General features: G+C 53.5%; 104 protein-coding genes, 1 tRNA gene and 4 pseudogenes (2 of these 109 running past the window's edge). 42 read left to right on the top strand and 67 right to left on the bottom strand.

Going from position 1 to position 115,343, the window contains the following annotated elements:
* Window positions 1–591: the 5' portion of a fused PTS fructose transporter subunit IIA/HPr protein gene (gene fruB / locus J1G48_RS07585; protein ID WP_000487282.1), read on the bottom strand. Its footprint begins 540 nt before the window's first position; only the first 591 of its 1,131 coding nucleotides appear in the window; its start codon is at window positions 589–591; its stop codon lies beyond the left edge, outside the window.
* Between the two features lie 368 nt (window positions 592–959).
* Between fruB and setB the strand changes: the two genes are divergently transcribed.
* Window positions 960–2,141, top strand: coding sequence for a sugar efflux transporter SetB (setB, locus tag J1G48_RS07580; protein ID WP_000551934.1), 1,182 nt, complete (start codon window positions 960–962; stop codon window positions 2,139–2,141).
* A 63-nt stretch (window positions 2,142–2,204) separates the two neighbouring features.
* Here the strand turns inward: setB and J1G48_RS07575 are convergent, their stop codons facing one another.
* The 3 genes from J1G48_RS07575 to J1G48_RS07565 all read right to left on the bottom strand — a co-directional run bounded on the left by J1G48_RS07575 (window position 2,205) and on the right by J1G48_RS07565 (window position 3,636).
* Complete coding sequence (locus tag J1G48_RS07575; protein WP_001213897.1) at window positions 2,205–2,870, bottom strand: GNVR domain-containing protein; 666 nt, start codon at window positions 2,868–2,870, stop codon at window positions 2,205–2,207.
* 1 nt (window position 2,871) lies between these two features.
* Entirely contained in the window at window positions 2,872–2,994 is a 123-nt protein-coding gene (locus J1G48_RS07570) for a membrane protein (RefSeq protein WP_001519564.1), read from the bottom strand.
* Between the two features lie 387 nt (window positions 2,995–3,381).
* Complete coding sequence (locus tag J1G48_RS07565; RefSeq protein ID WP_001523448.1) at window positions 3,382–3,636, bottom strand: YkgJ family cysteine cluster protein; 255 nt, start codon at window positions 3,634–3,636, stop codon at window positions 3,382–3,384.
* A gap of 324 nt (window positions 3,637–3,960) precedes the next feature.
* On the opposite strand from J1G48_RS07565, the gene yeiP reads away from it, so the two are divergent.
* From yeiP to yejF, 9 genes are all read left to right on the top strand, one after another.
* Window positions 3,961–4,533 carry an elongation factor P-like protein YeiP gene (yeiP, locus tag J1G48_RS07560; protein WP_001136822.1) on the top strand — a complete coding sequence of 191 codons (573 nt, stop codon included), beginning with the start codon at window positions 3,961–3,963 and terminating at the stop codon, window positions 4,531–4,533.
* A gap of 212 nt (window positions 4,534–4,745) precedes the next feature.
* Window positions 4,746–5,732, top strand: a complete 987-nt coding sequence (locus tag J1G48_RS07555) for a GTP-binding protein (RefSeq protein WP_000169342.1) — start codon at window positions 4,746–4,748, stop codon at window positions 5,730–5,732.
* A 29-nt stretch (window positions 5,733–5,761) separates the two neighbouring features.
* On the top strand, window positions 5,762–6,481 hold the full coding sequence (locus J1G48_RS07550) for a phosphatase PAP2 family protein (protein ID WP_000178091.1): 720 nt from the start codon (window positions 5,762–5,764) through the stop codon (window positions 6,479–6,481).
* A 413-nt stretch (window positions 6,482–6,894) separates the two neighbouring features.
* Window positions 6,895–7,467: a bifunctional murein DD-endopeptidase/murein LD-carboxypeptidase gene (gene mepS / locus J1G48_RS07545; RefSeq protein ID WP_000241015.1), complete on the top strand. Its 573-nt coding sequence runs from the start codon at window positions 6,895–6,897 to the stop codon at window positions 7,465–7,467.
* Window positions 7,468–7,792: 325 nt separating this feature from the next.
* On the top strand, window positions 7,793–9,349 hold the full coding sequence (locus J1G48_RS07540) for a cyclic di-GMP phosphodiesterase (protein ID WP_000957752.1): 1,557 nt from the start codon (window positions 7,793–7,795) through the stop codon (window positions 9,347–9,349).
* 106 nt (window positions 9,350–9,455) lie between these two features.
* Window positions 9,456–11,261 (top strand): extracellular solute-binding protein, encoded by a 1,806-nt coding sequence (locus tag J1G48_RS07535; protein ID WP_000561739.1) that lies wholly within the window; start codon window positions 9,456–9,458, stop codon window positions 11,259–11,261.
* A 9-nt stretch (window positions 11,262–11,270) separates the two neighbouring features.
* Window positions 11,271–12,365 carry a microcin C ABC transporter permease YejB gene (locus J1G48_RS07530; RefSeq protein ID WP_000501623.1) on the top strand — a complete coding sequence of 365 codons (1,095 nt, stop codon included), beginning with the start codon at window positions 11,271–11,273 and terminating at the stop codon, window positions 12,363–12,365.
* Window positions 12,365–13,390, top strand: coding sequence for an ABC transporter permease (locus J1G48_RS07525; RefSeq protein WP_001137761.1), 1,026 nt, complete (start codon window positions 12,365–12,367; stop codon window positions 13,388–13,390). The genes J1G48_RS07530 and J1G48_RS07525 overlap by 1 nt, the downstream gene beginning before the upstream one ends.
* Before the next feature lies 1 nt (window position 13,391).
* Window positions 13,392–14,981: a microcin C ABC transporter ATP-binding protein YejF gene (gene yejF / locus J1G48_RS07520; protein WP_000203611.1), complete on the top strand. Its 1,590-nt coding sequence runs from the start codon at window positions 13,392–13,394 to the stop codon at window positions 14,979–14,981.
* A gap of 3 nt (window positions 14,982–14,984) precedes the next feature.
* On the opposite strand, the gene J1G48_RS07515 is transcribed toward yejF, so the two are convergent.
* The 3 genes from J1G48_RS07515 to rsuA form a co-directional block, all read right to left on the bottom strand.
* Window positions 14,985–15,329, bottom strand: coding sequence for a YejG family protein (locus J1G48_RS07515; RefSeq protein ID WP_001094639.1), 345 nt, complete (start codon window positions 15,327–15,329; stop codon window positions 14,985–14,987).
* A 390-nt stretch (window positions 15,330–15,719) separates the two neighbouring features.
* Complete coding sequence (locus J1G48_RS07510) at window positions 15,720–16,910, bottom strand: Bcr/CflA family multidrug efflux MFS transporter (RefSeq protein ID WP_000213396.1); 1,191 nt, start codon at window positions 16,908–16,910, stop codon at window positions 15,720–15,722.
* 27 nt (window positions 16,911–16,937) lie between these two features.
* A complete protein-coding gene (gene rsuA / locus J1G48_RS07505; protein ID WP_001234841.1) occupies window positions 16,938–17,633 on the bottom strand; it encodes a 16S rRNA pseudouridine(516) synthase RsuA in 696 nt (231 codons plus the stop codon).
* A 151-nt stretch (window positions 17,634–17,784) separates the two neighbouring features.
* On the opposite strand from rsuA, the gene J1G48_RS07500 reads away from it, so the two are divergent.
* On the top strand, window positions 17,785–19,545 hold the full coding sequence (locus tag J1G48_RS07500) for a DEAD/DEAH box helicase (RefSeq protein ID WP_000578115.1): 1,761 nt from the start codon (window positions 17,785–17,787) through the stop codon (window positions 19,543–19,545).
* A 124-nt stretch (window positions 19,546–19,669) separates the two neighbouring features.
* A complete protein-coding gene (gene rplY / locus J1G48_RS07495; protein ID WP_000494192.1) occupies window positions 19,670–19,954 on the top strand; it encodes a 50S ribosomal protein L25 in 285 nt (94 codons plus the stop codon).
* A 107-nt stretch (window positions 19,955–20,061) separates the two neighbouring features.
* Here the strand turns inward: rplY and J1G48_RS07490 are convergent, their stop codons facing one another.
* Entirely contained in the window at window positions 20,062–20,682 is a 621-nt protein-coding gene (locus tag J1G48_RS07490) for a hypothetical protein (protein ID WP_000033431.1), read from the bottom strand.
* A gap of 27 nt (window positions 20,683–20,709) precedes the next feature.
* Window positions 20,710–21,717 carry a nucleoid-associated protein YejK gene (gene yejK, locus J1G48_RS07485; protein WP_000050807.1) on the bottom strand — a complete coding sequence of 336 codons (1,008 nt, stop codon included), beginning with the start codon at window positions 21,715–21,717 and terminating at the stop codon, window positions 20,710–20,712.
* Between the two features lie 179 nt (window positions 21,718–21,896).
* Here yejK and J1G48_RS07480 point away from each other — a divergent pair, with 179 nt between their 5' ends.
* The 4 genes and pseudogenes from J1G48_RS07480 to J1G48_RS23250 all read left to right on the top strand — a co-directional run.
* Window positions 21,897–22,124 carry a YejL family protein gene (locus J1G48_RS07480; RefSeq protein WP_001135904.1) on the top strand — a complete coding sequence of 76 codons (228 nt, stop codon included), beginning with the start codon at window positions 21,897–21,899 and terminating at the stop codon, window positions 22,122–22,124.
* 31 nt (window positions 22,125–22,155) lie between these two features.
* Window positions 22,156–23,916, top strand: coding sequence for an LPS biosynthesis-modulating metalloenzyme YejM (yejM, locus tag J1G48_RS07475; RefSeq protein WP_000256145.1), 1,761 nt, complete (start codon window positions 22,156–22,158; stop codon window positions 23,914–23,916).
* 73 nt (window positions 23,917–23,989) lie between these two features.
* A tRNA-Pro gene (locus tag J1G48_RS07470) sits at window positions 23,990–24,066 on the top strand.
* A pseudogene (locus J1G48_RS23250) lies at window positions 24,022–24,120 on the top strand (hypothetical protein); the annotation flags it as partial. The gene J1G48_RS07470 and the pseudogene J1G48_RS23250, both read left to right, overlap by 45 nt.
* 256 nt (window positions 24,121–24,376) lie before the next feature.
* Here the strand turns inward: J1G48_RS23250 and J1G48_RS07465 are convergent.
* The 5 genes and pseudogenes from J1G48_RS07465 to J1G48_RS23240 all read right to left on the bottom strand — a co-directional run.
* Window positions 24,377–24,674: pseudogene (locus J1G48_RS07465) on the bottom strand (DUF4113 domain-containing protein); the annotation flags it as partial.
* Between the two features lie 12 nt (window positions 24,675–24,686).
* On the bottom strand, window positions 24,687–27,053 hold the full coding sequence (sspH2, locus tag J1G48_RS07460; protein ID WP_001676053.1) for an SPI-2 type III secretion system effector E3 ubiquitin transferase SspH2: 2,367 nt from the start codon (window positions 27,051–27,053) through the stop codon (window positions 24,687–24,689).
* Between the two features lie 168 nt (window positions 27,054–27,221).
* Window positions 27,222–27,425: a tail protein gene (locus tag J1G48_RS07455; protein WP_001113462.1), complete on the bottom strand. Its 204-nt coding sequence runs from the start codon at window positions 27,423–27,425 to the stop codon at window positions 27,222–27,224.
* A 296-nt stretch (window positions 27,426–27,721) separates the two neighbouring features.
* Window positions 27,722–28,006, bottom strand: a complete 285-nt coding sequence (locus J1G48_RS23245; RefSeq protein WP_001252691.1) for a hypothetical protein — start codon at window positions 28,004–28,006, stop codon at window positions 27,722–27,724.
* Window positions 27,989–28,783: pseudogene (locus J1G48_RS23240) on the bottom strand (tail fiber protein); the annotation flags it as partial. The pseudogene J1G48_RS23240 and the gene J1G48_RS23245, both read right to left, overlap by 18 nt.
* A 33-nt stretch (window positions 28,784–28,816) precedes the next feature.
* On the opposite strand from J1G48_RS23240, the gene J1G48_RS07440 reads away from it, so the two are divergent.
* Complete coding sequence (locus J1G48_RS07440) at window positions 28,817–29,020, top strand: DinI-like family protein (protein ID WP_001576231.1); 204 nt, start codon at window positions 28,817–28,819, stop codon at window positions 29,018–29,020.
* A 191-nt stretch (window positions 29,021–29,211) separates the two neighbouring features.
* Here J1G48_RS07440 and pagL read toward each other — a convergent pair whose 3' ends face one another.
* Window positions 29,212–29,775, bottom strand: coding sequence for a lipid A 3-O-deacylase PagL (pagL, locus tag J1G48_RS07435; protein WP_000281877.1), 564 nt, complete (start codon window positions 29,773–29,775; stop codon window positions 29,212–29,214).
* A 729-nt stretch (window positions 29,776–30,504) separates the two neighbouring features.
* Here pagL and narP point away from each other — a divergent pair.
* Complete coding sequence (gene narP / locus J1G48_RS07430; RefSeq protein WP_001115497.1) at window positions 30,505–31,152, top strand: nitrate/nitrite response regulator protein NarP; 648 nt, start codon at window positions 30,505–30,507, stop codon at window positions 31,150–31,152.
* A gap of 43 nt (window positions 31,153–31,195) precedes the next feature.
* Here narP and J1G48_RS07425 read toward each other — a convergent pair whose 3' ends face one another.
* The 15 genes from J1G48_RS07425 to napF form a co-directional block, all read right to left on the bottom strand.
* Entirely contained in the window at window positions 31,196–32,239 is a 1,044-nt protein-coding gene (locus tag J1G48_RS07425) for a cytochrome c-type biogenesis protein CcmH (protein ID WP_001238343.1), read from the bottom strand.
* Window positions 32,236–32,793, bottom strand: a complete 558-nt coding sequence (gene dsbE, locus J1G48_RS07420; RefSeq protein WP_000828305.1) for a thiol:disulfide interchange protein DsbE — start codon at window positions 32,791–32,793, stop codon at window positions 32,236–32,238. Before dsbE ends, J1G48_RS07425 begins: the two co-directional genes overlap by 4 nt.
* Window positions 32,790–34,721 carry a heme lyase CcmF/NrfE family subunit gene (locus J1G48_RS07415; RefSeq protein WP_000982507.1) on the bottom strand — a complete coding sequence of 644 codons (1,932 nt, stop codon included), beginning with the start codon at window positions 34,719–34,721 and terminating at the stop codon, window positions 32,790–32,792. Before J1G48_RS07415 ends, dsbE begins: the two co-directional genes overlap by 4 nt.
* On the bottom strand, window positions 34,718–35,197 hold the full coding sequence (ccmE, locus tag J1G48_RS07410; protein ID WP_001053610.1) for a cytochrome c maturation protein CcmE: 480 nt from the start codon (window positions 35,195–35,197) through the stop codon (window positions 34,718–34,720). Before ccmE ends, J1G48_RS07415 begins: the two co-directional genes overlap by 4 nt.
* Window positions 35,194–35,406: a heme exporter protein CcmD gene (gene ccmD / locus J1G48_RS07405; RefSeq protein WP_000074113.1), complete on the bottom strand. Its 213-nt coding sequence runs from the start codon at window positions 35,404–35,406 to the stop codon at window positions 35,194–35,196. The genes ccmE and ccmD overlap by 4 nt, the downstream gene beginning before the upstream one ends.
* The gene (locus J1G48_RS07400) at window positions 35,403–36,140 is read right to left on the bottom strand and encodes a heme ABC transporter permease (RefSeq protein ID WP_000266002.1); all 738 of its coding nucleotides are present in this window, start codon (window positions 36,138–36,140) and stop codon (window positions 35,403–35,405) included. Before J1G48_RS07400 ends, ccmD begins: the two co-directional genes overlap by 4 nt.
* Window positions 36,141–36,191: 51 nt before the next feature.
* On the bottom strand, window positions 36,192–36,851 hold the full coding sequence (gene ccmB, locus J1G48_RS07395; RefSeq protein WP_000990039.1) for a heme exporter protein CcmB: 660 nt from the start codon (window positions 36,849–36,851) through the stop codon (window positions 36,192–36,194).
* Entirely contained in the window at window positions 36,848–37,465 is a 618-nt protein-coding gene (gene ccmA, locus J1G48_RS07390; protein WP_000888522.1) for a cytochrome c biogenesis heme-transporting ATPase CcmA, read from the bottom strand. Before ccmA ends, ccmB begins: the two co-directional genes overlap by 4 nt.
* A gap of 20 nt (window positions 37,466–37,485) precedes the next feature.
* Window positions 37,486–38,088, bottom strand: a complete 603-nt coding sequence (gene napC, locus J1G48_RS07385) for a cytochrome c-type protein NapC (RefSeq protein WP_000431778.1) — start codon at window positions 38,086–38,088, stop codon at window positions 37,486–37,488.
* Between the two features lie 9 nt (window positions 38,089–38,097).
* On the bottom strand, window positions 38,098–38,547 hold the full coding sequence (gene napB / locus J1G48_RS07380; protein WP_000835182.1) for a nitrate reductase cytochrome c-type subunit: 450 nt from the start codon (window positions 38,545–38,547) through the stop codon (window positions 38,098–38,100).
* A gap of 115 nt (window positions 38,548–38,662) precedes the next feature.
* Window positions 38,663–39,532, bottom strand: a complete 870-nt coding sequence (gene napH, locus J1G48_RS07375; protein ID WP_000013532.1) for a quinol dehydrogenase ferredoxin subunit NapH — start codon at window positions 39,530–39,532, stop codon at window positions 38,663–38,665.
* On the bottom strand, window positions 39,519–40,214 hold the full coding sequence (gene napG, locus J1G48_RS07370) for a ferredoxin-type protein NapG (protein ID WP_000091673.1): 696 nt from the start codon (window positions 40,212–40,214) through the stop codon (window positions 39,519–39,521). The genes napH and napG overlap by 14 nt, the downstream gene beginning before the upstream one ends.
* Before the next feature lie 6 nt (window positions 40,215–40,220).
* Window positions 40,221–42,707: a nitrate reductase catalytic subunit NapA gene (gene napA, locus J1G48_RS07365; RefSeq protein ID WP_000778097.1), complete on the bottom strand. Its 2,487-nt coding sequence runs from the start codon at window positions 42,705–42,707 to the stop codon at window positions 40,221–40,223.
* The gene (gene napD, locus J1G48_RS07360; RefSeq protein WP_001260058.1) at window positions 42,704–42,967 is read right to left on the bottom strand and encodes a chaperone NapD; all 264 of its coding nucleotides are present in this window, start codon (window positions 42,965–42,967) and stop codon (window positions 42,704–42,706) included. The genes napA and napD overlap by 4 nt, the downstream gene beginning before the upstream one ends.
* Entirely contained in the window at window positions 42,957–43,448 is a 492-nt protein-coding gene (napF, locus tag J1G48_RS07355) for a ferredoxin-type protein NapF (RefSeq protein WP_000228069.1), read from the bottom strand. The genes napD and napF overlap by 11 nt, the downstream gene beginning before the upstream one ends.
* A 413-nt stretch (window positions 43,449–43,861) precedes the next feature.
* Between napF and eco the strand changes: the two genes are divergently transcribed.
* The gene (gene eco / locus J1G48_RS07350) at window positions 43,862–44,356 is read left to right on the top strand and encodes a serine protease inhibitor ecotin (protein WP_000781589.1); all 495 of its coding nucleotides are present in this window, start codon (window positions 43,862–43,864) and stop codon (window positions 44,354–44,356) included.
* A 182-nt stretch (window positions 44,357–44,538) separates the two neighbouring features.
* Here eco and J1G48_RS07345 read toward each other — a convergent pair whose 3' ends face one another.
* From J1G48_RS07345 to J1G48_RS07325, 5 genes are all read right to left on the bottom strand, one after another.
* Window positions 44,539–46,182 (bottom strand): multidrug ABC transporter permease/ATP-binding protein, encoded by a 1,644-nt coding sequence (locus tag J1G48_RS07345; protein ID WP_000421577.1) that lies wholly within the window; start codon window positions 46,180–46,182, stop codon window positions 44,539–44,541.
* Between the two features lie 73 nt (window positions 46,183–46,255).
* Complete coding sequence (gene alkB, locus J1G48_RS07340) at window positions 46,256–46,906, bottom strand: DNA oxidative demethylase AlkB (protein ID WP_000884995.1); 651 nt, start codon at window positions 46,904–46,906, stop codon at window positions 46,256–46,258.
* 2 nt (window positions 46,907–46,908) lie between these two features.
* Window positions 46,909–47,970, bottom strand: a complete 1,062-nt coding sequence (gene ada, locus J1G48_RS07335; protein WP_000975962.1) for a bifunctional DNA-binding transcriptional regulator/O6-methylguanine-DNA methyltransferase Ada — start codon at window positions 47,968–47,970, stop codon at window positions 46,909–46,911.
* Between the two features lie 80 nt (window positions 47,971–48,050).
* Window positions 48,051–49,103 (bottom strand): FAD:protein FMN transferase ApbE, encoded by a 1,053-nt coding sequence (apbE, locus tag J1G48_RS07330; RefSeq protein ID WP_000784307.1) that lies wholly within the window; start codon window positions 49,101–49,103, stop codon window positions 48,051–48,053.
* A 114-nt stretch (window positions 49,104–49,217) separates the two neighbouring features.
* Window positions 49,218–50,354: a porin OmpC gene (locus J1G48_RS07325; protein WP_000865521.1), complete on the bottom strand. Its 1,137-nt coding sequence runs from the start codon at window positions 50,352–50,354 to the stop codon at window positions 49,218–49,220.
* 726 nt (window positions 50,355–51,080) lie between these two features.
* Here J1G48_RS07325 and rcsD point away from each other — a divergent pair.
* On the top strand, window positions 51,081–53,750 hold the full coding sequence (gene rcsD / locus J1G48_RS07320) for a phosphotransferase RcsD (protein ID WP_000083201.1): 2,670 nt from the start codon (window positions 51,081–51,083) through the stop codon (window positions 53,748–53,750).
* 16 nt (window positions 53,751–53,766) lie between these two features.
* Window positions 53,767–54,417 (top strand): response regulator transcription factor RcsB, encoded by a 651-nt coding sequence (gene rcsB / locus J1G48_RS07315; protein ID WP_001061919.1) that lies wholly within the window; start codon window positions 53,767–53,769, stop codon window positions 54,415–54,417.
* Between the two features lie 102 nt (window positions 54,418–54,519).
* Here the strand turns inward: rcsB and rcsC are convergent, their stop codons facing one another.
* The 4 genes from rcsC to J1G48_RS07295 all read right to left on the bottom strand — a co-directional run bounded on the left by rcsC (window position 54,520) and on the right by J1G48_RS07295 (window position 63,072).
* Entirely contained in the window at window positions 54,520–57,366 is a 2,847-nt protein-coding gene (rcsC, locus tag J1G48_RS07310) for a two-component system sensor histidine kinase RcsC (RefSeq protein WP_000876084.1), read from the bottom strand.
* Between the two features lie 117 nt (window positions 57,367–57,483).
* Window positions 57,484–60,120 (bottom strand): DNA topoisomerase (ATP-hydrolyzing) subunit A, encoded by a 2,637-nt coding sequence (gyrA, locus tag J1G48_RS07305; protein WP_001680274.1) that lies wholly within the window; start codon window positions 60,118–60,120, stop codon window positions 57,484–57,486.
* A 409-nt stretch (window positions 60,121–60,529) separates the two neighbouring features.
* Window positions 60,530–61,732 (bottom strand): mandelate racemase/muconate lactonizing enzyme family protein, encoded by a 1,203-nt coding sequence (locus J1G48_RS07300; protein WP_000705590.1) that lies wholly within the window; start codon window positions 61,730–61,732, stop codon window positions 60,530–60,532.
* A gap of 14 nt (window positions 61,733–61,746) precedes the next feature.
* Window positions 61,747–63,072, bottom strand: a complete 1,326-nt coding sequence (locus J1G48_RS07295) for an MFS transporter (protein ID WP_000098086.1) — start codon at window positions 63,070–63,072, stop codon at window positions 61,747–61,749.
* A 49-nt stretch (window positions 63,073–63,121) separates the two neighbouring features.
* On the opposite strand from J1G48_RS07295, the gene J1G48_RS07290 reads away from it, so the two are divergent.
* From J1G48_RS07290 to yfaE, 5 genes are all read left to right on the top strand, one after another.
* Window positions 63,122–64,006, top strand: a complete 885-nt coding sequence (locus tag J1G48_RS07290) for a GntR family transcriptional regulator (RefSeq protein WP_000944715.1) — start codon at window positions 63,122–63,124, stop codon at window positions 64,004–64,006.
* A gap of 82 nt (window positions 64,007–64,088) precedes the next feature.
* On the top strand, window positions 64,089–64,817 hold the full coding sequence (ubiG, locus tag J1G48_RS07285; protein WP_001091008.1) for a bifunctional 2-polyprenyl-6-hydroxyphenol methylase/3-demethylubiquinol 3-O-methyltransferase UbiG: 729 nt from the start codon (window positions 64,089–64,091) through the stop codon (window positions 64,815–64,817).
* A gap of 355 nt (window positions 64,818–65,172) precedes the next feature.
* The gene (nrdA, locus tag J1G48_RS07280) at window positions 65,173–67,458 is read left to right on the top strand and encodes a class 1a ribonucleoside-diphosphate reductase subunit alpha (RefSeq protein ID WP_001076489.1); all 2,286 of its coding nucleotides are present in this window, start codon (window positions 65,173–65,175) and stop codon (window positions 67,456–67,458) included.
* A gap of 112 nt (window positions 67,459–67,570) precedes the next feature.
* Window positions 67,571–68,701, top strand: a complete 1,131-nt coding sequence (gene nrdB / locus J1G48_RS07275; RefSeq protein WP_000332026.1) for a class Ia ribonucleoside-diphosphate reductase subunit beta — start codon at window positions 67,571–67,573, stop codon at window positions 68,699–68,701.
* Window positions 68,701–68,955 (top strand): ferredoxin-like diferric-tyrosyl radical cofactor maintenance protein YfaE, encoded by a 255-nt coding sequence (gene yfaE, locus J1G48_RS07270; RefSeq protein ID WP_000533921.1) that lies wholly within the window; start codon window positions 68,701–68,703, stop codon window positions 68,953–68,955. The genes nrdB and yfaE overlap by 1 nt, the downstream gene beginning before the upstream one ends.
* Window position 68,956: 1 nt before the next feature.
* Here the strand turns inward: yfaE and J1G48_RS07265 are convergent, their stop codons facing one another.
* Window positions 68,957–70,147, bottom strand: a complete 1,191-nt coding sequence (locus tag J1G48_RS07265; RefSeq protein WP_000660247.1) for an MFS transporter — start codon at window positions 70,145–70,147, stop codon at window positions 68,957–68,959.
* Window positions 70,148–70,308: 161 nt separating this feature from the next.
* Here J1G48_RS07265 and J1G48_RS07260 point away from each other — a divergent pair, with 161 nt between their 5' ends.
* Complete coding sequence (locus J1G48_RS07260; protein ID WP_000176719.1) at window positions 70,309–71,187, top strand: LysR substrate-binding domain-containing protein; 879 nt, start codon at window positions 70,309–70,311, stop codon at window positions 71,185–71,187.
* A gap of 115 nt (window positions 71,188–71,302) precedes the next feature.
* On the opposite strand, the gene glpQ is transcribed toward J1G48_RS07260, so the two are convergent.
* Both glpQ and glpT read right to left on the bottom strand, forming a co-directional pair.
* Entirely contained in the window at window positions 71,303–72,373 is a 1,071-nt protein-coding gene (glpQ, locus tag J1G48_RS07255; RefSeq protein ID WP_000858952.1) for a glycerophosphodiester phosphodiesterase, read from the bottom strand.
* 4 nt (window positions 72,374–72,377) lie between these two features.
* Window positions 72,378–73,736, bottom strand: a complete 1,359-nt coding sequence (gene glpT, locus J1G48_RS07250) for a glycerol-3-phosphate transporter (RefSeq protein WP_000948739.1) — start codon at window positions 73,734–73,736, stop codon at window positions 72,378–72,380.
* A 272-nt stretch (window positions 73,737–74,008) separates the two neighbouring features.
* Here glpT and glpA point away from each other — a divergent pair, with 272 nt between their 5' ends.
* The 4 genes from glpA (at window position 74,009) to sseL (ending at window position 79,521) form a co-directional block, all read left to right on the top strand.
* The gene (glpA, locus tag J1G48_RS07245; protein WP_000857205.1) at window positions 74,009–75,637 is read left to right on the top strand and encodes an anaerobic glycerol-3-phosphate dehydrogenase subunit A; all 1,629 of its coding nucleotides are present in this window, start codon (window positions 74,009–74,011) and stop codon (window positions 75,635–75,637) included.
* Window positions 75,627–76,886, top strand: a complete 1,260-nt coding sequence (glpB, locus tag J1G48_RS07240; protein ID WP_000667146.1) for a glycerol-3-phosphate dehydrogenase subunit GlpB — start codon at window positions 75,627–75,629, stop codon at window positions 76,884–76,886. The genes glpA and glpB overlap by 11 nt, the downstream gene beginning before the upstream one ends.
* Window positions 76,883–78,073, top strand: a complete 1,191-nt coding sequence (gene glpC, locus J1G48_RS07235; RefSeq protein ID WP_001285726.1) for an anaerobic glycerol-3-phosphate dehydrogenase subunit GlpC — start codon at window positions 76,883–76,885, stop codon at window positions 78,071–78,073. Before glpB ends, glpC begins: the two co-directional genes overlap by 4 nt.
* A 425-nt stretch (window positions 78,074–78,498) precedes the next feature.
* On the top strand, window positions 78,499–79,521 hold the full coding sequence (gene sseL, locus J1G48_RS07230) for an SPI-2 type III secretion system effector deubiquitinase SseL (RefSeq protein WP_001017735.1): 1,023 nt from the start codon (window positions 78,499–78,501) through the stop codon (window positions 79,519–79,521).
* An 86-nt stretch (window positions 79,522–79,607) separates the two neighbouring features.
* Here the strand turns inward: sseL and J1G48_RS07225 are convergent, their stop codons facing one another.
* The 7 genes and pseudogenes from J1G48_RS07225 to J1G48_RS07195 all read right to left on the bottom strand — a co-directional run bounded on the left by J1G48_RS07225 (window position 79,608) and on the right by J1G48_RS07195 (window position 86,068).
* Entirely contained in the window at window positions 79,608–79,784 is a 177-nt protein-coding gene (locus tag J1G48_RS07225; RefSeq protein ID WP_001112763.1) for a hypothetical protein, read from the bottom strand.
* A gap of 5 nt (window positions 79,785–79,789) precedes the next feature.
* Window positions 79,790–80,593, bottom strand: a complete 804-nt coding sequence (gene yfaU, locus J1G48_RS07220; RefSeq protein ID WP_000992943.1) for a 2-keto-3-deoxy-L-rhamnonate aldolase — start codon at window positions 80,591–80,593, stop codon at window positions 79,790–79,792.
* 25 nt (window positions 80,594–80,618) lie between these two features.
* Window positions 80,619–81,908 (bottom strand): annotated as a pseudogene (locus J1G48_RS07215) (MFS transporter).
* Between the two features lie 55 nt (window positions 81,909–81,963).
* A complete protein-coding gene (rhmD, locus tag J1G48_RS07210; RefSeq protein ID WP_001530644.1) occupies window positions 81,964–83,169 on the bottom strand; it encodes an L-rhamnonate dehydratase in 1,206 nt (401 codons plus the stop codon).
* Between the two features lie 13 nt (window positions 83,170–83,182).
* Window positions 83,183–83,965, bottom strand: coding sequence for an IclR family transcriptional regulator (locus J1G48_RS07205; RefSeq protein WP_000894170.1), 783 nt, complete (start codon window positions 83,963–83,965; stop codon window positions 83,183–83,185).
* A gap of 249 nt (window positions 83,966–84,214) precedes the next feature.
* Window positions 84,215–85,411, bottom strand: coding sequence for a nicotinamide mononucleotide deamidase-related protein YfaY (locus tag J1G48_RS07200; protein ID WP_000935685.1), 1,197 nt, complete (start codon window positions 85,409–85,411; stop codon window positions 84,215–84,217).
* 114 nt (window positions 85,412–85,525) lie between these two features.
* Window positions 85,526–86,068, bottom strand: coding sequence for a YfaZ family protein (locus J1G48_RS07195; RefSeq protein WP_001670658.1), 543 nt, complete (start codon window positions 86,066–86,068; stop codon window positions 85,526–85,528).
* 278 nt (window positions 86,069–86,346) lie between these two features.
* Between J1G48_RS07195 and nudI the strand changes: the two genes are divergently transcribed.
* Window positions 86,347–86,772, top strand: a complete 426-nt coding sequence (gene nudI / locus J1G48_RS07190; RefSeq protein ID WP_001249902.1) for a nucleoside triphosphatase NudI — start codon at window positions 86,347–86,349, stop codon at window positions 86,770–86,772.
* A 44-nt stretch (window positions 86,773–86,816) separates the two neighbouring features.
* On the opposite strand, the gene pmrG is transcribed toward nudI, so the two are convergent.
* A complete protein-coding gene (gene pmrG, locus J1G48_RS07185; RefSeq protein ID WP_000879248.1) occupies window positions 86,817–87,422 on the bottom strand; it encodes a lipopolysaccharide core heptose(II)-phosphate phosphatase PmrG in 606 nt (201 codons plus the stop codon).
* A 298-nt stretch (window positions 87,423–87,720) separates the two neighbouring features.
* On the opposite strand from pmrG, the gene arnB reads away from it, so the two are divergent.
* The 7 genes from arnB to arnF are packed head-to-tail and all read left to right on the top strand — an operon-like array spanning window position 87,721 to window position 95,073.
* Window positions 87,721–88,860: a UDP-4-amino-4-deoxy-L-arabinose aminotransferase gene (gene arnB, locus J1G48_RS07180; RefSeq protein WP_001279291.1), complete on the top strand. Its 1,140-nt coding sequence runs from the start codon at window positions 87,721–87,723 to the stop codon at window positions 88,858–88,860.
* 2 nt (window positions 88,861–88,862) lie between these two features.
* Window positions 88,863–89,846: an undecaprenyl-phosphate 4-deoxy-4-formamido-L-arabinose transferase gene (arnC, locus tag J1G48_RS07175; protein WP_000458887.1), complete on the top strand. Its 984-nt coding sequence runs from the start codon at window positions 88,863–88,865 to the stop codon at window positions 89,844–89,846.
* Window positions 89,843–91,825 (top strand): bifunctional UDP-4-amino-4-deoxy-L-arabinose formyltransferase/UDP-glucuronic acid oxidase ArnA, encoded by a 1,983-nt coding sequence (gene arnA, locus J1G48_RS07170; RefSeq protein WP_000648764.1) that lies wholly within the window; start codon window positions 89,843–89,845, stop codon window positions 91,823–91,825. The genes arnC and arnA overlap by 4 nt, the downstream gene beginning before the upstream one ends.
* On the top strand, window positions 91,822–92,721 hold the full coding sequence (arnD, locus tag J1G48_RS07165; RefSeq protein WP_000169766.1) for a 4-deoxy-4-formamido-L-arabinose-phosphoundecaprenol deformylase: 900 nt from the start codon (window positions 91,822–91,824) through the stop codon (window positions 92,719–92,721). The genes arnA and arnD overlap by 4 nt, the downstream gene beginning before the upstream one ends.
* A complete protein-coding gene (gene arnT / locus J1G48_RS07160) occupies window positions 92,718–94,364 on the top strand; it encodes a lipid IV(A) 4-amino-4-deoxy-L-arabinosyltransferase (RefSeq protein ID WP_000978052.1) in 1,647 nt (548 codons plus the stop codon). The genes arnD and arnT overlap by 4 nt, the downstream gene beginning before the upstream one ends.
* A complete protein-coding gene (gene arnE / locus J1G48_RS07155) occupies window positions 94,361–94,696 on the top strand; it encodes a 4-amino-4-deoxy-L-arabinose-phosphoundecaprenol flippase subunit ArnE (protein WP_000580579.1) in 336 nt (111 codons plus the stop codon). Before arnT ends, arnE begins: the two co-directional genes overlap by 4 nt.
* Window positions 94,696–95,073, top strand: a complete 378-nt coding sequence (gene arnF, locus J1G48_RS07150) for a 4-amino-4-deoxy-L-arabinose-phosphoundecaprenol flippase subunit ArnF (RefSeq protein ID WP_000538696.1) — start codon at window positions 94,696–94,698, stop codon at window positions 95,071–95,073. The genes arnE and arnF overlap by 1 nt, the downstream gene beginning before the upstream one ends.
* Here arnF and pmrD read toward each other — a convergent pair.
* The 9 genes from pmrD to J1G48_RS07105 all read right to left on the bottom strand — a co-directional run bounded on the left by pmrD (window position 95,068) and on the right by J1G48_RS07105 (window position 103,349).
* Window positions 95,068–95,325, bottom strand: coding sequence for a signal transduction protein PmrD (gene pmrD / locus J1G48_RS07145; protein WP_000455132.1), 258 nt, complete (start codon window positions 95,323–95,325; stop codon window positions 95,068–95,070). The two genes, arnF and pmrD, sit on opposite strands and share 6 nt — an antisense overlap.
* A gap of 97 nt (window positions 95,326–95,422) precedes the next feature.
* Entirely contained in the window at window positions 95,423–96,790 is a 1,368-nt protein-coding gene (gene menE / locus J1G48_RS07140) for an o-succinylbenzoate--CoA ligase (protein ID WP_000144665.1), read from the bottom strand.
* Window positions 96,787–97,749, bottom strand: a complete 963-nt coding sequence (gene menC, locus J1G48_RS07135; protein WP_001255563.1) for an o-succinylbenzoate synthase — start codon at window positions 97,747–97,749, stop codon at window positions 96,787–96,789. Before menC ends, menE begins: the two co-directional genes overlap by 4 nt.
* On the bottom strand, window positions 97,749–98,606 hold the full coding sequence (menB, locus tag J1G48_RS07130) for a 1,4-dihydroxy-2-naphthoyl-CoA synthase (RefSeq protein ID WP_000640013.1): 858 nt from the start codon (window positions 98,604–98,606) through the stop codon (window positions 97,749–97,751). Before menB ends, menC begins: the two co-directional genes overlap by 1 nt.
* Before the next feature lie 14 nt (window positions 98,607–98,620).
* On the bottom strand, window positions 98,621–99,379 hold the full coding sequence (gene menH / locus J1G48_RS07125; protein ID WP_000979132.1) for a 2-succinyl-6-hydroxy-2,4-cyclohexadiene-1-carboxylate synthase: 759 nt from the start codon (window positions 99,377–99,379) through the stop codon (window positions 98,621–98,623).
* Entirely contained in the window at window positions 99,376–101,046 is a 1,671-nt protein-coding gene (gene menD / locus J1G48_RS07120) for a 2-succinyl-5-enolpyruvyl-6-hydroxy-3-cyclohexene-1-carboxylic-acid synthase (protein WP_000116392.1), read from the bottom strand. Before menD ends, menH begins: the two co-directional genes overlap by 4 nt.
* 85 nt (window positions 101,047–101,131) lie before the next feature.
* Window positions 101,132–102,427, bottom strand: coding sequence for an isochorismate synthase MenF (menF, locus tag J1G48_RS07115; RefSeq protein ID WP_000555674.1), 1,296 nt, complete (start codon window positions 102,425–102,427; stop codon window positions 101,132–101,134).
* Window positions 102,428–102,527: 100 nt separating this feature from the next.
* Complete coding sequence (gene elaB / locus J1G48_RS07110; RefSeq protein ID WP_001522308.1) at window positions 102,528–102,833, bottom strand: stress response protein ElaB; 306 nt, start codon at window positions 102,831–102,833, stop codon at window positions 102,528–102,530.
* A gap of 54 nt (window positions 102,834–102,887) precedes the next feature.
* Window positions 102,888–103,349 carry a GNAT family N-acetyltransferase gene (locus J1G48_RS07105; protein WP_000568155.1) on the bottom strand — a complete coding sequence of 154 codons (462 nt, stop codon included), beginning with the start codon at window positions 103,347–103,349 and terminating at the stop codon, window positions 102,888–102,890.
* 60 nt (window positions 103,350–103,409) lie between these two features.
* Between J1G48_RS07105 and rbn the strand changes: the two genes are divergently transcribed.
* Together rbn and J1G48_RS07095 are read left to right on the top strand one after the other, a co-directional pair.
* Window positions 103,410–104,327 carry a ribonuclease BN gene (rbn, locus tag J1G48_RS07100; protein WP_000419096.1) on the top strand — a complete coding sequence of 306 codons (918 nt, stop codon included), beginning with the start codon at window positions 103,410–103,412 and terminating at the stop codon, window positions 104,325–104,327.
* A gap of 65 nt (window positions 104,328–104,392) precedes the next feature.
* Window positions 104,393–105,394: a chemotaxis protein gene (locus tag J1G48_RS07095; RefSeq protein WP_000368558.1), complete on the top strand. Its 1,002-nt coding sequence runs from the start codon at window positions 104,393–104,395 to the stop codon at window positions 105,392–105,394.
* 40 nt (window positions 105,395–105,434) lie between these two features.
* On the opposite strand, the gene J1G48_RS07090 is transcribed toward J1G48_RS07095, so the two are convergent.
* A complete protein-coding gene (locus tag J1G48_RS07090) occupies window positions 105,435–107,225 on the bottom strand; it encodes a VWA domain-containing protein (protein WP_000931756.1) in 1,791 nt (596 codons plus the stop codon).
* A 519-nt stretch (window positions 107,226–107,744) separates the two neighbouring features.
* Here J1G48_RS07090 and J1G48_RS07085 point away from each other — a divergent pair.
* Window positions 107,745–107,852 carry a hypothetical protein gene (locus J1G48_RS07085; RefSeq protein ID WP_001674899.1) on the top strand — a complete coding sequence of 36 codons (108 nt, stop codon included), beginning with the start codon at window positions 107,745–107,747 and terminating at the stop codon, window positions 107,850–107,852.
* 261 nt (window positions 107,853–108,113) lie between these two features.
* On the opposite strand, the gene nuoN is transcribed toward J1G48_RS07085, so the two are convergent.
* From nuoN to nuoH, 7 genes are all read right to left on the bottom strand, one after another.
* Entirely contained in the window at window positions 108,114–109,571 is a 1,458-nt protein-coding gene (nuoN, locus tag J1G48_RS07080; protein ID WP_187787668.1) for an NADH-quinone oxidoreductase subunit NuoN, read from the bottom strand.
* 6 nt (window positions 109,572–109,577) lie between these two features.
* Window positions 109,578–111,107 carry an NADH-quinone oxidoreductase subunit M gene (gene nuoM, locus J1G48_RS07075; protein WP_000926428.1) on the bottom strand — a complete coding sequence of 510 codons (1,530 nt, stop codon included), beginning with the start codon at window positions 111,105–111,107 and terminating at the stop codon, window positions 109,578–109,580.
* 313 nt (window positions 111,108–111,420) lie between these two features.
* The gene (gene nuoL, locus J1G48_RS07070; protein WP_001056568.1) at window positions 111,421–113,262 is read right to left on the bottom strand and encodes an NADH-quinone oxidoreductase subunit L; all 1,842 of its coding nucleotides are present in this window, start codon (window positions 113,260–113,262) and stop codon (window positions 111,421–111,423) included.
* Window positions 113,259–113,561, bottom strand: a complete 303-nt coding sequence (gene nuoK / locus J1G48_RS07065) for an NADH-quinone oxidoreductase subunit NuoK (protein WP_000612687.1) — start codon at window positions 113,559–113,561, stop codon at window positions 113,259–113,261. The genes nuoL and nuoK overlap by 4 nt, the downstream gene beginning before the upstream one ends.
* Window positions 113,558–114,112 (bottom strand): NADH-quinone oxidoreductase subunit J, encoded by a 555-nt coding sequence (gene nuoJ, locus J1G48_RS07060; protein WP_000393522.1) that lies wholly within the window; start codon window positions 114,110–114,112, stop codon window positions 113,558–113,560. The genes nuoK and nuoJ overlap by 4 nt, the downstream gene beginning before the upstream one ends.
* 10 nt (window positions 114,113–114,122) lie before the next feature.
* Window positions 114,123–114,665 (bottom strand): NADH-quinone oxidoreductase subunit NuoI, encoded by a 543-nt coding sequence (gene nuoI, locus J1G48_RS07055; protein WP_000172747.1) that lies wholly within the window; start codon window positions 114,663–114,665, stop codon window positions 114,123–114,125.
* A gap of 14 nt (window positions 114,666–114,679) precedes the next feature.
* Window positions 114,680–115,343: the 3' portion of an NADH-quinone oxidoreductase subunit NuoH gene (nuoH, locus tag J1G48_RS07050; RefSeq protein ID WP_000118515.1), read on the bottom strand. It continues 314 nt past the right edge of the window; only the last 664 of its 978 coding nucleotides appear in the window; the start codon falls outside the window, past its right edge — the gene reads right to left on this strand; it ends in the stop codon at window positions 114,680–114,682.

Genomic DNA, 115,343 nt, shown 5'->3' with positions numbered 1-115,343 from the left:
CAGATTCATCGGACTATCGTTAATCGTTTTTGCGACAAACGCCGCATCAACCGCTCCCGCCTCTTTCAGACGCGCCGCATTTAGCGCCTGCAATGTGACCAGCGAGCTGGCGATGACATCCAGCGTCATCGTCTCGTTATCAAGTTTTAATTGTTCACTTTGCTTCTCGCCCATCAGCAATGCGCGCAGCTCTTCCGCCGTTATCGCGGATTTCAGCTGTTCAGCCACGGAGTCATCGCTCAGCACATGCGTCAGCTGACGCAGCAGGCCGAGGTGTTCGTCCGAACTGGCGGCAATACCAATCGCCACGTAGGCGACCTGGCCTTCTCCCCAGGTAACGCCCTGCGGAAATTGAAAGACCTGAACGCCGGTTTTCAGCACCTGATCGCGCGTGTCTGTTGTGCCATGGGGAATCGCAATACCATTGCCAAGAAAGGTCGAGGTTTGCTGTTCGCGCGCCAGCATACCGTCAACATAGCCGCCCGCCACATTCCCCGCCTGCGCTAACGCGGCGGCGATTTGCCGAATGGCCTCTTCTTTATTTCCGGCCTGCTCGCCCGGATGAATGTCCTGAACCGATAACTGGAACATGTGTCTCCTCTCCCGCTGAATTGAAACGATTCAGCCACTATGAGAAAAAAAGCGCCAATCTGAGTTATCAAAAAAACCAGATCGCGCTGAAACGTTTCAAGAAGTCTGGATCTTTCTGCTTCAGCACGCAAGAAAAGTTACCGGTTTTGTAGCAATTTTTTGAGGTGAAGCACATTTTTTCTCCAACAGACCCTCAATAGCTGACGCATAAAAGGCTTCAGCTTTTTTCTTTCAGCTTGCGTCAGCACGCCCTGGTAACAAACTGGAATGCTATTTTGATTTTTCGTGTCGATTTTGATTCAGACGCCTGTTTATTTTCTGACGGGCAGCGTAAACTCCGCCTCTCTTCACACCACTGATATAGAAACATGCACAACAGTCCCGCCGCCGCTGCGCCTAAATCGTTTGACCTGACGTCTACCGCCTTTTTGATCGTCGCTTTTCTCACCGGTATTGCCGGTGCGCTACAGACGCCGACGCTCAGTATTTTTCTGACGGATGAGGTTCACGCCCGCCCCGGCATGGTGGGATTCTTTTTTACCGGCAGCGCGGTTATCGGCATTATCGTGAGCCAGTTTCTGGCCGGTCGCTCAGATAAAAAAGGCGATCGCAAAAAACTGATCGTTTTCTGTTGCGTGCTGGGCATGTTGGCCTGCGTGCTGTTTGCCTGGAACCGCAACTACTTTATTTTGCTGTTTATCGGCGTCTTTCTCAGTAGCTTCGGCTCTACCGCCAACCCGCAGATGTTTGCGCTCGCCCGTGAACATGCCGATCGTACAGGTCGTGAAGCGGTGATGTTCAGCTCAATCCTCCGCGCCCAGGTCTCATTGGCCTGGGTCATTGGGCCGCCGCTGGCCTATGCGCTGGCGATGGGTTTTAGCTTTACGGTGATGTATTTGAGCGCGGCGGTAGCTTTTATCGTCTGCGGCGTCATGGTGTGGTTCTTTTTACCGTCAATGCGCAAAGATGCGCCGCTGGCAACCGGCACGCTGGAAGCACCGCGTCGTAATCGCCGCGATACGCTGTTGCTGTTTGTCATCTGTACGTTAATGTGGGGAACTAACAGCCTGTATATCATTAATATGCCGCTGTTTATCATCAATGAGCTGCATCTTCCGGAAAAACTTGCAGGCGTGATGATGGGCACCGCCGCCGGGCTGGAGATTCCCACAATGCTGATTGCAGGTTACTTCGCCAAACGGTTGGGAAAACGCCTGTTAATGTGCATCGCCGTTGTCGCCGGACTGTGCTTTTATGCGGGGATGTTGCTGGCGCACGCGCCGGCAACGTTACTCGGCTTGCAGTTGCTGAACGCGATTTACATCGGCATTCTTGGCGGGATTGGCATGCTCTATTTTCAGGATCTCATGCCAGGCCAGGCGGGTTCAGCCACCACGCTGTATACCAATACCATTCGCGTCGGCTGGATCATTGCCGGTTCGCTGGCGGGAATCGCCGCAGAAATCTGGAATTATCATGCGGTCTTCTGGTTTGCGTTAGTCATGATTGTCGCCACCATGTTCTGCCTGGCGCGTATTAAAGATGTTTAACTTGCAAGCCTGATACTTTTACTCTTCGACACATTCAGCGCAGAGTTTATCTCTGCGCAATGTTCATGCGCGGTCATTCATTGTCTTTTTCTCAAAACGATATTCTGTAAGCGCCCTCCTACATAAAAGACCGGTTATTGAGAAAATTACGCCCATCAGTCCGCAAAGAACCAACACCAGCCGCATCTTATATTTTGGTGTGACAGCAACATCTATCACTTCAATGTTAGCATTATTTTTAACCGCCTCCGACAACAAGGATAGCTTTGCATATGTTTCCGTTTGTAACATATTTTTATGCACGCTATAACGTTTAATGTCACCATCATCGATATACCATGCCGCCATTTTATCGACACTATTTTTCAGGGTGGAAATAATATTATTGACGCTTTCTTCCCTCCCCTGCGCCTTAAAAAGAACAAGCTGATTTTTCGCGTCAAAACTTATTTTATTTTTATATTCCGCAGGCAAGAAACGGCTAAACTGGTTAAGGATAACCGTTGTTTTACATTGAATATCATTAGTATAGCCACATAACGCATAGGTAGCAGGCGTATCCAGATTAGGTTTGATTGTAATACTCACAACCTTTGTATCATGCTGCACGCTCACAAAAACATAGCCAATGGCGACAAAAATAAAGGTAACGATCACGATACTTAGCCATTTTCTTATAAGGAATAAGGAAACGTCGACTAAATCAATTTCACTATTTTCTCCCCGCATTTCACATCCCTTTTAAAACGCTAATAGTCAACCCGAATACTGAAATAACAAAAAGCAACACCAGCGTAAAAATAAACGCCCTGGCTGCGAACGTATATTTCTTCATAAGATAAAACCCACACATAAGAATTCGAGTATTTTAAAGGAAAATAACAACACATTCACACTGGTTATATCGATCGGTAAATACATCAATGATAGATATAAACTATCAAATTCATGATATCGATCGTTATAAATAATTAAAATCGATCAAGATTCCTCTTTTTAATAGATAAAAACTATCATATAAATAAAATTGATCGTTTTTGTTTTATGTGACGGTTTGTTCGGTACACGTTCAGGCACCAACGGGGTTGAGCGGCGGCATCTACCGCTTCAGAAGCCACGAAATAAGGGAAGCATGTATTACGCTATTTAATGGTAAAAGGAGGTAATTTGATGCGCAGCTTTTGCAGACTATTTCGGGATATAACGTAAGCCCCTGCACATTTATCAAAAGCGGCTTAGATCATGGTAAGGTTTTCTGTTCGAGTTCCAGCAAATAAATAATGGCCTCTTCCCGGGTCGTTAAACACATGTCCCCTGTCGGTTGCAAACCAGAGCACACTTTTGGGCGTAAAGGCGAGCCAAAGATAAGGCACAAGTTATCTTCCGAAAGCTGCACGCATCTGGTATTCATCGGCTTGCCATTCGGCATTCCGGGTATCGGCGACGAAATTGAAGGCGCAATACAGCAAGCACCACAACCGCTACGACAGTCCATGCTCAGCCCCTCTATTTATAACCAAATGAAAGATAACAGAATTTGTCCAAAGAAAAATCCAGATTTAAAATGTGGACGTCATCATGATCAGACCTGCCCTCAGACATTCCGAAGACAAGGCTGGAAACAGAAGGGACAACACAGCACACTTCCCCCCTCCGGGCGACATGCCATCGCCTATTCTCGTTGAACGCGGAGCGGAAAGCGGGCGAACAGTATCACCTTTTTTGCACCAGCAAAAGTGACAATTCCACTTGCCTGGATGGCCCGGCGCGAGTAGTTTTACGCGATATTTTAGATAATCTCTACAACAGGATCTCCTCGATGCCAAGAGCGAACGAAATCAAAAAAGGTATGGTACTGAACTACAACGGCAAATTGCTGATTGTGAAAGATATCGACATTCAGTCGCCTACCGCCCGTGGCGCCGCCACACTGTATAAAATGCGTTTTTCCGATGTCCGCACCGGTCTGAAAGTGGAAGAACGTTTCAAAGGCGACGATATCGTTGATACCGTCACCCTGAGCCGTCGCGGCGTTGACTTTTCTTATGTCGATGGCAACGAATATGTGTTCATGGATAAAGAAGACTATACGCCGTATACCTTCACCAAAGATCAGATTGAAGAAGAGTTGCTGTTTATGCCTGAAGGCGGAATGCCGGATATGCAGGTTCTGACCTGGGACGGCCAACTGCTGGCGCTAGAGCTTCCGCAGACCGTGGATCTGGAAATCGTCGAAACCGCGCCGGGTATTAAAGGAGCGTCCGCCAGCGCACGTAACAAACCCGCGACATTAAGCACCGGTCTGGTGATTCAGGTTCCCGAATACCTGAGCGCAGGAGAGAAAATCCGCATTCATATCGAAGAGCGCCGTTATATGGGGCGCGCGGATTAAGTTTCACATTTTTCGGCTGCGCCCCAGGGCGCAGTCTGCCCCTTTTATTTATTGACTGTTCTGCACCAGGCAAGAGAAACGTTAAAAATTTAACATTTTCTGCTCTTAAGATGGCAGAAGCACGACTTCGTCAACTCAGCACTTCTCTTTTTCACGTTTATTCGCCAAGATTATTAAAAGTTGTTATGTTGTATCAATATTCTGGAGCTGACGTGACCAAAACCAATCTTATTACTGGATTTCTCGGTAGCGGAAAAACCACCTCTATCCTTCATTTATTAGCTCATAAAGATCCGGCTGAAAAGTGGGCCGTCCTGGTTAATGAATTTGGTGAAGTGGGTATTGACGGCGCGCTGCTTGCCGACAGCGGCGCACTGCTAAAAGAGATCCCCGGCGGCTGCATGTGCTGCGTCAATGGATTGCCTATGCAGGTGGGGCTCAACACGCTGCTGCGCCAGGGCAAACCTGACCGGTTGCTGATTGAACCAACCGGACTGGGGCACCCAAAACAGATTCTGGATTTATTAACTGCGCCGGTTTATGAGCCGTGGATTGATTTACGCGCTACGCTCTGCATCCTTGACCCTCGCCTGCTACTGGACCAACAGAACGTCGCCAATGAAAATTTCCGCGATCAGCTCGCCTCAGCCGATATTATCATCGCCAATAAGACCGATCGCGCCACGGCGCAGAGCGATGCCGCCCTGCAACAGTGGTGGCGACAGTACGGCGGCGATCGTCAACTGATTCATGCCGAACATGGACAGATAGACGGTAAGCTTCTGGATTTACCGCGACAAAATCTGGCGGAACTGCCGGCCAGCGCCGCGCATTCTCACACTCATGCCAGTAAAAAAGGACTCGCCGCGCTAAATCTGCCCGCCCAGCAGCGCTGGCGACGCAGCCTTAATAGCGGACAGGGTCATCAGGCCTGCGGCTGGATTTTCGATGCCGATACCGTGTTTGACACCATTGGCCTCCTCGAATGGGCTCGTCTGGCGCCGGTGGGCCGGGTGAAAGGCGTTATGCGCATACAAGAGGGGCTGGTACGCATCAATCGCCAGGGCGATGACCTGCACATCGAAACACAGAGTGTCGCGCCGCCGGATAGCCGGGTTGAACTTATCTCAAACACAGAAACCGACTGGAATACGTTACAGACGGCCTTGTTGAAGCTTCGTTTAGCGACGCACGCGTAAGGTTGCCACCGTTTAAAAACTATGGCGAAATGACGATGAAAACCCGCTATTCCTTGATAATTCTGCTTAATGCCGCCGGTCTGGCGCTGTTTTTGTCATGGTATCTTCCCGTCAATCACGGTTTCTGGTTCACCATTGATTCCGGCATATTCCACTTCTTTAACCAGAAACTGGTGGAAAGCCACGCGTTCCTCTGGTGGGTCGCTATTACCAATAATCGGGCGTTTGACGGCTGTTCGCTGCTGGCGATGGGCGGACTGATGCTCAGTTTCTGGCTAAAAGAAGACGCGTCGGGCCGGCGGCGCATTGTGATAATCGGATTGGTCATGCTGCTAACAGCGGTGGTGCTTAACCAACTCGGTCAGGCGCTGATCCCCGTCAAGCGCGCCAGCCCAACGCTCTCTTTTGAGCATATTTATCGCGTCAGCGAGTTGCTGCACATCCCGACAAAAGACGCGTCAAAAGACAGTTTCCCAGGCGATCACGGTATGATGCTGCTGATATTTTCCGCCTTTATGCTGCGTTATTTCGGCAAAACGGCGGGGATTATCGCCCTTATTATATTTGTGGTTTTCGCGTTTCCGCGCGTTATGATTGGCGCTCACTGGTTCACCGATATTGTGGTCGGGTCGCTCACGGTTATTTTGATTGGCCTCCCCTGGTGGCTGATGACCCCGCTCAGCGACCGGGCGATAGCGCTTTTTGAGAATTATCTCCCGGGCGGAAATAAACAAATTTTAAACAAATAACCCATGTAATTAACATTACCTTCAGCGATAGTTTTACATCGTTGAAGATAATTTATGATGATATTCCCCCAGCCCATCATTTTTCGGTCATATTATTCCTCTGCAAAATGAACAGGTTGCACGATTTTTAAACGATTTGCGCTTAATTTGACCCGTGCTGATAGCTCACTTTTCGTATCATAAATTCTTATAAAAAATCACGCGAAATCGCTCGCAATGACAGCAACAATCGGGTAATCTCAAACTCGTTTTGCCTCGCCAGATAATTATTCTCATTGCGAATAAATTTGTGCGTTCCGCCACAGATTTGTGCACAAAGAATTGTCTCAAGCTGTGCAGGTAATTAGTCTCATCACGTTTGGCATTTTTATAACGATATTTATCGTTAAGGACTTCAAGGGAAAACAAACAACATGGTCAAATCTCAACCGATTTTGAGATATATTTTGCGCGGGATTCCTGCGATTGCAGTTGCGGTTCTGCTTTCTGCTTGTAGCACAACCACCAATACCGCAAAGAATATGCATTCTGAGACGCATGCTGTGGGCAATAGCGATAGCTCTTCACTGCAAGCCTCTCAGGATGAATTTGAAAATATGGTGCGTAACCTCGACGTTAAGTCGCGGATTATGGATCAGTATGCTGACTGGAAAGGCGTGCGTTACCGCCTGGGCGGCAGTACCAAGAAAGGCGTCGACTGTTCCAGCTTTGTACAGCGCACCTTCCGTGAACAGTTTGGTTTAGAGCTTCCGCGTTCAACCTATGAACAGCAGGAAATGGGCAAAGCAGTTTCACGCAATAACCTGCGTACGGGCGATCTGGTTCTGTTCCGCGCCGGTTCCACTGGTCGTCATGTCGGTATTTATATCGGCAATAACCAGTTTGTCCATGCGTCTACCAGTAGCGGCGTCATTATCTCCAGTATGAACGAACCGTACTGGAAAAAACGCTACAATGAAGCGCGTCGAGTTCTGAGCCGCAGTTAATCTTCATCAGGCAGCACCTCCCTTGGCTTACCTGATGAGACGACATAAAAAGCACTGCTTCGGCAGTGCTTTTGCTTATTATCCCTTCTGAACCCGTTTTACCGAATAGCGACGTGTCGCCTCTTATCCAGCCTACAACACACGAACATAGGCCTGATAAACATAGCGCCATCAGACATTCAGGTCGTTTCCGCCAACGACTACTGCGACAATACGCTTTCCTGCGCATCACAGAAAAGCATGACTATCCGGGGTAATCCAGGCTATAGTCTTATAAATCAACCAGTTTAACCGGCATCCGCCTTTTAAGGTCACACCAGGAATTATGCTTACACGCGACTCCTCTTCCGGTCGGAAAATCCTGCTTACCTGTATCATTACGGGGATAGCGGCAGCATTACTTATTGGTAGCCTGCAATTTTTCCTGTCGTGGCATAAACGGGATGTTAAATACAATACGCTCCTTTCTGATGTACAACATTACCTGGCCAGCTATTTCGCCGACCTGAAAGCCACCACCGATATTCTTCAGCCGTTGACGATCAACACCTGTCAGCAGGTTGGCGCAGAACTCACCTCAAGAGCCGCTTTTAGCCTTAATGTCCGCGCCTTCTTATTGATTAAAGATAAAAAAGTGTTCTGCTCTTCCGCCACTGGCGCCATGAATATGCCGCTTCAGCAACTGGTACCGGATATAGATATCCGCAAAGACGTTGCTATGGCGATTCTGCCCGGCACGCCAATGATGCCCAACAAACCGACAATGGTGATTTGGTATCGAAACCCATTATTAAATGACAGCGGCGTATTCACATCGCTGAATATTAACCTGACGCCCTACTTACTCTATACCACGCGCCAGGATGATTTTAACGGCATCGCGCTGATTGTCGGCAATACCGCGCTGTCGACCTTTTCTTCGCGTCTGCTGACCGTCGCGGAGCTGCCGGGCACGCCTTCACGACAGGCAACTATCAACGGCCTGCCGCTTAAAATACAGCTTTATGCCGATAGCTGGACCTACAATGACTTGTGGTATGCGTTGATGCTGGGCTGCATTAGCGGCATCGTAGCGGGGTTTATCTGTTACTTTATCTATGCCCTCCGGACGCGACCGGGCAAAGAGATTTTAACGGCGATCAAACACGAGCAGTTTTATGTGGTTTATCAGCCCGTCGTCGATACTCGTACGCTGAGCGTCACCGGGCTTGAAGTCTTACTGCGCTGGCGTCACCCTACGGCAGGAGAGATTCCGCCGGATGCCTTTATCCACTATGCCGAAGCGCAGCAACTTATCGTACCGTTAACGCAGCATCTGTTCGAGCTGATCGCCCGCGACGCGCCCACGTTACAGAAGGTGATGCCCGTCGGTGCCAAATTTGGCATTAACATCGCGCCGGAACATCTGCACAGCGACAGTTTTAAAGAGGATATGCACCGGCTCAGGGACGCCCTGCCCGCGCACCATTTTCATATCGTGCTGGAAATCACTGAACGCGATATGCTCCAGCAGTATGAAGCGGCCAAACTGTTCGAATGGCTGCATTCCGCCGGGTTTGAAATCGCTATAGATGATTTCGGTACAGGCCATAGCGCCCTGATTTATCTGGAGCGATTTACTTTAGATTATCTGAAAATCGATCGCGGTTTTATCCAGGCGATCGGCACGGAAACCGTCACGTCTCCGGTTCTGGATACCGTGCTGACGCTCTCCAGACGCCTGAATATGCTGACGGTGGCCGAGGGCGTTGAAACGCCGGAGCAGGCCCGTTGGCTACGCGATCACGGTGTTAATTACTTGCAGGGGTACTGGATTAGTCGTCCTTTACCCCTACAAGATTTCGTGCTGTGGATGTCGGCGCCTTCTGTGCCTGAATGGTAGCCCCCTTACGGTTTTAACGGATTCACATCAGACGCAACGTCACTTATTATTCAGCGAAACGCCTGCCGGTTTGCAGCGGGCAATACGATAAGGAAACCGCCTTCAGATGATTGCGCGCGTAATGCTTCTGCTTGTCGCACTGGTTAGCGCTGGCGCCCAGGCCCAGGAAATCAAAGAAAGCTACGCTTTCGCCGTACTCGGCGAACCTAAGTATGCTTTTAACTTTGATCACTTTGATTATGTGAATCCTGCTGCGCCGAAAGGCGGTCAGATGACGCTTTCCGCCATTGGTACGTTCGATAATTTCAATCGCTATTCGCTGCGCGGCAATCCCGGCGTACGTACCGAAGCCCTTTACGATACGCTTTTTACCACCTCGGATGATGAACCCGGAAGCTATTACCCGCTGATTGCCGACCATGCCCGCTATGCCGCCGACTATTCCTGGGTGGAAATCTCGATTAATCCCCGCGCTCGTTTTCACGATGGCACGCCCATTACCGCCCGCGATGTGGCCTTTACCTTTCATAAGTTTATGACCGAAGGCGTACCGCAGTTCCGTCTGGTCTATAAAGGTACTACCGTGAAGGCGATTGCGCCTTTAACCGTGCGAATTGAGCTGGCGAAGCCTGGTAAAGAAGACATGCTTAGTCTGTTTTCATTACCGATCATGCCCGAAAAATTCTGGAAAAATCACAAGCTCAGCGATCCGCTTTCAACGCCGCCCTTAGCCAGCGGCCCATACCGGATTACTCAGTGGAAAATGGGCCAGTACATTGTCTATTCACGCGTCAAAAACTACTGGGCGGCTAATCTGCCGGTCAATCGTGGACGTTTTAACCTCGACACTATCCGCTACGATTACTACCTTGATGACAATGTCGCTTTCGAGGCGTTTAAAGCGGGCGCATTTGATCTACGGCTGGAAAACGACGCTAAAAACTGGGCAACGCGCTACATCGGTAAAAATTTCGATAATCATTACATCATTAAAGAAGAGCAGAAAAACGAGTCGGCGCAGGACACACGCTGGCTGGCCTTTAACATTCAGCGCCCGGTATTTAAAGACCGGCGGGTACGTGAAGCTGTCACCCTGGCCTTCGATTTTGAGTGGATGAATAAAGCGCTGTTCTATAATGCCTGCAGCCGAACCAACAGTTACTTCCAGAATACCGAGTACGCCGCCAGAAATTATCCTGACGCCGATGAGCTGGTATTACTCGCGCCGATGAAAAAAGATCTTCCTCCTGAAGTCTTCACTCAGATCTATCAGCCGCCGGTCTCTAACGGCGACGGCTACGATCGCGAAAATCTTCTTAAAGCTGACGCCTTGTTGACGCAGGCCGGATGGGTGATCAACGGACAGCAACGGGTCAATAGCGTCACCGGTAAGCCTCTGACGTTTGAACTTCTCCTTCCTGCCAGCAGTAATAGCCAGTGGGTTCTGCCCTTCCAGCATAATCTTCAGCGTCTGGGCATTACGATGACTATCCGTCAGGTTGATAATTCTCAGCTCACCAACCGGATGCGCAGCCGCGACTATGACATGATGCCGAGGCTATGGCGGGCGATGCCCTGGCCCAGCTCCGATCTACAAATCTCATGGGCGTCGGAATACATTGACTCCAGTTATAACGCTCCCGGCGTACAAAGCCCGGTGGTGGATAAACTGATCGCGCAAATTATCGCAGCGCAGGGTGATAAAGCGAAACTGGTGCCGCTGGGACGGGCGCTGGATCGCGTGCTGACCTGGAACTATTACATGCTGCCGATGTGGTATATGGCGCAAGACAGGCTCGCCTGGTGGGATAAATTCTCCCATCCGGCGATTCGCCCGGTATATACCATCGGGTTAGATACCTGGTGGTATGATGTCAACAAAGCCGCCAAACTACCGGCAGCCAGGAGGTAGTAAGAATCAATGGGCGCCTATCTTATCCGCCGTCTGTTACTGGTGATCCCCACGCTATGGGCCATTATTACCATTAACTTTTTTATCGTGCAGATCGCTCCCGGCGGCCCTGTCGATCAGGCGATTGCCGCGATTGAATTTGGCCAGGGCGGCGCGTTGCCCGGCGCCAGCGGCGAAGGCGTTCGCGCCAGTCATGCGCAAACCGGCGTCGGCAATATCAGCGACAGCCATTATCGCGGCGGCCGGGGACTCGATCCGGAGGTGATCGCGGAGATCACCCATCGCTACGGCTTCGACAAACCGCTGCATGAGCGTTATTTCAAGATGCTACGGGACTATCTCTCTTTTGACTTCGGCGACAGTCTGTTTCGCAGCGCATCCGTACTGACGCTAATCAAAGACAGCCTTCCCGTCTCCATTACCCTGGGATTATGGAGCACGCTGATTATTTATCTGGTGTCTATCCCGCTGGGGATTCGCAAAGCCGTCCATAACGGCAGTCGCTTTGATGTGTGGAGCAGCGCGTTTATCATTATTGGTTATGCGATCCCCGCCTTTCTGTTTGCTATTTTATTAATCGTCTTTTTTGCCGGCGGCAGCTACTACGATATTTTTCCGCTACGTGGCCTGGTCTCCGCCAACTTTGACACATTACCGTGGTACCAGAAAATCACCGATTATTTGTGGCATATTACGCTGCCGGTGTTGGCGACCGTCATCGGCGGTTTTGCCGCCCTGACGATGCTGACGAAAAATTCGTTTCTCGACGAGGTGCGTAAACAGTATGTCGTTACCGCTCGCGCGAAAGGCGTGAGTGAAAAAAACATTCTCTGGAAACATGTTTTTCGTAACGCCATGCTGCTGGTGATCGCCGGGTTTCCCGCCACTTTTATCAGTATGTTTTTCACCGGCTCGTTGCTAATTGAAGTCATGTTCTCGCTCAACGGCCTGGGGCTGCTGGGTTATGAAGCAACCGTTTCGCGCGACTATCCGGTGATGTTCGGTACGCTTTATATCTTTACCCTGATTGGCTTATTACTGAATATCCTGAGCGATATCAGCTATACGCTGGTCGATCCACGCATTGATTTTGAGGGACGATAATGCCGCGATTAAGCCCGGTCAATCAGGCCCGCTGGGCGCGTTTCCGCCATAATCGCCGGGGCTACTGGTCACTATGGATTTTCCTGGTCGTGTTCAGCCTGAGCTTATGCGCGGAACTGATTGCTAACGATAAGCCATTGCTGGTGCGCTATGAAGGCCAGTGGTATTTTCCGCTGGTAAAAAATTACAGCGAGCGCGATTTCGGCGGCCCGCTGGCGACAACGGCAGATTATCAGGACCCCTGGCTACAACGGCAACTTGAGAATCGGGGCTGGGTGTTGTGGGCCCCCGTACGCTTTGGCGCCAATACCATTAATTTTGCCACCACGCAGCCTTTCCCCTCCCCGCCTTCGGCGAAAAACTGGCTGGGCACCGATGCGAATGGCGGCGACGTTTTCGCCCGCATCCTGTACGGCACCCGCATTTCTATTTTATTCGGCCTGATGTTAACGATTTGCTCCAGCGTCATGGGCGTACTGGCGGGCGCGCTACAGGGCTATTATGGCGGCAAAGTCGATTTATGGGGGCAACGTCTCATCGAAGTCTGGTCGGGGATGCCGACCCTGTTTCTGATTATTTTACTTTCCAGCGTAGTGCAGCCTAACTTCTGGTGGCTGCTGGCCATAACCGTGTTGTTTGGCTGGATGAGTCTGGTGGGCGTAGTGCGCGCCGAGTTTTTACGGACCCGCAATTTTGACTATATCCGCGCCGCGCAGGCGCTTGGCGTCAGCGATCGTGACATTATCCTGCGCCATATGTTGCCTAATGCGATGGTCGCTACCCTGACATTTTTACCGTTCATTTTATGTAGCTCCATCACCACCCTGACGTCGCTGGATTTTCTGGGATTCGGTCTGCCGCTTGGCTCCCCTTCTCTCGGCGAACTTCTTTTACAGGGGAAAAACAACTTACAGGCTCCCTGGCTGGGGATCGCCGCCTTTCTGTCTGTCGCCATTCTGCTATCGCTGCTGATTTTTATCGGCGAAGCGGTACGCGACGCCTTTGATCCTGCTAAGGCGGTATAAGATGACATCTCCATTGCTTGCGATTGAAAATTTATCGGTAGGTTTCCGTCAGCAACAGCACGTGCGTCCTGTCGTTAACGCCATTTCGTTACAGGTGAACGCCGGGGAAACGCTGGCGCTGGTCGGCGAGTCCGGGTCAGGGAAAAGCGTGACGGCGCTTTCCATTCTGCGTCTTTTGCCTACCCCTCCCGCCGTCTACCTCTCCGGCGATATTCGCTTTCACGGCGAATCATTGCTTCATGCCAGCGAGCAGACGCTACGCGGCGTGCGCGGCAATAAAATCGCCATGATTTTTCAGGAACCGATGGTTTCACTTAACCCGCTGCATACGCTGGAAAAACAGCTCTATGAAGTGCTGTCGCTCCATCGGGGAATGCGTCGGGAGGCGGCAAGGGCGGAGATGATCGGTTGTCTGGATCGGGTCGGTATCCGCCAGGCGAGCCAGCGTCTGCGCGATTATCCGCATCAGCTTTCCGGCGGCGAACGCCAGCGCGTCATGATAGCCATGGCGCTGTTAACACGGCCGGAATTACTGATCGCCGATGAGCCGACCACCGCCCTCGACGTCTCCGTACAGGCGCAGATCTTATCTCTACTGCGGGAACTCCAGCGCGAGCTTAATATGGGATTGCTGTTTATCACCCATAACCTCAGCATTGTAAAAAAACTGGCGGATTCAGTGGCGGTAATGCAACACGGCAAGTGCGTAGAGAACCAACGCGCCGACACGCTGCTCTCCGCGCCGACCCATCCGTACACGCAAAAACTACTCAACAGCGAACCCACAGGCGATCCGGTTCCGCTCCCCGCCGGGCAGGCGCCGTTGCTGGAAGTGGACAAGCTGCGCGTCGCCTTCCCAATCCGCAAAGGCATTCTGAAGCGCGTCGTGGATCATAATGTGGTGGTTAACAATATCAGTTTCACCCTGCATCCAGGCGAAACGCTGGGTCTGGTCGGCGAGTCAGGATCGGGAAAAAGCACCACCGGTCTGGCGCTGTTACGGCTTATCCGCTCCGAAGGCCGCATCGTGTTTGACGGTCAATCGCTGGATACGTTAAACCGCCGCCAGCTTTTACCTGTTCGCCACCGTATCCAGGTCGTATTCCAGGACCCAAACTCATCGCTAAACCCGCGTTTAAACGTGTTGCAAATTATCGAAGAAGGCCTGCGCGTCCACCAGCCTACGCTTTCAGGCGCGCAGCGAGAACAGCAGGTGAAAGCGGTCATGATGGAAGTCGGCCTGGACCCGGAAACGCGGCATCGTTACCCCGCTGAGTTTTCCGGCGGCCAGCGTCAACGTATCGCCGTCGCCAGGGCGCTGATTTTAAAACCGTCGCTTATTATTCTGGATGAACCGACCTCATCGCTGGATAAAACCGTTCAGGCGCAGATTCTTGCCCTCCTGAAATCGCTCCAGCAAAAGCACCGTCTGGCCTATATCTTCATTAGCCACGATCTGCATGTAGTACACGCGCTGTGCCATCAGGTTATCGTGCTGCGGCAGGGGGAGGTGGTTGAACAGGGGCAATGCGAGCGCGTGTTTACCGCACCGCAACAGGCCTATACGCGTCAGCTACTCGCGTTAAGCTGACGCCTAAAAAGGATTATTGTTAGAAAAAGGTTCCGCTATCGCCACGCCGAAATTTTTCAGCCGACAGGTGGCGGCAAACTCATCCTGACGATTAACGAACAGGCACGGTTCCCCTTCGCACTCCAGCACGGAGCAAGGAACTTCAATATCGCTTAGCGCCTGGCTGAGCTTATGCATCACTGACCACGCGCTATCGCCTGCCGGACTCAACAGTTTAAGCGCCACCAGACTATTCTCGGTGCTCTGCCCGTTTTGCGGAATCGGTTCAACCTTTGACCCCGCAAAACCCGCCGACCAGCGATAGTTTTGCGGCAGACGGTGAACAATTGAGAGCTGTAATGTATTCACTTTCTTTCCCCGGAAGCACAATTACTTCACAATTTGCTTACATTTATATTAACACATCATTGACAACCCGTCCTTAAACAGATTGCTAACGCCCTTCTCTCCGTCAGTGGCTCTACAGCAAGCGGGAGTTAAAATAGTTTTACCGACGCGGAGATAGCGGCGGGCTATATGTACCCGTTTCTGCGATCTAACTCAACCTTTTTAACTACAATGATGTGACTTTTTACATAAATGGATTTTACATAAAATAAACATAAAGGAGGAAAATGATGAATTGGTAATTGATATACATCAACTATGAAAGCCGTTTGGCTTTGCCATCGTGTAGCGGATAGCATCCCCCAACGCCGCCTGCGCATTCTTCGGCGCCATTGAGGGACAGCGCGCCCGTCACCGTTTTTTGGGACGGCTGGCGTAGAGATAAAACAGAATGGAACAGGCGGCGCAAAGCGCAATCGACCAGATCATCGGCCACGCACTGGTAAAGGTAGCCAGCGACAGCAACGCGCCGACGATAGCGCCAATACCAAAGCGGAAAGTGCCCGCCAACGAAGACGCCGTTCCGGCCATATGCGGAAACTCATCCAAAATGACCGCCATCGCATTGGACGAAACCATCGACACACAGCCGACAAACGCCGCAACGCCGACCACCAGCGCCCAGAATCCAATGCCCATCAGCGCGCTGAAAACCATCCACACCGCCATCGCAAACTGAATCCATAGCCCGGCCCGAAACATGTTTAGCGCCCCTACCCGTCTGACAAAACGGCTGTTGATAATCGTCATCACAAACAGAAATACGATGTTCAACGCGAAGTAGTAGCCGAAATCCTGCGGCGGAACATGATTAATTTCGATATAAACAAACGGCCCCGCGCTCAAAAAAGAGAACATACCGGCAAAACTAAACCCGCTCGCCAGCATATAGCTCAGTACGCGTTTGTGGCGAAACAACGCGGCAAAGTTACCTATTGTGGTACGAATATGAAAAGGCTGACGCCGCTCAACGGGCAGCGTCTCTTTAATCAGAGCAAAGATCATGACTGACGCCAGAATCGCCGCAATGGCCAGTATCCAGAAGATATAGTGCCAGCTTAACCATACCAACACCCAGCCGCCGACAATGGGCGCCATTAACGGCGCTATCGTAGTGACCAGCATGACAAATGACATCATGCGCGAAAACTCTTCCTTTGGATAAATATCCCGCATCAGCGCATTGATGACGACGCTTGCCGCCGCGGCCGCCAAACCGTGAAAGAAACGCATCACGATCAGTTGATCGATAGTCTGCGCCAACGCACAGGCGACCGCCGCAGCAGCAAATACCAGCGTCCCGCCCAGGATGACCGGCTTACGCCCGAGGCTATCCGCCATCGGTCCATAGATAAGCTGACCCAGCGCAAACCCCAGAATATAGGTACTGAGCGTCATCTGCGTGCTACCGGCAGGCACGCCGAATTGCGCAGAAATCACCGGCAGCGCAGGAAGATACATATCAATCGACAGCGGCATTAACATGGCCAACAGGCCAAGGATAAAGACAATGGCAAAGGAAGAGTGCTGCCGGGTGGTCACATCGAACTCCTGAATTTAACGAGATAGTTAGCCGACGCTGGCGATTTCTTCTTCAGTCAACGGGCGGTACTCGCCGGGAGCCAGATTCTCATCCAGCGTAATGGCGCCAATCCGTTCGCGGTGCAGTTCCACAACGCGATTGCCTACTGCGGCAAACATCCGCTTCACCTGATGATAACGGCCTTCGCTGATGGTCAGACGGACCTGCACAGGCGTTATCACCTCCAGCGTAGCGGGTTTAGTGAGATCTTTTTCATTATGCAACTGCACGCCTTTCGCAAATTGCGCTACCGTATCGTCGGCCACCGGCGACTCCAGGGTCACCAGATAGGTTTTTTCACAGTGATGGCGCGGCGACGTAATGCGGTGCGACCACTGACCGTCATCTGTCATTAACACCAGACCGGTAGTATCGATATCCAGACGTCCTGCGGCATGCAGCTTATACGCCACCGGCTCATCCAGGAAATACAGTACCGTTGGATGATCGGGATCATCGGTTGAACAAACGTATCCCTGCGGCTTGTTAAGCATAAAATAGCGTGGCCCGTGTTGCTGCGCTAAGGGATTGCCGTCATACGCAACCGCATGTTCCGGGAGCAGTTTGAAGGCCGCATTTTTAATGATGTCGCCATCGACGGTAACGCGGTTACCACGAATTTCACGCCCGGCAATAGCGCGGCTGACGCCAAGCTGCTGAGCGATAAATTTATCAAGTCGCATGTGTGTGATTTAGCCTGTAATAATACGGAAATCGGGCATTCTACCCGAAAAAAGGGAATTGCTATCCGCTCAGTATAGCGGGCTAACTATATCCCTCAAGGGAAATGATTCATGGCATACTATTCCCGGAACCGTTTAACGTAGTGAGACCATGATTTTTACACTCCGCCCCTACCAGCAAGAAGCCGTAGACGCCACGCTCAGCCACTTTCGCCGCCACCGTACGCCCGCCGTGATTGTTCTGCCGACCGGCGCAGGTAAAAGCCTGGTGATCGCCGAACTGGCGCGCGTCGCCCGCGGACGGGTACTGGTGCTGGCGCATGTGAAAGAGCTGGTCGCGCAGAACCACGCCAAATATTGCGCGCTGGGGCTGGAAGCAGATATTTTCGCCGCCGGACTCAAACGTAAAGAGAGTCAGGGCAAAGTCGTGTTCGGCAGCGTACAGTCGGTGGCGCGTAATCTTGACGCCTTCCAGGAGGAGTTTTCGCTGTTGATTGTCGATGAATGCCACCGCATCGGTGACGATGAAGACAGTCAGTATCAGCAAATCCTCACTCACCTGAGTAAAGTTAATCCTCACTTACGTCTGCTTGGGCTAACCGCCACGCCCTTCCGCCTCGGAAAAGGCTGGATTTATCAATTTCATTACCACGGTATGGTGCGCGGCAACGACAACGCGCTGTTTCGCGACTGTATTTATGAACTGCCGCTGCGCTATATGATTAAACACGGCTATCTGACGCCGCCTGAGCGGCTTGATATGCCAGTGGTCCAATACGATTTCAGCCGCCTGCAGGCCCAAAGCAATGGGCTGTTCAGCGAAGCCGACCTGAACCGTGAGCTGAAAAAGCAGCAGCGGATTACGCCGCACATCATCAGCCAGATTATGGAATTTGCGCAAACGCGCAAAGGCGTGATGATTTTCGCCGCCACGGTCGAACATGCGAAAGAGATTGTCGGTCTGCTTCCGGCGGACGACGCGGCGCTGATTACCGGCGATACGCCAGGGCCCGAGCGCGACGCGCTGATTGATAATTTCAAGGCGCAGCGTTTTCGCTATCTGGTTAACGTCTCGGTGCTGACCACCGGCTTTGACGCCCCACACGTTGATCTCATCGCGATTCTACGTCCCACCGAGTCAGTTAGTCTTTACCAACAAATTGTCGGGCGTGGTCTGCGCCTTGCGCCGGGAAAGACCGATTGCCTGATTCTTGATTACGCAGGCAACCCGCACGACCTGTATGCCCCGGAGGTCGGTAGCCCGAAGGGAAAAAGCGATAACGTCCCTGTCCAGGTATTTTGCCCGGCCTGCGGCTTTGCCAACACCTTCTGGGGGAAAACCACTGCCGACGGCACGCTGATTGAACACTTTGGCCGTCGCTGCCAGGGCTGGTTTGACGATGACGACGGCCATCGCGAGCAGTGCGATTTTCGCTTTCGCTTCAAAAACTGCCCGCAGTGTAATGCCGAAAACGATATTGCCGCCCGACGCTGCCGGGAATGTGACGCTATTCTGGTCGACCCGGACGATATGTTAAAAGCGGCGCTCAGACTCAAGGATGCGTTAGTCCTGCGCTGTAGCGGAATGACGATGCAGCATGGGCAGGATGAGAAAGGCGAATGGCTGAAAATCACTTACTATGACGAGGACGGCGCGGATGTCAGTGAGCGCTTCCGCTTGCACACGCCCGCCCAGCGTACCGCTTTCGAACAGCTATTTATTCGCCCGCATACCCGCACGCCCGGCGTTCCTTTACGCTGGATCACGGCGGCGGATATTGTCGCGCAGCAGGCGCTGTTGCGGCATCCCGATTTTGTGGTCGCGCGGATGAAAGGCCAGTACTGGCAGGTGCGTGAAAAAGTGTTCGACTATGAAGGCCGCTTCCGCCGGGCGCACGAATTACGTGGTTAATCGTACTTTTCATTGATGTAACGGCGATTTGAGTATAGAATCTCGCCCGCCTTTGCATACGCAAAGCAGATCACTTACCTGTTGCTGGGTCGCCTGTAGCAGGAATTATTAAAGAGAGATTTAAATGTTTACTATCAACGCAGAAGTACGTAAAGAGCAGGGTAAGGGTGCGAGCCGCCGCCTGCGCGCCGCTAACAAGTTCCCGGCAATCATCTACGGCGGTTCTGAAGCCCCGATTGCTATCGAACTGGACCACGACCAGGTGATGAACATGCAAGCTAAAGCTGAATTCTACAGCGAAGTTCTGACCCTCGTTGTTGACGGTAAAGAAGTAAAAGTTAAAGCTCAGGCTGTACAGCGTCACGCTTACAAACCGAAGCTGACTCACATCGACTTCGTTCGCGCGTAATCGCCTGGAAGTTGAAGAAAAACCCCGCCCCGGCGGGGTTTTTTATGCGTTTAATTGAATTTGACGACATGCAGAGCAACGAGAAACCACTTTGCTTTTCTGCTTTCTTACACCTCGCCACATTCAATTAGCGCCTCCCCTAATCGAGAATCTGTAGTTTCCGCCGCGGTATTCATACCTTTAAGCCGATTGAATAATGCCCGTTGACGAACGCTGGCACTTTCCGGTTTCCATGGCAAAATTCGTATTGGTATAGTTTGCCCGTCATTCAACGCATCAAATACCTTTTCATTGGTCAGTAAGTCGCCGCAGCTCCATGTCTTGCTATCAAACTGAAAATCAAATAAGACATGGAGCTCCAGTTCATCTACACGCACTTGACGCTTTGCATTATCGATGCGTATTTCCACCTTCTCTTTATGCGTCAAAGTTGCATCAAGATTGAGTCCATACCGTTTCAACTGCCCCTTGTCGTAATAGTAACGTATGCTGGACCAAGTTGATTTAAAAGCAAATCCAGTAATGAATAAACCACTTAACAAGAACAGCGGGCATATGAACAAGCTCAGTAACCAGTTGGCACCATAAGTATAAAACAGTACCAACGAGAGAACGGTGAACACCATGCCGAGCACCAACATCATCAAAAATGCGACAATGTGCGCATACAAAACCTGCCGAAATAAACTGAAATTAACAGGCGGCTTCTGTCGTATTCCTTTACTCACTACGGCGTCCTTTTATGTCGTATGCCTTTATTTCTCGCCCGACGTGCGTCGCTGCAACTGCTCGCGCAGATTCGGCGGCGTCCCTTTGATAGTCAGGGTATCGGTCGCCGGGTCCCAGAAAATCCGCTCGCCCAGTAGCATCGCATCAAAGTTAATCGTTAACCCGCCGCCGCTGCCGGCATATTTGGTTAACTGGCGTAGCGTACTGCGATCTGCCGGGAAGCTCTCTTCCAGCTCATAGCCTTTTTCGGCAGTAAATTCGCTGAAGCTGACTTCACTGACGCCGGAAAGCTCTTTAGACAGCGATTCCAGCTCAATCTCTTCCCCGGCTTGTAACTGCTCGTTGCAGTAGCTGTACACCTGCTGACGCACGTTCTGACGTTCTGCTTTATCCAACTGCGCTTCTGCGGTGAAATCATCCACTGCCTGCAACAGGCCGCGATTCTGCGCTTTGGCGTTCAACCCTTCGCTGGCGCCGAGGAAATCCATAAAGAAGTCAGCGACCTTGCGCCCTACCCGACCTTTGAGAAACGTCAGGTAGCGGGTCGATTGCGGATTAGTTTCCCACTCGGTAAGATCGATACGCGCCACGATATCCGCATGATTGATATCAAGATAATGCGTCGGGTTAATGTCCAGATTTTCATTGACCCGCATACTGCTCAGGTTGTTCAGTACCGTAACCAGCAGATACTCCACCGCCAGGTAACGATAATGGCAGAACAATACAATGCCGCCGTCCGCAAAGGGATATTTCGCCAGTTCGTCACGCAGGCGTCCGGTCGCCGCCCGGCTAAAGGCAAGAAAATCTTCTTCCCCCTGACGTTGCAACCGCAGCGCTTGCGCCAGTTCACTCTCTTCATTAAACAGGCCATACGCCTTATTCTTGGCGCTATAGACCCGATGCAGTTCAGCCACCATCTCGACAACGGTGGTTGTCGGCTCCAGCAATGAATCGCGCAAGACCAGCTCAAGATTTTGCTCATCGCGCTTGATAAGCTGGTGCAGGGCAATCTGGTTGATATCCAGACTCATGATAAACTCTCCTTTAAGACCGGGCGGTATTCAACCACCGCCTGCCGGAAGACGCAAGCAATCGCCCTGTCATTTCAGGCGTTATCCGTAACGCGAATGATTTAGGGGATAAAAATGCAGAAAAAAAACTGTTGCTACGGTAATATGTTGCCCTTTCATGAACAAACAGATTTTGATTTATGCCACAACTCTCCCGCTATAGTGATGAACATGTTGAACAATTGCTGAGCGAACTGCTCAGTGTACTGGAAAAACATAAGGCGCCGACCGATCTTTCCCTGATGGTGCTGGGAAATATGGTCACCAACCTTATCAACACCAGCGTTGCGCCAGCTCAACGCCAGGCGATTGCGAACTCTTTTGCCCGCGCCTTGCAGTCTTCGATTAGCGAAGACAACGCGCACTAAAAAGCCGACTCCGGAGAAACAAGCGACAGGTATGGTAACTCATCGTCAGCGCTACCGTGAAAAAGTCTCCCAGATGGTTAGCTGGGGGCACTGGTTCGCTCTGTTCAATATACTGTTGGCTACGTTGCTCGGCAGCCGTTACCTGTTTGTCGCCGACTGGCCGACAACGCTTGCGGGTCGCATATACTCCTACCTGAGCATTGTCGGGCACTTTAGCTTTCTGGTGTTCGCCACCTATTTGCTTATTCTTTTTCCGCTCACGTTTATCGTGATGTCCCAGCGGCTGATGCGGTTTATATCAGCCATTCTGGCGACCGCGGGTATGACGTTGTTGCTTATCGACAGCGAAGTCTTTACCCGTTTTCACCTGCATCTTAATCCCATTGTCTGGGAGCTGGTCATCAACCCTGACCAGAACGAAATGGCGCGCGACTGGCAGCTTATGTTTATTAGCGTGCCGGTTATCTTATTGATTGAGATGCTATTTGCGACATGGAGTTGGCAAAAGCTGCGCAGTCTCACGCGCCGTCGCCATTTCGCAAGGCCGCTTGCGGCATTCTTTTTCGTCTCCTTTATCGCATCGCATCTTATCTACATCTGGGCAGATGCTAATTTTTACCGGCCGATTACCATGCAGCGGGCAAACCTGCCGCTCTCTTATCCGATGACGGCGCGACGTTTTCTTGAAAAACACGGTCTGCTGGATGCGCAGGAATATCAGCGCCGTCTGGTAGAGCAAGGCAATCCGGAAGCGGTCTCCGTTCAGTACCCGCTCAGCAATTTGCACTATCGCGATATGGGCACCGGTCAGAATGTGCTGCTCATTACCGTAGACGGCCTGAACTATTCTCGCTTTGAGAAGCAGATGCCGGAGCTGGCTACATTTGCCGAGCAAAACATCGACTTCACCCGTCATATGAGTTCAGGGAATACCACTGATAACGGTATTTTCGGCCTGTTCTATGGCATATCGCCAGGCTATATGGATGGCGTGTTATCCACCAGAACGCCTGCGGCGCTCATTACCGCGTTGAATCAGCAAGGCTACCAACTGGGACTGTTTTCTTCGGATGGCTTCGCCAGCCCGCTTTATCGTCAGGCATTACTGTCCGATTTCTCGATGCCGGCAGCGCAAACGCAGTCTGATGCGCAAACGGCCAGCCAGTGGATAGACTGGCTTGGGCGCTACGCACAGGAAGATAACCGCTGGTTCTCATGGATATCGTTTAACGGTACTAATATTGATGACAGTAACCAGAAAAATTTTGTTAAGCGTTACGCCAGTGCCGCCAGCGACGTGGATGCGCAAATCAATCGGGTTCTGAACGCGCTGCGAGAGGCCGGTAAATTCGAGAATACTGTCGTGATCATTACCGCAGGACGCGGCATACCGTTGACGCCGGAAGAAAATCGCTTCGACTGGTCGCAAGGTCATCTGCAAGTACCGCTGGTGATCCACTGGCCGGGGACGCCTGCGCAGCGTATTAATGTGCTTACCGATCATACCGATGTGATGACCACGTTGATGCAACGCCTGTTACATGTCAGCACGCCAGCGAACGAATATTCACAGGGCCAGGACATCTTTACCGTTCCACGTCGTCATAACTGGGTAACGGCGGCAGACGGCAGTACGCTGGCAATCACGACGCCGCAAATGACCCTGGTGCTCAATAATAACGGTCATTATCAGACCTATGACTTACACGGCGAGAAGATCAAAGATCAGAAGCCGCAGCTCAGTCTGCTGCTGCAAGTGCTAACAGAAGAGAAACGTTTTATCGCTAACTGATTAATTATAAATCAGTTAGCACCGTTTCCCCTTGCATTCGCGTTGGAAAGAGGTAGTATTAGCACCCACAAGTCGGCACGTAGCGCAGCCTGGTAGCGCACCGTCATGGGGTGTCGGGGGTCGGAGGTTCAAATCCTCTCGTGCCGACCAAAATTCCCCTTAAAAGCCAGCCTGCCAGGGCTGGTTTTTTTATATATCCAATTTGCAAATGGTGAAATGATGGTGAAATAGCTATCGAAGGTCACTGCAAATTGACTTCAAGCTCCCTCCAACGCGAAAAGTTGAACAGATGACTTAAATACATTGATTAGTCATCCTTAACCAGTAGAATCCGCCACGACTGGTAACTATTCAATACACGCACTATCGAACGATCGCCAGTTTGCCGCAGCCCGTTCTTGCATACAATGTGGCTGCGGCACACCATCACATCAGAAATTTGAAAATCAGGGTAAACCTGTCACTTAACCTGAAGCAGGTCTTCATAGCGGGTGGTATATCGGGATGACAGTATGTTTCTCTTCATAGCCCACTGTTGCTGGATACCCTCCCCGGCAAAGTACAGCTTTCCCCAGCCCTTCTTTGCATTCAGGTGATCCAGTACTTCCATCGGCTTCTCGCTACCGGCGCGCGGCGCGTTATCATCGAAAAAGTTTCGCCGCGCCCTGACTGAAGAAGTCTCCCCTATTTCACCTGTACATCATCCGTACTGTCTGATGTTGTTCGTCCGGGAATATCTTTGTCGCACCGCACCTCATTCACCTGGTGCATCAGTTACGACGCCACTGAACGTTCAGATAGCTCCCCAGCATCTCCTCTACAAGAGGTCGCAGGCCATCCAAAAATGTCTTTTTCGCGCTCTCCATCGCTCTTGCTCCGATAGTGCGCTCTGCATCGGTATTACCGACCAGCCCAGACGGTCTCAGCTCTGTGTCAGACAGCATCCGGTACGTTTCCTCATAATCCGATATTTGCTTTTCACGAAGCGCGTTAACGCGTTCCGGCGCTTTGCGCTCCAGCACTCTGTGTAACGGCCCCCACTGCAGTATCCACTCCCTGAACTCGCTTTTTTCAGCGGCTTTCACCTGAAGCTCCGCGTCCTGAAGGTCTGTAACCGTCACGCCGGATACGTCAAAGAAACGCATTTCTGCCGTCACGCTGGTCAGCCCGAGTGATTTCTTCAGCTTATTCTGATACGCCAGCCAGACCTCAATTTCATCAACGAGAGCCAGCGTTCTGACCTTTTCCCGGGCAATCTGTTCCAGTTTTCCCAGACGGAACATCTCACGCCCCGTGGCAACCAGCGCCGCGAGATCGTTATCGTATTGCCCTTTTTCTGCATTATGTACCAGCTGTACGTTCTTCATCTGGTGCAAAAAAAATGTGACCCGGTCCTCGCAGCTTGAGGTTGCCTCTGTTGCCATAGCAAAGGTGTTTGCTCTCAACGCCTCATCTTCAGCCAGTTGTGCCAGCCAGGACGATATCTGTGCCTTAAACCCCGCGTCCTTTATGAAGTTTTCCGTCTCACTCAGTCTGTCCAGGAAGAGGCTGAAGGCGTCGGCGTTATCTTCCTGTCCGAACATATGCCATCTGTCTGCAGGAGCCGGTTCCCCCTCCCGGGCAGGCACCAGCCAGTCAGCGGCCGCCAGGTGCAGTGCCCGAGTTTCCCGGGGGGCGGAGGCTCCCGCCATATCGAATTGTATTATGGGGCCTGAATAGCCAGGCGCGCTGGTGATCTCCCGCAGCGCCTGCAAAGTACGTTCAGACAGTGGGTTCCCTTCCAGATTTACGGTTGTCTCTGAAGACAGATGAATGAGACTTTCCGGCAGGCGGGTCAGCTGGTTACGATAGACCGACAGCGACAGTAGTCCTGACGGCAGCATCGGCAGGCTGGTCAGCCGGTTACCAGATACCATCAGCTCCTTCAGTTCTGACGGCAGCACCGGCAGACTGGTCAGCCGGTTACCAGATACAATCAGCTCCTTCAGTCCTGACGGCAACGCCGGCAGGCTGGTCAGCCGATTATTATAGGCCCACAGCTTATATAATTCTGACGGCAGCGTCGGCAGGCTGGCCAGTTGGTTATCAGATACCGACAGCTCCTGTAGCCCTGACGGCAACGTCGGCAGGCTGGTCAGCTGGTTATTATAGGCCCACAGCTTACATAATTCTGACGGCAGCGCCGGCAGGCTGGCCAGTTGGTTATCAGATACCGACAGCTCCTGTAGCCCTGGCGGCAACACCGGCAGGCTGGTCAGTTGATTACCAAAGATCCACAGCTTACATAGTCCTGACGGCAGCGCCGGCAGGTGGGTCAGCGGGTTACTAAAGATCGACAGTTCCAGTAGTCCTGGCGGCAGCACCGGCAGGCTAGTCAGCTGGTTACCAGAGACCTCCAGCGTCCGCAGTTCTGGCGGCAGCGCCGGCAGGCTGGTCAGATTATTATCAGGAATAACCAGTGTGGTAATATGCGCGGGTAAACAGTCTGGCAAGGTGGTAAGACCTGATTCTCCCACGTTAAGCACTGCATTGCCATTATTCAGGCAGGCACGCATTTTCTGTACCACTGCTGCACGGCCGCGTGACTCTTCTGCGGGTGCAGCCCTTCTCCACGCTGACCAGACAGCATCATACTCTGCTGGCGTCTGTGGAGCCGTTGTGGCAGGGAGGAAGGATGTCCTGAATGTCCCGGATGCCCCTTCCGCGTGTCCTGTGCCCTCCTCACCCTGTGCTGTGTCCAGGGTGAGGCGATGTGTTTCACTGTACCCCTGGCAATTTACGGTATAGTTCCCGGCATCATCAAGGGTGACTGACAATATCTCCTGACTGTCTTCATCCAGAATACAGAAGTAATTTTCCCCGTGCTGGCCGGAATGAATGCTTTCCTCCCATCCGGCATACGCGAGCGTCCTGAGCAGTTCAAATCTGCTGACCACATCCTCCCGCGTCGTTCCGGCCGGCGGGTGACAAATCGTCCAGATGCACTCCAGCGCTTCAGTCTGGTGCGTTGAGCAAAAAAATTCCTTCATTTTTTCCCAGGAACTCATTTCAGGGGGGGTATCAGACCAGGCAATACGATAAATGCGGCGATTACTGATGGTGGCGGGAAGACATCCGCTTCCAATATGAAAGGGCATAACAAAAAACCTTTATAAATTTACATATAGTATCTGTCCGGCAGACATCATCTCTTCCTGGTCTTAATTTCACAATAAGGTTATCGGCGGATTCATGGCCGTCCTGACATGGCGGGCTTCAGAAGGTGCAGAAGAAAAATCCGTTATGATGACCGGATGGCGGGACTGTCATTTTACAGCTAAAGTGTCGATTTTTTCAGGGTCGCTTTCCACGATGACCAGATCATCCGGTATCAACGCCCGGGCGTTCAATTTTCGATTCTGCCTGCCTGCACAGCTCTTCCGGCGAATAAACCCTTTGAACGACTTTACCGTCTTTAAACTGCCAGCAGCATGAATATCAGCGCGACGGTTTTCATCCGTATCAGGCAACTCTGCAACGCTCTGGCCAGCAGGCCACAGCCCGGAAACATCACGCGTAATACACGTAATAACATCGTTATCGTCGTAGGTAATTTTCAGCGTGTCTGCTGAAAATAATTGCTGGCACCCATACCAGTCCTGACCATCCTCTGATTTAAGATACGCCGCATCGGCGAATAATGTGTCATCTGGTTCCGGTGCATACGGAATGAAATTTTTAATATTTAAAAACTGTTTGTTCTTTTTATTTTTTTTCCGCTGTCATAATTATTCCTTCTTATACACTTGGGGCTGTCACCCACGTATCACCAACCAGATACTGAATGGGACGTTGTCACCCGAATAGTCATCGCGCCACGCACTCCCATTACCTCAATCACTGCGCCAGCGAGACAGATAGTACCGCAGCCAGTATCCGTGATGATTTTGTTATAAGCGTAAGACCAGGAGCCACGACACATCCAGTAAGGGTGATTGAATGCGCCCTGAGACTCCAGCCAGACGATAAACTCCGCCGTCGTCCACGGATTATCATCACAGCCGATAGTAACTGCGCCATCAAACGCTCGCGCGGCACCGATACGACGCACAAACAAATCCTTGTCCGGAATATCGCCGCCATTCTGTGATTTTTATAATGCATCGGCGGCACGACTTATGGTTTCTCGCAAACCAACGTATTCGATAAGACCGTCAACGCTTTTTCCTGACAGCGCCGTCAGGGTTTCGTCCAGCGGCTGCTTGCCCGCCAGTTTATTCAGTACCGTGGTGGCAAAGTTCGGATCATTTCCCAACGCGTCAGCCAGTTCCTGCAGGGTGTCCAGTGGCTCCAGTACGGAACCAACCAGCGCGGCAATCAGTTTGCGGACAAACTCCGCGTTTGTTGTCTGAAGCCCTTTAGCATCGCCTGGCGGCGTCGGTGTGGTCGGCGTTCCAGTGAATGCCGGGCTGTCCAGCGGCGCTTTGGTCCGTACCTCACCCATAACGGTTTTTACCGCCTTTGGTGTGGCCGCCAGCGCTTCGCTGTCACTGTCCGTGGCACTGCTTAATTTAACGATACCTTTTTTCGTCAGGCTTGCATCTTCCAGGGAAATCACGTCTGCGATATCCTCGGCCCGTTTCGCGGCCTCTTCGGCTCTGGTTGCCAATTCTCCGGCTGCAGCTCTGCTTTGCGCTGCCAGTGATGCGCTGGTATCAGATGCGGCGGCGTGGGTGGATGCCTCCGATGCTGATGACGAGGCGGCTGCCGCCGTTCTGGCTGTGTCAGCCGACGCCGCGCTGGCTGATGCCTCCCCGGCTTTTGTGGTCGCCGTACCTGCGCTGCTCTCCGCAGATGCTGCGGATGAAGCTGCCGACCAAAATTCCCCTTGAAAACCAGCCTGTCAGGGCTGGTTTTTTTTATGCCTACAATTAAAAAGTTAGCTGATGCCAGAGACGTTATTTTGCATGAACTGATTTTGCATGAACTGATTGGACATCTTTCCTGTGCAGTGGTCAACGTAAAGTCAATGCAGGCAAATAACGTAAACCATGTTTGTACTAAAACAGAAAAAGCGCATCTACACCCTATGCTGGAAGAAATGTTTGTAGTGGCAGGTAAATGAGTAAGCAATCTGTCGCAGCAATAATAAAACGTTCTGGTAAGGTAAACGGCCTACCACTTCTTTGTCACTAACAATTAGCCTCCCTGTCGCCATAGGGTAGATAACGATCGGCTATTCACAACACGTTTTGTAGACAACGTACGGTGATTAATTACTCCTTCAGCCAGCAACTCGCTAATTGTTATTCAACTTCAGAAATTATAACTAATTGAAGCACCTACAAAATTATGCCCTGAATTTTTATCCGTAAGTGATCCATTCGAGAAATGCCGGATATAAGCTTCTGTAGAAAAAGCCCCAAAGTTCCAGCCAAGAAACGCTTTTTCTCCAAAGGTAAATGCAGAATTGACACGCATATCATCTCGCGACTTAGATTTTATATAAGCCCCCAGACCAATACCGGTATAGATACCAGCGAAATGAACCAGCGCCACATCCTTCGAGATACCCAATACGCCCTGGTTATATTTATTGCAGGGAACGCTGCCAGAATGTTTACTGCAATCATCGCTACCCTTAGCCTTAAATCCTCCTAACTCCAGATTATTTCTTGCCTGTAAAAAGAAAAAATCGCTGGGTTCACTGTATGTCAGAAAAGCCGTATATAAGTGCTCAACCCCTCCTCTTCTTATACTTTCTCCCGCAGCAAAAGAGATCTGATGCTTGTTGCCCTTGCCAAAAAAAACATTATCATTAGCAGAACATGCGAATGCACAAGGTAATAATAGATATATAAATATTCTCTTCATATACACTCCACCACCATTTCAATGTCAATAGTTATTTTTAACCGGCTAACATATTTAAAATTTTCTACGCCACGCTTACGCTCACAGAAACGGCTGATATAGCATCCACACTACGTTCTCCCCTTGAGTCACCCCAACGGGTGCTCAAAACGCCGCGAGTGTTGTTCAGGCACATCCAGGATAAGTTATAAGTGAATGACGCTCATTCCTGACCACATTTTCATTTATGATAAGAATATCGTCAGAATCTCTTTATCGCATAAAAATACCTCTGCTATTGACTTAATATTTAATTTAACAGATGTCGCGGTTTATTCGTTCTGCTCAGATGTATTTCATTGACATTAATAAAACCATAAATAAATTCAGTTAAAATAATTTGTTAATAATGACAAGCTTTAGACGCTATGACTTTTAATAAGGAATTTCCTGCCAGTAAAGATAGTCTGGACTTACGGGTGCAATGGCGCAGCAACATATGCCACACTTCTGTTATGTCACATTGTCCGAAAAAAGCGTCCAGACCAGTATTCAACTTCAGGGAGTATTCTGTTTTCTCTCACAACGGGTTGTTTTATCCTTTCTATCGTTCAGCTAATTACTCGCCTGTCACAGGTTTTACTACTTACCCATGCACTAATTAGGGTAAAATTTACGCGCTTGACAATGTGGCAAATCTGGACGATTTCCGCGCTGAAAACAATAATCATTCTAATAAAACTCAGGAGATACAGCATGCCTGAAGTAACACCTTTTCAGGTGCTTATTGTGGACGACCATCCACTTATGCGGCGAGGTATTCGTCAATTACTGGAACTGGACCCGGCTTTTCATGTCGTTGCCGAAGCGGGTGACGGGGCGAGTGCGATCGATCTGGCGAATCGCATTGAGCCCGATCTGATCCTGCTGGATCTGAATATGAAAGGTCTGAGCGGGTTAGATACCCTGAACGCGCTACGCCGGGATGGTGTGACGGCGCAAATTATTATTCTTACCGTCTCGGATTCCGCCAGCGACATCTACGCGCTGATCGACGCCGGCGCCGACGGTTATCTGCTCAAAGATAGCGATCCGGAAGTGCTGCTGGAGGCCATTCGCAAAGGCGCTAACGGCGGTAAAGTCTTTAGCGATCGGGTCAATGAATATCTGCGTGAGCGCGAACGGTTTGGCGCGCAGGAAGATCCCTTTAGTATCCTGACCGAACGAGAGTTAGATGTCTTGCATGAGCTGGCGCAGGGGCTTTCTAACAAACAGATTGCGTCAGTACTGAATATTTCTGAGCAGACGGTTAAGGTGCACATTCGTAATCTACTTCGCAAGCTAAACGTGCGCTCACGCGTCGCGGCGACCATTCTATTTTTACAAACACGCGGAATACAGTAACAAGCCAGGCCCGATGGCGCCACGTCACCGGGCCGTCAGGGTCTTATTTCTCCTGCGCCAGCCGGATACTGCGCTCTATCACCGCCCGCCGGGCGTCACCCGCCGGCAGCAGTTTCAGCATCATCTCCCAGGCCGCCACCGCCTCGCCAAAGCGCCGCTGCTCAAAGGCGTTAAACGCATACAGGCTTAACACCCGGATATCCGTGTGGTCGCGGCTCACCAGCTGACGCAGCAGCTCCCCGCCGCGGCGGTTATCCTCCGGGTCGGACGAGCGCGTCAGCGCCTCCGCGTAGCCCAGCGCCGCATCGCTGTTTTTCGGGGCCAGACGGTAGGCGTTCGCATACGCCCCGGTGGCGGTACCGGCATTACCCAGTACCATACCGGTGCGCCCCAGCATGAGCCAGCCCTCAACATTGCCGGCATCATTCTGCAGGCGGGTGCGCAGCCCCAGCGCCAGCCGCGCCATCTCCTCTTCATTCAGCGGCTGCGCCGCCGGGTCCAGCGCCCGCGCCAGCAGCCCGGGCGTCTGCGCCGTTGCCTGCTGCCAGGCCCTGACCTGCTGATAGCTGCCGGTCAGGGCGTAGCTGCCGGCGCCGACCGCCAGCGCAATGACGGCCCCCGGCACGTAAACGCCCCACCCGGCGCGCGCGCCGCAAACCGGGGTGTCCGCCGGCAGCGGCTCCCGGCGCAGGCGCACCCGCCGGCGCGTGCGGGCAACGATTATCCACCCGCCCGCTACGATGGCGGCCAGCGGCAGCACCCACAGCAGCACCGTCAACGGGGTCAGCGGCGGGTCGTAGGTGACGAAGTTGCCGTAGCGCGCCACCATGTAATCGATGATTTCCTGGCGGCTCTTCCCCTCCTGCATCAGGTCATACACCCTGCGGCGCATGTCGGTGGCTATCATCGCGTTCGAGTCCGCAATGCTGTTGTTCTGGCATTTCGGGCAGCGCAGCTGCTCCGTGAGCTGGCGGAACTGCTGCTCCTGCGCTTCATCTTTAAACGGCATCACGTCGGTGGTCGCCCGCGCTGACCCGGAGATAACCAGCACCAGCATCAGCATCACCATGCCCGGTAACAGTCTCATTGCGCCGCCTCCCGGCTGTATCTGTCCCACAGCGGTTTCAGTTCACTCTCCCACACCCGGGCATTCAAATCGCCCGCATGGCGGTAGCGGATAATCCCCCTGCCGTCGATGAGGAAGGTTTCCGGCGCGCCGTACACGCCCAGGTCCAGCCCCAGCATCCCGTCGCTGTCCGATAAACTCAGCGCATACGGGTTGCCCAGTTCCTTTAACCAGGCCACCGCCTTCGCCCGGTCGTCCTTATAGTTCAGCCCGACCACCCGGATACCCTGCGCAGAAAGCTGGTTCAGGTACTGATGCTCGGCGCGGCAGGTCGGGCACCAGGTGGCCCAGACGTTAAGCAGCACCGGTTTCCCCTGCGTCAGCACCTCCGCCTCATAGTACTGACCCGGCGTCTCCAGCGATTCCAGGCGGAACGCCGGCACCGGCTTCCCGGTCAGCGCCGATTCGAGATTCGTCGGGTCATCCCCCTGCGCGTTGCGCGTCAGCTGCCACAGCAGCGCCGCGGCAATCAGCAGAAAAATCAGTAACGGTAATAACAGTACGTTGCGTTTCATCCGGCCTCCGGCAATGGTTTACGGCGGCGGTAGCGCGGGTCCACCAGGCACAGCAGCCCGCCCAGCGCCATCAGCAGCCCCCCGGCCCATATCCAGCGGACAAACGGTTTGTAGTACAGGCGCACGGCCCACGCGCCGTTGTCCAGCTCCTCCCCGAGCGCGGCGTACAGGTCGCGGGTCAGCCCGCCGTCAATCGCCGCCTCGGTCATCACCATCCGGCTGGTGTTGTAGAGCCGTTTCTCCGCGTGCAGCACCGCCTCCGGCTCGCCGTGGCGCGTCACCCCGATGAGGGCCACCCCGCCGCGGTAGTTGGGCCCGGTGATGTCCCGCACCTCCCGGAAGGTGAAGCGGTAGTCGTGAATGGTCACGCTGTCGCCCGCCCGCATCCGCACGTCACGCTCCACGCTGTAATTCTGGCTGAAGGCGATGCCGGTAATCGTCACCGCCAGCCCGAGGTGCGCCGCCACCATTCCCCAGTAGCTGAGAGAGGTTTTCGTGCCGCGGGACACGCGCTGTACGGCTTCGGCCACCGCCAGCACCGCAATCCAGCAGGCCATCGCCATCCCCACCGCCGTCATGGCGATGATTTTATCTTCCAGCAGCCACGGCAAAAGTACCGACAGCACCAGGGTAGTGACAACGGCAGCCCACAGCAGTTTCCTGATGTTACGTGGCCGGTCCCGGCCCCAGCGCACCAGCGGCCCCACCCCCAGCAGCAGGGCAAAGGGGACCATCAGCCAGGTGAACATGGTGTTAAAGAACGGCTCCCCCACCGAAATGCTGCCCAGCCCCAGCTGTTTGTGCACCAGCGGCAGCAGGGTACCCAGCAGCACCACCAGCATGGCGGCCATCAGCAGGACGTTGTTGCCGAGCAGCAGCGACTCGCGCGACCACAGCGCGTTGTTCACCCGCGAACGCACCCTGTGCCCGCGCACGGCGAACAGCAGCAGCGAGCCGCCGGTGACCAGCACCATAAAGGCGAGGATAAACATTCCGCGCGCCGGGTCGGAGGCGAAGGCGTGCACCGACACCAGCACCCCGGAGCGCACCAGGAAGGTGCCCAGCAGGCACAGCGAGAAGGCGCAGATGGACAGCAGCAGCGTCCACGCCTTAAAGCCGGCGCGCTGTTCGGTGACCGCCAGCGAGTGCAGCAGGGCGGTGCCCGCCAGCCACGGCATAAAGGAGGCGTTCTCCACCGGGTCCCAGAACCACCAGCCGCCCCAGCCCAGCTCGTAGTAGGCCCACGCCGAGCCGAGCACGATGCCCAGCGTCAGGAACACCCACGCCGCCAGCGTCCACGGGCGGGCAAAACGGGTGAACGCGCTGTCCAGACGCCCGCTCAGCAGCGCGGCGATGGCGAAGGCGAAGGCCACCGAGAAGCCGACATAGCCCATGTACAGCAGCGGCGGGTGGAAAATCAGCCCCGGGTCCTGCAGCAGCGGGTTCAGGTCGCGCCCCTCCACCGGAAAGGCCGGCAGCGTGCGGGCGAACGGGCCGGAGGTGAACAGGATGAACGCCAGAAAACCGGCGCAGACCATCCCCATCACCGCCAGCACCCGGGCGACGATATCCGCCGGCACCGGCCGGCTGAACACCGCCACCGCCAGGGTCCAGCCGCTCATCAGCAGCACCCACAGCAGCAGCGAGCCCTCGTGCGCCCCCCAGGTGGCGGCCACCCGGTACCACACCGGCAGCTGCGTGTTCGAGTTGCCGGCGACATAGGCCACGGTGAAGTCGTTAACCACAAAGGCGTGCACCAGCACGAAAAACGCGCCCGCCACGCAGATGAACAGCAGCCAGGCGAACACCCCGGCCGACGCCATCATCCGCGCGTCGCCGCGCGCCACGCCCCACAGCGGGTAAACGGACAGCAGCAGCGCCACGCCGAGCGCCAGGCACAGCAGCGCGTGGCCGTATTCAGGCATCATGATGAGGTGTCCTTATCAGCGCGTTGCGGGCGGCGGTGGTTTTCCTGCATCGCCTTTTCCACTTCCGGCGGGGTGTAGTTCTCGTCATGCTTGGCCAGCACCTCCTGCGCCAGGACGTGGCTGCCCTTCTCCAGGGTGCCCTGCACCACCACCCCCTGTCCCTCGCGGAACAGGTCCGGCAGTATCCCCTCATAGCTCACCGTCACCGACCCTTCGGCGTCGTAGAGGCTGAAGTTCACCTTCAGCGAGTCCGGGTCGCGCCTGACGCTGCCGGGCATCACCATCCCGCCGACGCGCAGGCGCTGGCCCACCGCCGGCAGCTGCTGCGTCTCGCGCTTGCCGTAGAGGATTTCGCCGGGGGTATAGAACAGGTCGATATTCGCGCGCAGCGCGTACAGGACCAGGGCGGTGGTCAGCGCCAGGCCCGCCAGCACCGCGCAGACCACCCATAGCCGGTTTTTACGTCGCAGGTTCACGCGGCCTCCTGTTGCGCCTGTGCGGCACGCATCCGCGCCTCGCGCGCCCGCTGCTGCGCCACGCCGCGCAGAATGGCCCGGCGCTGCAGCACCGTGTGCAGCGCCAGCAGCACCAGCGGCGCCACGGTCATCGCCACCGCCAGCCAGACAAAAAAGGCGTACCCGCCCATGGCGAAAAAATCGCTCCACGATGAAAATGCCGGACTCACCGGTGCCCCCTTTTCAGTATCAGTTCGCTCACCCACGGGCGGCGTTTTTCCATCAGTAAAATCAGGTTGCGCATCCGCATCAGCGCCAGCGTCATAAAGAGCAGCAGGAAGCCGGCGATGGCCCAGCGCAGCGGCGAGCGCATCGCCGGGTCGATACTCTGCTGCATCCGCGTCGAGCCCTGGTGCAGGGTGTTCCACCACTCGACGGAATAGTGGATAACCGGCAGGTTCACCACGCCGACCAGCACCAGAATGCCCGCCGCGCGCCCGGCCATTTTACGGTCGTCAAAGGCGTGCCACAGGGCGATGACCCCGGCGTAGAGAAACAGCAGCACCAGCTCCGAGGTCAGGCGCGCGTCCCACACCCACCAGGTGCCCCACATCGGTTTGCCCCACGCCGCGCCGGTGACCAGCGCGATGAAGGTGTACACCGCCCCCACCGGCGCCATCGCCGCGACGGCAAGGCTGGCCATTTTCATCTGCCAGACCAGCCCGGTGAACGCCGCCACCGCCATCGCCGCATAGATACCCATCGACCAGATGGCCGCCGGGACATGCAGGTACATAATGCGGTAGCTCTCCCCCTGCTGGTAGTCCGCCGGGGCGAAACCAAAGCCCCGGACCCAGCCGGTGGCCAGCGCGATGATGCCGGCTGCCGCCAGCCACGGCACGAGCCTGCCGCAAATCTGATACAGCCGGGGCGGCGCCGCCAGCTGATGAAGGGTTTTCCACATCGTTGTCACCTGACCTCCTGAAACCAGTAAAATGTCCGTCGCGCCGGGGCGCTACTGCACGCTGAGGCGCAGCGCCGCCGCGGTGGCGAACGGGCTTAACGTCGCGCTGCCCGCCAGCAGCGCCCCCAGCACCGCCAGATAGCCGTCAACGGGTAAATGCATCGATGCCGCGTCCATCGCCGCGGTGGCGAAAATCAGCACCGGGACACTCAGCGGCAGCACCAGAATGCCCAGCAGGACGCCGCCGCGCCGCAGGCCGGCCGTCAGCGCGACGCCCGGCGCGGCGAGAAACCCCAGCGCCGGCGTGCCGAGCAGCAGCGTCAGCGCCATGATTTTCCAGCCGTACACGTCCATCCCCAGCAGCAGCGCCACCAGCGGGGAGAGCATCATCAGCGGCAGGCCGGTCACCGCCCAGTGGGCCAGCACCTTCGCCAGCACCACCGCCGGCAGCGGCACCGGCAGCAGCATCAGCTGCTCCAGGCTGCCGTCCTGCAGGTCGTCGCGAAACAGCCGCTCCAGCGCCAGCAGCGAGGCCAGCAGCGCCGCCACCTGGATGATGCCCGGCGCGATACGCGCCAGCAGCTGCGGCTGCGGCCCGACGCTTAACGGAAACAGGGTGATGACCATCAGGAAGAACCACAGCGGGCCGGCGATGTCCGCGCCGTGGCGGAACGCCACGCGCAGCTCGAGACAGAAGACACGCCACATCACAGCCCGGCCCCCCCGCCGGTCAGCGCCAGGCGGCGGACGGTGTCCGCGGCCCCCGGCAGCGGCTGGTGGGTGGTGAGAATGACCATCCCGCCCTGCGCCGTGTGCGCCGCCATCCGCCGGGTGAGGCGCGCCACGCCGTTAACGTCAATGGCGGTGAACGGCTCGTCGAGCACCCACAGCGCGGCGCGGGTCAGCCACAGGCGGGCCAGCGCCACCCGGCGCTGCTGCCCGGCCGAGAGCTGAGCGACCGGCACGTCCTCAAATCCCGCCAGCCCGGCCTGCGCCAGCGCCTCCGGGAGACGCGCGCCGTCGCCGGGGTGGAAAAAGTGCAGGTTCTCCCGCGCCGTCAGGCGGGATTTAATCCCCGGCTGGTGCCCTATCCACAGCAGGCTGCGATGGAAGCTGTCGCGCACGCGGCGCAGGGGCTCGCCCTGCCAGTACACCTCCCCGCCGTCCGGGCGCGCCAGCCCGGTCAGCAGGCGCAGCAGGGTGGTTTTTCCGGCGCCGTTGCCGCCGGTGACCTGCACCCACTCCCCGGCGTCCACGGTGAACGACAGCCCGCGAAACAGCGTCCTCTCGTCCCGTTCGCAGTGCAGATCTCTGGCTTCAAGCATTCCCACTCATCAACGTCCTGTCAGAAACCTGGTTTAACATCACGCATATCCGGCAGTTTATGCGCGATCCCTTTGTGGCAATCGATACAGGTCTGTCCGTCTTTTACCGCCTGATCGTGCATTTTCGCCGCGACGCCTTTTTGCGCGGTCAGATCCATAAAGTCGAAATTGTGGCAGTTACGGCATTCCTGCGAGTTGTTGTCTTTCATGCGCCGCCACTCATTTTGTGCCATTGTCAGGCGATGAGCTTCAAATTTCTGCGGTGTATCTATCAGCCCAAATACCTTCGCATACAGCTCTTTACTGGCTTTGATCTTACGGATCATCTTCGGCCCCCACTCATGCGGCACATGGCAGTCAGGACAGGTGGCACGAACGCCACTACGGTTGTTGTAGTGGACGGTTTCCATATACTCCTCATACACCGTGTTGCGCATTTCATGGCAGCTAATACAAAACTCTTCGGTGTTAGCCTTTTCCATTCCGGTATTGAAGCCGCCCCAGAAGATGATGCCGCCGATAAAACCGATTAACAGCAGCGTCCCCAGCGCCAGGCGGCTGGGGCTGCGCCACCATCGCCAGACGCGCTTTATCCAGCCGGGTTTACGGTTAGAATTTTCCATAATGACCTCTTATTTCCCGTAACCTTGCGAGGGGGTAAAGGTATTGTCGATAATCGGCGCGGTATCAGACTGCGGTACGTGGCACTGCAGGCAGAAATAACGACGCGGCGCGACGTTGCCCGACACTTTACCGTCACTGTCCATAAAGTGCGTCGGGCTGATACGCGGCGCGCCCGTCGTACGATAACTTTCCACGCCGTGGCATTGCAGACAGCGGTTGGTATTGGTCGTCACCTGGTAGCCCTCGACGCTGTGCGGGATCATCGGTGGCTGGTTGACGTAATTTAGCGGCATACGCTCCTGCTCTTTCGGCATACGAATCGCCCCTTCCTGCGTCCCGGATACTTCCGGCGACTGGCTCAGATCCACTCCGTTTGCCGCCCAAACCGCACCACTTACCACCAGGGCAAGCGTGGCCATCCATTGACACAGCGCTTTCATCAGGTCATGGCTTTTCATTGTTTCGCTCCCGAACTCCATCGCATTTACACTTCATCCTTCGAGCTGCCTCTTTGTTGGCTGCGCTCCAAAATCCCAGTCGCATCGTTATCTATGCCCCTGGGGATTTCCTCGCTTACCGCCGCGATGCATCCCGAATGATGTTATGTATCGTTATTGTAAAAACATCCTCAGAACAGACATCCACGCAGCGGCCGCAGGTCATGCAGTCGCGGTGGGTGACCTGCGCCGGGCTTTGCTCATCCAGCACCGGCGCACGTAGCACATGCGGTTCCGGGCAAACATGAAAACAATCCATACAGCGATTACATTTTTCACGTTTTTTGGCCGTCACGGTCACTACGCCTTTACTGCCCAGCACGCCATACAGCGCGCCCATCGGGCAAATATGGCCGCACCAACCGTGCTCAACGACTAATAAATCAAATAAAAACAAAGCAATAATCAGCAACGCGCCGCTACTAAATCCCATAACCAGACTACGGCCTAACAGCGACACGGGATTAATCCATTCCCACAGCAGCGTGCCGGTCAACGCCGAACCGATTAACACCACCACCAGAAGGACGTACCGTATATGGCGTGGAATCGTCGCAGACTGGTTCAGGTCAAATTTCCTGCGCATCCAGTTAGCCAAATCGGTAACGGGGTTTAGCGGGCAAACCCAACTGCAAAATAGTCGCTTTCCCGCCAGCGCATACAGCACAGCGATAATCACTGCTCCCGTCAGCGCCACGGTAGCGGGAAGATGTCCACTGGCGAGACTTTCCAGGGTAATCAGCGGATCGGTCAACGGGAGGGTATCGAACAGCAAACTACTGCTGTAGTTGCCATGCAAAACCCAAAAGCCCAGCCACGGGCCGCTGAGAAACATCCCCAGCACCATAAACTGGCTGATACGGCGTAACACCAGCCAGCGGTGGCTACGCCACCAGCCTTTTTTCGCCCGCGCTTCTCGCCCGGCGTCGCGTTTACGATTTGCCATCTTTCCCCTCCAGCCAGCCGAAGCGGTAATGGTGTCCTAACTCCCCTTTCGCCAATGACAACGGCAACACTTTTATCGCTGGTTGCTCCAGTACGCAGACTTTTTCGCATTTGCCGCAGCCGGTACAGGCGTCGCTGTGTACGGTGGGCAGAAAGCGCGCATGTTTGCCGGTGCGCATGTTGCGATCCAGCTCCAGCGTGATGGCCTCATCGATTTTCGGGCATTCGCGGTAACAAACGTCGCAGCGCAGCCCCTGAAAGTTGAGGCAGTTTTCCTGATCCAGCAGCACCGCCAGCCCCATGCGCGAGTCATCAATGGAGGCGATATCTTTATTCAGCGCCCCGCTGGGGCAGACTTTGGCGCACGGAATGTCTTCACACATTTCGCAGGGGATGTCGCGAGCGACGAAATAGGGCGTGCCTGCCGATAGCCCGGAGGCCAGCGTCGCCAGTTTTAGCGTGTCGTATGGACACGCCTGAACGCACTGCCCGCAGCGCACACAGGCGCTGGCGAAGACATTTTCATTCAGCGCGCCAGGCGGACGCAGCCGCACGCCCGATGCGCGCGCGGTTTGCTGTTGCAAGCCCAGCGCCACGCCAACCGCCGCCAGCCCGCCCGCAGTGCGCACAACATCACGCAGGAAGCGGCGGCGGCCATTTTGGGGTTTCGCTGTACGGGACATAACGCGTTACACCTTCGCCAGCTTAACGGCGCACTTCTTGAAGTCCGTCTCTTTAGAGAGCGGGTCCGTCGCATCCAGCGTCAGGTTGTTCACTAGCTGAGCGGCATCGAAGAACGGCATATACACCAGTCCCTGCGGCGGACGGTTACGTCCACGCGTTTCGACAATCGAAATCACTTCACCGCGGCGGGACGACACTTTAACCTTATCCCCGCGACGCAGATCGCGCGCTTTCGCATCCAGTGGGTGAATAAAGACCACCGCTTCCGGGAAGGCGCGATGCAATTCAGGCACGCGGCGCGTCATACTGCCGGTATGCCAGTGTTCCAGCACGCGACCGGTGGAAAGCCACAGATCGTACTCGTTGTCCGGCGACTCCGCCGCGGGTTCAAATGGCAGCGCGAAGATCACCGCTTTGCCATCCGGTTTACCGTAGAATTTGTACCCTTCCCCCGCTTTTACATACGGGTCGTTGCCTTCGCTGTAACGCCATTGCGTCTCTTTGCCTTCGACGACCGGCCAGCGCAGACCGCGCGCGTTGTGGTAATCGTCGAACGGCGCCAGATCGTGCCCGTGGCCACGTCCAAACCAGGCGTATTCTTCAAACAGCCCTTTTTGCAGATAGAAGCCCAGCTCACGAGACTCATCGTTTAACTGATCCTCTTTCAGCTCGCTCAGCGGGAATTTGCTGACCGCCGGCGTGGCGAACAGAACGTCATACAGCGTTTTGCCGCGCAGCTCCGGCTTCTGAGCCAACAACGCCTCCGGCCAGACCTCCTCGGTTTTAAAACGACGGGAGAACTGCACCAGTTGCCAGAGGTCGGATTTAGCTTCGCCCGGCGCTTTAATTTGCTGACGCCAGAACTGCGTGCGGCGTTCGGCGTTGCCGTAAGCGCCTTCTTTCTCAACCCACATGGCGGTCGGCAGGATCAGATCCGCAGACAGCGCGCTCACCGTCGGGTAAGGATCGGAAACAATGATAAAGTTACGCGGATCGCGCCAGCCCGGCATCCGATCTTCATTGATGTTCGGCCCGGCCTGCATATTGTTATTACACATTACCCAGTAGACGTTCAGCTTGCCGTCTTTCAACGCGCGATCCTGCGCCACCGCGTGTAAACCCACTTTTGCCGGAATAGTGCCAGCGGGGATCTGCCAGTGTTTTTCGCAGATATCACGGTGTTTTTCGTTCGTCACGACCATGTCTGCGGGTAGACGGTGTGAGAAGGTTCCCACTTCACGCGCCGTACCGCAGGCGGAAGGCTGGCCTGTCAGCGAGAAAGGACCGCAGCCAGGCTGGGAGATTTTTCCGGTCAGCAGATGGAGGTTGTAAACCAGGTTATTCGCCCACACGCCGCGGGTATGCTGGTTAAAACCCATCGTCCAGTAAGAGATCACGCGCTTATTCGGATCGGCGTAGAGCTGTGCCAACTGTTCCAGTTGATCTTTTGGCACGCCGGTCATTTCAGCGGTCTTGTCCAGCGTATATTCTGCCACGAAGGCTTTATACTCGTCGAAGCTCATCGGCTCGGAAGCGTCGGAGCCCGGATTCTTCGCCGCTTTTTCCAGCGGGTGCGTCGGGCGTAAGCCGTAGCCGATATCCGTCGCCCCTTTACGCAGGTTCACATGCTTTGTGAAGAAATCCTGATTTACCGCGTTGTTCTGAATAATGTAATTCGCGATATAGTTAAGGATCACCAGATCGCTTTGCGGGGTAAAGACAATACCGTTGTCCGCCAGTTCAAAGCTGCGGTGCTGGAAGGTGGAGAGGACGGCAACCTTCACGTTCGGGTCGGACAAACGGCGGTTAGTGATGCGCGACCATAAAATCGGGTGCATCTCCGCCATGTTGGAACCCCACAGCACAAACGCATCGGCCTGCTCAATATCGTCGTAGCAGCCCATCGGTTCATCCATGCCAAAGGTGCGCATAAAGCCCACCACCGCCGAGGCCATGCAGTGACGCGCGTTCGGGTCGATGTTGTTAGAGCGGAAACCAGCCTTGAACAGTTTCGCGGCGGCATAGCCTTCCCAGATGGTCCATTGACCCGATCCAAACATGCCGATCGCTTCTGGTCCTTTCTCTTTCAGGGAGGTTTTAAACTTCTCCTCCATCACATCGAAGGCCTGTTCCCAGCTCACCGGCGTAAACTCGCCGTCTTTGTGATAGCTGCCGTCTTTCATGCGCAGCATCGGCTGCGTCAGACGATCTTTACCGTACATGATTTTGGGCAGGAAGTAGCCTTTAATGCAGTTCAGACCACGGTTGACCGGCGCGTCGGGGTCGCCCTGGCAGGCGACCACACGGCCCTGCTGCGTTCCCACCAACACACCGCAACCCGTTCCGCAAAAACGGCACGGCGCTTTATCCCATTTGATGGCTTCCTGCTGCCCGACAACGGCGCGGGCGACGCCCGGCACGCTCAGACCGGCAGCCGCCGCAGCGGCCGCAACGGCGTTAGCTTTCATAAAGCTACGACGACTGAGTTTCATGGTGTTTCCTCACCTTGCTCATCCTGCTGGTGATAAACCAGCGACACCGCCAGTACGCCCTCGACATTGCGTACTGACTCAATTGTTTGCATCAGCGTTTCACTCTGATCTGCTTCCGCCACCACGATCAGTTGCCCGCTTTCAACGTCGCTTAACGCGACTTCGCAACCCGGCAACGTGTTCAACTGTGTGCCAATGGCGGCGATGTTCTGACTTTTGGCCTGCACGACCAGGCTACAGACCTGCCAGTTAGTGCGCATGGTGGTTCTCCGCTTTGATGGCTGACACGGGACAGATAGCCACACACGCCCCGCATCCGTTACAGGCCTGCGAGTCAAGCTGCGGCTGGTAAATGCCGGATAGCGTGGGACGAAAGGTAATGGCCATAGGTTCACAACTGTCCTGGCAGCGATGGCATTCAACCGATTGCCTGGCGAGGCAGTTTTCCGTGAGCGTAAAAATCAGATCCCAGGCCCTGGTGTGGCGCGGAAGAAAAAGCGATTCAGTACAGGCCTGCGCACAGGCATAACAAAAGCTGCACTCGCCCCGTTTGAAATCTACGCTCGGATATCCCCCCGCCCCTCGCTGCAGGATGTCGGCCTCACACGCCTGGATGCAGGCGTCGCAACGCAGACAATGTGCGAGAAAATAGGTTGTTTCTCTGGCCCACGGCGGAAGAATCCCATTGCTGGCGTTGCGCCAACTGCCGGTCAACATGCTTCGACGGGATAAATCAACCATGATATCGCCCTTCCATAACGACACGCTTCCATAGGGAGTGAATACCAATAAAAACCGTACAATTTATGAGTAGTTGTTTTTGTAAATAAGATATTTCAGGATGTGTAAGAGATGCATACCCCGATAGAGGTAAATGCTGTTGCCGGATCAAAAGAGTGCCAGGTAAAGACCCGTAAACGTGCTTTTTCTCACATTTCAATGAGTTATATAGATGCTTATATAACGAAAATCACTAATAGTTGATAATTTCATTTACATTATCAATATCGGAATATTCCACTATATAAAAAGACGCTATTTTATTAATAATCTTGAAAATATGAGTAAATACAGATTAATAGATAATATGAATGTGTTAATCTGTTGCCCGTGCATACCGAAAACAGCAGAAAGGAAATACCGTGAACAATCAAATGAAGATGTTTGTCCCTGCCGTTGTCTTCGCCGCCCTCGCCAGCGCCTCTGCCTGGGCTAACAATGGTGATACCGCCCAGCCGCTGGAAAAAATCGCCCCCTATCCGCAGGCGGAAAAAGGAATGAAGCGGCAAGTGATAACCCTTACCCCTCAGCAGGATGAATCTACCCTCAAAGTGGAACTGTTGATTGGTCAAACGCTGAATGTGGATTGTAACCAGCATCGCCTCGGCGGCACGCTGGAAACAAAAACGCTGGAAGGCTGGGGCTATGACTATTATGTCTTTGATAACGTCACCTCTCCGGTATCAACCATGATGGCCTGCCCTGAAGGTAAGAAAGAGCAAAAATTCGTCACCGCCTGGCTGGGTGAAGACGGGATGCTGCGCTACAACAGCAAGCTGCCGATCGTGGTGTATACCCCGGCGAATGTGGACGTGAAATACCGCATCTGGAAAGCGGACGCTAACGTACAGAACGCCGTCGCGCGATAACGTTACGCTGCCCGGTCACACTTACCGGGCATCTGAACACGCCGGCTCACGCAGCGCTCCGGGGTTCTTTTCAAAACACGTCTGGAAATCCGCTCGCCCGATGCCTGGTGGCGACGCGTGGCATCTTATCAGGCCTACCCGCGTGCGGACGTAGGGCTGCCATCAGGCGGTTCATCCGGCCATTACGCAGTACGCGCAACCGCATCACGCGAGGCGGCATCACGTTCGTCGCCGGTGAGTTCGGTTAGCTGTCCGTTGCGCATTTCAAGCAGACGATCGGCGTGAATAAAATAGTGATCATCATGGCTGATGGCGAAAATGGTTTTGCCCATTTCCTGCATTAACGGCAACAGCACCTGATAAAACTCCCGGCGGAAATGCGGGTCCTGATCGGCGGCCCACTCATCCAGCAAAATAATATCGCGCTCTTCCGCCAGCGCCAGCAGCAGCGCAATGCGCTTTTTTTGCCCTTTCGACAGTTTAAGATTCAAAATGCGCCCGTCGTTTAGCTCCAGCTTGTGCGTCATTTTCAGGTGCTCAAGCCACTTTTCGACCAGCGCGGGATTGGCGGGTTTCCCCTGCGGCCCCAGCAGGCGGTCGAATAACCACACATCGGTGAACACCGCAGAAAACAGTTTGCGATAATCTTCCGGCTGCCCGGCGGCAATAGGTTGACCGTCAAGTAAAATCGTTCCCGATTGCGGCTGGTATAAACCGGTCAATAACATGGCCAGCGTCGATTTCCCGCTACCGTTGCCGCCAATTAAAAACAGCAGTTCGCCGCGGTGAATCGTCAGGTTGATGGGCCCCACGGAAAACGCGTTATCCTGATAGTGGAAAACCACGTTGCGCAGCTCCAGCGTCTTCCAGTCGGGAAAGGCTTTCGGCTGTGGAAAATCAGGCTTATACGGGGCGAGCGCGAATTTATTCAGTTTATTAAACGCCACCTGGGCGGTCAGTAGGGTTGGCAACGCCCCCACCGCAGACAGCAGCGGCGTGCGCAGGAACAGCAACGTCAGTGAATAGGTCGCCGCGACGTTGGTATCCGCCCAGCCGAGACTATTCGCCATCCAGAAGACCAGGCCTATCGCCCCCAGCATCATGATATTCGACCAGTTGACGGCGCTCAGATGAAAAGTATCGGCACGGATAATGTGATGACGGTACTCTTTGGCGTCCGGGGTATAGCATTGCTGAAAAATCTGCTCCGCACGCTCGCGGTTTAGCGTCAGCTCTTTGCGTCCTTCCAGCACCGTCTGATAGTCGTTGTACAGCTTATCTTCGGTCTCGCGCAGGGTCGCCATATGCTGGTAAACCCGCGCCACCAGCACGAATCCGCCCCAGATAGTGACCGCCATCCAGATAGCCGTAACCAGCAGCATTTTTGTCGATAGCATCGCCAGATACGCCGCCGAGCCGACGGTGAGGATAATGCCCTGCACCAGCTCAGGCAGACGCACAAAGGCGATAGTAATATTGCGAATATCGCTGGTCAGACCGGCCAGTAAAGAGGCGCTGCCCAGTTGCTCAATGCGTTCAACGTGCGTATCCAGAATGCGCTTGATAAATTCGCTGCGCAGGCGGTAAACGAAATGGTGTCCCAGAGTGGTGAGCGCCAGTTGGGAACCTAATGTGACGACCATTAGCAACAGGAGCAGGCCGAGAAATTCCGGCAGCACCATGACGTTGGTGTCCACCGTTTCAATCAGGCGCTGATTGATAAACGCGATCAGGCCAATCCCCAGCGCCGCGCTGGCGAGGCTCAGCGCCATCACGCTAATAAATGGCCAGCGGTACTGCCGCCAGACAAGAATAAGAAGTTCCATGCTTACAACCCGGACCGATAATAACAGCCCGCAGTTTAACTAACTCCACCTGCACAGCAAATAATTCTTATTTTTATTCTTTTTCAGCCGCCTGACGGAAGGTGAGATTGTAACGAAATTCACCGGTCATGGGATGAAAGCCCGCTTTAAGCGGCTGGATACCATGATAAAACAGACGGGACTCGCCGCCCCAGACCACGATATCGCCATGCTCCAGTAAGATCCGCTGGAGCGGATCGCTGCGACGCAGGCCGCCAAACTGAAAAACCGCCGGCACCCCCAACGAAACTGAGACAATAGGCGCGCGCAGATCCGGCTCGTCTTTATCCTGATGCAGCGACAGTTTTGCGCCGGGCGCGTAGCGATTGATCAGGCAGGCGTCCGGTTGGAAGCTCGCATACCCTGCCGCGATTGCCGCCTGACGACATACGCTGGCAAACGATAACGGCAGCGCAGGCCAGGGTTTATCGGTCAACGGATCGCGCACGGCATAACAATAACCGTGACGATCGGTGGTCCACCCTAACGCGCTGCAGTTGGTCATCGCCACCGACATGGTGTAGCCGCCCGGCGTCACCATCTGACGAAACGGAGACTGACTGGCGACAAACCCGATATCGTCTAATAGCGACTGCGCCGCGCGAAACGCAAAGCGGCGCAACACCACCGCGCCAGGCGCCAGGGGCTCTTGCCAGGGCGCTTCATCAGCAAATAGATCCAGCATTGCTACTCCTCTTTTTGCGCTTCTCGCTTTAATAGCTGCGCTTTTCGACGCACGCCCCAACGATAACCGGAGAGCGCGCCATCGCGACGCACGACCCGATGACACGGGATCACCATCGCCAGTTTATTCGCGCCGCACGCGCTGGCGACCGCGCGTACCGCCGTGGGTTTGCCGATAGTCGCGGCAAGCTGTTGATAGCTTACGGTTTCGCCGCAGGGAATTGCGCATAACGCCTGCCAGACCTGCTGTTGAAACGCGGTTCCCTGGATATCCAGCGGCAACGAGAGCAGCACATCGCGTGTGTTGATAGCCGCGACAACCTGCCGCACCCGTTGCTGAAAAGACGCGTCGGCAGGTTCGTGGCGGGCCGTCGGGAAAAGGGTGTGTAATTCAGCCAGTAGCGCGTCGTCGCTATCACCGGGGAGAATCGCGCAAATCCCCCGCTCGCTCTCCGCCACCAGGCACCGTCCGTAAACCCAGTCCGTCAGCGCATAGCGAACGGAGACATTATCGCCGCCTTTGCGAAACTGTTTTGCCGTCATGCCCAGCGTCTGGTCGGCATGACGGTAGTAGCTACTGCTATCCGGGAAGCCAGCGCGATAAATAGCCGCCGTGATCGGCTCTCCTTTCGCCAACGCCTCACGCAGCCGCCGGGCGCGCCACGCCTGCTGCCACCCTTTCGGCGTCATTCCGGTGCTCACTTTAAACAGACGGTGCAGATGAAACGGGCTCATCGCCACCGCCTGCGCCAGAGACGCCAGCGTTACCGGCGTCTCCTGCTCAAGTAAACGGCAGGCGCAGGCAATCTTATCCAACCGCCGTTGCTGCGCGCGCGCATTATCCGGCTGACAGCGCTTGCAGGGGCGAAAACCGGCGTCCAGCGCCTGCTCCGCGTTGGCAAAAAAGCGAACATTTTTACGTAACGCCCGCTTCGAGCGACAAGAAGGGCGGCAAAAAACGCCAGTGGTTCGCACTGCAAAAACGAAACGCCCATCCGCGCTGGCATCGCGCGCCTGCACCCGCAGCCAGCATTCATCATCGGTAAGTAACGCTTTTTTCATCATAGACTCCTTCATTAAGCATAGTGCTTGCTTACATGCAGTGTGTCCGTAAATCCGCCCACAAAAACCCGTAATCTTGCGTTTTAATTCTTATCGCTCACCAGGAACGTTTTGAACTGCGGCGACATCCAGGTTTTAAAGCCTTCACCTTCTTTCATGATCATAAAGACCGCCAGCCCTTCCCGCCGCACGACCTCTTGCGCCTTTTGCGTACCGAGCACCATCAGGCCGGTGTCCCAGCCGTCCGCTTCCAGCGCCGTTGGCGCGATGACCGTAACCGATACCAGATTGTGTTCAATGGGGCGCCCCGTTTGTGGATCGATAACGTGCGATACGCGCTTGCCATCCAGCTCGTAATAGTTACGGTAGCTGCCGGAGGTGCTGATGCCATGCCCGTTGATATCCACAATCGCCTGCACCGCGTTTTCCCGGTCGGTCGGCTTCTGAATCGCGACGCGCCACGGCTGCCCCTGCGCATTCATCCCGCGACTGCTTAATGCGCCGCCCACCGAGACCAGATAACGCGCAATGCCCTCCTGCTCCATCAGTCGCGCCAGATGATCCGCCGCATAGCCCTCCCCGACCGTGGAGAGATCAACATAAAGATCCGGCAGATCTTTTTGCAAAAACTGATGTCCAGCCCTGTCGATAACCTGCAAATGTTGCAGGCCTGTTTTCGCTTTTGCCGCATCGATTTGTGCTGGTGTTGGGATATGCAGCGGCTGCCGATCCGGCCCAAACCCCCACAGATTGACCAGCGGGCCCACGGTGATATCCATCGCGCCATCCGTCTTCGCGCCAATACGTAGCGCCGAGGTCACGATATCCGCCATGGCTTCGCTGACCGGCCAGGGCGCAAGGCTGCGTGAATGGTTAAAACGCATTAGCGCGGAGTCATTTTTATAGGTAGAAAGCAACCAATCATCAGCATCAAGCTGAGTCTGGATTTTAGTCTGTAACTCTGCGGCGCGTTTCGCATCGATGCCAACCACGCTCACCCGCCAGAGGGTCCCCATCGTTTTACCTTCCAGCACCTGAGCGGCAGGTGACGCTGTTGTCGTTTCGGGAGCCTCATCGCAGCCCATAAGTAAAAAAGCCGCCGCCAGACACACGGCCCGGCAAAAAGTCATTTTCATCGCTGTTTATCCTCATTCGAATGGACGCAAGCGTATATCAAAACGTCGTATTTGTACGCCGGAATAAGGCATGAAAAAAGGGCCCGCAGGCCCTTTAGCAACATCTTTTGCTGATTAGAACTGGTAAACCAGACCCAGCGCTACGATGTCGTCGGTGTTGATGCCCGCATCGCGGGTAAAGTCGTTTTTATCCAGCAGGTTGATTTTGTAATCAACATAGGTGGACATGTTTTTGTTGAAGTAGTAAGTCGCGCCGACATCAACATATTTTACGATGTCCTGGTCGCCATAGCTGGCGCCGTAGCCGTTGCTGATGTCCTTACCTTTAGACTGCAGGTAAGCCACAGACGGACGCAGACCAAAGTCGAACTGGTACTGAGCAACCACTTCAAAGTTCTGCGCTTTGTTGGCAAAACCGTAAGAGGTGGACTTATTGTTGCCGTTAGAGGTACCAAAACGGGTTGCGTTATAGGTCTGAGAATACTGCGCTGCCAGATAGATGTTGTTCGCATCGTATTTCAGGCCGCCGGTGTAGACCGTAGCGCGATCGCCGTTACCATACAGGTGTTCGTCAGCGGTGTTGTTCTGATCGGCAGTACGTTTAGACGTGGTGATAGCGCCACCGACAGAGAAGCCTTCGCCGATTGCATAAGTCAGCGATCCGCCGTAACCGTCACCGTTCTGGTTCAGCAGGCTGCGACCGTTGGTGTTTTCACCGCTCACGCTGCCATTTTTGCCCTGATACTGCAACGCGAAGTCCAGGCCATCCACCAGGCCGAAGAAGTCGGTGTTACGGTAAGTGGCATAGCCGTTACCACGCTGCTGCATAAAGTTGTCAGCGCCGTAGGTGTCGCCGCCGAACTCCGGCAGAACATCGGTCCAGGAGGTCACATCATAGGTTACGCCGTAGTTACGACCATAATCGAAGGAACCTGCGTCAGCGAATTTCAGACCCGCAAACGCCACACGCGTCCAGGAGTCGTTGCTGCCTTCAGTCTGGTTGCCCTGAATCTGATATTCCCACTGGCCATAACCGGTCAGCTGATCGTTAACCTGCGTTTCGCCTTTGAAGCCGATACGCATGTAGGTCTGGTCGCCGTCGCTGCCTTTGTCGTCAGAGAAGTAGTGCAGGCCATCAACTTTACCAAACAGGTCTAATTTGTTGCCGTCTTTATTATAAATTTCAGCCGCATTCGCTGCGCCCGCCACCAGCAGAGCTGGTACCAGGAGGGACAGTACTTTAACTTTCATGTTATTAACCCTCTGTTATATGCCTTTATTGCTTTTTTATGCCACTGCTTACTGGTTAACCCTCATTAACCAGTCGGCAAGTCCATTCTCCGCAAAAATACAGAATAATCCAACACGAATATGATACTAAAACTTTTAAGATGTTACAGTTATCTACATAGATGTTTCAAAATATGAATTTTACGGAACTTTTTTAAAGCAAAAATCAAGTAAAAATAAGCACAAATAGACAAAATATATTCACGAGACTTTTAAAATCAATGGGTTAAATTGATGAAATTCATAGCACTGAATGATAAAACAGAATCTTCATTCGCAACTAAAATAGTGACCGCTATCATCATTAACTTTATTTATTACCGTCATTCACTTCTGAATGTCTGTTTACCCCTATTTCAACCGGATGCTTCGCATTCGGTTTTTTTACGTTTTTTCAGACACACCCGGCAGATTTATGCTACTGCCTAAAACTATCACGGTTATTCACTACCCTCCCCTGCTCGACCGTTCGTAAGACATTAGCAAATAATTTCTTGATATTTAGTGCTAAACATTTATAAGTAGTCTTTATATTTGTACCGTTCTGCGAAGGTTGTACGCTTTTCCCGTCCCGCCGACGGAGCGCGTGTTAAGTTGCCCGGCATGACGTAAGAGTCTGGAAATTCATTCATTACCCTTTATACTGCCCTTCACCTTCAGCGTTGCTTTTACAGGTCGTAAACATAAATGAGTCAGTCTGACACAACGGTCTCTACCCGATTCTCCCTTCTACCGGGAAGCATTACCCGTTTCTTCTTATTGCTGATCATTGTGCTGCTGGTAACGATGGGCGTTATGGTACAGAGCGCCGTCAACGCCTGGTTGAAAGACAAAAGCTATCAAATTGTCGATATCACTCACGCTATTCATAAACGCGTGGACACCTGGCGGTATGTTACCTGGCAAATTTATGACAACATCGCCGCCACCACTACGCCATCGACAGGTGAAGGACTTCAGGAAACGCGTCTGAAACAGGATGTGTATTATCTTGAAAAGCCGCGACGTAAAACTGAAGCGCTGATTTTCGGTTCCCATGACAGCGCCACGCTGGAAATGACGCAGCGTATGTCAACCTATCTGGATACGCTGTGGGGCGCGGAAAACGTGCCGTGGTCAATGTATTATCTCAACGGACAGGATAACAGCCTGATTCTTATCTCTACCCTACCGTTGAAAGATCTCTCTTCCGGCTTTAAAGAGTCCACTATTGGCAATATCGTCGATTCCCGCCGGGCAGAGATGTTGCAGCAGGCGAATGCGCTGGATGAGCGCGAAAGTTTCTCCTCATTGCGAAAACTGGCCTGGCAAAACGGTCACTATTTTACGCTGCGCACGACCTTCAATCAGCCAGGACATCTGGCGACCGTGGTGGCGTTTGATCTGCCCATTAATGATTTAATCCCGCCGGGAATGCCGCTGGACAGTTTTCGGATAGAGCCTGACGCAACCCAGGCGACGGGGCGAAGCAGTGAAAAGGAAGCGCCAGATAGCGTCACGATTAGCTTTAACGGTTCAAAAATTGAGATCTCCTCAGCGCTTAACTCTACCGGAATGCGCCTGATCTGGCAGGTACCGTTCGGTACGCTTTTGCTTGATACGTTGCAAAATATTCTGCTGCCTTTACTGCTGAACATCGGGCTGCTGGCGTTGGCGTTATTTGGCTACGCCACGTTCCGTCATCAGCCGGGACGGTCGACGGAATCGACATCCGGCAACGCGGCGAATAACGAGCTTCGCGTCTTACGCGCCATTAATGAAGAGATCGTTTCTCTGCTGCCGCTGGGTCTGCTGGTCTACGATCAGGAAGGCAACCGCACCGTGATCAGCAATAAAATCGCCGATCATCTGTTGCCGCATCTTAACCTGCAAAATATTACCAGCATGGCGGAACAGCATCAGGGCGTGATTCAGGCGACAATTAATAACGAACTGTATGAGATCCGTCTGTTTCGCAGCCAGATCGCTCCCCGCACGCAGATCTTTATTATTCGCGATCAGGACCGGGAAGTGCTGGTGAATAAGAAGCTTAAACAGGCGCAGCGTTTGTATGAGAAGAATCAGCAGGGTCGCGCCGCCTTTATGCAAAATATCAGCAACACGCTTAAAGAGCCCGTACGCCAACTGGCGGTTAACGCCGCGGCAGTCACCACGCCGGAAAGCCTGAAACTGGCGGATCAGGCGGATGTATTGGTACGTATGATCGATGAAATCCAACTGGCGAATATGCTGGAAAATGACGCATGGAAGAGCGAAGCCACGCTGTTCTCCCTGCAGGATCTTATTGACGAAGTCGTGCCGGAAGTGCTGCCCGCCATTAAGCGTAAAGGGCTGCAACTGCTGATTAATAACCATCTTAGCGGCAACGATGAACGCTGGGGCGATCGCGACGCCCTGCGTCGGATTTTGCTGCTGTTGATTCAGTATGCCGTCACAACGACCGCTATGGGTAAAATTACGCTTGAAGTCGAGCAGGATGAATCTATCGCGGAGCGTCTGACTTTCCGTATTCTGGATACGGGCGAAGGCGTAACGTTAAACGAGATTGATAATCTGCATTTCCCGTATATGAATGAAACGCAGGGCGATCGTTACGGCAAAGCGAATCCGCTCACCTTCTGGCTGTGCAATCAACTGGCGCGCAAACTGGGCGGTCATCTCAACATTAAAGCGCGAGAAACGCTGGGCACGCGCTATACCGTTCATGTCAAAATGCTTCCTCACGATCAGCATACTCAGGTCGAAGAGCGCCTGCTGGACGACGTGAGCGTGATGGTCGATGTGACGTCCAACGAGGTTCGCGCGATTGTGCTGCGTCAGTTAGAAAACTGGGGCGCCACCTGCATCACGCCGGATGAAAGGCAGATAAGTCAAGAATATGATCTCTTTTTAACGGATAATCCGTCTAATCTTACTGCCTCGGGCTTGCTTTTAAGCGATGATGAGTCAGGCGTGCGGAAAATTGGCCCGGGTCAGTTGCGCGTCAACTTTAATATGAGCAATGCTATGCAGGAAGCTGTACTACAACTTATCGAAGAGCAGCTGGCGCAGGAAGAGATTCCCGCCTCCCCGCTCGGCGGAGATGAAAATGCCGAGCTTCATGCCAGCGGCTATTATGCGCTATTTGTAGACACAGTACCGGATGATGTTAAGAGGTTGTATACTGAGGCGGCAACCAGCGATTTCGCTGCGCTGGCCCAAACGGCCCACCGCCTGAAAGGGGTGTTTGCCATGCTTAATCTGGTACCCGGCAAGCAGTTATGTGAAACGCTGGAACATCTGATTCGTGAGAAAGATGCTCCAGGTATAGAAAAATATATCAGCGACATTGACGCCTACGTCAAAAGCTTGCTGTAGCAAGGTAGCCCAATACATGAACAATATGAACGTAATTATTGCCGATGACCACCCGATTGTACTGTTCGGTATTCGCAAATCACTTGAACAAATCGAGTGGGTGAATGTTGTCGGCGAATTTGAAGATTCCACAGCATTGATCAACAACCTGCCGAAATTAGATGCGCATGTGTTGATCACTGACCTCTCCATGCCGGGAGATAAATACGGCGATGGGATCACCTTGATCAAGTACATCAAGCGTCATTTTCCGAGCCTGTCTATTATCGTTCTGACCATGAACAACAATCCGGCGATCCTGAGCGCCGTGTTGGATCTTGATATTGAAGGGATCGTACTCAAGCAGGGTGCGCCAACCGATCTGCCTAAGGCGCTGGCCGCGCTGCAAAAAGGCAAAAAATTCACCCCGGAAAGCGTTTCTCGTCTGCTGGAGAAAATCAGCGCAGGCGGTTACGGCGATAAGCGCCTGTCGCCAAAAGAGAGCGAAGTATTACGCCTGTTCGCCGAGGGTTTCCTGGTCACCGAAATCGCCAAGAAGCTCAACCGCAGCATTAAGACCATCAGCAGCCAGAAGAAATCGGCGATGATGAAACTGGGCGTAGAGAATGATATCGCGCTGCTCAACTATCTCTCTTCCGTCACCCTGAGTCCGACAGACAAAGAATAAATCACTTTTACGTTACCCAGCCTGATGGCGCTACGCTTATCAGGCCTACCAGTCGACTCATCTTTTGCAGGCCGGACAGGCGACGCCGCCATCCGGCATTTTTTATGCCCGCGTTTTACGTACCCGCTCGGCATACACCGCCAGCGTCTGTTTCAACACATCCAGCGTCACAGGCTTCGACAAACAACTGTCCATACCGGACTCCAGGCAACGTTGTTTCTCTTCCGCCAGCGCGTTCGCCGTCACGCCGACGACCGGCAGCGTCAGCCCAAGCTGACGGATACGCTGCGTCAGGCGATAGCCGTCCATGTTCGGCATGTTCACATCGCTCAGAACAATATCGATAGCATTTTTACTCAGCACATTCAGAGCGTCCACGCCATCATTGGCTGTCTTACACTGATACCCCAGCGATCCCAGTTGATCGGCCAGCAAGCGGCGATTGATCGGATGATCGTCAACGACCAGAATCATCATGTCGTCATTTGAATCTGCGGTTTTATCCGTCGTCGGCAATGCGCTGGAAAGCGCTTCACTATCCAGCTCAATACTATAGATACGCGCCAACAGCGCGGGCAACTCATGCACCGACGCCACACTATGCACCCACTCGCCCGGCGCTCTTTCCAACGGAATCCCGATATGACGGCGGCAAAAGACGACCGCAGCCCTCCCCTGCCAGGTATGCTCCAGCGCGTCATCGACAATCAAAATATCGTCCGCGGCGGGTTCTTGCCCTTCATAACGCTGCGTATGAACGCCGCTACGCGCCAGACTGGTCTCAATAAACTGGCACAAAGAAGTATTGCGCACCGCCAGCCAACAGCAGGTTCCGGCGAGTCCTTCCACGCTCTTTTTCACAGGGTATTGCGCGCCATAAAGCGGGATGCGCAGCGTAAACTGGCTCCCCATGCCCGGCTCCGAATCGACGGAAATATCGCCGTCCATCATGCTGATCAATTTTTCGCAAATCGCCAGCCCCAGACCGGTCCCCTGAAAGTTACGCTGTACGCCGGTTCCCACCTGGAAGAAGGGATCGAACAGGCGAACCACCTCTTTTGCCGGAATACCGACGCCGGTATCCCGCACGCGAATGCTGAGATAATCCCCATCACAGCGCACATGCAGCACGATGCAGCCAATATCGGTAAACTTAATGGCGTTGCTCAACAGGTTTGAAATAACCTGCTGTAAACGCATCGGGTCACCGTTCAGCGATACCGGCACGTCAGGCTCAATAAAACAATACAGGCCGAGCTGCTTACGCACCACCAGCGGCAGATAATTGGCGGTGATATGGTTCATCACCTCTCGCGGTGAAAATTCGCGCGGCTCAATCTTTAGCTGTTCCGACTCAATTTTCGAGAAGTCGAGAATGTCGCTGATAATTTTCAGCAACAGACTGGAGGAGTTATTCATCGCCGTGACCAGCCGATCCACGCCTTTTGGCAGCTCTTTGGTTTGCAGCAGATCGAGATTGCCAATGATACCGTACAGCGGTGTGCGCAATTCATGGCTGACCGTCGCAAGGAACATGGATTTAGACTGGCTTGCCTGCTCCGCCGCCTGCGCCATCTCTTGCAGCGACTCTTCCATTTTGACGCGCGTACTCACATCTACCAACACGCAAATCGCGACGTTTTCATTGCGATAGCGGGAATGGACGAAGCTAATTTGCAAATTGGTATTATTGCTGGTCAATACATCAACGAAGTTAACCTGCTGGCCGCAAATGATTTGCGTCAGGCGCTGTCTATCTTCATGCGTGAGCATGTTCAGGTAGGTGTGCGCCAGTTCGTTACTCAGAATATTGACACCATCAATAGTGCGCAAAATACAGATCCCCACCGGCGCGGAGGCGACGATTTTACGGTTGAACTGTTCATGCTCTTCCAGACGCTGGGCATCGCTCTCCGCCGGAATGAAAATTCGCCGCTCATACATCCGCGCAAGCGTAAACAGCCCTGCGCCCACCAGCACGTTCAGCAGGATAGCGTTCAGGATAAGAATACGAATACGCTCCAGGACTAAATCTACAGGCACAGAATAGACAATACTGAGCGAGGATGGCGGCAGGCTTTTTTTGAGTACCAGTTCGCGAAAACCTGGCGTATAACCAAACCAGGAGCGCTCCTGCATCCAGCGCGGCTCCGCTTTAATATTGCCGTCAGGACCGGTCAACGAAATCAGCGAATGGCCGTTCTCATCAATAATAGTGACGCCCATCGGCAAACTGCCGGGCGTGAAAAAATTTTCCATACGGATGGACTGCTCGACGCCCAGCAGCGCCTGCAGACGGTTGGCCAGATACACCGGCGTCAGCGCATAAAAGTAGCCCACGCCCTGACGCGCGCCCTGGCTTATCCAGAAAAGGTTATTCCCACTTTCTTCCTGCGGCGCGTTGCGGTATTTCATAATCCGCTCATGTAACGCTTTTAACGCATCATCGCGCTCCACGGGCATTTCACGCAGGCCGAAATTCGCCATACAGAGGTTATCGCTGCCAATCAGGAAAACGCGGTTAAGATCATACGCCGCTGAAAAGTTGTCGCGCCAGTAACGCATAAACCAGGCCAGCGACTCCAGCGATCCGCGCCAGGCGGAGCCCATCGCCGCACAGTCTGAGTCGGCAAATAGCGGTTCAAAGTCCGGCACCACCATTTTGTCATCACGCGCACGCGACGACATGACGCCGTTTTCCGCCGTTAAACGGTTCTCGGCGATATATTTGAGCTCTTTCATCACATCCGACGTGCGCTGGATAAAACGCTGCGCCTGATCGGAGCTAAGGTTGAACTCCTGACGAATTTCAGATTCCCGCTGGTGCAGGGCATTGACGATGTAAAACACCGAAACAAAGGCGATTAAGAGCCAAATGAGTAACGCTAACGCTCTGAATAAGTAGCGCGAGACTTTCAGCGTAGTTCGAAAGGAAGCAAGGTATTTCAAAGGGGCGAAGCTCCGCCTCAGGATGTAAATAGAGTGTGACTAAGGTAGCGGTAAATGACGTAGCCCGCAACGGCAAAGAAAAAGGGCCGGATATCCGGCCCTCGCACAGCAATAACATTACTCGTCAGCGTCATCCGCAACGTCGTCATCGCTTTCCGCTTCCGGGGCGATATCCTCATCCCCTTCCGCCACGCTGCCGTCGATAGCGTCGAGTTCTTCGTCATCTACCGGTTCAGCAACGCGTTGCAGACCCACCACGTTTTCATCTTCCGCCGTGCGGATAAGGATAACGCCCTGGGTATTACGTCCCACGACGCTGATCTCGGACACTCGGGTACGCACCAGAGTACCGGCATCCGTGATCATCATGATCTGGTCGCAATCGTCTACCTGTACCGCACCGACAACGGAACCGTTGCGCTCGGTCACTTTGATAGAGATAACGCCCTGCGTCGCACGAGACTTGGTCGGGTACTCGTCCGCTGCGGTACGCTTCCCGTAGCCGTTTTGCGTTACGGTCAGAATAGCGCCTTCGCCGCGTGGGATGATCAGAGAGACGACTTTATCGTCTCCCGCCAGCTTAATACCGCGCACACCGGTCGCGGTACGCCCCATCGCACGGACGGCGTCTTCTTTGAAGCGCACCACTTTACCCGCGGCCGAGAACAGCATGACTTCGTCAGAACCAGAAGTCAGGTCAACGCCAATCAGCTCGTCGCCGTCGTTGAGGTTCACCGCGATAATACCGGCGGAACGCGGACGGCTGAATTCGGTCAGCGCCGTTTTCTTCACGGTACCGCTGGCGGTCGCCATAAAGACGTTGACGCCTTCTTCGTATTCACGAACCGGCAGAATCGCGGTGATACGTTCGTTGGCTTCCAGCGGCAGCAGGTTAACGATCGGACGACCGCGCGCGCCGCGGCTGGCTTCCGGCAACTGATAGACCTTCATCCAGTACAGACGGCCCCGGCTGGAGAAGCAGAGGATGGTGTCATGGGTGTTGGCCACCAGCAGGCGGTCGATAAAGTCTTCTTCTTTAATACGCGCGGCAGATTTACCTTTCCCACCACGACGTTGCGCTTCGTAATCCGTCAGCGGTTGATATTTGACGTAACCCTGGTGAGACAGCGTCACGACAACATCTTCCTGGCTAATCAGATCTTCGATATTAATATCGGCGCTGTTGGCGGTGATTTCGGTACGACGCTCATCGCCGAACTGATCGCGAATTAACTCCATCTCTTCGCGGATCACTTCCATCAGGCGATCGGCGCTGCCCAGAATGTGCAGCAGTTCAGCAATCTGCTCCAGCAACTCTTTGTATTCGTCGAGCAGTTTTTCATGCTCCAGGCCGGTCAGTTTCTGCAAACGCAGATCCAGAATCGCCTGCGCCTGCTGCTCAGTCAGGTAATACTGACCGTCACGCACGCCAAATTCTGGCTCCAGCCATTCCGGACGCGCAGCGTCATCACCAGCGCGCTCCAGCATCGCAGCAACGTTGCCCAGATCCCACGGACGCGAAATCAGCGCCGCTTTTGCTTCTGCCGGCGTTGGCGCGCGGCGAATCAGTTCGATAATCGGGTCGATGTTAGCCAGCGCAATCGCCAGAGCTTCAAGGATATGCGCGCGGTCACGGGCTTTACGCAGTTCAAAAATAGTACGACGCGTCACCACTTCACGGCGGTGGCGCACGAACGCTGAAATGATGTCTTTCAGGTTCATGATCTTCGGCTGGCCGTGATGCAGCGCCACCATGTTAATACCGAAGGAAACCTGTAGCTGGGTCTGGGAGTAGAGATTATTAAGCACCACCTCGCCCACCGCATCGCGTTTCACTTCAATCACGATGCGCATCCCGTCTTTGTCGGATTCGTCACGCAGCGCGCTGATGCCTTCCACGCGTTTATCTTTCACCAGCTCGGCGATTTTCTCGATCAGGCGCGCTTTGTTCACCTGATAGGGAATTTCATGGACGATGATGGTTTCACGGCCCGTTTTCGCGTCAGCTTCAACTTCCGCGCGGGCGCGAATGTACACTTTGCCACGACCGGTACGGTAGGCTTCTTCGATACCACGACGACCGTTGATGATCGCGGCGGTCGGGAAGTCCGGCCCCGGAATATGTTCCATCAGCCCTTCAATGCTGATGTCTTCGTTGTCGATATACGCCAGGCAGCCGTTAATCACTTCCGTCAGGTTGTGCGGCGGGATATTCGTCGCCATACCTACTGCGATACCGGAAGAACCGTTCACCAGCAGATTCGGAATTTTGGTCGGCATGACGTCCGGAATTTTTTCCGTACCGTCATAGTTATCCACGAAATCCACCGTCTCTTTTTCGAGATCGGCCATCAGTTCGTGGGCGATTTTCGCCAGACGGATCTCCGTATAACGCATTGCCGCCGCGGAGTCGCCGTCAATAGAACCGAAGTTACCCTGACCATCCACCAGCATGTAACGCAGCGAGAATGGCTGCGCCATACGAACGATGGTGTAATACACTGCGGAATCGCCGTGGGGATGGTATTTACCGATTACGTCACCAACGACACGGGCAGATTTTTTATAGGCTTTGTTCCAGTCATTGCCCAATACGTTCATGGCGTAAAGTACGCGACGGTGTACCGGCTTCAGGCCATCTCGGACATCCGGCAGCGCACGGCCAACAATGACCGACATCGCATAATCCAGATAGGAGCTTTTCAGCTCTTCCTCAATGTTGACCGGTGTAATTTCTCTCGCAAGGTCGCTCATCTAACCGCTATCCCTCTACTGTATCCCGGATTCAAAGGTCGCAAATTATAACACATTCGCCCACGTACTGGTAAACGGAATGCAGCCAGACAATGCTTTATTCGGGTGCCGCATGCTCTCTTCATTTATAAGCGTGGTCTCGGCGTTTATCGGCGATCGGTTTCAGAGGCGACACAGGGGAGATCGGGGTCTGGCCAGGAAGAGGCTGGAAAATCAATACCTCCCGCGTATACCCGTCATACTTCAAGTTTCATGTGCGTTGGCGGCAAGTTACTCGGCCCATCCCTGGGCCTCGCCCCGTCGGGGTTAGCGCAAGCGCTGTTCAAGACGGTTAACCATTTTATCCTGCAACTCGAATTATTTAGGGGATATGCCGGGAGGCATAAACCATAATCAGTATCACCAGATGCTATTTAATCACATAGGCCAGGTATTCTTTCACTACCTCATCGTTTAATTCCTGACCCAATCCGGGCTGTTCCGGCGCGACATAATAGCCATTTTCCGGTTGATAATCGTGGGTACAAAGTTCCCGAATAGATGCTTTCATCGCATTGGTATGATGCTCATGAATAATAAAGTTGGGAATTGCTGTTTCCATATGCAGCGCGGCTACCGTGGAAACAGGACCGCCGCAAACATGCACCTGTACAGTGGTGTCATAAATATTAGCATAGTCACAGATTTTCTTTCCTTCGGTAATTCCGCCGCAGAGACACAAATCAGGTTGCGCTACGGCAATAGACTGCTTCTCCAGTAATTCCCTGTATCCCCATCTTGTGTAGGAACGCTCGCCAGTGGCGATTGGAATCGTTGTTGAACGGGAAACTTTCTGCATATTATCAGAATTTAATGGATGAATCGGTTCTTCATAAAGAAAGATACGATACTTTTCTATCGCCTTCGCAAATTGAATAGCTGAGTTTGTACCGAGAAGAGAATGGATTTCCACGATAATATCAGCATCATCCCCCATTGCTTCACGCATAGCGGCAATTCGCGCTTCCCCCATTTTTAATTGATCGGCCAGTAACAATCCTGAATAGTTACGATTTTTATTCTGAAAAACACAGTCATCGCCATTACGATCGATTTCGAGTGGATCCACTTTAATCGCATCATATCCATCGTCAAGAGCCGCACGCGCCGCCTCAGCATATTCCTCAGGTGTCACTAATATCTGGCGTTTATCCCCCCAACCAAATTGTAACTGACTAGCATAGGTTCTTAATTTTTCATTAGTTTTCCCGCCAAGGAGCTGATAAACAGGTACACCTAAATATTTACCTTTGATATCCCAAAGAGCAATATCAATAGCGCTCATTCCGGCATAAAAAACGTTTCCGCCCCCCATCCCCCAAAAAGTCTTTCTGAAAAAGAACTCCCAAATTTTTTCGATATTTAATGGATCTTCACCCACAACCAATGGCGCCAGATCTCTGATGATCCCTACGCCAGCTTTAGCGCCTGCGCCATAGGCCAGTCCTACTTCGCCAATACCACTTAATCCTGAGTCGGTATTCACCCGGATAAGTACTGGATTATAGGATGACATCGTTTGATCTCTTTTTTTTAATTCACAGTCAAAAACTTCAATAGATGTAATTTTCATAATTTCTCCATTTATCAGGTTCGTGATACAACATTTGTTTGTTGGCTTTTTTCTTTTTTCACATCAATTTTCATTAACGCCAAAACGGCTACCGCAGCGAAGCAAAGTATTGCCTCTACAATAAATATTCCTGTCGCACCATAATGAGTAGAAACAAATCCCAGTGACTTATTAATCAGGAATCCGCCAAGACTTGAACATGAGTTAATAAACGCAATGCTGATAGCCAACCCTGACGGCGACAATAATGCAGAAGGCAGCGCCCAGTAAGGTCCGTAATAGCTGAGGATCCCAACACCATAGAACGTTAGCCCCAGCATTCTCAGCGACATTGAGGGGACAAGAGCAATCATCAGAAAACCACAGCCTGCCAGAAACATGGGTAATGCAGCATGCCATTTTCGTTCATTCTTTTTATCGGAATGCCAGCCCCACCAGGGCATGCTGAACATAGCGAAAATAAACGGAATACTCATGATTAAACCAACGTCAGTATCCGTAAAATCAGCTGAAAATCCCTTCACCAACCCCGGCAACCAGTAGTTTGCCGCCAGAGCAGCCGCCTGAATCAACATGTAGGCGAAAGAAAGCTGAAGCAAAACTGGATTTTTGATTACGGAAAGAAAGGATGAGTTGGTATTTTTATTTAATGCAGCTGCGGTTTCATTGTCAGTACGTAATTTATTAACTAAGGCCGATATCTGCTGTGGCGTAAGCCATTTAGCCTTTTCTGGACTGTCAGGCAGTAAATAAAATGTCAGGATGCCAAGGAATACGGTAGGGATACCTTCAATAGCAAAAAGCCAGCGCCAGCCTTCATAATCCGGGGTATTCAAATGCTCGATGATCCAACCAGACATCGGTGCAGCCAATACCGATGCAACAGCAATAGATAACATGAAGAAACTATTGACTTTTCCGCGTTCACGAGCCGGGAACCAACATGCAAGATAATAAACCATGCCCGGGAAAAAGCCAGCTTCAAATACCCCCAAAAAAATGCGAGCCAGCAAAATATGTTGAGTATCTTTAGCAAAAAAAATCAGCCCTGTTACCGCTCCCCAGCCGATAATAATGGAACTAATCCATTTTCTTGCGCCAAGCTTTTGCAAGCCAATGCTACTCGGAATTTGAAAGATTAAATATGATATGAAGAATACAGAAGAAATATTAGCGAAATCCTCAGGCGTAATACCGAGAGATTCATTCATGCGTAATGCAGCAAACCCAATATTGACACGATCCATATAGTTAAAAAAGTAAAGAATAAAGGCCAAAGGAATGATTTTCCTTTTTACAATACGAATTGCATCGTATAAATTTTCTTGTGGACTACTCATTTTGCATCACCTTTTATGATTCAATGAATAAGGGTATTGACCGGAATTGATGTTACGTAAAAAACAATACAATTCAAAAGCTAATGTGTCATATCTGATATATCAGCAAGCAAACTTAATGAAATATACAATAACAACAATAAAGTATGTAAATTTTCTTATATCTGATATATTAGATCCGTTAATTTTGAATAAATTAATTACAATGGAGCCGGGTTTAACCATGGAGGAGAAGAAAATGAAAAATAGATTAAAGCGTGACTTTAGTCACATATCAATTGAAATACCCAAATCCATCACCCAGGTGATTAAAGAGAAAATAAGGGAGATGATTATCCATGGCGATTTCGATCTTGGGCAAGCGATCAGTGAAAATGAACTATCAAATATTCTGATGGTAAGTAAAACACCAATTCGTGAAGCTTTTATTTGGCTGAGCTATAATGAAAACTTAGTCAACATCATTCCCCGCAGTGGGACATTTGTTTTTTCTGTCACCGACGAGGATATCAATGATCTCATCAAAATGAGGGTTATCCTTGAACAGGGCGCAATTCGTGAAGCGATGGAGAAAAATGCTAACAATGTCATAGTCGAATTAAGCAATATTTTATCGAAGTCAGCAAAAATTAATGCAGAGCGCGATACGCAAGCTTACCTCAAACTGGATCATGATTTTCATTATGTTTTTGTGAAATATGCCGATAATAAATACATTTCACAAGCACACCTGTTGATCTCAGCACGTTTATTGGCAATTCGCTACAGACTGGATTTTACCACTGAATATATCACCAGCTCTAACCGTGGACATGCCACTATTTTGGATATGTTAAAAAACAACAACGTCGAGGGCGTCTGTAATTTTATCACGCACCACATCGGTAGCGGTTTTACAGAACGCGCAAGAAAACTTCTTGCGCTGAAAGCGTAATAAAGACGGCAGTAGATATAACGCAGCGACTTTGCACCTGCTATACTGCCCCGATAGATCAATAGCGGAATCTCATGTACTCATGAACACTGAAAAACCGTCGGTAGCTCACAACGTTGACCATAATGAAATCGCCAAATTCGAAGCCGTCGCGTCGCGCTGGTGGGATCTGGAGGGCGAATTCAAGCCATTGCATCGTATCAACCCCCTACGCCTTGGCTACATTACTGAGCGCTCAGGCGGCCTGTTTGGTAAAAAGGTGCTCGACGTCGGCTGTGGCGGCGGTATTCTGGCGGAGAGCATGGCGCGCGAAGGCGCAACCGTCACCGGGCTGGATATGGGCTTTGAGCCTTTGCAGGTCGCCAAACTGCATGCGCTGGAAAGCGGCATCGAGGTAGAGTACATGCAGGAGACGGTTGAGGAACATGCGGCAAAACACGCCCAGCAATACGACGTCGTCACCTGTATGGAAATGCTGGAGCACGTTCCCGATCCGCAATCGGTCGTCCACGCCTGCGCCCAACTGGTTAAACCCGGCGGCGAGGTGTTCTTCTCAACGTTGAACCGCAATGGGAAATCCTGGCTGATGGCGGTCGTCGGCGCTGAGTATATTCTGCGCATGGTGCCAAAAGGCACGCACGACGTGAAGAAATTCATTAAGCCTGCTGAACTGTTAAGCTGGGTAGATGAAACCGTCCTGAAAGAGCAACATATCACCGGGCTGCACTACAACCCGATAACCAATACTTTCAAACTCGGTCCCGGAGTAGACGTTAACTACATGTTGCATACCCGCGCTAAAAAAGCCTGACATCAAAGAATTTTCCTATAAGGGTTGCGTTAGATCATCGGGCGCAACCTTTCTCTTCGATGAAGAAATCAGCATTCGATCAAATTTTGATTTTTTTTTATGAATTGTTGACATCCTCTCCAGGCCTTATCAGACGCGCATTTAGCGATTCTTACTCTTTTACAACCGCAATTTAACGCCAAAATCAACTCTTGTACTCAAAAGAATCCCTACTAGAATACTCACCATATAGCGTTTCACTTATCGATTACCCCCTATATATAGTATTTATCCACAGAGTTAGTCACAACGTGGCGTTGTGGATAAGCGGGGGGATATTTTTCTTTCACGGACAGGTAAACAGGTAGAAAACCACATGAATCAGAGTCTGCTGGTGACAAAGCGTGACGGCCGTACTGAGCGCATCAATCTCGACAAAATTCATCGCGTGCTTGATTGGGCGGCAGAAGGACTGAATAACGTATCGGTTTCTCAGGTCGAGCTACGCTCGCATATTCAGTTTTATGATGGGATTAAGACCTCCGATATCCATGAAACTATCATTAAGGCCGCCGCAGACCTGATCTCTCGCGATGCGCCGGATTATCAATACCTGGCTGCGCGTCTGGCGATTTTCCACCTGCGTAAGAAAGCCTTCGGCCAGTTTGAGCCGCCCGCACTTTACCACCATGTGGTAAAAATGGTTGAGCTTGGCAAATACGACAATCATCTGCTGGAAGACTACACGGAAGAAGAGTTCAAGCAGATGGATTCGTTTATCGTTCACGATCGCGATATGACCTTCTCCTACGCTGCCGTTAAGCAGCTGGAAGGGAAATATCTGGTGCAAAACCGCGTGACCGGCGAAATCTATGAAAGCGCACAGTTCCTCTACATTCTGGTAGCGGCCTGCCTGTTCTCGAACTACCCGCGTGAAACGCGTCTTGACTATGTAAAACGTTTTTACGATGCGGTCTCTACGTTCAAAATCTCGCTGCCGACGCCCATCATGTCCGGTGTGCGTACCCCAACCCGTCAGTTCAGCTCCTGCGTACTGATCGAGTGTGGCGACAGTCTGGATTCCATCAACGCCACCTCCAGCGCTATCGTGAAATACGTTTCTCAGCGCGCCGGTATCGGCATCAACGCGGGACGCATTCGTGCGCTGGGCAGCCCGATTCGCGGCGGCGAAGCGTTCCACACCGGCTGTATTCCGTTCTACAAGCACTTCCAGACGGCGGTGAAATCCTGTTCGCAGGGCGGCGTGCGCGGCGGCGCGGCAACCCTCTTCTACCCGATGTGGCATCTGGAAGTGGAAAGCCTGCTGGTGCTGAAAAACAACCGCGGCGTGGAAGGCAACCGCGTACGTCACATGGACTACGGCGTACAGATCAACAAACTGATGTATACCCGCCTGCTGAAGGGCGGCGACATTACGCTGTTCAGTCCGTCGGATGTACCCGGGCTATACGATGCGTTCTTCGCCGACCAGGACGAATTCGAACGCCTGTACGTGAAATATGAACACGACGACAGCATCCGCAAACAGCGTGTGAAAGCGGTCGAACTGTTCTCGCTGATGATGCAGGAACGCGCCTCTACCGGTCGTATCTATATCCAGAACGTTGACCACTGCAATACTCACAGTCCGTTCGATCCGGTTGTCGCCCCGGTACGCCAGTCTAACCTGTGTCTGGAGATTGCCCTGCCAACCAAACCGCTGAACGATGTCAACGATGAAAACGGCGAAATTGCGTTGTGTACGCTGTCTGCATTCAACCTGGGCGCCATTAAAACTCTGGACGAGCTGGAAGAACTGGCTATTCTGGCAGTACGCGCTTTGGATGCTCTGCTCGATTATCAGGATTACCCGATTCCGGCTGCCAAACGCGGCGCAATGGGCCGTCGTACGCTGGGCATTGGCGTGATTAACTTCGCCTACTGGCTGGCGAAAAACGGTAAGCGTTATTCCGACGGCAGCGCCAATAATCTGACGCATAAAACCTTCGAAGCCATTCAGTACTATCTGCTTAAAGCGTCCAACGAACTGGCGAAAGAGCAAGGCGCCTGCCCATGGTTCAACGAAACCACCTATGCAAAAGGCATTTTGCCGATCGACACCTACAAAAAAGATCTGGATGCGATCGTCAACGAACCGCTGCACTACGACTGGCAACAGCTGCGTGAGTCGATCAAAACCCACGGTCTGCGTAACTCCACGCTATCGGCGCTAATGCCGTCGGAAACGTCGTCCCAGATCTCCAACGCCACCAACGGCATTGAGCCGCCGCGCGGCTACGTCAGCATCAAGGCCTCGAAAGACGGTATTTTGCGTCAGGTCGTGCCGGATTATGAGCATCTGAAAGACGCTTACGAACTGTTGTGGGAGATGCCGAACAACGACGGTTATCTGCAACTGGTGGGTATCATGCAGAAGTTTATCGATCAGTCGATTTCCGCCAATACCAACTACGATCCGTCACGTTTCCCGTCAGGAAAAGTGCCGATGCAGCAACTGCTGAAAGATTTGCTCACCGCGTATAAGTTTGGCGTGAAAACTCTGTACTATCAAAATACCCGCGACGGCGCGGAAGATGCGCAGGACGATTTGGCGCCTTCTATTCAGGACGATGGCTGCGAAAGCGGCGCTTGTAAGATCTGATGAATAGTGCCGGGTAGCGCTATGCTTACCCGGCCTACGATTGTACGGTTTGTAGGCCGGATAAGGCGCTTGCGCCGCCATCCGGCGCTCATCCCATAAAGGATTCACTTCAATGGCATACACCACTTTTTCACAGACGAAAAACGATCAGCTCAAGGAACCCATGTTCTTTGGCCAGCCGGTCAACGTTGCACGCTATGACCAGCAGAAATATGACATCTTCGAAAAACTGATCGAAAAACAGCTCTCTTTCTTCTGGCGTCCGGAAGAGGTCGACGTCTCCCGCGATCGTATCGATTATCAGGCGTTGCCGGAGCACGAAAAACATATCTTCATCAGCAACCTCAAATACCAGACGCTGCTGGATTCCATTCAGGGACGTAGCCCGAACGTCGCCCTGCTGCCGCTCATTTCCATCCCGGAGCTGGAGACGTGGGTAGAGACCTGGGCGTTTTCTGAGACGATTCACTCACGATCCTACACCCACATTATTCGTAACATCGTCAACGATCCGGCGGTCGTGTTTGACGATATCGTGACCAATGAGCAAATTCAGAAGCGCGCCGAAGGTATCTCCGCCTACTACGACGAACTTATTGAGATGACCAGTTACTGGCACCTGCTCGGTGAAGGCACCCATACCGTTAATGGCAAAACGGTTGTCGTGAATCTGCGTGAGCTGAAGAAAAAACTGTATCTGTGCCTGATGAGCGTGAACGCGCTGGAAGCCATCCGCTTCTACGTCAGCTTCGCCTGCTCTTTCGCATTTGCCGAGCGTGAACTGATGGAAGGCAACGCCAAAATTATCCGTCTGATCGCCCGTGACGAAGCTCTGCATCTGACCGGCACGCAACATATGCTGAACCTGTTGCGTAGCGGCGTGGACGACCCGGAGATGGCGGAAATCGCCGAAGAGTGTAAACAGGAATGTTATGACCTGTTCGTGCAGGCGGCGCAGCAGGAAAAAGAGTGGGCGGACTATCTGTTCCGCGACGGTTCGATGATCGGCCTGAATAAAGATATCCTGTGTCAATACGTTGAATATATTACTAATATTCGTATGCAGGCGGTAGGGCTGGATCTGCCGTTCCAGACCCGCTCCAACCCAATCCCGTGGATCAATACCTGGCTGGTGTCCGATAACGTTCAGGTTGCGCCACAGGAAGTGGAAGTTAGTTCTTATCTGGTCGGACAAATCGATTCGGAAGTCGATACCGACGATCTGAGTAATTTCCAGCTCTGATGGGACGCGTCACGCTGCGTATCACTGGCACACAGCTGCTGTGCCAGGATGAACACCCTTCTCTGCTGGCCGCGCTGGAATCGCATAACGTTGAGGTGGAGTATCAGTGCCGCGAAGGTTATTGCGGCTCCTGCCGTACCCGACTGGTTGCCGGTCAGGTTGACTGGATTACGGAACCTTTAGCGTTTATCCAGCCAGGAGAGATTTTGCCCTGCTGCTGCAGGGCAAAAGGCGATATCGAAATCGAGATGTAACTCAGTGCAACTCGCTGGTGGAAACCAAAGGCATCACGCCACGTTTTTTCATCTGCACGGCATACAGTGCGCCAGCGAGTACCACCAGCACCGCGCCAGCGACATAAATCATACGATAGCCAACCGACTCAACCATCATTCCCATGATAAAGGCGCCAATCGCCATTCCGGCATCCATCGCGTTAAAGAACAGTGAATTCGCCACGCCGATTTTATGCGGTTCAACCGAGCTGATAATTTGCGTCTGGAAAACCGGCGTGACCGAACCGTAGCCGATACCGATGAGACCGCCGGAAATAATCATCATGATGCTGCCATTGGTGTAGCCCAGCGCCACCAGACCGATGGTAAAAGCCAACAGGCATGGGAAAACAACATATTTCGGCCCTTTTTTATCACAAATATTCCCGGTGAAGGTACGGCATATCATCAGGAAAATCGCGTAGCACAGCAGGAAATTACTGGCCGCCGCCATTAAATCCAGCTCACGCGCATACAGCGCCAGGAAAGCCGATACGCCGGCATAGGAGAAAGTCATAAAAAAGGTGACCAGCGCAAAAGGCAAGGCGGCGCGGTCAAACATCGCGGCAAAACCCAGATTCGGTTTCGAACCATCGGCATGACGAATTACCGGAGGGACCGTCACAATCAGGGAAAGTACAATCCCTAACGCCGCTACAGCGGAACAAAGCCAGAATGCGGCAGTGAACGCGTTCCAGCGGGCCATATTCAAACCGATCCACGGTCCTACGACCATCGCAAGGCCCATCGCTAAAGAGAAAAAGCTGATGCCCTCTCCACGTCGGGAGGCCGGAATTAACCGCGCTGAAATAGTTCCTTTTACCGTGGTAATAACACCAAACGTAATCCCATGAAGTACGCGGATAAAGAGCAGCGACTCGATAGAATGGCAAACCGGATACAGCGCGGTAATCACCAAAAAAGCCAGAGAAGAGAGCACCAGAATCTTTTTATTCGAATATTTTCCCACCCATTGTCCGGCAAATGGCCGAATAACAATTGCCGCGGCCAGGAAACATGTCACTAACAGCCCGGCCTTATCTGCAGAAGCATGCAGGCGGTCAGCGATATAAATGGGTAATAAAGTTAGCAGTACATAAAAAACAAAAAAGATAATAAAACTGACTATGGTGATTGCCCAAAAATCCTTCGTCCATAATTTTTCTTTCATTCTTAACGACCCGCTCAGATGGCGCACGCAGGCAACGCTCAGCTCAACTGAACACCGATCAGGTGCGTCAAAATGTGATGTATTCGATAGAATCGCAGTATAAACAAGTGCACTCTATTAGAAAAATTAATCGTTTTAATTATATTAATTAGGTTTTACTAATGACACTAACTCAAATCCACGCCCTGCTTGCCGTACTGGAGTACGGCGGATTTACCGAGGCCAGCAAACGGCTATACATGACGCAATCCGCCGTCAGCCAGGCCATCTCCGCGCTTGAGGAGGAGCTCGGCGTTGACATATTGATTCGTGAGCGTCGTAAAGAGATTGAGCTTACCGCCGCCGGTAGCCGCATCGTCAGGCACTTACGCGCGATCCAGCGCGACGTCAACGCGGTAAAAGAGATTGCCGAACAAGAAAAAAAGAACCCGGCCCGTACGCTACGGATTGGCTGTTTTCCCAGCGCCTGCGCCTGCATTTTACCCGGCGTCATTCGCTATTTTGAAAGCCATCATCCAAATGTAAAAATTATCCCCTATGAAGAGAACAGTACGGCTATTATTGATTCGCTGCAGGACGGAAGTATTGATGCCGGTTTCGTTCCTTTTCCGGTCAACGGTATGTATTGCGTCCCCATTTACCGGGATAAATTCACCGTAGTGGTGCCTGAAAATCATCCCCTGGCGGCCAATAGTACGGTAACGGTCGAAGAACTGATGGACGAACCACTTATTGTCAGTAAAGGTCGTTATGAATTAAGCATTATGGCGTTGTTTAAAGAAAAGGGTATTGAGCCGATATTTAAATATGAATTTAACCATCCCGATACTGCGCTGAATTTTATTCGCCAGGGATTAGGTATCGCCTTATTGCCAGAATTAACCTTAAAAGCCACGACAGGAAAATTATGCTCCGTGGCGCTGGAACCCACCTTTTATCGACAAATTTCCCTGTTAGCAAAAGAACCGCCGGTAGAAGGAAGTCCGTTATTTTTATTACAAAAATGTATGGAAACACTGACCGATGAGGGGTTGCTATAAAACAACCCCGCCTGATGGCATTGCGTTTACCAGACTTACGCTGGCAAACGTTGCGCCAGGCCGGATGAGGCGTTTATGCCCTCATCCGGCGCGTCACTTCGACTATGGCAAACCTTTAGTCATTTTTTTGCAGGAACATAACCGCCTTATCCGGGAAGTCAGTGAACAGCCCGTCGACGCCCGCCTTGTTATACAGGATGTCGTACAACTGATTGACGTCTGTGGCATAGTCCGGCAATTGATCGGCACGCACAGTGTAAGGATGCACTACCATCTTATTCTGATGCGCGTCTTGCACCATTCCAGTCAGCTTGATATTCCCTTTCGTTGAGCCTTCCGCAACCAGCATATGGTAATCCGGACCAATACCGTCCGCATATTCCGCCACCTGCTTCATAGCGCCCGGCTTAAACATCCAGTCGTAGTTGTAATTTACCCAACGACCGTCCGGCTGTTTCTGCTGTGTTTCATTCCAGTCGGTATACGCAATAAGTTGAACCAGATTGAGATCCATCCCCATTTTGGGTTCCAGTTCATTCTTAATACGTTTCAGCTCAGCGACATCAAAACACTGCAAATAGACATTGTCCTGCTTGCCGGTGTAACCATACTTCTTCAGCACTTCCAGCGTTTTCGCGGCAATATCTTTCCCTTCCTGATGATGGAACCACGGCGCTTTAATTTCCGGATAAATACCGATATTTTTACCGGTAGAGTGATTTAATCCCTGAACGAATTCAATTTCCTCTTCAAAGGTATGAATGCGGAAATCAGATTTTCCCATCGGGAAACGGCCCGGATAAGTTTGTACTTTTTTGCCGTTTTCAATATCAAACCCTTCGGTAAACTTCAGGGATTTAATTTCATCCAGCGTAAAATCGATAGCGTAATAGCGCCCATCTTTACGCGCCCGGTCCGGAAAACGGTCAGCGACGTCAGTCACCCGGTCAAGGTAGTGGTCATGGAGGACGACCAGATGGTCGTCCTTTGTCATCACTAAATCCTGTTCCAGATAATCTGCCCCTTGCGCATACGCCATCGCTTTCGCCGGTAGCGTATGCTCCGGCAGATAACCGCTGGCACCACGGTGGGCGATAACGACTTTTTCAGCCGCCACGGCGCCGCTTCCGATGGTCATTCCTGCCAACATTAACGCCACGCTAAGGTTTTTCAGTGTGGTTTTCATGTTATTAGCCTCCGTTGCGTTTTAACTGCAGCTCATCATGATGGCGTTTTTCACCAATCATCACGACCACCAGCAGGATTACCGCCAGAATGCTGCCGCCAATCATCACCATAAAGCCGCCATCCCAACCGAAGAAGTCAACGGTATAACCCACAATGGCGCTTGCAGCGACAGAACCGCCCAGGTAACCAAACAGACCGGTAAAGCCCGCCGCCGTACCCGCCGCTTTTTTCGGCGCCAGTTCCAGCGCGTGCAGACCGATCAACATTACCGGGCCGTAGATCAGGAAGCCGATGATAATCATACAAGCCATATCAACGTTCGGGTTCCCTGCCGGGTTCATCCAGTAAACGATGGTCGCGATAGTCACCAGGGTCATAAAGAACACGCCGGTCGCACCGCGGTTGCCGCGGAAGACTTTATCCGACATCCAGCCACACAGCAGCGTGCCCGGAATACCCGCGTATTCATACAGGAAGTAGGCCCAGGAGGATTTATCCAGTGCGAAATGCTTCACTTCTTTCAGGTAGGTCGGCGACCAGTCGAGGATGCCGTAGCGCAGCAGATAAACAAACACGTTGGCGATAGCGATATACCATAGTAATTTGTTCGGCAGTACGTACTGCATGAAGATCTGCTTCGCAGTCAGCTCTTCTTCCGCTTTTTCGTTGTAGTCGTCCGGATAGTCGTTTTTATACTCTTCGATAGGCGGCAGACCGCAGGATTGCGGCGTATCGCGCATCATTGCGAAAGCGAACAGCGCCACCACAATCGCGCCAAAGGCTGGCATATAGAGCGCCGCTTTCCAGTCGTTAAACCACGCCATCCCCAGCAGGAACAGCAGTGGCGGGATCCCGCCGCCGACGTTATGCGCACAGTTCCAGACCGACACAATGCCGCCGCGCTCTTTCTGCGACCACCAGTGAACCATCGTACGTCCGCACGGCGGCCACCCCATCCCCTGGAACCAGCCGCAAAGGAACAACAGCACAAACATCACGGCGATGCTGGATGTCGCCCACGGCACAAAGCCCATAAACAACATGACTGCTGCGGCCAGAATCAACCCTGCCGGCAGAAAAACGCGCGGATTCGAGCGATCGGACACCGAACCCATTATAAATTTCGAAAAACCATAAGCGATGGAAATCCCGGACAACGCAAAGCCCAGATCGCCGCGTGAAAAACCCTGTTCTACCAGGTAGGGCATCGCGAGGGCAAAGTTCTTGCGCACCAGATAATACGCGGCATAGCCAAAGAATATCCCCAGGAAAATCTGCCAGCGTAATCGGCGATAGGTCGGATCAATCTCCGCCGCTGGCAAGCGCGCTTTATGCGGCGCTGGTTTAAAAATACTCAACATATTGTAGCCTCCGTGGCCCATATTTTATTTAGAGGTAAACACCGCAGTTCGTTCAAACAACCCCGCTGCTCCCAGTGTGGCCGCGATGTTAAGTAAAGATACGTCACGTTAATGTGAATTACAGCACATATTGTTACAGATTTATGACTAATGTTCAGAAAGGCGCACGAAATCACGTTTCATTTTCGAATAGTGAGCGATTATGCGCGAAATCAAACATTCCATATGATTTGTATGGCTAAATGATAAAAAACGAACTGTGAGGAAAAACAATGAAAACTCGCGACTCGCAAGCAAGTGACGTGATTATCATTGGCGGTGGAGCAACAGGCGCAGGGATCGCCCGCGACTGCGCGCTGCGCGGTTTACGTGTCATTCTGGTGGAACGGCATGATATAGCGACCGGCGCGACCGGGCGTAACCACGGACTGCTGCACAGCGGCGCTCGTTATGCGGTTACCGACGCGGAATCCGCGCGCGAGTGCATTAGTGAAAACCAGATTTTAAAACGGATCGCCCGCCATTGCGTCGAACCGACGGATGGTCTGTTTATTACGTTGCCGGAAGATGATCTTGCGTTTCAGGCCACCTTTATTCGCGCCTGTGAAGCGGCGGGCATTCGCGCTGAAGCCATCGATCCGCAGCAGGCTCGCATCATCGAACCTTCCGTTAACCCTGCGCTCATCGGTGCGGTAAAAGTGCCGGATGGCACCGTGGACCCTTTCCGCCTTACCGCCGCCAATATGCTGGATGCCAGAGAACATGGCGCAATCGTGTTAACGGCGCATGAAGTGACCGGGCTCATTCGTGAAGGCGCAACGGTCTGCGGCGTCCATGTGCGCAACCATCTCACTGGCGAAACCCAGACGCTTCACGCGCCGGTGGTGGTCAATGCGGCTGGTATCTGGGGGCAACGGATCGCCGAATACGCCGACCTGAGTATTCGCATGTTCCCGGCGAAAGGCTCGCTGTTGATCATGGACCATCGGATCAACCAGCATGTCATTAACCGCTGCCGGAAACCATCGGATGCCGACATTCTGGTACCTGGCGATACGATTTCATTGATCGGCACTACCTCTACCCATATTGATTACAATGAGATAGACAGCAACCGCGTCACCGCAGATGAAGTCGATATCCTGCTGCGTGAAGGGGAAAAACTGGCCCCTGTCATGGCGAAAACGCGTATTCTGCGCGCGTATTCCGGCGTCCGCCCGCTGGTGGCCAGCGATGACGATCCCAGCGGTCGGAACGTCAGCCGCGGTATTGTGTTGTTCGACCACGCCGAACGCGACGGGCTTGATGGCTTCATTACCATTACCGGCGGGAAGCTAATGACTTACCGCCTGATGGCGGAATGGGCGACCGACGCCGTGTGCCGCAAGTTGGGCAATACTCGCCCCTGCATCACGGCGGATACGCCGTTGCCTGGCTCAAAAGAGTCCACGGAACATACGCTGAAACGCATTATCTCGCTTCCCGCGCCGCTACGCGGATCGGCGGTTTATCGGCATGGCGATCGCACGCCGGGGTGGCTGAGTGAAGGCCGCCAACACCGTAGCCTGGTCTGTGAATGCGAGGCCGTCACGGCGGGGGAAGTGCAGTATGCCGTCGAAAACTTAACCGTGAATAGCCTGCTGGATCTGCGCCGTCGCACCCGCGTAGGGATGGGCACTTGCCAGGGCGAACTGTGCGCCTGCCGCGCGGCCGGGCTATTGCAGCGTTTTAATGTGACGACCGCGGCGCAATCTATTACGCAACTCTCTGAATTTCTGAATGAGCGCTGGAAAGGCGTACAACCTGTCGCCTGGGGAGACGCGCTGCGCGAAAGCGAATTCACGCGCTGGGTTTATCAGGGATTATGCGGTCTGGAGAAGGAGCACCAGGATGAAATTTGATACGGTTATTATGGGCGGCGGTCTCGCCGGTTTGCTATGCGGACTGCAACTCCAGCAGCATGGATTACGCTGCGCCATCGTCACCCGCGGACAAAGCGCGCTGCATTTTTCCTCCGGCTCGCTGGATCTACTCAGCGCCCTGCCCGACGGCCAACCGGTGACCGACATTACCGCCGGGCTTGATGCGCTGTGCCGCCAGGCGCCTGAACATCCTTATTCGCGTTTAGGCGCGCAAAAAGTCCTTACGCTGGCGCAACAGGCGCAAACGCTACTTAACGCCAGCGGCGCGCAGTTATACGGTGACGTACAGCAGGCGCACCAGCGTGTCACGCCGCTTGGCACATTGCGTTCAACCTGGCTTAGCTCGCCGGAAGTACCGGTCTGGCCGTTATCCGCACAGCGAATTTGCGTCGTCGGCGTTAGCGGATTACTGGATTTCCAGGCGCACCTTGCGGCAGCGTCGCTGCGCCAACGCGACCTCAACGTGGAAACCGCAGAAATCGACCTTCCGGAACTGGACGTACTGCGTGATAACCCGACGGAATTTCGCGCGGTCAATATTGCGCGTCTGCTTGATAACGAAGAAAAATGGCCGCTGCTGTACGACGCGCTGTCGCCAATAGCGACAAACTGCGACATGATCATCATGCCCGCCTGTTTCGGGCTGGCGAACGATACGCTGTGGCGCTGGCTTAACGAACGTCTGCCCTGCGCGCTCACGCTGCTGCCAACGCTGCCGCCATCGGTGCTCGGTATTCGTCTGCACAATCAGCTCCAGCGCCAGTTTGTCCGTCAGGGCGGCATCTGGATGCCGGGCGATGAAGTGAAGAAAGTCACCTGCCGTCGCGGTACCGTGAGCGAAATATGGACCCGCAACCATGCCGATATCCCACTGCGCCCGCGTTTTGCCGTACTTGCCAGCGGTAGCTTCTTTAGTAGCGGTCTGGTTGCCGAGCGCGAAGGGATCCGCGAACCTATTTTAGGGCTCGACGTACAGCAAACGGCCACCCGCGCCGAATGGTATCAACAACATTTCTTTGACCCACAGCCCTGGCAGCAGTTTGGCGTCGTGACGGATGACGCCTTCCGCCCCTCCCTTGCGGGCAACACGGTAGAAAATCTGTATGCAATAGGTTCTGTGCTGGCGGGATTCGATCCTATAGCTGAGGGATGCGGCGGCGGTGTCTGCGCAGTCAGCGCCCTCCAGGCCGCGCACCATATCGCTGAGCGTGCAGGAGAACAGCAATGAGCGACACACGTTTTGAAAGTTGTATTAAATGTACGGTGTGCACCACCGCATGCCCGGTCAGCCGCGTTAATCCTGGCTACCCTGGCCCTAAACAGGCCGGACCGGATGGCGAGCGCCTGCGTCTGAAAGACGGCGCACTGTATGATGAGGCGCTGAAATATTGCATTAACTGCAAACGGTGTGAGGTCGCTTGTCCGTCGGACGTGAAGATTGGCGATATCATCCAGCGCGCCCGCGCAAAATACGATACGACGCGCCCGTCATTGCGTAATTTTATTCTCAGCCATACCGATCTGATGGGCAGCGTTTCAACGCCGTTCGCGCCGGTGGTCAATACCGCCACCGCATTAAAGCCAGTGCGCCAGTTGCTTGATTACGCGCTCAAAATCGATCATCGCCGCACCTTACCAAAATACTCTTTCGGCACCTTCCGCCGCTGGTATCGTAGCGTGGCGGCGCAGCAGGCTAAATACAAAGATCAGGTCGCCTTTTTCCATGGCTGTTTTGTGAATTACAACCATCCGCAGCTCGGAAAAGATCTGATTAAGGTGCTGAACGCAATGGGTACTGGCGTACAGTTACTGAGTAAAGAGAAGTGTTGCGGCGTACCGCTGATCGCTAACGGTTTTACGGATAAAGCTCGCAAACAGGCTATCAGCAATGTGGAGTCGCTACGCGAGGCGATTGCCGTCAAAGGTATTCCGGTCATCGCCACGTCATCCACCTGTACGTTTGCGTTGCGCGATGAATATCCTGAAGTGCTGGACGTGGACAACGCCGGGCTGCGCGAACATATCGAGCTGGCCACCCGCTGGCTATGGCGCAAACTGGATGCCGGGAAAACGCTGCCGCTTAATCCTTTACCGCTGAAAGTGGTCTACCATACGCCGTGTCATATGGAAAAAATGGGCTGGACGCTTTACACGCTTGAACTGTTGCGGCAAATTCCGGGGCTTGAATTGACGGTACTTGATTCACAGTGCTGCGGCATTGCCGGTACGTATGGATTTAAAAAGGAAAACTATCCGACATCACAGTCCATCGGCGCGCCACTGTTCCGCCAGATTGAAGAGAGCGGCGCCGACATTGTCGTCACCGATTGTGAAACCTGTAAGTGGCAAATTGAGATGTCTACAAGCAAACGCTGCGAACACCCCATTACGCTACTGGCCCAGGCGCTCGGCTAAGTAAAAAGCGCCGGAGCCCCTCCGGCGCTATTACCCTACTCACCAGGGACGATTTTCCATCAGACATATACCCTTCATACTTCAAGTTGCTTATGTGTTGGCTACGGATTATTTTGGGTATAAACGCGGATGTCTCTTTGCAATAACCTGCCCTATTTGGTTAACCATGACCGCTAACCCACGGTGGCATGACAGATAACGACGTTACTGTTTATAGAGCAATATCTCTTGTATCGCCGCGTTACCAGCCTCCTTTAAAGAGGGGGATAACTGAATATCTCCAATAATAATTGAGTGTTATGTGAATAATAATAAAATCAGGTCTATGCCTGATTTAATATATCTCCCACTAACAATAATATTTTTACAAATAATTATACATGACATCATATTCGTTACTTTCACCTACCAGGAAACAGAGCAAAATGAATATATGTGTAAATTCACTTTACCGATTGAGCACACCGCAATTTCACAGTTTATATTCAGAAGATGTGAGCGATGAGGCGCTTGCGTTGTTGATTGGCGAAGTAGAGAACGGTAATCAGAATTGTATTGATCTGTTATGCAATCTTGCGTTACGCAACGATGACCTGGGACATAAAGTTGAGAAATTACTTTTTGATCTCTTTAGCGGAAAAAGATCGGGATCACCAGATATAGACAAAAAAATCAATCAGGCTTGCCTTGTATTACATCAAATCGCCAATAACGATATAACAAAAAATAATACTGAGTGGAAAAAGCTACATGCCCCTTCCAGATTACTTTATATGGCCGGTTCAGCGACAACCGACCTTTCTAAAAAAATAGGAATAGCACATAAAATTATGGGCGACCAGTTCGCTCAGACAGATCAAGAACAGGTAGGAGTTGAAAATCTTTGGTGTGGTGCGCGAATGTTGTCGTCAGATGAGCTGGCAGCTGCAACGCAAGGTCTGGTTCAAGAATCACCTCTTCTCTCGGTAAACTATCCTATTGGGCTGATTCATCCTACCACCAAAGAAAATATATTAAGCACTCAGCTACTTGAAAAGATTGCTCAATCAGGATTATCTCACAATGAAGTCTTCCTGGTAAATACAGGAGATCACTGGCTTCTCTGTTTATTTTATAAACTTGCAGAAAAAATAAAATGCCTTATATTTAATACTTATTATGATTTAAATGAAAATACTAAGCAAGAGATTATAGAAGCAGCAAAAATTGCAGGTATATCAGAAAACGAAAATATTGATTTTATTGAAACTAATTTACAAAATAATGTACCCAACGGCTGTGGTCTATTTTGTTACCATGCAATTCAACTCTTATCGAATGCAGGACAAAACGATCCTGCTACCACACTACGAGAGTTTGCGGAAAATTTCTTAACGCTTTCAGTAGAGGAACAAACACTATTTAACACCCAAACCCGGCGACAAATATATGAATACAGTCTCCAGTAATGGCGAGTACTTATCCTGAAATGATGCTCTGCCAAGAATTTATAAGTATATAAGGATGGGAAGGCCAGGCCTTCCCACTAAAAGTTCTATGCCGTCAATGATTCAACCACGTCTATCCAGCCATGCTCGCTGGTAATGTCCTCGCCATTAAGCCAACGGCGCAGCATATTTAGCGCCATCACCGCACAAACCTCCTGACGTATTGCCAGACTATACCGATAGGCGCTAAAACGCATGCGTAAGGCATACGTGCCATCCGGCATTTTTCTCAATAACTACGTTTTGCCGTGCTTACTGACTGAACAGATTTAAACATCGCCAACCTGCTGTCCAGCGCCTCGGTGTAGAGCATCGTATCTACCCCGACCGCGACAAAATTCGCGCCCCACGCCAGACATTTCTGCGCCATTGCCGGATCGACCGCCAAAAAACCCGCCGCTTTTCCGGCAGCGCGAATACGATAAATACACGATTCAATGATTCGCTGCACTTCCGGGTGTCCGGCATTATCGGGGTAACCCAATGAAGCAGAGAGATCTGCCGGACCGATAAAGACGCCATCAATGCCTTCAACCTCCAGAATCGCGTCAAGGTTTTCCAGCGCCACTTTGCTTTCAACCTGCACCAACAGGCAGAGCGACTCATTGGCCTGTGCCATATAGTTGTCGATTCTCCCCCAGCGCGCCGCACGCGCCACGCTCGCGCCAACGCCTCGTTGCCCCAACGGCGGGTATCGGGTAGCGGAAACGACCTGGCGCGCCTGTTCTGCGGTGTCAACCATCGGGATCAGTAGCGTTTGCGCCCCGATGTCCAGTACCTGTTTAATGAGCGCTTTACTTCCCTCGATCGGGCGAATCACCGGCTGGCTGGCGTATGGGGCGATGGCCTGTAACTGATGATACAAGTCCTGCACCGTATTAGGCGCGTGCTCGCCATCTATTAACAACCAGTCATAACCCGACGTCGCCGCAATCTCCGCCATATAAGAGGTGGTTGAACTGAGCCACAAACCAATTTGCGTATCCCCTTTACGTAATCCTTCTTTAAAAGGATTTGATAACAATGCGTTCATAGCGATCCTTACAACGTAGATAAGATTAATGATGCGCAGCGCCGGATTGCGCCACCGGACGATTAACGCTCAGCGTGAAGATAATTAATGAGCCAATGATGGCGACTCCGGCCAGCGTCAGCAGGCCCGCCGCATCGCTGGCAAACAACGTTTCCGCTTTTACGCGCAGAATTGGGGCAATAAAACCGCCCACAGCGCCAAACAGATTAACGAAACCAATTCCTGCCGCCAGAGCCGTACCGGAAAGTAGCTGCGTCGGCATGGTCCAGAATACGGGCTGAACGGCAATAAATCCTACTGCTGCAACACAGAGCGCCAGAATAGCGAGCACCGGAGAAACCAGACCTGACAGGCCAATGCCAATACCCGCAGCCAGTAACGTCACTGCCGCAACGTTACGGCGATCGCCGGTACGGTCGGAGTAGCGAGGAATAAGCCATGTGCCAAGCAAAGCCGCCACCCAGGGAACCGCTGTTACCACCGAAGCGGTAAAGCCCACTTTAGTGCCCAATAGCGCGGCAACCTAGGTCGGCAGGAAAAAGATGAGTCCGTATACCGCCACCTGAATCGTCAGATAAATAATAGCCAGTTGCCAGACGCGTCCATTACGCAGCGCATCCGCAAGCCTTGACGTGACCTTTTTCTCTTCTTCGCTCGCCAGTTGCCTGATAAGCGCGTTCTTTTCTTCCAGGCTAAGAAAACGCGCCTGCTGCGGAGTGTCATCAAGCCAGAAAAAGGTGAATATCCCTGCGCCAATCGCCAGTAGGCCTTCGATAACGAACATCCAGAACCATCCCGGGTGCCCCATAAAACCATGCATCTCCAGCAGAGCGCCGGAGAGCGGCGAACCCAACGTTAACGCCAGCGGCGCGCCCATATAAAATAGCCCCATAATGCTGGCACGGTTACGCTGCGGGAACCATTGTGAAGTTAGATAGATCATGCCGGGGAAAAATCCAGCCTCCGCCGCGCCCAATAGCGTGCGGATTATCAGGAATTTTGCTTCACTATCCGCCCAGGCCATCGCAGCAGAGAGAAAGCCCCACAGCAGGGTAGTCGTGCCGATCCAGGTTCTTGCGCCAAATTTGCGCATCAGCAGGTTAGCCGGTACGCCAAGGAAAGCGTAAACCACAAAGAAAATACCGGCCCCTAGCGCGTAGGCTTCATTACTTAGCCCGGTATCTATCTGATAGGTCTCTTTGGCAAAACCAATATTTGAACGATCCAGAAACGCCAGTACATACAGTGCCAACATAAAAGGAATTAAACGTGCGCGGTTTTTCTTCACTACGCCGTCAAGTAAAGTGATGCTCATAGCAATATCCTCAACAGGATGAGGGCGTTGCCGTACAAAGGCAACGCACGAGTTATTAGTGGCTATAAGGGCGTTTCAAGTGACAGTCACGGTTAAGCTCGACGCCGAAGCCCGGCTTATCCAGCACTGATTTATGGATGCGTCCATTCACCGGCACCGGCTCATCCAGGAGAATCGGGTCAAATTGCGGACGCAGGGTGGAACAGTCCGGGCTGGTCATCAGGAACTCGCTGAAAGGGGTATTAGTGAAAGTAATAACTGCATGGTGCGAATAGACAGACGAACCGTGCGGCACCACCAGTTGCCCGCGCGATTTGGCAAGCGCGGCGATCTCAACCAGCGTGGTTAATCCGCCGCACCAACCAACATCCGGCTGCATAATATCAATGCCGGTTTCTGCCAGAGTGCGGAAGGATTGCAGCGTACCATGGTGTTCGCCGCTGGTAACCATCATCCCTGCAGGCGCGTTGCGTTTTAATTCGCGATAGCCTTCATACTGCTGCGGCGGCAGACACTCTTCAATCCATTTGAGATTAAATGGCGCACAGGCGTGAGCCAGTTTAGTCGCATAGTTCACATCCTGACTCATCCAGCAGTCGAGCATCAGCCAGAAATCCGGCCCGCACTTTTCACGCATATCCGCCACCATCGCGGCATCTTTACGGATCCCCGCATCACCATCGTGCGGCCCCCAGTGAGTCGGCATTTTACCGCCGATAAAGCCCATTTCTTTAGCCAGATCCGGGCGTGCGCCGGTGGCGTAAAACTGAATTTCATCGCGCACCGCTCCGCCCAGCAATTTATAAACCGGCAGCCCAACCACCTTGCCAAACAGATCCCACAGCGCCAGATCCACACAGGAAATCGTGTTCATCACCAGACCGCCGGAACCGGAGTAGTACATGGTCGCGCCGAGCATCTGATCGTGAATAAGTTTGATATCGCTTACGCATTTGCCTTCAATAAACCGGTTAAGATGTTTTTCTACGATAAAACAGCCCATCTCCCCTGCTGTCGAAACGGCGAACCCCGTCTGCCCATTTTCCGCCTCTACTTCGACAATCAGCGTCCCTAACACGTTGATTCCAAAAGACTGACGAGACTGCTCATAGTCGCGATATTTGCTCATGGGAGTGGCGATATGGTCATCAATCCAGTGATTTCCTCCCTGGTCGTGATAATCCCCGCCGCCAGCCCCTTTCTCTGCGGTAGCGCCCCCAATAAACCAGGCTCGAACGTGTTTAATTTTAGGAAGAGTCATAATATTCTCCATTTTAAGATGCGAGTGAGTCGAAGGGACTTTTCCATCCCAACAGGCGTGAAATATCTTTGGCACAGGCAATAGCTTTACCGGCCAAATAATCAAGATTCTCTTCGTTGATTTGCAGGCGCGTGCCGACCACTGAAATTGCCGCGGTCAGTTCGTTTCTGGCATTAAATACCGGTGCGGCAACGCAGCGGACATCCGGATAATCCTCCCCGTTATCAAAGCTCCATCCACGCTGGCGAATGCGTTCCAGCTCATCATTCAATTGTTGCGGCTCGGTGATGGTGGTCAGCGTGGCTCGCTCCCATACCAGTTGTTCAATAATGGCTTTGCGTACGGCGGCCGGCTGCCATGCCAGCAGGCATTTGCCGATGCCGGAACGATAAAGAGAGAGGCTTTTCCCCTCATGCGAGCGCACGCTGATAGTGGATGAGGATTCCACTTTCAGTATGTAATACGCATTTTCGTGGTCGATGATCCCCAAGTGACACAGCAGCCCGGTTTCATCCATCAGTTGTGTTAGACGAGGACGCGCCAGCTCCCGCAGATCCATCTTGCTGAGCGCATGACCCGACAATTCAACGAGCTTAGTCCACAGGCAGTAGTTATCCTGATGATCGAGGCTAATAAATCGCTGACGTTTTAATTCATTCAACAGCAGGTACGCGGTGCTTTTTGGAATACGCAGCGTTTCAATAATGATTGCCGCGCTGCATGGGCCAATACGCGCGATCAAATTGAGGATGTCGATTGCGCGAGTAAGAGCCGGGACTTTACTTGATTCCAACATATTGGACTCCAGTCTGAGACACTGGAATCAGTGTGAAAGGTCAGTAGGGAAAAAATTGTGAAGCGCGTCAAAGCTTATCCGCCTTCCAACGGAGTGGAAGGGTTAACCATATAAATGTGAATTAACGCACGTATTACTTTGTATTCAGTACAATTGGCTGGACAAAAAAGCAGATGATATTGCCGGATAATGGCATAGCGGCCTTATCCGGCTCACGATGTCGTTCCCATCGCAGATAAGAGAAAGGGATTATGATGTCAATGATTCAACCACGTCTATCCAGCCATGCTCGCTGGTAATGTCCTCGCCATTAAGCCAGCGGCGCAGCATATTTAGCGCCATCATCGCGCAGACCTCCTGACGTATTGCCAGGCTATACCGATTGGCGCTAAAACGCACGCGTAAGGCATACGTGCCATCCGGCGTCGCCAGCGCGAAATTAAGATGTTCGTTTTCCAGCCCCGACACGGCCAGCGCCAGACCGGCATAATGATTGCTGCGCCGTTCTGTCGTCCAGTGCGCCGTTTGCGCCAGCGTCTCTTCCTGAGAAGGAACGACTTCGCTGGCAAGAACAGGCGCCCCGGCGCGGGAAAGCTGTAGCGCCAGTAAGCCGCTGGTGTATTGCTCGCTCAACGTCAGACTCAACTGCCTTTCCTGCAGGCGGCGGGCTATTTGCGCCGGCAGGTTTTCCGTACCTTCAAAAATCAGGTTCTGCCCGGCAACCCGTTTGACCTCTGGCCATAACGCCAGCATCGCCTCCCGTTGCGTAGCCGGGCCGGTCAATTTCAGTTCAATGATCGGCATTGATGAGCGATACCCCATCGTCACCCCGGGCGGCAACGGCAGTGAATCGAGACGCTGCGCGAGGTCGCTTTCTGAACGTCCAAAAGTCGTTAACCGCAGGCAAAGCGGCGGCTCCGGCAGCGAAAAACGCGCGCGTAACCGCGGTAAGATTTCCTTCTCCACCATAACCTTAAATTCCGACGGTACGCCGGGGGTGAAAAACATCAGGCAGCGGTTGAGCTGGAGCGCAAATCCACAGGCAGTGCCGACCGGATTATTAATAAACTCCGCGCTGGCAGGCAGTTCCGCCTGTTTACGGTTGCTCGGCGCCATCACGCGGCCACGCTGCTGAAAGTAGCGTTCCATTTCGGTCAGCCACGCCTGGTGCAGTACTAATCCTTCGCCTTTTGCCGTTGCCGCGGCGAGCGCGCTTAAATCATCGCTGGTCGGCCCTAACCCGCCATTAACAATCAAAACATCAGCATGTTGACTGCGTTCACGCAAGATAGCGACCAGACTGTCCAGATTATCGCCTACCGTATTTCGCCGTGATAACGGAACGCCCTGATGAAAGAAAAAATCAGCCAGCCAGGCGGCATTGGTGTCAACGATTTGTCCGTGCAACACCTCATCCCCGGTGGATAGCATTTCCACATTTAGCATTGTGTTCTCCTGCTCTTATGATGAAAACACTATAACGCAAAGAGGAATAGGACGTGGAAAGAAGAATGACGGGAAAAGGAGGAATATGGCGCGACGATTGCCGCGCCGTTAGCATCAAAAGCTGGCGTTTACGCCAACATAAGGGCCGTCAGCAATCGCATTATCGCGGTTGCCGTCTTTACCCGCCAGGTTCAGGTAACGATAACCGGCTTCAATGCTCAGCGGGCGCATAATGGTGAAACGCGCGCCTGCATTCGCTTCTTCATAACTGTCGATACCGCTGGACAGCGAATCTGGTGAATAATAATACTCGCCGAACAGACGGAAGCTGTTGCCGATTTTCCATTGTAGCCCACCGCCGACAGCCGCCGCATAGCCTTCATCGCTGTCTTTCGGATTGGTATAAATACCTTTACCGCCTACCGTCGCCAGCAGCGGTCCCACCGGAATGTTCAGCCCCAGACCCACGCCCGCAGCATCGCCATCATCATCGTTGTGCATCCAGTTGCCGCTTAGCGCCAGTCCCGTCGATTCCGTACCAAAACCCACGCCAATGTTGGTGTAATCTTCGCCCGCCTGGCCGCTAATACTGATGGCCTGCGCCGATGCAGAAACGAACAGCATTCCGGCAAAACCTAATAATATGCTTTTTTTCATTTTTACCCTTTCCAGCAAGCACATAAAGAAAAACTCCCCAAAACGGCAGAATTGTACTGCCAGACGCTGAGGAATCAATGCACTAAGAAACCATTCCAAAAACATATTGTAACGAAATACTACTTTCGCCATGCCGCATCATTGCGCCATCACATGGTGACGCCTGCATCAACAGGATTAACAAAAAACGCAGTCTGCGTTATCGCTTCCATTTTTCACAAAGAATTTCGCAGAATGATTTGTTAAGCTGATGACCTGGTGGTTTAAGGAAGCGACTTATGCGTCAACGAACTATAGTTTGCCCATTAATTCAAAATGATGGCTGTTATCTGCTGTGCAAAATGGCCGACAACCGCGGCGTCTTTCCCGGTCAGTGGGCGCTGTCGGGCGGCGGGGTCGAGCCAGGCGAACGCATTGAAGAGGCGCTGCGTCGGGAGATTCGGGAAGAACTCGGCGAACAACTGATTCTGAGCGATATTACGCCGTGGACCTTCCGCGACGATATCCGCGTTAAAACCTACGCTGATGGCAGACAAGAAGAGATTTATATGATTTATCTCATCTTCGACTGTGTTTCCGCTAATCGCGATATATGTATTAACGACGAATTTCAGGACTACGCCTGGGTCAAGCCAGAAGAACTGGCGCTGTATGATTTGAATGTAGCGACACGCCACACATTAGCATTGAAAGGGTTATTATAATGACGACAGCCGCTTCAGGCTGTCTTTACGCTTTTAACATGCGGCTAGCCGGGAACAAATTCACCATCTAAAAAGAGTTTTCCGTTTTCCGCATGCATAACGAGCGCATTAAGATAGTCCGGATCAAACTTTACGCCGCGCTTATTTTTTGCAATATACGTCAAACAATGATTATGGGTAAAAATGACTATATTTTTATTCTGCGACTTTTTCAGTAACGTATTGATTGAAGCATAAATACCGCTGCCGCAATCCATCATTTTTTTATCCACCGTAAGCGACCTGCCCGCAGAAAACCAGGTTGCCGACTGGATGGTGCGCACCGTATTACTGGAATAGAGATTGTAATTTTGTATATCGGCACTGAAGGCTTTACCCAGCGCTCTGGCATCTTGCGCACCCTTGACCGTAATCCCCGTGCTGTCTGACAGGCAGGTATTATCGGAACGATCGCACCGCTCGGCATGGCGGAATAACACGACTACCGGATGCTGCTTCGCCAGCGCCGCCAGCGCTTTACCGTTAATCTGCGGTAGACCGTTACCACTCCAGGCATGTTGTGAGGTCAACCCGGCGATAATAACCAACGCCCCCGCCAGAATCGCGAAATAGCGTTTGTTTTTAATAAAGCGTAGGGTAAATGCCAGCACATTAACCTCTCAGGCAGACAGTGCAGCTAACTTAATAGCAATACAATTAAAATGAAATTCCGCGACGGAAGACCAGGCCAGAAACATAAAAACAGCTTTTGGGCATGCATAAAATGCCTTAAACTTTCGGCGAAAGCAAAGCATAATTCCGTTAAAAATTATCTTTTTACTTCACCTTAATTTCTTAATGTTAATTTAATCTTCATCCAGTAGGGTTCAGCTAAATGCGTTAAAAAATAAGCCCTTTTCTATTGCCGAAATATTTGAAAAGCGGCTTTCAATGGCTGAAGGAAAAATGATGTCGGACTTTTTGCCTTTCTCCCGTCCGGCGATGGGCGCGGAAGAGCTCGCTGCCGTTAAGACCGTACTGGACTCAGGTTGGATAACAACCGGCCCGAAAAATCAGGAACTGGAAGCGGCGTTTTGTCGGCTAACTGGCAATCAATATGCCGTTGCCGTCAGTTCAGCCACTGCCGGTATGCACATCGCGTTGATGGCGCTGGGCATTGGTGAAGGCGACGAGGTCATTACACCGTCAATGACGTGGGTTTCTACGCTAAATATGATCGTTTTACTCGGCGCGACCCCCGTCATGGTCGATGTCGATCGCGATACGCTGATGGTCACGCCTGAACATATCGAAGCCGCGATTACGCCACAAACCAAAGCAATTATCCCCGTCCACTACGCTGGCGCGCCCGCCGATCTGGACGCTATTTACGCTCTTGGCGAGCGTTATGGCATCCCGGTGATTGAAGACGCGGCGCACGCGACAGGAACCAGCTACAAAGGTCGCCACATTGGCGCCCGGGGCACCGCGATTTTCTCCTTCCACGCCATTAAGAACATCACCTGCGCTGAAGGCGGTATCGTCGTCACGGATAACCCGCAATTCGCCGATAAACTGCGCAGTCTCAAGTTTCACGGGCTTGGCGTTGATGCCTGGGATCGACAGAGCGGAGGACGCGCGCCACAAGCGGAAGTCCTGGCGCCGGGCTACAAATATAATTTGCCCGACCTCAACGCCGCTATCGCGCTTGCTCAGTTACAGAAACTGGATGCGCTTAACGCTCGCCGCGCCGCCATCGCAGCGCAGTACCACCAGGCAATGGCAGACCTGCCTTTTCAGCCTCTGAGCCTTCCGTCGTGGGAACATATTCACGCCTGGCATTTATTCATTATCCGGGTCGATGAAGCCCGTTGCGGTATTACCCGGGATGCTCTGATGGCATCGCTGAAAACGAAAGGCATCGGCACAGGGCTGCATTTCCGCGCCGCGCATACGCAAAAATATTATCGCGAACGTTTCCCAACGCTCACGCTGCCTGACACCGAGTGGAACAGCGAGCGGATCTGCTCACTGCCGCTCTTCCCGGACATGACCGAGAGTGACTTTGATCGGGTCATTACCGCCCTTCATCAGATAGCAGGACAATAAGCATGTTTGACGCCGCCCCCATAAAAAAAGTCTCGGTGGTTATTCCTGTCTATAACGAACAGGAAAGCCTGCCGGAATTGATAAGACGCACCACCGCCGCCTGCGAGAGTCTGGGCAAAGCGTGGGAGATTTTATTGATAGATGATGGTAGCAGCGATAGCTCGGCGGAGCTGATGGTTAAGGCGTCCCAGGAAGCCGATAGCCATATCATCTCTATTTTACTCAACCGTAACTACGGTCAACATGCAGCGATCATGGCGGGGTTTAGCCATGTAAGCGGCGATCTCATCATTACGCTGGATGCCGATCTGCAAAACCCGCCGGAAGAGATCCCGCGCCTGGTGGCGAAAGCCGATGAAGGGTTCGATGTGGTAGGCACCGTGCGCCAGAACCGACAGGACAGCCTGTTTCGCAAATCGGCGTCAAAAATCATTAATCTACTGATCCAGCGCACAACGGGCAAAGCGATGGGCGATTACGGCTGCATGTTACGTGCCTATCGCCGCCCTATTATCGATACTATGTTGCGCTGCCATGAACGCAGCACCTTTATCCCTATTCTGGCCAACATTTTCGCTCGTCGGGCTACCGAGATCCCGGTGCATCACGCTGAACGTGAATTTGGCGACTCTAAATACAGTTTTATGCGTCTCATTAACCTGATGTATGACCTGGTGACCTGCCTGACGACGACGCCGCTGCGCCTGTTGAGTCTGCTGGGCAGCGTTATCGCCATCGGCGGGTTTAGCCTGTCGGTATTGCTTATTGTACTTCGCCTGGCGCTGGGGCCGCAGTGGGCGGCGGAAGGCGTATTTATGCTCTTTGCCGTTCTGTTTACCTTCATCGGCGCGCAATTCATCGGTATGGGACTGCTGGGCGAATACATCGGTCGCATTTATAACGATGTCCGCGCCCGCCCCCGCTATTTTGTTCAACAAGTTATCTACCCGGAAAGCACGCCGTTTACTGAGGAAAGCCACCAATGAAAGCCGTTATTTTTGCCTATCACGATATGGGATGTCAGGGGGTGCAGGCCGTACTGGATGCCGGGTATGAGATTGCCGCGATTTTCACTCATGCCGACAATCCTGCGGAAAACACCTTTTTTGGCTCCGTCTCCCGGCTGGCGGCAGAATTAGGGATTCCGGTTTATGCACCGGATAACGTAAACCATCCTATCTGGGTCGACCGCATCGCTGAGCTTGCGCCGGATATTATTTTTTCGTTCTATTACCGCAACCTGTTAAGCGAAGAAATTCTGCACCTCGCCCCGGCTGGCGCGTTCAATCTGCACGGTTCTCTATTGCCTGCCTATCGTGGCCGTGCGCCGCTAAACTGGGTTCTGGTTAACGGCGAAAGCGAAACGGGCGTAACGCTGCATCGTATGGTTAAACGTGCCGACGCCGGAGAGATTGTCGCCAGTCAACGCGTTGCTATTGCGCAGGACGATGTTGCGCTTACCCTGCATCATAAGCTATGTCAGGCCGCGCGCCAGTTGCTTAATAGCATCCTGCCCACCATGAAATGCGGCGATATACCTTCTGTTCCCCAGCGTGAGTCTGACGCTACATATTATGGTCGCCGCAGGCCGGAAGATGGCCTTATCGACTGGCACAAACCGGTTTCCACGGTGCATAACCTGGTGCGGGCGGTAGCCGCCCCCTGGCCCGGCGCGTTCAGCTATAACGGCTCGCAAAAATTCACTATCTGGTCTTCCCGAATTTGTCCGGATGCGCAGGGCGCGCTTCCCGGCTCGGTAATTTCGGTCTCTCCGCTGCGGGTCGCCTGCGCTGATGGCGCGCTGGAGATTATTACCGGCCAGGCCGGAGACGGCATTACTGTACAGGGCTCGCAGCTTGCACAGACGCTTGGTCTGGTGGCGGGCGCGCGTTTGAACCGTCCACCAGCGACCAGCGGTAAACGTCGCATTCGCGTTCTCATCCTCGGCGTCAACGGTTTTATCGGCAATCATTTGACCGAACGGTTACTGAATGAAGAGAATTACGAGGTCTACGGTATGGATATCGGCAGCAACGCCATTAGCCGATTCCTGCTCCACCCTCGATTTCATTTCGTGGAGGGAGATATCAGCATCCACTCAGAATGGATCGAATATCATGTCAAAAAATGCGATGTCGTACTGCCGCTGGTAGCAATTGCAACCCCGATTGAATACACCCGCAACCCGCTGCGCGTCTTTGAACTTGATTTTGAAGAAAACCTGCGGATTATCCGTTATTGCGTGAAATACCGTAAACGCGTGGTTTTCCCGTCTACCTCTGAAGTGTACGGCATGTGTACGGACGCCTCTTTTGACGAGGACAAATCGAATCTGATCGTCGGGCCGGTGAATAAGCCACGCTGGATTTACTCCGTTTCCAAACAGCTTCTCGACCGGGTGATTTGGGCTTATGGCGAAAAAGAGGGATTGCGCTTCACGCTTTTCCGTCCCTTTAACTGGATGGGGCCGCGGCTGGATAGCCTGAACGCGGCGCGTATCGGCAGTTCACGCGCGATAACGCAGTTGATTCTGAACCTGGTAGAAGGGACGCCGATAAAGCTTATCGACGGCGGTCAGCAGAAACGCTGTTTCACCGATATTCGCGATGGGATCGAAGCATTATTCCGCATTATTGTGAATGATGGCGATCGGTGCGATGGCAAAATCATTAATATCGGCAACCCTGACAACGAAGCCAGTATTCAGGAACTGGCGACGCTGTTGCTCGACAGTTTTGATAAGCATCCGCTGCGCTGCCATTTCCCACCGTTTGCCGGTTTCCAGGTCGTCGAAAGCCGTAGTTATTACGGCAAGGGTTATCAGGATGTCGCACACCGGAAACCCAGTATCGACAATGCCAGGCGCTGTCTGGGCTGGGAACCGTCTATTGCGATGCGTGATACGGTTGAAGAAACGCTGGACTTCTTCCTGCGCAGCGTAGATGTCGCGGAACGCGCATCATGACGAAAGTCGGTTTACGCATTGATGTTGATACCTTGCGAGGAACGCGTGAAGGTGTTCCCCGGCTGCTGGCGACATTGCATCGCCACGGCGTTCAGGCCAGCTTTTTCTTCAGCGTCGGGCCGGACAATATGGGACGTCATCTTTGGCGTCTGATAAGACCGCGATTTTTATGGAAAATGCTACGTTCAAACGCCGCTTCGCTCTACGGCTGGGATATCCTGCTGGCCGGTACCGCCTGGCCGGGAAAAAATATCGGCAACGCCAATGCCGGGATTATTCGTGAAACGGCAACATACCATGAGACGGGACTACATGCCTGGGATCACCATGCGTGGCAGACTCACAGCGGCCACTGGAGTATCCGCCAGCTTGAAGAAGATATCGCGCGCGGCATAACGGCGCTTGAGGCCATTATCGGAAAACCCGTCACCTGCTCAGCCGCGGCCGGCTGGCGAGCGGATGGGCGCGTTGTTCGTGCGAAAGAGCCGTTCAACCTGCGGTATAACAGCGATTGCCGTGGAACCACCTTATTCCGTCCGCTACTGATGCCGGGCCAGACCGGGACGCCACAAATCCCGGTCACCTTACCCACGTGGGATGAGGTTATCGGCCCCGCCGTTCAGGCGCAGTCGTTCAATACCTGGATTATCTCCCGTATGTTGCAGGACAAAGGCACGCCGGTATATACCATCCATGCGGAAGTCGAAGGTATTGTCCATCAGCCGCTGTTTGAAGATTTGCTCGTTCGTGCACGTGACGCGGGGATCACCTTTTGTCCTCTGGGCGAACTGCTGCCGACATCGCCTGAGTCTCTGCCGTTGGGGCAAATTGTACGTGGGCACATCCCTGGCCGTGAAGGTTGGCTGGGGTGCCAACAGGCAGCGAGCGCCTCATGATGAAATCGATACGCTATTATCTGGCTTTCGCCGCATTTATCGCGCTCTACTATGTTATTCCTGTCAATAGCCGCCTGCTCTGGCAGCCGGATGAAACGCGCTATGCCGAAATAAGTCGGGAGATGCTGGCGTCTGGCGACTGGATCGTGCCGCATTTTCTGGGATTACGTTATTTTGAAAAACCGATAGCCGGTTACTGGATAAACAGTCTGGGTCAGTGGCTTTTTGGCGCTACCAATTTTGGCGTGCGGGCTGGCGCTATTTTAACGACATTGCTGGCCGCAGCGCTGGTGGCGTGGCTGACGTTCCGCTTATGGCGGGATAAACGTACCGCGTTGCTCGCCTCCGTTATCTTTCTCTCCCTCTTTGCCGTTTACAGTATCGGGACGTATGCGGTACTCGACCCGATGATCGCGCTTTGGCTTACGGCCGGGATGTGTTGTTTCTGGCAGGGGATGCAGGCCACGACCCGAACGGGCAAGATTGGGATGTTTTTGCTACTGGGCGCAACCTGCGGTCTGGGTGTATTAACTAAAGGGTTCCTCGCCCTGGCCGTACCGGTGGTGAGCGTGCTGCCGTGGGTTATTGTTCAGAAACGCTGGAAGGACTTTTTGCTATACGGCTGGCTGGCGGTCTTGAGCTGCTTTGTGGTTGTCCTTCCCTGGGCGATCGCCATTGCGCGACGCGAAGCCGATTTCTGGCATTACTTTTTCTGGGTGGAGCATATCCAGCGATTCGCCATGAGCGATGCCCAGCATAAAGCCCCTTTCTGGTACTATCTGCCGGTACTGCTCGCGGGAAGTTTACCGTGGCTGGGGTTACTGCCTGGCGCGCTTAAACTGGGCTGGCGCGAGCGAAACGGCGCATTCTATTTGCTCGGATGGACGATCATGCCGCTTCTCTTTTTCAGCATTGCGAAAGGGAAACTGCCCACCTATGTTCTTTCCTGTTTCGCACCGATAGCGATACTCATGGCGCGCTTCGTCCTGCATAACGTAAAAGAAGGCGTCGCCGCGCTACGTGTCAACGGCGGGATCAACCTGGTGTTCGGGATAATCGGGATCGTCGCGGCGTTTGTCGTCTCCTCATGGGGCCCGCTGAAATCGCCGGTGTGGACGCATATCGAAACCTATAAAGTGTTTTGCGTCTGGGGCGTCTTTACTGTTTGGGCGTTTGTGGGCTGGTATAGCCTCTGTCATAGCCAACAATACCTATTACCCGCGTTTTGTCCGCTGGGACTGGCGCTGCTGTTCGGCTTTTCCATCCCCGACAGGGTGATGGAGTCCAAACAGCCACAGTTTTTTGTCGAAATGACCCAGGCGCCTTTGGCATCAAGCCGCTATATTCTTGCCGACAACGTCGGCGTCGCCGCCGGTCTGGCCTGGAGTCTGAAACGAGACGATATTATGCTCTACGGACACGCGGGCGAACTCAGGTATGGTCTTAGCTATCCTGATGTGCAGGATAAATTCGTTAAAGCCGACGATTTTAACGCCTGGCTCAACCAGCATCGTCAGGAGGGCATTATTACGCTAGTACTTTCAATAGCCAAAGACGAAGACATCAGCGCTCTTTCCCTTCCCCCTGCGGACAATGTTGATTATCAGGGGCGTCTGGTGTTAATTCAGTATCGGCCTAAATGATCGGCGTCATTCTGGTGCTTGCCAGTCTGCTCAGCGTTGGCGGTCAGCTCTGCCAGAAGCAAGCGACACGGCCATTGACGGTGGGCGGACGCCGCCGTCACTTGATGCTGTGGCTGGGCCTGGCGCTGATATGCATGGGTGCAGCGATGGTGCTGTGGCTGCTGGTGCTACAAACCCTGCCGGTGGGAATTGCTTACCCGATGTTGAGTCTGAATTTTGTCTGGGTCACGCTGGCGGCCTGGAAAATCTGGCATGAACAGGTTCCGCCCCGCCACTGGTTTGGCGTCGCATTAATTATCAGCGGCATTATCATTCTGGGGAGTGCGGCATAATGGGCGTAATGTGGGGACTGATAAGCGTTGCGATTGCCTCCCTCGCCCAGTTGAGTTTAGGATTCGCCATGATGCGACTGCCATCGATAGCGCATCCACTGGCGTTTATTTCCGGGCTGGGCGCTCTTAATGCCGCGACCCTGGCGCTATTCGCCGGTTTGGCGGGGTATCTGGTTTCCGTCTTCTGCTGGCATAAAACATTACACACGCTCGCGCTCAGCAAAGCCTATGCGCTGCTGAGTCTCAGCTATGTGCTTGTCTGGGTAGCCTCAATGTTGTTACCCGGTTTGCAAGGCGCTTTCAGCCTAAAAGCGATGCTCGGCGTATTGTGCATTATGGCGGGGGTAATGCTGATTTTTCTGCCCGCCAGATCATGATGGCTTGCGCGTCAACCGCTGCCATTCGTCGCAGGAATAACAGCGTGCATCAACGATTTTTAAGGTCTGGTGTTTTTCCCGATTAATACAATACTGCGCATCCTGTAAAGGCGACAGGATATCGCCGGGACTCAGTAATATCATGGAATTCGCCTCGGCGATCATTTTTAGCGAACCGCCGCTATCGCACAGCACCAGAACATGGCACGCCCTCTTTTTGACATAATGCGATTTCTTAACCAACCATTCCATAGCGCCCCCGTTTCACGCTGATTGTTCATAACACGTTACACATCAACGGATAAACAAAACGGCAATAGCGATGGAATGGTTGTATATTAACCTAACATTAATTTTTACAGTTCTCACACACCCACTGCTGGAGCGCACGGCGAGATATTTTAATCCCTCCGTTTTTCAGTTCTGACGGCAGCGTCAACCAGCGAACCGGCTGCTGAAAACGCGCCAACTTATCGCGGACCCATTCAGCGAGGTTCACGTCTCCGGCCTGCGATGCATACTCCACAACCGCAACGGGACGATGGCCAAACTCTTTATCTTCTACCGGCACGACGAAGGCTTGTTGCACTAGCGGATGCGCATTAATAACGCGTTCGACTTCCTCCGGCTGAATGCCTTCGCCGCCGCTAAAGAACAGGTTGTCCAGCCGCCCGGCGATGGTTAGCCTGCCGTGGTTCAGATCGCCGCGATCGCGCGTGGCAAACCAGCCCTCGTCATTAACCAGCGGGATCAGTTTGCCATCACGCCAGTAACCTTCCGCCATACTGGCGGCGCGCAGCCAGACTTCATTATCGACGATTCTGATCTCTCTGCCGGGGAGCGGCGCGCCCACATCATCAGAACCATCGGCCTCCTTGGCGCATACTGTAGACGCGAACTCCGTGAGCCCATACCCGCACCAGCAGCGAATCCCTTGTTTGCTGGCCTGGTCGGTGAGTTCAACCGGAATCACCGCGCCGCCGAGCAAAACGGCTTTCAGCGTCACCGCCGCCCGATTCGCCAGCAGCCGCCACAGCTGCGTCGGCACCAGCGAAGCATGAGTACACCCTGCCAGCATCTGCTCCAGCGGTTGCTTATCGCGTACCGTCATGCGCGCCCCGGCGAAGAGCCAACGCCACATAATACCCTGCCCGGATACATGAAACAGCGGCAGCGATAGCAGCCAGTCATCCTGAGGGCCAAACGGCATTAGCGAAAGCACCCCCTGCGCGCTGGCAAGATGCGCCTGGCACGTATGTACAGCCGCTTTTGGCAATCCTGTGGAACCCGATGTCAGCGTCATGGAAACCAGACGCTGCGGTTGCCAGTCCACAGCATACGCCGCTGTGCTCTTTTGTATCTGCAACGCGGTTAATCCGGAAAACGCGTTTTCGCCTTCCAGTGTCAGCGCAAAACGCAGCGTTAACTTCGGCACCAGCGCCTCCAGCAACGTCTGGGGCAACTGCGGATTGACGGGCAGAACCCGCGCGCCGCACTGCATCAGCGCAAGCCATGCCAACAGAGTGCGCGGCTGATTCCCGGCGCGCAGCAGGACACCGTCGCCCTCGCGTACGCCCTGCGCGGCAAACCCGCCCGCCAGCGCATCAATACGCTCACAGAGGGCGCGCCAGCTTAGCACTTCATCGTTCAGGCGCAGAGCGGGCGCCTGGCTGCGAACCTGACGCCAGTGGCGCCACGGCCAATCCGTGAATGTCATAACAGTCGTTCCAGCTCATCACGCTTCAGACAAGGCAACGCGCTACCGGGCCAGGGGCGAACCTGTTGCGCCTGCATCAGATGCAAGGTATCCAGTCCGGGCAGCGTTCCCGGCGTCAACCAGGCGGCAATCCGCGCCAGTTGCGTCAGGCCGAGGCTGGACTCGATCGAAGAGCTGATGACCGCCGTCAGTCCCAACGCATGGGCGGCAGCGACTTGCTCACGCACTTTATCAAGCGATCCGGTCAGCGTAGGTTTGATAACCACAGCCCTGACGCCCTCTTCGGCTTCAAAGGTGAAATCCGCTTCGCGCAGACTTTCGTCCCAGGCAATCGCGATGCCGGTTTCACGGGCAAAGGCGCGGGAATCATCCCGCGTCTTACACGGTTCTTCGAGAAAGGCGATACGAGCGCGGTAATCCGGATTAACATACTTTGCGAACTGTTGGGCTTTTAGCGGCGTCCAGGCGCGATTCGCATCCAGACGCAGATGCAGATCCGGGATCGCCTCCAGCAGCAAATTAACCACCATGCCGTCGCGTACCGCTTCATAAAGACCCACTTTGACCTTAGCGATTTTCTCGCCGGGCATATCGGCAAGCCGCAGCACCAAATCGTCAGGATCGCCAGTGCATAACGGCGCAGCGCGATAGTCCGCCGCCTCCGGCAAGACGCCAGTCAGTTCCGCCAGCGCGCAGCTTGCGCCAAACGCGACCGAAGGCATCTCCGGTAATCCCTCGCTCCCCTGAAGCCAGTCGTTCACCCACGTCAGGAGCGCCGTCTGCGCCTCTTCCCACGTTTCCTGACTGAAGCCCGGCAGCGGAGAGATCTCTCCCCATCCCTCACGCTCGCCGTCACGCAGACAAACATACAGCCCGTCGCGAGTTTTTAACCGCCTGTCGCGCAGAACCACCCCCGCGTCCATGGGGATCTGCCAGCGGTATACCTGCGCGCTACGCATTATGGGTTCCGTTTGAATTTGCTGAAGTCAGGCTGACGCTTCTGGTTAAAGGCGTTACGGCCTTCCTGCCCTTCTTCCGTCATGTAGAACAGCATGGTAGCGTTGCCCGCCAGCTCCTGCAGCCCGGCCTGACCGTCACAATCGGCATTCAGCGCCGCTTTCAGGCAACGCAGCGCCATCGGACTGTTTTGCAACATTTCGCGGCACCAGCGCACGGTCTCTTTTTCCAGATCCGCCAGCGGAACGACGGTGTTAACCAGCCCCATGTCCAGCGCCTGTTGCGCATCGTACTGGCGGCACAGGAACCAGATTTCACGCGCTTTCTTCTGACCAACGATACGCGCCATATACGAAGCGCCCCAACCGCCGTCAAAGGAGCCGACTTTCGGACCGGTCTGGCCGAAGATGGCGTTTTCCGCCGCGATGGTCAGGTCGCACATCATGTGCAGCACATGACCACCGCCGATGGAGTAACCCGCGACCATCGCGACAACCGGTTTTGGACAGGTGCGAATCTGGCGCTGGAAGTCCAGCACGTTCAGGTGATGCACGCCGGAGTCATCCTGATAACCGCCGTAATCGCCGCGCACCTTCTGGTCGCCGCCCGCGCAAAACGCTTTATCGCCTTCGCCGGTCAGAATAATCACGCCCACGTTGTCGTCGTAACGGGCATCCGCCAGCGCCTGAATCATCTCTTTGACGGTCAACGGACGAAATGCATTGCGCACCTGCGGACGATTAATAGTGATTTTTGCAATACCGTCGGTGGATTTTTCATAACGAATGTCGGTGTAACCCTCCGAGCAGTCGTGCCATTCTACCGGTGCGTAAAGCATTGTTTCATCAGGATAGATCATAGTGTGTCCTTTAGTCAGAGACGCAGAATCTGAGCCAGACTGTCTACCACGCCAGCGGGGTTTTCCCGATGCGCGTTGTGTCCGGCGTTACGAATGACATGGCATGTCGCCGCCACTTCCTGCGCCAGGGCGCGGAATTTGCTGTCGCGTTCGCCACATAAATAATAAAACGGAAATGCCAGCGCGTTGAGCGCCTCGCGTAAATCCGGCTGGACGGCAAGCGATGTCGCCTCCAGCATCGCAGCCAGCGTTTCGCCGTTATTCTGGCTACGCAGCGCCGTTAGCGCCTGTCTTTGCTGCGCCGTCAGCGAGGCGAACACCGGCTGCTGATACCAGTCGTGAAAAACCTCAGTCAATGGTTCATGACGAAAACGCTCTGCCCAGCGCCCGTCGGACAATCGTCTTTCAGCGCGCGCCTGTTCATTTTGCAGCCCCGGATGACCGCCTTCAACCACCAGGCCGCACAGGCCTGGTATTCCCTGGCAGGCTGCCATCATCGCCACCCGGCCGCCAAGGGAGTATCCCACCAACCAAAACTTTAGTATGTTGTAACTAATTAACGTAGCGCGCAGTAATCTGATGACATCGGCAAAGCCGCCGACCGGAATAGCCGCAGATCCGCCATGTCCCGGTAAGTCAATATAAAGCCGCGAACAGCCGTGAAACTGTTCGCCAACCGGCTGCCATTCACGGCAATCGCCAGAAAAACCGTGCAGGAAAACCAGTGAGGGCGCCCCAGGCTGTCCGGGCATGTGCTGCGCGTGCAACATCATAGATGGCTTACCTGAGCCAAAAGTTGCTGCAACGTCTGCGCGCCGTCCGTATCGTTTACCACCAGCTCAATCACCGTTGTCGCCGGGGTTCGCCACGCGCCAGCCAGCGCAGACTCCAGCTCTTCCCAGTTTTCCGGGCGATGATAGCGCAGGTTAAACATGGCGGCCGCATGGTCAAAATGGACGTTTTGCGGCATCAAATAAAAGCGCTCGCGTTTGCTTTGCGGCGTCGGCAGCAGGGAAAAGATCTGCCCGCCGTTATTGTTGACCACAATCAACACAAACGGCGCGGATACCTGACGTAGTAACGCCAGCGCGTTAAGATCGTACAGCGCGGATAAATCGCCGACGATAGCCAGCGTCGATTTGGCGCTGGCGCGCTGCACGCCTGCCGCCGTGGAAAGCAGGCCGTCAATGCCGCTCGCCCCGCGATTGCTGTATACCGGATAGCCAGCCGGCAACTGTGACAGCGCGTCGATCAGACGCACCACCAGACTATTGCCCACGAACAATTGCCCCTGCTCCGGCAGATAGTCGCGGATACGGTGCGCCAGCTGCGCTTCGCCAAAGGTGTCCCGCTGCGCGACCACCCGTTGCCACGCCAGTTCCGCCAGACGCGGGATCTCTACACACCACGGTTTACGTTTTTCCGCCGGATGTAGTTCCAGCCAGTCGGCGATTTTCGCTACCAGTCTGCGTCCACGATGGTGCGCAGGGTCCAGACGACCTTCAATATTGTCGATTACCCAATACTCTTCCGGCTCGCAGGTTGCCTGCCATTGCAGTAAGCGTTTTCCGGTAAGGCTACTGCCAAGCTGGACGACAATCTGCGCCTGCTGCAGTTCGGTCACCGCTTTGGCGTTGCCGAGCCACAGGTCGGCGCACGGCAGCGGCTGCCCGGTTTGCGACAATACGTCGCCAATTAATGGCCATCCCAGAGTTTGCGCCCACTGCGCCACTTTTTTGCCTTCTTCCGCGCTCATACGCCCGGCGACAACGACGCCGCGTTTTTGTCGCCAGAAAAACCAGTCGCGCTGTTTGTCGCTTTCCAGTCGACGCGCTTCGCGCAGCCAGGGTTTTTCATCCTGCCACCAGTCGCCGAGACGCTGCTGCCAGACCAGACCGGTGTCATTCATATCGCCATACAGCGGTTCGGCAAAAGGACAGTTAATGTGCAGCGCGCCCGCATGAAGCATGGCGAGCGCATTGTCGATGGTCGACACCAGCCAGCGCGCCGGAATATCCTGCGTGGGACGCGGCAACGACAGAGTTTGGGAGGGGTGCGAGGCAAACATCCCCGCCTGACGGATCGCCTGGTTGGCGCCGCAGTCAATCAGCTCCGGCGGGCGATCGGCGGTAAGTAAAATGAGCTTCTCGCCCGTCAGCCCCGCCTCAATCAGCGCCGGATAGAGGTTCGCCACGGCGGTACCTGAAGTGACAATAACGGCAACCGGCTGTTGGCTGACTTTCGCCAGCCCTAACGCCAGATGACCAAGCCCACGCTCATCAAAGTGCGTATGGTGAATAAAAGCAGGATTCTCTGCCGCCGCCAACGTGAGCGGCGTGGAACGGGAACCAGGGGCGATACAAACATGCCTGACGCCATGACGGGTTAAGGCTTCCAGGATGACCGCCGCCCAGCGCCGGTTAAATGCACTTACTGACATGAGTTTGTCCGGTATCAATCATTGGGACTAAGTATAAAGAGCTGCAAAAATGGATTATTGATATGGGTCGGGAATATGTGACTCATTACGCATCCATCTGCAATAAGGTACGTAACCCGGCCGCTTTATTATCTATTTCCTGCCATTCCTGTTCCGGATCGGAGCCGCGGACGATTCCCGCGCCGGCATACAATCGCACCACATTGGCCGTCACTTTGGCTGAACGTAACGTCACGCAAAACTCACTTTGCCGCGTGGAGAGATAGCCTGCCGACCCGGCATACCATTCACGTTCGAACGGCTCATGTTGTTCTATAAAACAACGCGCGGGTTCACGAGGGATCCCGGCGACCGCTGCGGTAGGCTGTAACTGGTGCAGGCAGAGCGTGTCGTCCGCCTGATTAAGCGCCGTCCAGATACAGCGGCGCAAATGCTGAACCTTGCGCAGTCTGAGCACCTGCGGCGGCAGCACATCCAGCGAGTGGGTGCAGTTTTGCAGTCGCTGGCAGATGTCTTCGACAACCAGCATATTTTCTCGCTGGTTTTTATCGTCTTTCATTAACCATTCGCCAAGCTGCCAGGCTTTATGGTTATCCGGATGGTTCGCCACCGTCCCAGCCAGCGCTTCGGTACGCAGCGCCGTTTCACGCCGCCGCCAGAGCCGCTCCGGCGATGATCCCAGAAAGGCGGTATCGGCGGAAAAGGCCATAAAAAAGTGGTAGCAGTTGAGATTTAAACGACGACTGGACGCCATCATCGCGGCGGCATTGACCGGACGGGAGAATTGTAAGTCGGTGGCCCGCGCCAGCACAACTTTATCAAACGCCTCTTGCGCAATGGTGTGGGTGGCCTGCTGAATCAGCTTCACCCAACCGTCTTTGTCCGGCCAGTGTTGTTCGCTCGTGAGCGAAAGGCGTAGCGCCGGAACAGGCTTAATGCCGACCAGAGAAGCGAGAAACGCTTTCGCCTGGCGCGCATCATCGCGTAGCGAAACGTCACTGTGCAGATGTAAGCGTAAGGTCGCCGTACCACCGCTACGTCGCCACTCCAGCCGCGGCAGCAATAAGTAGCCCTCTTTCGGCTCGAACGCATTCAGCCCCCAAATACGCAGGTCAGGCTGCGCGTGCTGACGTAAAAACCGTTGCGCCAGATCGAGCGATGAAAATACGGTGATGGCCCCGAGAACGGCAGCTTCTTCGTCGCCATTGCGCTGTTGCCAGTAGAATTGCGGAAAGGATGACTGGCTGGCCAGCCAGCTCAATGCATCGAAGGCATCGTTTAAAGGGAAAGGCGCATCGAAAACGCAAAGCCCTGGCGTCGCCGGTATCTCTTGCGATAGCTGACGCGTCAGATTTTCCAGCGCAGTAGTAATAGAATGCACGCGGACCCTCCCTGTTAAAAACCCCACATTATACGGGGTACTGCCCTAAAAAAGCAGTACCTCATTTAGGGAGGGTTGCAATTCTGTTCAGTGGGGGGATTTAGCGCCGCGCCAGCAGCAGTCCAAGCACCAGTCCTACCGCCGCGCCTACGCCAATACCCTGCCAGGGTTTTTCATGAACGTAGTCATCCGCTTTATAAACGGCCTGCTTTGCCCGGTAATAATAGCTATCCGACGCATGGCTTACGCGGTTTTTCACCTCTTCCAGCGCTTGTTCCGCGCGGGCTTTCAGCTCAATGTATTTTTGATCGGCGGGATCGCCTGAGGAACGTAAAACCTCTTCCAGCGTTTCGCTGAGCAAAGTCAGATCATCATCAACACGTGATTCACCAAATTGATATGACATTCTCATTCTCCGTTGTGTTAACACCTGCTCCTAACTATAGTCAACGGTTTCGGTTTATGCCTGATGAACCTCCCGCGCCATTCCCCGGTGCGGAATGCCGTCTTCGTCATAAACATCGGTGACGGGAATAAAACCAAACCGCGCATAAAAAGGTTGCAGATGCGCCTGCGCTCCCAGATATAGCGGCTTATCCGGCCAGTGCCGCCCACAAGATTCCAGCGTTTTCGCCATTAATTGCTGGCCCAGTTTCGCCCCTCGCCAGGCATCGCTGACGATCACCCGGCCAATGACAACCGGGTCTGATTCGTTATCGCTTTTCAGAATCCTCGCATACGCCACCAGCTCATCCTGATGCCAGCCCAGAATATGCCGATTGTCGCCGACTAAATCATCGCCATCCACATCCAGGTAAGGACAGCGCTGTTCTACCACAAAGACCGCGCAGCGCAATTTGAGTAACGCGTAAAGTTGAGGAACGGTAAGTTCACTATGGTGGAGATCCTGCCAGTCAATCATGATGCGCTCCTGTGTTGTGGTAATCTTGGGTTAAACGATAACCAAACGTGTATGGACAAGATGGAATTAATTTTTTTAGGTACGTCCGCAGGCGTTCCCACGCGCTCACGCAATGTAACGGCAATTTTATTACATCTGCAACATCCAACGCAGCCGGGAGTATGGCTTTTTGATTGCGGCGAAGGGACACAGCATCAAATGCTTAATACCGCGTTTCATCCCGGTAAGCTTGAGCGCATTTTTATCAGCCATCTTCACGGCGATCATCTGTTTGGCCTGCCGGGTCTGCTATGCAGCCGGTCGATGGCGGGGAACCCCCATCCGCTAACCGTATACGGGCCTCAAGGCGTGCGTGAGTTTATTGCAACCACACTGCGTCTTAGCGGTTCATGGACCGATTTTCCGTTGCAAATTGAAGAAGTTAGCGCAGGCGATATTCTTGACGACGGTCTGCGTAAAGTGACCGCATTCAGGCTGGAGCATCCACTGGAGTGCTACGGATATCGCGTTGTTGAACATGACAAGCCTGGCGCGCTGAATGCCAGGGCGTTAAAAGCCGCAGGCGTTACGCCCGGCCCGCTGTTTCAGGCGTTGAAGGCAGGAAAAACCGTCACACTTGCCGATGGAAGGCAGATCAATGGCGCCGACTACCTTGCTCCCGCCGTGGCCGGGAAATCAGTGGCGATTTTCGGCGATACCGCGCCCTGCGAGGCCGCCCTCGCGCTGGCGCAAGGCGTGGATGTGATGGTCCATGAAACCACGCTGGATGCGTCAATGGAGGAGAAAGCCAACGCTCGCGGACACAGCTCCACCCGTCAAACCGCGACGCTGGCGCGGGAAGCTGCCGTCGGTCGGCTGATCATGACCCATATTAGCTCACGCTATGACGATAAAGGCTGTCAGCGCTTACTGGCGGAATGCCGCGCTATTTTCCCGGCGACGGAGCTGGCTTACGATTTTTCTGTTTTCCCGGTTTAGCGCTCCATTTTTTGTCCTCATTGCCGATAACACTAAAAAAGGCAGGCTTTCATAATGAGGTTAGGATGGACAATTTTCAGAAAGATATTGATGACAGGGCCAATTTAACCCTGTCCAACCGTTTTGAACTGCTGTTATTCCGTCTTGGTACATCGCTGCATGAACAGAAGTCAGAGCTGTTCGGCATCAATGTATTTAAGCTGCGCGAAATCGTACCAATGCCCGCCTTTACGCGCCCGGCAGGCATGAAAGCGCCGCTATTGGGCATGGTCAATATTCGGGATCAGGTCATTCCAGTGATTGATTTGCCAGCGGTAGCGGGCTGCAAGCCGGAAACCGGGCTGAATATTTTGCTGATCACCGAATATGCGCGCAGCGTACAGGCATTTGCCGTCGAGTCGGTGGAAAATATTATGCGTCTTGACTGGCAACAGGTGCATACCGCCGAGAAAGCCGTCAACGGTCGCTACATCACCAGTATTGCCTGCCTGGATGATAACAAAGAAACCAACAACCTGGCGCTGGTGCTCGACGTTGAGCAGATCCTTTATGATATTGTCCCCTCCAGCCACGACCTGCGCGCCACCAATCTGAAGACCAATAAATTTTATATTACCCCTGGCGCGGTAGCCATTGTGGCGGAAGACTCCAAAGTCGCCCGCGCGATGCTGGAAAAAGGGCTGAACGCGATGGGAATTCCGCACCAGATGCATGTGACCGGCAAGGATGCATGGGAGAGAATCCAGCAACTGGCGCAGGAAGCGGAGGCCGAAGGTAAGCCAATTAGCGAGAAAATCGCGCTGGTCCTGACAGATCTTGAGATGCCGGAGATGGATGGCTTTACGTTAACGCGTAAAATTAAAACCGATGAACGGCTGAAAAAGATCCCGGTCGTTATTCACTCTTCCCTTTCCGGCAGCGCCAACGAAGATCATATACGTAAGGTGAAGGCCGACGGCTACGTGGCCAAGTTTGAGATTAACGAACTCTCTTCGGTCATTCAGGAAGTGCTGGAGCGCGCAGCAACAAACAGCCAGGGACCACTGATCAGCCGCAAAAGCGCCTGACGTAACAGGGGATGCCTACAGTACAGGCATCCCCTGACGCTTAGTGAGACAAGCCTTCCGCCAGTTTTACCAGTTTAATAAACTCCGCGCGATAGCCTTGTCTATCTTCCCCGCGCGCCTGTTCACCCCATTTAATAATTTGCGGCCAGGTCGTATCTGCCAGCGTTTCTGAGCCACGCAGTTTTTGCCCGAAAGCCGCTACCGCCGCGCGGAAACGAAAATCTTCAGAGGCGTCAGCAAAGATCGGCATTTTTCCCATAACGACCGGGAACTCGGCTAATGTACTTTCGCTGCCCTGCGGCGCTTTCCAGCGCAATTTGATCCACGCCAGCTCGCTTGATTTTGTTGGCTTTGAGGCGGCTTTGTCCTGAGCGTAGCGCAGTTTATCCACCGAGGCTTTCTGCCCGTTAAGCGTCAGTTCAAAGAATAGCGTGACGTGTTTACCCGCGCCGATATCACCGGCATCAACCTTATCGTTATTGAAATCCTCGTCGCGCAGTTGGCGTTTTTCATAACCAATCTGCCGGTACTCAGTCACCCACTGCGGATTAAATTCGATTTGCGATTTTACATCTTTGGCAACGGTGACCAGCGTTTGATGCATCTCATCCTTGAGGACTTTTTGCGCCTCGGAGAGGGAGTCGATGTAGCTGTAATTGCCGTTACCCACATCAGCAATCCTCACCATCATGGCTTCGTTGAAATTGTCATCGCCGACGCCCAGCGTAGATAAGGTAATACCTTTCTCACGCTCTTTTTTTACCAGCGCTTCGATGTCTTTGGGATCGGTAATACCGAGGTTAAAATCACCGTCGGTGGTCAACAAAATGCGGTTAACGCCGCCTTTGATAAACCCTTTTTCGGCCTGCTCGTAGGCTAGCCGTAATCCCGCTTCACCACCGGTACTCCCGTAAGCATCCAGATTATCAATTGCCGCTTTAATCGCGGTTGTGTTATTTCCCGCTGTAGACGCCAACGCGACGTGAGTGCCGCCCGCGTAGGTCACAATCGTGATGTTATCCTGCGCACGCAGATCGTTCACCAGCAGTTTTAGCGCCGACTGGATCAGCGGCAGGCGTTCCGCTGGCTGCATAGAACCAGAAGTATCAATGAGAAAAACCAGGTTGGCAGGTGGCAGATCCCTGACCTGCATGTCCCGGGCCTGAACATCAACTTTTAATAGCGTACGCTGCGCGTTCCACGGCGAGGGAGCCAGTTCGTATTTAACCGCAAATGGCATCGGTATACAGGCCGCAATGGGTTTAGTGTTATCCTGCTTATCCGCAACGGGCTGAGGCGCGGGAAAATAGTTGAGCATCTCTTCTACCCGCACGGCTTCCGGCGGCGGCAGTTGTCCCTGATTCAGAAAGCGCCGCACGTTAGCGTAGCTGCCAGTGTCTACATCCAGACTAAACGTGGCGAGCGGCGCCTGACTTACCTGTTTAATCGGATTTTCATCGTAGTGTTCGTAACGCGCGGTCCCCATTACATTACCGCCTTGTGCAGCGAACGCTTTTGATGCCGCGGCACGTGTCCGCATTTCATATTGCGGTGCTTCGGCTGTTGCCAGAGATGCCGCTTTGGCATCTGCCAGGGCTTTGGCTTCAGTATTCGCTTTATATTCGGCTGCTTTTTTCGCAGCCTGTTGGGCGGCCTCGGCTTGTCTTTTCTGGACAGTGTCATCCCCGGCCTGAGCGCTATTTTCTTTCTGGATAGCCTGCTCCTGTTTTAACTCAGCCGGATTATTTCCCTGTGGGTCGGAGGGCTCCGGCCCACAGCCCGAGAGAACAACCCCACCCAACAACAGCATTAATGTTTTTCCATTAAGCATACAAATTCCTTTTCAATTATATTCGGGTAATTTTCTGCAGATGTCCTGCATTATATTCCGCTTTACTTTTATTATCAGCATGACGAAAGTAGAAAATAATTTTACCTGCGTTAATAGCCACCAATAATAAAAAAGATAATTATATTTTTGAGGTAAATAATATTTACGTTTAAGATGAACGGCTTAATCAGTTGCTGGCGTTCGACCCACAGATTCTGCGTGAAGAACACTATTTACAGGTGACCGATTTACCAAAAGTGAATATATAAGATGGGGGACTATCTGCACTGTGCCCTCGCCGATACTTCCTTTTACAACCCACCAAACAGCAATCTATTAAGCCGTGCCGACACTCACGTTATTGATGGAAAGATATTATATGCCGCCGTCACATGAAATAATGAAGTGAGCGCGATCGGACGCCTTGAAAAACGCTGACAGAAATACGCTTCAGATCAAATTTTTCCCATTGAAGTCGATGAGATAGACATTTATCCGGGAAACGGGTCACGAAAACAGTTGGGAGAGTTGTTCCACTGCCTGATGCAAGAAATGGACAAACTGCTGAGTTTTTATCAGCGATGCCTGAGAAATGACAGTCACGTTATAATTTTTATAGCGGAGTAATGGGCCATATGTTTATCACTTCGACAATTATTGTGAATTACCCATATGAAACCGCTGGCGCTTACGGAACCGCCCAACATCCGGCTCTGCGTTCATCGGAAAAGTGTTGGGTTTCGGCTACGCCTCACCCAACGAGTCTATGGTCTCTATGCGTCACAGGTTTTCATAAGTTGGATGCAATCCAACATTTAGAGGCTCAGGTATTGCTCATCAGCCTCAACCGCCGATAAATCGGCGGTTATTGACATCATCAACGCGGCATTACATCAGCGGCATCGCCAGTTGCACAAGGCTAATCAGCGGCTGCGGCCAGACGCCCAGTACCAACACCAGCAACGCGGAGATCAGCACCACGATACCGCCTGCGCTGTACTGCCAGTTTGTCGGCGCGTCGCGTCCCGGTTGCTGCGGCGCGTGCAGGTAGAGACTCACCGCAACGCGCAGGTAGTAGTACAAACCAATCGCGGAACCCACCACCACGGCGGCGACCAGCCACCACAGGCTGGCCTGAACGCCGACCGCCAGCACGTAGAATTTGCCGATAAAGCCCAGCGTCATTGGGATACCTGCCAGCGACAGCATCATCACCGTCATCACCGCGGCAAGAACCGGACGGTGCCAGAACAGACCACGGTAAGAGTACAGGGAGTCGGCATCCGGGCCGCGGAACGGGCTGGACATCAGGCTGACCACGCCAAACGCGCCGAGGCTGCTGAACAGATAACCGGCCAGATAAACGCCTACCGCTTCCATCGACATCTCGCCGCTCTGCAGGGCAATCAGCGCCACCAGCAGATAGCCGAGGTGAGAGATAGAAGAGTAACCGAGCAGACGTTTGATGTTGGTCTGGCTCAGCGCCATCAGGTTACCGAAGATGATAGAGGCAAAGGCGATAATGCCCAGCACCACGCGTACCGCTTCGCTGTCGCCTACCGGCGCATACAGGAACAGACGCATCACCACGCCGAAGATAGCGATTTTGCTCGCCGTCGCCAGGAAGGTGGAAACCGGCGCAGGCGCGCCCTGGTAAACGTCTGGCGTCCACAGGTGGAACGGCACCAGAGAGAGTTTAAAGCCCAGACCGACAATCATCAGGCCAAAGCCCGCCAGCAGCAACGGCTCGTGCAGCATACCATCGCCGAGGCTCTTACCGAGCGCTTCGAAAGACAGGTTGCCGGACTGCGCGTACACCAACGCCATCCCGAACAGCAGGAAAGACGAGGCGGCGGCGGAGAGGATGGTGTATTTGATACTGGCTTCCAGCGAGCGTTTCTGGCGGAAAGCATAACCAATCAGGCCGAACAGCGGCAGTGAGATCAGTTCAATACCGAGGAACAGCGCCGCCAGATGGTTGGCGTTCGCCAGCAGAATTCCGCCCAGGCTGGCGATTAACACCAGCAGGTAGAACTCTTCCTGGTTATCGTTATAGCCTTCAAGCCACGGGTAGGCAAAGGTGCAGGTGGCGAGGCTCGCCAGCAGCACCAGCCCGGTGTAGAGCATCGCAAAGCCGTCAACGCGCATTAGCGGCGTGACGTCCATTGCCCCAGCCTGGCCGACAAACCAAAGCGAAACCAGAGCAGCGTTAAGCCCAATGACCGACAGCGTGGCATTGAGGAAATAATTGCGTCGCCACGCAATGGAGAGCATCACAACCACCACCGTCAAGCCGACGATCAGCAGCGGTAGCAGCGCAATCAGGTGTTGTGGAGTTATTGTCATGGCGATTTACGGCCTTGTAGTAGTAACAGAATTAACAAACCACTGCTGGATGTTGCTCATCGCAGAATGCGAGGTATCCAGAATCGGCTGCGGATAGAAGCCAAGCAGTACCAGAAGCACCACCAGCAACAGAATGATAAACAGCTCGCGCAGCGACATCCCTGGCAGTTCCTGGCTGGCAATCTGGCTCTTCGCTTTACCAAAGTAAGCGCGATGCAGCATCGCCAGCGAGTATACAGAGGCGAATACCAACCCAAAGGTGGAGATCACGGTAATCATCGGCACCACCTGGTAGCTGCCGAACAGAATCATAAATTCGCCGACAAAGTTACCGGTGCCCGGCATACCGAGCGTCGCCACCGCAAAGAACATGGACAGCGCAGGCAACCACTTCATCTTGCCCCACAGGCCGCCCATCATACGCATGTCACGCGTATGCAGACGTTCGTACAACTGGCCGCACAGAATGAACAGACCGGCTGCGGACAAACCGTGTGCAATCATCTGAATCACCGCGCCCTGGTACGCCAGCTGACTGCCGGTGTAGATAGCGATCAGCACGAAGCCCATGTGGGAAACGGAGGTATAGGCAATCAGGCGCTTGATGTCGTATTGGGTAAAGGCCATCCACGCGCCGTAGAAAATGCCGATAACGCCCAGCCACATGGCGATAGGCGCAAACTCCGCCGACGCGTTCGGGAACAATGGCAGGGAGAAACGCAGCAGACCGTAAGCGGCGGTTTTCAGCAAGATACCGGCCAGGTCGACGGAACCGGCGGTCGGCGCCTGGGAGTGCGCATCCGGCAGCCAGCCATGCAGCGGAACCACCGGCATTTTCACCGCGAAGGCGATGAAGAAGCCCAGCATCAGCAGATATTCCACACCGTGGGACATCGGCGTATTCAGCAGCTCTTCATAGTTGAAGGTCCACACGCCGGTCGCGTTGTAGTGCACAAAGACCAGCGCCAGGATGGCAATCAGCATCACCAGACCACTCGCCTGGGTGTAGATGAAGAACTTGGTCGCCGCCGTGATACGCGTTTTCCCGTCAGAAGCTTTGTGGCCCCACAGCGCTATCAGGAAGTACATCGGCACCAGCATCATTTCCCAGAAGAAGAAGAACAGGAACATGTCGATGGCCAGGAACACGCCGATAACGCCGCCTAAGATCCACATCAGGTTCAGGTGGAAGAAGCCCTGATATTTTTCGATTTCTCGCCAGGAGCAAAGCACCGCCAGAACGCCGAGCAGGCCGGTCAGCACCACCATTAGCAGCGACAGTCCGTCGAGCGCCAGATGGATAGAGATGCCAAAACGCGGGATCCACGGCAGAACAAATTCAGATTGCCACTGTGGAATACCGGCGGATTGCGTCAGTGAGTAGCCGCCCTGCAACCACAATTGCAGACCGAGCGCCAGCGTCAGCCCCATGGTAATCAGCGCTATCCAGCGCGGCACCTTCACGCCAAAGCGTTCGGTCTGCCAGCACAGAAAGCCGCCGATAAAGGGGATTAATATCAACCAGGGTAATAACATAGCTAAGTATGTCCCTTATATTTACTCCTGCTCAGGCTATCTCACTCGTCAGCCCAAATCCTGCCAGTGCTCACACAAAACGCAGCGCGTTTTGAACGTCCGTAAGGACGGCCCCGTAGGGGTGAGCTTCGCGAATCATCCTCACGTACTTCAGTACGCTCCGGTTGCTGTGCGCTGGCGGTATCCGGTCTGACTTCGCCGATGACGCCTGTACTTCAGGAACAGATTTTCAACGAATTCTAAAAATTATTTTTGGGTTTGTAGGCCGGATAAGCACTGCGCCATCCGGCAGTCGTTCATCCAGCCAACAAACTCAACGCAGTACCATCAACAGCGCCAGCACTACAACCGCGCCGATGCTCATGGATGCCACATACCAGCGCAAATAACCGTTCTCGCTCAGTACCAGGCCTTTGCCTGCAAAACGGGAAAGGATAGCCGGAATGTTCATCAACGCATTAAGCGGGTCGCGCTTCAGCAGCCAGGCGATACCGAGGAATGGCTTGACGAATGCTTTGTCGTACAGCCAGTCAAAGCCCCAGGCGTTATACCACCAGGTGCCCAGCAGACGGCCCGGCGCGCTGTTGGCGATCGACGTCACCAGCGTACGTTTACCCAGCCACAGCCATGCGGCAATCAGGATGCCGGCAATCGCCACTACGCCAGAGGTAATTTCCAGGGTCAACACACGACCATGCGCCAGTTCAGTTGTCTGCGGCAGCCCCCCCTGCAGAGGCGGCACAATCAGCGCGCCAACAAAGGTAGACAGAATCATCAGGACAATCAGCGGCAGATGGTGGGTAATCCCCTTCCCTGCATGAGCATGAATTTGTTCTTTACCGTGGAATACGATGAAAATCATCCGGAAGGTGTACAAGGAGGTCATGAACGCGCCGACCAGACCTGCCACCATCAGATTGATATGACCGTTCGCCATCGCGCCAGCCAGGATCTCATCCTTACTGAAGAAGCCCGCAGTGACCAGCGGCAGCGCCGACAGCGCCGCGCCGCCCACCAGGAAGCAGGCATACACCAGCGGAATAGACTTACGCAGACCGCCCATCTTAAAGATGTTCTGTTCGTGATGGCAGGCCAGAATGACGGAACCGGACGCCAGGAACAGCAGCGCTTTGAAGAACGCATGGGTCATCAGATGGAAAATCGCCGCATCCCACGCCTGCACGCCCAGCGCCAGGAACATGTAGCCAATCTGGCTCATGGTGGAATAGGCCAGCACGCGTTTGATGTCGGTCTGCACCAGCGCGGCGAAACCCGCCATGGCCAGCGTAATCGCCCCGATAATACCCACCAGATGCAGAATTTCCGGCGTCATCAGGAACAGGCCATGCGTGCGTGCAATCAGGTAGACACCGGCGGTAACCATCGTCGCGGCGTGGATCAACGCGGAGACCGGCGTCGGGCCGGCCATCGCGTCGGCAAGCCAGGTCTGCAACGGTAGCTGCGCAGATTTACCGACCGCGCCGCCCAGCAGCATCAGCGTCGCCCACATCAGCATGTTGTTGCCGTCAGCAAAGTGCGCTGGCGCCAGCTCGACCATTTCGCGGAAGTTCAGCGTGCCCAGTTCGTTGTAGAGAATGAACAGCGCGAAGGCGAGGAACACGTCACCGACACGGGTCACCACGAAGGCTTTCATTGCCGCTGCGCCATTCTTCGGATCGCTGTAATAGAAGCCGATCAACAGATAAGAGCACAGGCCCACGCCTTCCCAGCCGAGGTACATCAACAGCAGGTTATCGGACAGCACCAGAACAACCATGCTGGCGATAAACAGGTTGGTATAAGCGAAGAAGCGGGAGTAGCCCTCTTCCCCACGCATGTACCAGGACGCGAACATGTGGATCAGGAAGCCGACGCCGGTGACCACAGAGAGCATAGTCAGCGACAGGCCGTCCAGCACCAGGTTAAAACCGATGTTGAAGTTACCGACCGACATCCACGTCCACAGCGGCTGGCTGAACGCCTGTTTGCCGTTGGCGAAGAAATCCATCCCGACAAACGCTGTCACCAACGCCGCCAGACCAACGGAGCCCACGCCAATAGTCGCGGAGAGATTTTCCGACCAGCGTCCGCGAGAGAACGCCAGCAGTACAAAGCCAATCAATGGCAGAATAATGGTTAAGGCAAGCATGTTCATCCACGCATCTCACTTACTGAATCGATGTTCAGGTTCTGGCGACGGCGATGGAGTTGCAGCAACAGCGCAAGTCCAATACTCGCTTCCGCAGCCGCAAGGCTGATGGCGAGAATGTACATCACCTGACCATCGGTCTGGCCCCAGTAGCTCCCGGCGACCACAAAGGCCAGCGCGGAGGCGTTAATCATGATTTCCAGCCCGATCAGCATAAACAGCAGATTGCGGCGGATAACCAGACCGGTTAAACCCAGGACGAATAAAATCGCAGCGAGGATCAGTCCGTGTGTTAAGGGGATCATGCGCGCTCCTCCGTTTTTCTTTTCGCGCGGTCATCGGCGCGGTTGCTTAGCACTTCGCCCGCACGCTCTTCACGACCGACGTGGAACGCCACCACCAGGCCTGCCAGCAGCAGCATAGACGCCAGTTCGACCGCCAGAACATAAGGCCCGAACAGCGTAATGCCCACCGCTTTCGCGCTAATCGGCGTGCCGTCGATGCCCTGGTCGTTAACGCCCAGAATGGCGTACACAATGACCGCCAGCATAATGGCCGACAAAACCGCCGGACCAATCCACACCTGCGGCTTCAGCCACTGGCGTTCCTGTTCGATTTCGCTGCCGCCGAGGTTGAGCATCATCACCACGAACACAAACAGCACCATGATGGCGCCTGCGTAGACGATAATTTCCAGCGCACCGGCAAAGTAAGCGCCCAGCGAAAAGAACACCCCGGAAATCGCCAGTAGCGATATCACCAGATACAACAGCGCGTGTACCGGATTGGTATGGGTGATCACTCGCAGGGTCGCGAGGATGGCTATCAGGCCACAGATATAAAAAGCGAATTCCATTGCCCTCTCCTTACGGTAACAGGCTCTTGACGTCGATAGGCTTGGCTTCGTTCTCTGCTTCGCCTTTATCTTTGCCGTCGATTGCCATACCCGCCATCCGGTAGAAGTTATATTCCGGGTATTTGCCCGGACCGGAAATCAGCAGATCCTCTTTTTCGTACACCAGATCCTGACGTTTGTATTCGCCCAGTTCGAAGTCCGGGGTCAACTGAATCGCCGTGGTCGGGCACGCTTCTTCGCACAGGCCGCAGAAGATGCAGCGTGAGAAGTTAATGCGGAAAAATTCCGGATACCAGCGGCCATCTTTGGTCTCCGCTTTTTGCAGAGAGATACAGCCTACCGGACAGGCTACCGCGCACAGGTTGCAGGCAACGCAGCGCTCTTCGCCGTCCGGGTCGCGCGTGAGCACGATACGGCCACGGTAACGGGGCGGTAAATAGACCGGCTCTTCCGGATACATCCGCGTTTCGCGTTTGGCGAACGCATGCAGGCCGATCATCCAGATACTGCGTACCTGAGTGCCGAAACCTACTAATAATTCTTTTAAGGTCATGGTCTTTGTGTCCCTTATTGCGCCTGCCACAGAATGACAGCCGCCGTTACCAGCAAGTTGATGAGCGTCAGCGGCAGGCAAACTTTCCAGCCGAAGGACATTACCTGGTCATAACGCGGACGCGGTAACGACGCACGAATCAAAATGAACATCATCATGAAGAACGCGGTTTTCAGCGCGAACCAGACGAATGGCGGTAAGAACGGGCCATGCCAGCCACCGAAGAACAGCGTTACCATCAGCGCGGAAACGGTGACGATACCGATGTACTCCCCCACGAAGAACAGACCGAATTTCATACCGGAATATTCGATGTGGTAACCGTCCGCCAGTTCCTGCTCGGCTTCCGGCTGGTCAAACGGGTGACGGTGACAGACCGCTACGCCCGCGATGGCGAAAGTAACAAACCCAAAGAATTGCGGAATCACGTTCCACAGATGCGCCTGGTTATTGACGATATCGGTCATATTAAATGAACCGGCCTGCGCCACCACGCCCATCAGGGAAAGACCAAGAAACACTTCATAGCTCACCGTTTGGGCAGACGCGCGCATCGCGCCCAGCAGCGAGTATTTGTTGTTGCTCGACCAACCGGCGAACAGCACCGCGTAAACCGCCAGACCGGCCATCATCAGGAAGAACAAAATCCCGATGTTTAAATCGGCCACCACCCAATTA

Source organism: Salmonella sp. SAL-020, from assembly GCF_017372215.1.
Taxonomy (GTDB): Bacteria; Pseudomonadota; Gammaproteobacteria; order Enterobacterales; family Enterobacteriaceae; genus Salmonella; species Salmonella enterica.
Note: the sequence above shows the minus strand (reverse complement) of the source record. Positions and strands in the feature narration are given on the sequence as shown.

What these genes read in the sequence shown, in the direction of transcription:
- J1G48_RS07265 (WP_000660247.1), bottom strand. Translation starts at nt 70,147, where the DNA reads ATGAAAGAAAAATTATGGACGAAGGATTTTTGGGCAATCACCATAGTC.
- J1G48_RS07325 (WP_000865521.1), bottom strand. Translation starts at nt 50,354, where the DNA reads ATGAAAGTTAAAGTACTGTCCCTCCTGGTACCAGCTCTGCTGGTGGCG.
- menB (WP_000640013.1), bottom strand. Translation starts at nt 98,606, where the DNA reads ATGATCTATCCTGATGAAACAATGCTTTACGCACCGGTAGAATGGCAC.
- napG (WP_000091673.1), bottom strand. Translation starts at nt 40,214, where the DNA reads ATGTCCCGTACAGCGAAACCCCAAAATGGCCGCCGCCGCTTCCTGCGT.
- arnA (WP_000648764.1), top strand. Translation starts at nt 89,843, where the DNA reads ATGAAAGCCGTTATTTTTGCCTATCACGATATGGGATGTCAGGGGGTG.
- J1G48_RS07200 (WP_000935685.1), bottom strand. Translation starts at nt 85,411, where the DNA reads ATGCTAAATGTGGAAATGCTATCCACCGGGGATGAGGTGTTGCACGGA.
- ada (WP_000975962.1), bottom strand. Translation starts at nt 47,970, where the DNA reads ATGATGAAAAAAGCGTTACTTACCGATGATGAATGCTGGCTGCGGGTG.
- napD (WP_001260058.1), bottom strand. Translation starts at nt 42,967, where the DNA reads ATGCGCACTAACTGGCAGGTCTGTAGCCTGGTCGTGCAGGCCAAAAGT.
- ccmA (WP_000888522.1), bottom strand. Translation starts at nt 37,465, where the DNA reads ATGCTTGAAGCCAGAGATCTGCACTGCGAACGGGACGAGAGGACGCTG.
- rcsD (WP_000083201.1), top strand. Translation starts at nt 51,081, where the DNA reads ATGAGTCAGTCTGACACAACGGTCTCTACCCGATTCTCCCTTCTACCG.
- J1G48_RS07565 (WP_001523448.1), bottom strand. Translation starts at nt 3,636, where the DNA reads ATGGACTGTCGTAGCGGTTGTGGTGCTTGCTGTATTGCGCCTTCAATT.
- pmrD (WP_000455132.1), bottom strand. Translation starts at nt 95,325, where the DNA reads ATGGAATGGTTGGTTAAGAAATCGCATTATGTCAAAAAGAGGGCGTGC.
- rsuA (WP_001234841.1), bottom strand. Translation starts at nt 17,633, where the DNA reads ATGCGACTTGATAAATTTATCGCTCAGCAGCTTGGCGTCAGCCGCGCT.
- nrdA (WP_001076489.1), top strand. Translation starts at nt 65,173, where the DNA reads ATGAATCAGAGTCTGCTGGTGACAAAGCGTGACGGCCGTACTGAGCGC.
- J1G48_RS07570 (WP_001519564.1), bottom strand. Translation starts at nt 2,994, where the DNA reads ATGTGTGGGTTTTATCTTATGAAGAAATATACGTTCGCAGCCAGGGCG.
- nudI (WP_001249902.1), top strand. Translation starts at nt 86,347, where the DNA reads ATGCGTCAACGAACTATAGTTTGCCCATTAATTCAAAATGATGGCTGT.
- sspH2 (WP_001676053.1), bottom strand. Translation starts at nt 27,053, where the DNA reads ATGCCCTTTCATATTGGAAGCGGATGTCTTCCCGCCACCATCAGTAAT.
- J1G48_RS07295 (WP_000098086.1), bottom strand. Translation starts at nt 63,072, where the DNA reads ATGAGTAGTCCACAAGAAAATTTATACGATGCAATTCGTATTGTAAAA.
- setB (WP_000551934.1), top strand. Translation starts at nt 960, where the DNA reads ATGCACAACAGTCCCGCCGCCGCTGCGCCTAAATCGTTTGACCTGACG.
- ubiG (WP_001091008.1), top strand. Translation starts at nt 64,089, where the DNA reads ATGAACACTGAAAAACCGTCGGTAGCTCACAACGTTGACCATAATGAA.
- nuoI (WP_000172747.1), bottom strand. Translation starts at nt 114,665, where the DNA reads ATGACCTTAAAAGAATTATTAGTAGGTTTCGGCACTCAGGTACGCAGT.
- rcsB (WP_001061919.1), top strand. Translation starts at nt 53,767, where the DNA reads ATGAACAATATGAACGTAATTATTGCCGATGACCACCCGATTGTACTG.
- J1G48_RS07345 (WP_000421577.1), bottom strand. Translation starts at nt 46,182, where the DNA reads ATGGAACTTCTTATTCTTGTCTGGCGGCAGTACCGCTGGCCATTTATT.
- J1G48_RS07095 (WP_000368558.1), top strand. Translation starts at nt 104,393, where the DNA reads ATGGACAATTTTCAGAAAGATATTGATGACAGGGCCAATTTAACCCTG.
- yejK (WP_000050807.1), bottom strand. Translation starts at nt 21,717, where the DNA reads ATGAGTCTGGATATCAACCAGATTGCCCTGCACCAGCTTATCAAGCGC.
- nuoK (WP_000612687.1), bottom strand. Translation starts at nt 113,561, where the DNA reads ATGATCCCCTTAACACACGGACTGATCCTCGCTGCGATTTTATTCGTC.
- arnD (WP_000169766.1), top strand. Translation starts at nt 91,822, where the DNA reads ATGACGAAAGTCGGTTTACGCATTGATGTTGATACCTTGCGAGGAACG.
- glpT (WP_000948739.1), bottom strand. Translation starts at nt 73,736, where the DNA reads ATGTTGAGTATTTTTAAACCAGCGCCGCATAAAGCGCGCTTGCCAGCG.
- napA (WP_000778097.1), bottom strand. Translation starts at nt 42,707, where the DNA reads ATGAAACTCAGTCGTCGTAGCTTTATGAAAGCTAACGCCGTTGCGGCC.
- eco (WP_000781589.1), top strand. Translation starts at nt 43,862, where the DNA reads ATGAAGATGTTTGTCCCTGCCGTTGTCTTCGCCGCCCTCGCCAGCGCC.
- alkB (WP_000884995.1), bottom strand. Translation starts at nt 46,906, where the DNA reads ATGCTGGATCTATTTGCTGATGAAGCGCCCTGGCAAGAGCCCCTGGCG.
- J1G48_RS07090 (WP_000931756.1), bottom strand. Translation starts at nt 107,225, where the DNA reads ATGCTTAATGGAAAAACATTAATGCTGTTGTTGGGTGGGGTTGTTCTC.
- J1G48_RS07480 (WP_001135904.1), top strand. Translation starts at nt 21,897, where the DNA reads ATGCCACAACTCTCCCGCTATAGTGATGAACATGTTGAACAATTGCTG.
- menH (WP_000979132.1), bottom strand. Translation starts at nt 99,379, where the DNA reads ATGATGTTGCACGCGCAGCACATGCCCGGACAGCCTGGGGCGCCCTCA.
- yfaE (WP_000533921.1), top strand. Translation starts at nt 68,701, where the DNA reads ATGGGACGCGTCACGCTGCGTATCACTGGCACACAGCTGCTGTGCCAG.
- glpQ (WP_000858952.1), bottom strand. Translation starts at nt 72,373, where the DNA reads ATGAAAACCACACTGAAAAACCTTAGCGTGGCGTTAATGTTGGCAGGA.
- sseL (WP_001017735.1), top strand. Translation starts at nt 78,499, where the DNA reads ATGAATATATGTGTAAATTCACTTTACCGATTGAGCACACCGCAATTT.
- J1G48_RS07440 (WP_001576231.1), top strand. Translation starts at nt 28,817, where the DNA reads ATGCCTACAATTAAAAAGTTAGCTGATGCCAGAGACGTTATTTTGCAT.
- menD (WP_000116392.1), bottom strand. Translation starts at nt 101,046, where the DNA reads ATGTCAGTAAGTGCATTTAACCGGCGCTGGGCGGCGGTCATCCTGGAA.
- apbE (WP_000784307.1), bottom strand. Translation starts at nt 49,103, where the DNA reads ATGAAAATGACTTTTTGCCGGGCCGTGTGTCTGGCGGCGGCTTTTTTA.
- elaB (WP_001522308.1), bottom strand. Translation starts at nt 102,833, where the DNA reads ATGTCATATCAATTTGGTGAATCACGTGTTGATGATGATCTGACTTTG.
- J1G48_RS07575 (WP_001213897.1), bottom strand. Translation starts at nt 2,870, where the DNA reads ATGCGGGGAGAAAATAGTGAAATTGATTTAGTCGACGTTTCCTTATTC.
- menC (WP_001255563.1), bottom strand. Translation starts at nt 97,749, where the DNA reads ATGCGTAGCGCGCAGGTATACCGCTGGCAGATCCCCATGGACGCGGGG.
- napH (WP_000013532.1), bottom strand. Translation starts at nt 39,532, where the DNA reads ATGGCAAATCGTAAACGCGACGCCGGGCGAGAAGCGCGGGCGAAAAAA.
- napC (WP_000431778.1), bottom strand. Translation starts at nt 38,088, where the DNA reads ATGGAAAATTCTAACCGTAAACCCGGCTGGATAAAGCGCGTCTGGCGA.
- nuoM (WP_000926428.1), bottom strand. Translation starts at nt 111,107, where the DNA reads ATGTTATTACCCTGGTTGATATTAATCCCCTTTATCGGCGGCTTTCTG.
- nrdB (WP_000332026.1), top strand. Translation starts at nt 67,571, where the DNA reads ATGGCATACACCACTTTTTCACAGACGAAAAACGATCAGCTCAAGGAA.
- yejF (WP_000203611.1), top strand. Translation starts at nt 13,392, where the DNA reads ATGACATCTCCATTGCTTGCGATTGAAAATTTATCGGTAGGTTTCCGT.
- glpB (WP_000667146.1), top strand. Translation starts at nt 75,627, where the DNA reads ATGAAATTTGATACGGTTATTATGGGCGGCGGTCTCGCCGGTTTGCTA.
- J1G48_RS07415 (WP_000982507.1), bottom strand. Translation starts at nt 34,721, where the DNA reads ATGATGCCTGAATACGGCCACGCGCTGCTGTGCCTGGCGCTCGGCGTG.
- arnE (WP_000580579.1), top strand. Translation starts at nt 94,361, where the DNA reads ATGATCGGCGTCATTCTGGTGCTTGCCAGTCTGCTCAGCGTTGGCGGT.
- narP (WP_001115497.1), top strand. Translation starts at nt 30,505, where the DNA reads ATGCCTGAAGTAACACCTTTTCAGGTGCTTATTGTGGACGACCATCCA.
- J1G48_RS07530 (WP_000501623.1), top strand. Translation starts at nt 11,271, where the DNA reads ATGGGCGCCTATCTTATCCGCCGTCTGTTACTGGTGATCCCCACGCTA.
- rbn (WP_000419096.1), top strand. Translation starts at nt 103,410, where the DNA reads ATGGAATTAATTTTTTTAGGTACGTCCGCAGGCGTTCCCACGCGCTCA.
- rhmD (WP_001530644.1), bottom strand. Translation starts at nt 83,169, where the DNA reads ATGACTCTTCCTAAAATTAAACACGTTCGAGCCTGGTTTATTGGGGGC.
- glpA (WP_000857205.1), top strand. Translation starts at nt 74,009, where the DNA reads ATGAAAACTCGCGACTCGCAAGCAAGTGACGTGATTATCATTGGCGGT.
- J1G48_RS07300 (WP_000705590.1), bottom strand. Translation starts at nt 61,732, where the DNA reads ATGAAAATTACATCTATTGAAGTTTTTGACTGTGAATTAAAAAAAAGA.
- napF (WP_000228069.1), bottom strand. Translation starts at nt 43,448, where the DNA reads ATGGTTGATTTATCCCGTCGAAGCATGTTGACCGGCAGTTGGCGCAAC.
- J1G48_RS07525 (WP_001137761.1), top strand. Translation starts at nt 12,365, where the DNA reads ATGCCGCGATTAAGCCCGGTCAATCAGGCCCGCTGGGCGCGTTTCCGC.
- glpC (WP_001285726.1), top strand. Translation starts at nt 76,883, where the DNA reads ATGAGCGACACACGTTTTGAAAGTTGTATTAAATGTACGGTGTGCACC.
- J1G48_RS07400 (WP_000266002.1), bottom strand. Translation starts at nt 36,140, where the DNA reads ATGTGGAAAACCCTTCATCAGCTGGCGGCGCCGCCCCGGCTGTATCAG.
- yfaU (WP_000992943.1), bottom strand. Translation starts at nt 80,593, where the DNA reads ATGAACGCATTGTTATCAAATCCTTTTAAAGAAGGATTACGTAAAGGG.
- J1G48_RS07550 (WP_000178091.1), top strand. Translation starts at nt 5,762, where the DNA reads ATGACGATGAAAACCCGCTATTCCTTGATAATTCTGCTTAATGCCGCC.
- J1G48_RS07260 (WP_000176719.1), top strand. Translation starts at nt 70,309, where the DNA reads ATGACACTAACTCAAATCCACGCCCTGCTTGCCGTACTGGAGTACGGC.
- nuoN (WP_187787668.1), bottom strand. Translation starts at nt 109,571, where the DNA reads ATGACAATAACTCCACAACACCTGATTGCGCTGCTACCGCTGCTGATC.
- arnC (WP_000458887.1), top strand. Translation starts at nt 88,863, where the DNA reads ATGTTTGACGCCGCCCCCATAAAAAAAGTCTCGGTGGTTATTCCTGTC.
- nuoJ (WP_000393522.1), bottom strand. Translation starts at nt 114,112, where the DNA reads ATGGAATTCGCTTTTTATATCTGTGGCCTGATAGCCATCCTCGCGACC.
- rplY (WP_000494192.1), top strand. Translation starts at nt 19,670, where the DNA reads ATGTTTACTATCAACGCAGAAGTACGTAAAGAGCAGGGTAAGGGTGCG.
- J1G48_RS07195 (WP_001670658.1), bottom strand. Translation starts at nt 86,068, where the DNA reads ATGAAAAAAAGCATATTATTAGGTTTTGCCGGAATGCTGTTCGTTTCT.
- yejM (WP_000256145.1), top strand. Translation starts at nt 22,156, where the DNA reads ATGGTAACTCATCGTCAGCGCTACCGTGAAAAAGTCTCCCAGATGGTT.
- arnB (WP_001279291.1), top strand. Translation starts at nt 87,721, where the DNA reads ATGTCGGACTTTTTGCCTTTCTCCCGTCCGGCGATGGGCGCGGAAGAG.
- J1G48_RS07225 (WP_001112763.1), bottom strand. Translation starts at nt 79,784, where the DNA reads ATGCCGGATGGCACGTATGCCTTACGCATGCGTTTTAGCGCCTATCGG.
- napB (WP_000835182.1), bottom strand. Translation starts at nt 38,547, where the DNA reads ATGAAAAGCCATGACCTGATGAAAGCGCTGTGTCAATGGATGGCCACG.
- J1G48_RS07425 (WP_001238343.1), bottom strand. Translation starts at nt 32,239, where the DNA reads ATGAGACTGTTACCGGGCATGGTGATGCTGATGCTGGTGCTGGTTATC.
- J1G48_RS07205 (WP_000894170.1), bottom strand. Translation starts at nt 83,965, where the DNA reads ATGTTGGAATCAAGTAAAGTCCCGGCTCTTACTCGCGCAATCGACATC.
- arnT (WP_000978052.1), top strand. Translation starts at nt 92,718, where the DNA reads ATGATGAAATCGATACGCTATTATCTGGCTTTCGCCGCATTTATCGCG.
- menE (WP_000144665.1), bottom strand. Translation starts at nt 96,790, where the DNA reads ATGACATTCACGGATTGGCCGTGGCGCCACTGGCGTCAGGTTCGCAGC.
- J1G48_RS07535 (WP_000561739.1), top strand. Translation starts at nt 9,456, where the DNA reads ATGATTGCGCGCGTAATGCTTCTGCTTGTCGCACTGGTTAGCGCTGGC.
- mepS (WP_000241015.1), top strand. Translation starts at nt 6,895, where the DNA reads ATGGTCAAATCTCAACCGATTTTGAGATATATTTTGCGCGGGATTCCT.
- nuoL (WP_001056568.1), bottom strand. Translation starts at nt 113,262, where the DNA reads ATGAACATGCTTGCCTTAACCATTATTCTGCCATTGATTGGCTTTGTA.
- J1G48_RS07500 (WP_000578115.1), top strand. Translation starts at nt 17,785, where the DNA reads ATGATTTTTACACTCCGCCCCTACCAGCAAGAAGCCGTAGACGCCACG.
- arnF (WP_000538696.1), top strand. Translation starts at nt 94,696, where the DNA reads ATGGGCGTAATGTGGGGACTGATAAGCGTTGCGATTGCCTCCCTCGCC.
- J1G48_RS07105 (WP_000568155.1), bottom strand. Translation starts at nt 103,349, where the DNA reads ATGATTGACTGGCAGGATCTCCACCATAGTGAACTTACCGTTCCTCAA.
- yeiP (WP_001136822.1), top strand. Translation starts at nt 3,961, where the DNA reads ATGCCAAGAGCGAACGAAATCAAAAAAGGTATGGTACTGAACTACAAC.
- J1G48_RS07290 (WP_000944715.1), top strand. Translation starts at nt 63,122, where the DNA reads ATGTTACGTAAAAAACAATACAATTCAAAAGCTAATGTGTCATATCTG.
- gyrA (WP_001680274.1), bottom strand. Translation starts at nt 60,120, where the DNA reads ATGAGCGACCTTGCGAGAGAAATTACACCGGTCAACATTGAGGAAGAG.
- dsbE (WP_000828305.1), bottom strand. Translation starts at nt 32,793, where the DNA reads ATGAAACGCAACGTACTGTTATTACCGTTACTGATTTTTCTGCTGATT.
- J1G48_RS07540 (WP_000957752.1), top strand. Translation starts at nt 7,793, where the DNA reads ATGCTTACACGCGACTCCTCTTCCGGTCGGAAAATCCTGCTTACCTGT.